The sequence below is a fragment of the Pseudomonas sp. FW305-25 genome (genome assembly GCF_017351415.1).
GTDB lineage: Bacteria > Pseudomonadota > Gammaproteobacteria > Pseudomonadales > Pseudomonadaceae > Aquipseudomonas > Aquipseudomonas chlororaphis.
On record NZ_JACNDE010000006.1, the window covers coordinates 57010 to 171755 of the forward strand.

A 114746-nucleotide genomic window follows, 5' to 3' on the forward strand; every position below is an offset into this window, starting at 1 on the left:
ATCGCAGGGCATCAAGAATCAACGCATTTTGTTGAAGAGAACTATGAACATGGTGTTGGGGTTTGGTGCTGTCCATACCCGGCTAAGGAAACTTGGGGGCTTTGGGATTGGCGGCCGGTTTATTATCCCTGCTGTAATTTTGAGCGACCAAAGAGGAGAGGACCCCAACCTCGGCCCCGACGTGTTGAGAATGCTCCGCCGGGTATCTACAGGCGGAAATAGGTTTTCGAGCTAAGGTACGCTACGAAGATTCTAATGCTGCCACGATGTGTTTCGTATACACATCGGTCATCCCTTCATTCGGCAGGATGGTCTCTGCAATCTCTGGCTCTGATCAACGGTACTGTTCCCTCTCGCTGCGGCGCAAGGAAGACAGATCTATTTACATATAGATGCCGAATTCAATCCTGAGCAATACGTCTAGAACCTCGGGGTAGCCACCAGGTTCGGCCAGCAGGCCGCAAGGTTTGCGTCGGTTTAGTGCAAGTACTGGGGAAACGAGCCACCTTTCGGCGCTTTGACGGCTTCCTAGGGTGTGAGTCGCCTGTATTAAGATTTGTTCTCGCCTAAGCTCGTAGCCTCTGTACGTAGAACTCCAGCATGCTGGCGAGCGTGCCAATCCATGAATCGCAATTTTGTTCATGTCGTTTCACCTCCTTCGTCTCTCCAGCCGGCTTGGGGACTACTGAAACTTGCTGGGCTTACCATAATGCCCCGTGGTCGAGAGGATCGCTCCGACTTGGAGCGACACAGCACCGTGGACAAGTATGCTCTGGACGCGGGATATCGGTCCCGATTTTCCAAGCAAGAGGAGAGCATGGGAACCGTTGCGTATAGTTCCGCCAATGTGATCGGACTGTGCTGCAGGTCAGCGATCACCTTGCACTCCGTACGTAACATGCTGAGTAGCCGAGAATCTCGGGCTTCCCAGTCAATGCGGTGCCTTTCCACATGAGCAGGTTTGGTGAAGGTTTGCTCTTCGGCCATCAGCCATGCTTTGTCGTTTCTATAAAGCCAGGCATAGAGAGAAGGGATTGTATTCCTCAAAGCTTGGACTCCCAGTTCAGGATGCGAATCGTGCATGTATTGCCACTGGGCTCTGTGCTCCGCTAACTCCCGGCCATTCCTAGCTTCAATAGCTAGGGCATTGGTAGCTGGATGGGCACGCAACAATTTATTGATCGTCGAGACAGTGATCTGAAACTCTTTACAAAGCTCCAGTTTTGAAACGCCCTTGCCCAGTTTTGACAGTAGATCGTCTTTGAGCTGATCTTTTAGTCGTTTGGGCCTGGGAGTGTTTTTGGTTGGAGCTGCGGCGTTTGAAAGCGAGACTCGCTCATCAGGTTTCCGCGATGGAGTGCTTGAGATTTGCAGGGCTAAACTGGCCACTTCAGCATCGTAGGCCTTCAGAAACGAGTGCAGGTCATCAAATAGCCAATCAATCAGCACCAGATGCTTCAAAGGATGAATGCTTCTGCGGGGAGTACGGATAAGCTGGTTCACAAATGATTCGGCGCTTTGCTCGACTGCCGGAAATGATTCAAACAGATGAAAGCGGCGAAGCGGCTCGATGCGGTCGAGTAGTGATGCGACTCTGCCCCTTTGAAGTACTGCTGTTCGATAGGTCGCTGCGACGGCGCGAGACTCGAAAGATGTAACTCGACCAATGGTCGCGAGATCGATGACATTGTTTGCCAAGGCCATAAAAGCCGGACGTGACCAGAGCTTCTGTGATGAGGCCTGTTGGATCAAGCAGTCCTTGGTAGGTAGCGACCATTCAAACCTACCTGACCATCGCCTACTTTTAGTGGATACCATGAGCCAGGCTTGGTGGCGTGGACAGATCAGCACACCTGGATATTGGTGTGTCAGGTGCCAGTAGGCTATACCATGAGCGTACACATCCTCGCGCATACAGTACGGACATGCTTTCAATGGGTGTTCAGCACCAAAGCCACTTGATACCAAACCAAGTCGATATTTGAGTGAATCAATCCGATCGCTTTTTATAGTTATTATTGCATCTTCAATTTTAATTTTATTTTGGAACGGAACAAATACTGAAAATATTGTGTGATGTAGGAGAATCGACTCAGCGTGTCCCCAATAATGAAACCCAGTTTGCTCTAAAGCTGCTATTCCGCAAGGAATATCATGCTTTATAAATTTCTCTGATAGGCCTAATACGGCAGTCGATGTGGTCGCAGGGTCTAGGTTGCCCATTACCAGATGCTGTCGACTGCATAGGCTGAATAGTGTTTCATCGGGTAGCCAGTCCAGCCGAGGGAATTGCTCTCTCACCCATTCCTGACCTGAAGTGACGCTCATGTGGCCTCCGAGGGGAAACAGAGTAAATGAGTTTAGCGGCCGGCTACTCATGCTACGGATCAATTTCGCCTAAACAGGCGGAGGATTATTCACGAGTCGTAGGTCCCATAACTGGAGGGATTTACCCCAAAATTTTAATTACCGGGCCATCTATGAATGCCGGTTTTTGGCCCTCCAAGCACCGAAAACACTGGAAGGTCAGTACAGAAGCGCCGGCGGAGGCGCAACTTTGCTGTTTTATTCCTGTTGTCAACTGCCATTTTCCGGCGGTAACATGCTGCGTTAAGTAACATTTACTAAAGGCAGACTGGAAACCGAAAGCGCACGCCAAACAGACGATGCAAGTTCTGCCTAATTAACGTAGAGGTAGCTGCCAAAGTGCAGCCAGCTGAAATGAGATAGTTGCCGGCCTATTAATCAGGCCTGAGGAAAACAACATGGAAACTGGATAGAAAACCCAGGAGCCAGATAGACAAAGGCCCAAGTGCGACCTTGGGCCTCTGAGGATTAGTCAGCTTTCGACTCCTGACGAATCCATTGTCCATTCAGTAGCGTAGGGCGTCAAGCCCTGCACGGCTCCACTCATCCCGAGAAAAGTAAATTGCGCGTGGTGTAGCCATCGGCGTGCCAGCGCGCTATTGGACTGCTTATTCATCCAATGCAGGTGAACTTTTATACGTTGCCTGCTAAGGATTGAATGGACGATGGATAAAATTAGTGGATCTTAAAAAATCGTTATTTCGCATCATAGGTCGACAAGGTCGCTTCAAGTGGGGAGATATCTACTTACCTGGAGTTTATGCAGTCCCTGGTGAGGCTCCCAAGGGCTCTCGTATTTGCCGCCTTAATAGCAGGAAGCTTGGCCGAGCATTGCATCTTCTTTCTACACCAGAAAGAATCTTTGCCCAACTGGCTCTTTATAATCCTGACGTATTTGAGTTGCACGAGCAGAAAATGCTCAGCCCAATCCCACATGTTCATCCACTACAAGGGCACCCCTTTGCTGCAGGTTTGGAACTTCTGCCGGTGAAGGGAACATCATTAGTAGCGGAGGAAATCGGGTTTAAGCACGCGACTGTAGTCGTGACCTACGGGAATGGTGAACGCCAGAGGGTCCCCCATCCGTACCTGGGCGATCTACTTCTCTATATCCAGCCGAAAGGGTCAGCCCCCTACGTTGTTAACTGGACAGTGAAGTTGAGTGCGATGGATTTTGATGAGGTTGCGCGGGGAAGCTTGAAGAGTCTGGCGAAACAGAAACAAGACCGCGAGAAAGCTCGCTTGCGACATGCCTTGGAAGAGGCGTACTACCATAGCGCAGGTATGAGGACTGTGAGGGTCTCTAGGGACCTGTTGGACCCAGTCTTGGTTGCCAACTTGGATCTTCTATACGGCTACCATGATCGCGAAATCAGCCTCGAATCGAATCTTCTCGAGGACTTCTCGCACGAAGTCGGTGACTGTGTCGCTCATGGGAGGCCAGTCGCGTCTGTTGCCTTAAAGTACGGACAGCAGTGGGGCCGACGTGATCTGTTTCTGACGAAAATCTACAAAGACATATGGGAGCGTAAGATACAGGTCAGTTTGTTTGACCCGATTCTTATCGATCATCCATTGGTGACGGATGCGCCGGATGTTCTGCAAGTCTATGGCTCACTTTTTGCCGGACTGCCCGAATGATCACAGGCTCGAAGCTGAAAGCACCTGAGGGATTCAAAGGGCTGACGAAGGATGTCGAATACTATTTCCTTGCAAGTGACGGCAAGGCAAACAGGGCGCGCCTCGTATTTTTTGATGAAAAAGGCACCACGGCGAGGTTGCTAACATTTTCACGGCCTGAATTTGATCTGGCGTTGACCAATGGTGATCTTGTGGAATGTGGCAGTGACGCCACACCTCCATGGTTGAAGGCCATCAGCGGTACTTCGGTGGATAAACTGGAAAAGGATCGAGTCAGGCCGACGAAAAGCTACGATGAAATGGTTAACAAGCGTTACCTCGCCATAGCTCAGTTGGTAGAGCATGCGGAGGATATCCTCTCAAGCGACAGGCCTGAATCGATTATCAACTCCTATGCCGATCAGCAGTCCCCCAAGCTGGTCGGAGCCCGGTTGAGGTTTTGGTTTTTTACATACTTGATGTTTGGCCGCTCGAAATGGGCGCTTATGCCAAAGTTCGACCGTTGCGGGAAAGGCAAAAGGGTACAGGCAGCAGATGGGAAAATATTGGGAAGGCCGCCTAAGTCGGGACTAAAATCCCGATTCCCTGCTACGCCCGAAATGCAGGCTTCTATCGTAAATGGATTCATTAAATATAACGATAAAACGAAATCTGACGCTGAGATTTTTGGCGACGTGCTGGTGGGTGAGTTCGGTTGTATTCCTTTAACAACATCGGAAGGAAAAAAGAAGTTCTATCAACCCGAAGGTAAGCCATTTCCCACAAAAGGACAGTACGATTACTGTCTTGGTCAGGTGATAAGCACCAAGGCGTATAGGAAAGCGCGTAGAGGTCCGAGCTGGGCTCGAGCGAAGTCCGGTTTTGTTGGAAGTTTTTCTCATGACTTGGTCAACGTAAACCAACTTGTTGAGTTTGATGGCTATAACCCAAAAGGCAAGATATCTGGCTTGCTCGAAGGAGCCGCTATGGATTCGGCATCTGTGGTTCGAGGAGTATGTGGCCGGTCTGGAGCTGTTGTCGCCTTGGGGTTCTCTGAAAACAAAGAGAATATGGAAGCTTACCGTATGGCCCTCTTTTCAATGGCTATTAGCAAGGTCAAATTTGCCTCGTTGTTCGGATTGACCATTAAAGAAGAACAATGGCCCGCTTACGGTCTGCCACATAACGTCGTCTTCGACCGCGGCCCCGGCTCTACCATGGGCGTACCTATCCGTTCACAAGCAGTCGCTCGTGACGAAATGATGAGTTGGTTATCCAGGCTTGAGCTGACTCCTACCCACTCGGGTCAGTCGAAAGCGACGGTTGAGTCGTCACACCCTCGGACCAAGTCTAACAATGATCAGCCAACGCATTTTCATAGCTCTCTCAACTTTGTCGAGATGTCCAAGCGGCATATTCTTCAAGCTATTTACGATAATCATGCTTCAGATGCTGAGGGGAAGATGACGCCTCAGATGTTGGAGATAGGCTTCAGCCCAACCCCGCATAACATTTACAAGTTCTATAGTGACCTTGGTTACGATGCAGGTACGGAGGTTGGTTTTGACTATGCCGTGCGAGAGTTCCTGACTCCTCATCCGGCGCATATAAAAAGGAGTGGGGTTTATTTTTATGGCCGCAAGTACAACTCTTCAAAGCTGATTGATACCGAAGTTTTTGACAGGATTGCGCTCAATGGCCAAATACCTGTCACTGCGTATGTGATGACCATGTGTGTCAGACATATCTGGATCGAGTTAGAAGGCGTCTTGTACGAACTCGACTTTGTAAAGCCGGCGAGTGTCCACCCCAGCAGTGTCGACATTTCGCTGTCGGATCTACAAGAGCTCAATGAAAATCGGCTGCGCGGCAAGGCGCAGCTTCGTGAAGAACAGCCCGCGCTCCTCCAGGATCGCAATGCCCAGTTTCTTCACGCAACTGGCAAAGCCTGGGACAGTGGTACCCGCAAATTGGGGCGCCCTACGAAGGGTGGAGCGGCCGAGCGTGATGCCGCCGATCAGAAGCGGTTGATGGGGAAAGGTCATGACTAACATCTTTTCCACGCGCTTTGACGGACCGGACACGCTGGCTGATATCCAGCGGTTGGTTACAGTGCATCCTGATCCGGTGACCGGTCTTGAGGAGTTGAGCCCTGCATTGGCTGCTGAGCGTCTGTCTGAGGCCCTGAAGACGATTTTCCTTCCCAACCAGTTTTCTTTGGACTTCATCAAAGACAGCGTTGACCGTGCGCGCAGCTTTTCGGCCGAAAGCTTTTCCACTGACCAGCAATATCAGCGGCGGCTGTATCACCCGCCTGAGGAGGAGGCGTTCCCTACATGCCTCACCGGCCTTGCTGGCGTTGGGAAGAGCCAAACTATTAGAGCGCTGATGAAGGTAATGCCTGGACCTGCTCGTTATACATCCGCTCATTACCATGAACCGCATACCTTAATCTCGTACTGGTACGCCAGCGCAAGGGGAAAGGCTGGCGGTAGGCAGTTGTTGGAAGACTTCCTCGGCGGCGACGCGACAGGTGTTAGAGCGAACACATCAAAGCTACTGACGGAGTGCCGGCGTAGGGGCAATCGTGACGGTGTATCACTAATGATGCTCGAAGAGATGCAGCATCAGAGCACTGGTCAAGGCGTAGCCCGGGTCACGGATATTCTCCTCACCGTGGCTGGGCTTGGGATTCCGATGATCTATGTGGCGAACTACAGCTTGGGCCACAAACTGCTGACAAGAAACAGTGAGGACAAGCAACGGCTTCTATCCGACCCGCGTGTCATGCTGCCGGACCATCCCGACTCGAAGGCTTGGGAGGATTATGTTCGAGAATGCATCCTGGTGAGCGGACGACGCGTATCCGCAGATCCAGCCGCCCTTGTACATGAGTTGTATCGCTGGACGTTTGGTATAAAGCGTCTGGCGGTTCAACTTTTCAAGGTGGCGTATCTCGAAGCCCGTGCGGCCCGTCGCCATACGATTACTTTGGAGGACGTCAACAATGCATACCTTTCAGCCTCGTACTCCAGCAGTAGGGACGATGTCGAGGAGCTAACTCGCATCAGCATTCATAAGAATAAAACCGGAGCCAGGCCTGACCTCCGTTGTCCGTTCCCGGTACCGTTGCCTTCCAACGTCTTGAGCTTCACCAAGGACGATCGAGCTACACGGGTGAGCGAGAAGGTTTTTGTTTCATCCCTAACAGCCGAGGAGCGTAAGACTTTCGAACAGCTCCATCCGCCAGGCTCACCTTCCAATCCGTCTTCGAAGCCCGTGCGTGAGAAAAAACCAGCCTTACCCAAGCAAACTCGGGAGGGCTTGGAGGATGCATACAGCCGATTGCTATTCGAATCCAAAGGGTCGCCAAAGCCGCGAGGGCCTGCGAAGTAAGCGCTGTGAAATTTTGTAAAACACAGTTGGAGCCATAGAGTCAATAGAGGTATTGACAAAGAATCGAGACTGATATAGAATATATATCAAATCTCACCAAAGGAGGATTCACCATGTCTTAGATCAGTTCCCTGCCCAGCTTCAGTTTGCCCGCATCGAGCCCAGGTGCCGACGGTCTGACTAGAGCGTCCACATTCTTACTCAAGAGAAAGGCAGCTTAATGCGTCCGTAGGACGAGGCACTTTCTCCATAAGCGATACCCAGGAGACACCCAATGGCACACGCCGACAAAGCTGAAACATTTCTGGTGCGGTTACGCCCTCAAGACACGCCTTCAGGCGTGAGCATTTCGACCGTCGAGATGCTGATGTCACAGACCGGCCTGAACCGAACAGAAGTCGTTCACCTCGCGCTGCGAGAGCTCGCTAACCGCTGGCTCCCGAAATACGAAGAGGACGATGGACCACTAACTCACGCTCAGTACGAGGCGATCCGAGCTGCAAGCCCTGCAACGGACACCCCGGAGGAGCTATTCACTCAGAGGCTATTCTAAAAAATGCAAACTGCTAACACTCCCTCCCACTCACTTCCATCGCAAGGTGCTGCTAACCGTTACCATCCGCTTCCAGCGCCAGGTGACATTGTGTACTGCTGGTTCCCCGAGATGCCCGGCGTACCAGGTCCGAAACCCCGGCCAGCCATCGTAGTTGCTGTAGCACCAAGCACCCATGTGGTGAAGGTATGCTTCGGTACCTCGAAGAAAATTGACAAGCTTTACCCGGGTGAGTTCGTAATTTCAAAGGGCGACGCTGGTTTCCCCTTGAGCGGTCTCTCCTACACCACAAAATTCGACATGACCCGGTCCGAGAAGCTGACCTTCGATGACGACTGGTTCAAGGTGGCGCCCGGACTGACCCCCGAGACTCCTGCGCCTAAGATCGGGACTTTGCACCCAAGCTACATCTCGATTGCAAGCGAGGCGGCATCAGTGCCGCCTTGCACTACTTAAAGATGAGCTCAGCTCTCCAAAAGCCGGCATATGCCGGCTTTTGTTCTTGCGTCGCCCTACGCCGCTCGTGCGACGGTTACCAATCCAATAGCTCACCTTTATTTTGCACCCAGGCCTCAAGGTGACGTTGTAGAGTTGTGAGCGGGAGTTCGTAGCCGGGGAAGTCGGCTGGATTTATTGACTCGCACCGTCCTATGGCGTTGTCTAGCCCGACGAACGTTTCGATCGTTTCCCTGCTGAACATGTGCTGCACTGTGCCCACTCGATCGCCGACCACGTGGCTGGTTCCAACGCTCATAAAGCTTGACGCCATGATCGCGAACTCTTGATCCGTACCGATGGCACTGAGTAACCACCTGCGTGGCTGATCAAGCGATCCGGAGTAGTTCTTCCATCGATGAAGCAGTGAAGCCAGGTCTGGCTCTCCCAAAAGAGCGTTATTGTCTGCGGCTCGACTACGAACCAACTGCAACCAGATAGCCTTCATCGCCTCTACTGTCGGGAGATCAAGCGTAGGCTCGAAGTTGGCCTTGTTCTTATGAGCTACAGGGTCACTGAGATGAATGAGCATCACAGCCACGGACAAAGCTTTGGTCTCGCGGAGTGCTTCGATTGCCAGACCACCTCGCTTGTCCTCTGGGATGTACTTCAAGAACCAAGACGTCGCTCGCCATGCACGCACCCAGGGCGAGCTAAAAGGGTCACCGTCATGTCCCACGAGTTTCTGTGCGATAGCAAACAATCCTGGTAGCAGCACTGAAGCGTTCGCTACCGGCAGTCGATTGACCGACTCATCCAGCCTAGCCACGAGCGCAGGCAGTAATCCGTCTGCCTCGATTACTGCGATCAAGGCAGACAGTTGCTCTTCCGACAGCGCTGCATCAAGGAACTCAGTGAAGCGACGTTCTGAGATCTCACCGAGTGCGGTCTGCAGCTCGAAATATCGCGGGAAGAATCGAGAAGTGCATACTTGCTTCGCTTCAGCCCATTGCTGTTGAAAACCATGATCGTAACGAGGGCCGCCCATTACCCACTCGACCTGAGGAAACAGCAATTCTATGGTTTCTTTGGCAAGTTCGCGGCGCTCCTCTGGCACGGTACTGAGTAGATCCTTCATGGCTGCTTGCGCTATCGGTCTGCCGTCTCCCCGGTACTTACCTTCCTGCAGCAGCAGTGTTTTTTCCCGAAAAAGCGCTTCATGCAGGTCCGCCTCGAAAACTCGAAGCGTTTCCAAAACTAGGAAATCCACGATATTCACTTCGAGCAAATCACCAGACGCATGTAGCGGCAAATGGACCGCCACGGAGGAAAGCAATCGATGGGCATCCCGCATGTTGCGAAGCCGTGGTTGAATGGAACCAATTAATGCATTGCCCCAGCGGATCTGCTCAAAACCGTTTTTCTCTGAGGCGTAGGCGTTCGCCAATTGCGATAAGTTCTCAGTAAAAATCCGATGCACCATGTGCGTTGGCACCATGGGAAGATCGAAGCTCGCTTGGACGATTTTCTCCAGAAAGGCTCGTCCATCCCCGTCTGCTACTGGGTCCAGTGCGCTCTCCACGATGCTCGGCTGGAACAACAAAACGAAAACGATGTTGGGCAGGTTCGCATTGGCTTTGACTTGGCGAAGCAGCACTCGAATCTGGTCTTGTTCGAGCCGATCTATGTCGTCGACAAAGACAATTAGCGGCCTTTTCAATTCGCGGAGGCGCTCCTCCAAGGCTTTGCGGACTTGATCGAGTGATTCGTTGCTACGGTCCCGTCCCATGTGACTTAACCAGCGTCCGAGTAGTGATATGGCAATAGTTATCCCAGCCAGAACACCTGCGACCGTCGCCGCCGAGGGCAGGTCGAAGCCGATGGAGGAAGCAAAGGAAATCAACGATGCATTCGTGAGTATCGTCGTAATCTTTTGCTGCGACCCTCCGGCCTGCTTGAGTGGTGCATTTGCGCCTGACAGTATCGCGCCGTATTTCCGAAGCGTCGCGGCGCGCTTTAGCGCTTCCTGAGAGTTGTCACCGCCGAGTTTGTCCGCGATCTGCGCGAATAGTGCTCTGCTGATGGCGTTTCCGTCACCCCACTGCCATGGGTTGAAATCCAGCCAATCGGAGTGCTTGTCTCTGGCCTCAAGCTGCTCAATGACAAGGTGCTTGAGAGACGATTTGCCAAAACCCCAGCCACCGCGGATCGCGAAAACCCGCCCTTCACGAGGGCTAAGCTCCGACAGCACGTCAGCGATGCGATATGCATAACCTACTCTGCGTAGACGGTCCTCTCCCTTAGTGCGGATAGGAGCTTCTGTACCTATTTCCATCGGCGGAGGTGCAATGGGGGCTGCGCTCGGAATCCCTCGTAGGTTGGCAAGCATAAGCCTCACTGCGTTCCACAGGCCTTTCATAATTTACCGCCCGGCAGATTAGCTTTGATTATCAAAGTAGTTGATCTTTTGAATTGGGCTCGTATAGGTGTGCTGCTGCATCCAGTCAATGCTGGAAGGCGATCTACCAGCACATAGCGGGTATAGCCAGGACGCCCGACTGCAATGCTTGGAATCAAGATAGTAGTTTGGGTGGTGGTCCCACATAGCAGAGCTATCAATCGGCGCTGTGCAGTTGTATTCGCTGAACTGCAAGTTTTTATTCTCATTGAGAAAATTGACGAAGCTTGCAAGGTTGCCATGGCCACCGCCACCCATATGACCATTGAGATAAAAGCGACCGCTATAGCCCGAGGCAATGTTCAGTTTGTCATCCCTGCATCTGAACATCAGCAAGGTACCGTCATGTTGGCCTATATTGCCTTCGGCATCATCGGCGGTGCAGAGCCGGACCAGCTTGATATTGAGACCGCTGCCACTGATAGCTGGCTCGAAAAAACCGTGATATTCCCCACCAACGTCTGGGTATGGAAACATAGAGCCAGTCCCGTTGATTAGCCACTCCAGACTGCAACTGTAGTGATAAGCAATACGCTTGGCCAAATCGAAGGACAGCGGTTCAAGACCGTCGACGCAGTTCATCAGCGTTGCCGGCGACGGTTCCCCCAAGGCAAGCGCCAGGTGTGGCAAATCGCTACGCTCGCCCCAAGAAAAAAAGTTGTCTTCGCGCAGTCGCATAAACAGCTTTTGCAAGCGCTGCCCAGTAGCGCGCTGCCAAGATTCACACATGGACGCTGCCTCAGGCTTGGGCGCTTTGAGAGATTCAAGGTAGCGCGCCAGGCCAAACCTGGTTTCCCCCTCCAGCGAGCGTTCATGCCTGGCAGCCGACTGGAGCAACAGCTGGTGCAAGTTATCGGGAAAGTCGCGAACGCTTAATCTAGCCATGGATGATACTCGCTGTCATTTTGATGGCATTTTGCCGGTGTGTAGGCATAATAGCGACAAAATGACAGCAGGCGCTACCTCTTCCGGTTTGGTCTGGATAATCATCTTGTTCAGGCCAACTAGTAGATTGAGTAGGAGGCGGGCTTGCATCCGCGCACTCTTGTTGAGGGCTATGCCGAACTGACCCACTTGCCGGCTCAAAACTGCCTTCAAGTTGACGCAACTCCGCAACTGCATTGTTTCGAGAGTCAAGCTAAGTCATTGATATCTCGTCCTTTATTGGCAATTCCGCGTCAGCGCCAACATGTGGCGGCAGGCCAGTTCCAGAGGCGTTGAACCGATTTATGGTTGGGAATGATCATTACTTGATCAATGTCAGAAATAGATACAAACTTCTGACATTAAAGTTGCGAGAGTTGCTTAAGCCCTATGAAGACACTTCCCGAATCGATCCTGGAGCACAGCAGACGTCTGCCTGAGGGGGGCTTGCTGAGCGCCAAGGAGTTTCTGCACTTGGGAAGCCGGGCCGCCGTAGACCAGGCGCTGTCGCGGTTGGCGAAGGCTGGGCAGCTAGTCCGTGCGGCTCGTGGGCTTTACCTAGCGGCCATCACCGATCAAGGTAGGTGTGTAACGCCGGCGATGGACAAGGTTATCAGTGCTCTAGCCTCTAAGAATCAGGAAGAGATCGCACTTGATGGAGCGAGTTCCGCAAAGATGCTAGGCCTGTCGGTGCAAGCGCCAAGTGGGGACGCGTTTCTCACTAATGGTCGCGCTCGGACGCTTCAGGTGGGAGAAGTAATGGCTGAGATCAGGCACGCCCCCCACTGGATGCTAGCGCTTGGCTCCACGACCGCCGGTGCTGTAATTCGAGCCTTGGCTTGGTTGGGAGAGCGGCGTATAGGTGAGGTGATGGAAGCGCTGCGTAAACAGCTGACTCCCATCGACTGGCATGCGTTGAGCTCGGTGCGGTCGCTACTGCCATCTTGGATGGCTCTTGCAATCGGTCGAGAGGTGGGGTGACAGGTTGCAGCTCGGCGGAATTTCGGGAGCGGCCATTTAAGACCATTCCAACATGAACTAGGCTACGCCGCCATGCCAGCTGCCCGGCTCCAAGGTGTTAGCACGTGTGTTTACAGATGTTGAATTGGGAATGGAGTGCCTGATTATGAAAATCAAAATGCGAGACAAGTTATTGGTAATTATGTAGTCGCGACAGGGGTGTCAAAGTCTATATAGATTTATAAATCAATAACTTAGAAGGTGGTGATTATGGCAAATGGAAAAATTCTCCGGCAGTTGTTCCGAGCAGGCACCACTGGCGATGCCGATGCGTTTCGTCTTGCCTCTAAAGCGGTGATCGAGGAGGAGCGGCAGAAGCAGCATCATCTTCTGGCTAACGATCTGGAGCAAATCCTCTACGGCAGCGATTTGAATCTCAAGGCATCCAGTAATGCGCCTCGAGTTCACTACGACGTACCCGTAGACAAGGAGCGTGGTTTACCACTTCTTGATATAAGAACTCCAAAGCGGTCTCTTGATGAAGTGATACTCCCCCCCAGCAGTTCTGCTGCATTGGAGGAAATCCTCGAGGAGAACAGGCGTGCTGATGTGCTGCGCAGCTATGGCATGAAGCCCGCAGGCAAGGTGATCTTCTTCGGCCCACCCGGCTGCGGAAAGACGCTAGCCGCAGAGGTCGTAGCCTTCGAGCTTGATCGACCTTTAGCTATCGTCCGCTTGGATGCATTGGTGTCATCTTTCCTGGGCGAAACGGCGGCCAACCTGCGTAAGGTCTTCGATTTTATTGCCCAACATCCGTTCGTTGTTCTCTTCGATGAGTTCGATGCCATCGGTAAGGAACGTGGTGATAGTGGCGACCATGGCGAACTGAGACGTGTTGTGAACGCGGTCCTTCAGATGATGGACTCATACGAAGGTCTTAGTTTGATCCTGGCGGCTACCAACCATGAGAAGATTTTAGACTCTGCCATTTGGCGACGATTCGATGAGTCGATCGAGTTTCCGCTTCCTGATGAAAAGCAATTGAAGGAAATCTTGTTGCTGAAACTGCGAGGGATCCGTCGTCAATTCGAGATTGACGACAAAGAAGTATTGAAGGAGTTTAAAGGTAAGAGCGGCGCGGATATCGAGCGGGTTATTCGCCGCGCCGCCAAACGGATGATCCTGCGAGAGCAAGAGTTTCTGACCATCAAGGAGCTTAAAAGCGCCCTTGTGCGGGAGGACCTCAGAAAGTCCTAAAACATAAATTTTCAAGGAAGAAGCAGTGGCAACCTACAAGCATCTGAGCATTACACGTGAAGTTCTGGATAACTCGCGTCGGACCAAAAGCCCCCCTCACTTCGTCACCCGCGAAGATCGGTTTGGTCATGGTCAAAAGCTCAATGGTTACTTCGCCACAGCTGAGGGGCTGGCCAAGAAGCAAATTGGCTCTTCAGACAAATCCCCTTACGTTCTAAAGCTGGAGTACGAGGGCGCATTGACCTTCGCCAACTTGAACACGCATGGGTTGGAGTTTATCAGCCAAGAAGGCAAGCAACTCTGCGTAGTGTTCGCGAGCGAAGAGGGTTTGGCAAAATTTACCGCCCATCTGCAAAAGCTGGGTGTCATGGACGCCAACTTGACCCATCGCCAGATTCTCGAGGCTATTGCAGGTGTAGATGCCTGGTCCGCAGACGATCGGAAGAGTTGGGCTCTTAAGAATATAGGGTTGCCAGACACCCCCACCTTCAAGCTCGATGTCGAACTGTGGCCTATTCAGGTTGCGCATCACCCAAGTCGTGTTCAGCTCACGACCTCTTTCGAGACCTGGCTAGCCGCCGAGCACATCAAGAAGCTCGACAGAATCAATCTGGACAGCCTGCTCATGTACCGGGTTGAGGTCACGCCCGAGCAAGCACAGTTGCTGCTTAACCAGCGCGATGTTCGTCTGGTGGACCTCATCCCAGCCACTGGCATTAGCATTCAACAGCTGAACCGAGACATCAATGAGTTGCCTCTCAACATCCCGCCACCACCTAATGACGCAGCCCGCGTTTGCATTCTAGACAGCGGCATTAACGGGAATCATCCCCTCCTGAAGCCTGCAATGGCTGAGAGCGCCTCGTTTGTCGATGAAGAGGGGGATGCAGATGAAGCAGGTCACGGCACCGCTGTGGCCGGCGTTGCCCTGTATGGCGACGTGGAGGGTTGTAACAACTCGAATTTCTGGAAGCCGGAGTTCTGGCTCTTCAATGGAAAAGTCATGAAGAAATGTCCGCATACAGGTAATGCGGTCTACGACGAACTCACACTCGAGGTATCGCTGACGAAGGCTGTAGAGCATTTCGTCGAACTCGGATGCCGGATCTTCAACCTCTCGCTGGGCAACAATAATGCTCCCTACGATGGTGCGCATGTCAGAGGGCTAGCCTATATCCTGGATGTCCTTTCCCGGCGGTATAACATCTTGTTCGTAGTCTCTACGGGCAATTTCTGTGGCTCCGAAAACCCACCAGTCCCAATCAACAGTTGGCGCGACGAGTACCCGGAGTACCTAATCGCTGCCCAGAGCGCCATCATCGACCCCGCACCTGCAATGACGGTGTTGACGGTGGGGAGCATCTCCCGGCATAACTCTACGATTGATAGCCAGAAGTATCCGGAGATTTACCACCTTTCACCTGCATCGGAAAACCAACCATCTCCCTTCACTCGGCACGGCCCTTCGGTAAAAGGGGCGATCAAGCCCGAGCTCGTTGCGGCCGGCGGCAATCTCGCCAGCCCTCTGAGGCAAGCAAACGCACAATGGGCGCCACATATGCGAGGTTTGGGTGTGTTAACGCTCAACCACCAGTGGAGGGGGAATACCGTTTTTAAGGAAATCAGCGGGACCAGCTTGGCGGCGCCGTACATCACTCACCTAGCCGGGCGCCTGCTGAACGCTTACCCAACGGCGTCTGCGAACATGCTTCGCGCAATGTTGGTCAATCAGGCTTATCTGCCGGATACGGTCACCTCGACGTTTTCGAAGGAGTTTCGAAAGAGCTACAAGAAGGCGAAGGCCACCTGGAACCGTGACGTAGAAAGGGATGTGGCTGGCTATGGAGTGGTGAGTGAGGCTGATCTTTTCAGGTCTTCCGATAACGTCGTGGTGTTGATGTCAGAGGAAACCATCGAGAACGACGGATGCCAGTTCTTCGAACTGCCGTTGCCGGAGGACTATTTGCGCTCCACTCGAGGGACCCGAGAGCTTTCAATAACACTGGCTTACTCGCCAGTAGTCCGAACTACCCGGATTGAATATCTGGCTACCCAAATTTATTACCGCTTGGTCACAGGCTCCTCGCTGGAGGAGGTACAGAAACACTTTAGCCAGGAGATGAAAAAGACGACGGAGGTACTCAAAGAGGCCAGGGACACAAATCGCGACATTCCCGCCCAAATGAGAAACCACGGCACGGTTCAGTCTTCTCGCTGGACGTTCAAACAAGGGAAACCCGGCGAAAAGTGGTTTGTGGTCGTAGTCAGGCAGGATCGTGACTGGAATCCCTCGGCTGCAGAAAAGGAACAGTACTCGTTGGTGGTTACGGTGGCCGACCGCGACAACGAGCGGGCTCAGCTCTACACCCAAATCCAGACACGAATAGATCAGCAGGCTGTGGTCAGGGAGCAGCAAAGGGCTAAGATAACTGCTGGTCGATTAAAGAATCGAGGGTGATCAGCATTCGATGTGATTCCTCTTCAGTAGGTATCCTCTAAGCCTGCGGGATAATGCGATCTCCGACGGATTCGTACGGCCGCTCCCGCTGCGCTCCTTGAGAGCCAGGTGAGGCGCTACAAACGGATTTCGCCTGACTCATAGATGACGTTCAGAGGATACCGGTCGGTGAAAATCAGAAAGATCGTGATCAAGAACTTCCGCGGAGTGAAAACGCTTGATTGGAATGTGCCAACCGCTGACATTTTTTGTCTCATAGGGAAAGGTGACTCCTCCAAGTCCACAATTTTGGAGGCCATCCGTTACACATTCCATCCCCAGTGGAATCTGGCCCTCAGCGACTCAGATTTTTACCAGTGCAAAATCGCTGATCCCATCATCATCGAGATCACGATCGGGCATTTGGCCGCAGACTTTTCCGCACTTAATAAATATGGGCTGCACCTTCGGGGCTGGGATGCGGCAGCTCAAAAGCTGCTTGATGAGCCAGATGACCATCTGGAAAGCGTATTGACCGCCCGGCTAACCGTCGAGAAGGACTTGGAGCCGAAATGGGCAGTGGTGTGCGATCGCAACCCGGACGGGGTGCCCTTTAAACAGGCTGACAGAAACAAGGTCGGGGTTGGCCTCATCGGTGTCTTCAGCGAACGAGAGCTTTCCTGGGCAAACGGAACTGCTCTTGCCAAGCTTACTGCGGCGCAGAGCTTGAGCGAGCTATTGGCCAATGCATCAAGGACTGCCAGGAGTTCGCTCGATGTCGACCGGGCTGTCACCCTGACAAACTTCGATACTGCAGCAACCAAATCGCAAGAGATTGCGAAGCTCTTAGGTGTCCCTGTACTTGATGCCTATAAGGCCCATCTCGACTTGGCGTCCATCAACTTGAAAGTCGGCGGTCTTTCCCTGCATGACGGCGAAATCCCACTGCGCCAGTTAGGTCTGGGATCTCGCCGGATGCTTCAGTGTGGAATCCAGAAAGCGGGCCTGGAGGATGGCCATATCACCTTGTTCGATGAGTTGGAGTTCGGCCTCGAGCCCCATCGCATTACGCGTCTCATCAAGCACATCAGGGAGGACAAACGTGGGCAGTATTTCCTAACTACCCATTCGCCCATGGTGCTTCGCGAGCTCACGGTGCAGGACCTTCATATCGTCCACAGCAAGGGCGGGGTGGTGACGATCGTCTCCGCTGCCGAGAAGGGCCTCGAAGAGCATGAGGTTCAGGGGAAGATTCGCTCCAGCGCTGAAGCTTTCTTGGCCAAAAAGGTTGTCGTATGTGAAGGTGCTACCGAGGTAGGTTTCATACGGGGTTTAGACGATCACCAACTCGAGAATGAGCAAGATCCATTGTCATATCACGGTGTAGCGTTGCTGGACGCCAAGGGAGCCAGCAAAGTGAAGGGCATGGCTATTGCCTTTAAAAAGCTTGGCTATGAAGTGTCGGTACTAGCTGACGGCGATGCCGAGAAGCAGTTCTCAGCCGCTGATGCTGCTGGGCTTGTTGCAATAGGAATTCCCACCTACGTCTGGAGCGATAAACTTTCGCTTGAGGAGCGGGCTTTTGTGGATCTGCCCTGGGCTTTCGTAGTTGCCAGCTTGACGCTCGCCCAAGTCGAACTCTTCTACCCGGTATACGATCAAGTGCGATCGCAGTATCAGGACGTATTGGACCCTGACATCAGCGAGTGGCGGGATAGCCCCAAGCTGCGCACTGCAATTGGTGCTGCAGCAAAGAGCGCGGGATGGTTCAAGGACACTACTAGAGGCGATCTGTGGTTCAAGGCGGTGAGTGCCGCTTTCAACGATCCCGTGTTCGGCAAAACAAATCTCGCCGTAGAGTTGGGAAGGCTTTGGGAGTGGGCGAAGCGTGTCTGAAGACCTCGCAATAAAGCTCAACGACTGTACCTCCAAAGGCTATGTAATCGCGCCCGCGGGGTTTGGAAAAACTCATCTCATCGCAATGGCGGTGCGAGCGTCCGGTGGCCGGCAGCTTATCCTGACGCACACTTTTGCTGGCGTGAATTCGATAAAAACCAAAATGGCGGACTTGGGCGTTCGTGCTTCCCAGTTCCAGGTCGATACAATTGCTAGCTGGGCACTTCGACTCTGTCTGGCGTACCCGAAAGCATCTGGTTGGAAAATTGAAAACCCGACCAGCAAGCAGTGGAATAAGTTGTACGAGTGCTGCTCCCATTTGCTCGGAAAGAGGTTCATTCGTGAGGCCGTGTCGTCCAGCTACATAGGTCTCTACGTCGACGAGTACCAGGACTGCTCAGACGTGCAGCATGACCTCGTCTGCAACCTGGCAGAATTTCTTCCAAGTCGACTGTTGGGAGACCCCCTCCAATCCATATTTGATTTTGACGATGGCAAGCCCGTTGATTGGGAGGCCAGCGTCTACCCCAAATTTGATTGCTTGGGACAGCTGGAGGTCCCTTGGCGGTGGGTCAAGGCGAAGAGTCCGGAACTTGGCGAATGGCTCAAAGATGTGAGGCGAAAGATTGAGCTAGGCCAAAAGATTGATCTGTCAGCCCATCTTCCACCGAGCGTAATTCGTGCTTACACCCAGCCCGACTATCTCGCCGCTAAACAGTACACGGCGCTTTGTGGTCTGTTAAATCATGATGAGAGCGTCATTGCACTCCATGGCGGCGATCAACGGTCCAAGAACAAAACTCACCGTTTGGCCAACCGCTTGGCGGGCCGTTTTTCCTCAATCGAGGAAATCGAAGGGAAGGATCTGCATTCGTTCATCAAAAAGCTTGCGGCTGTAAAAACCGCGCAGGCGGGCTTTCTCCTTGTCCTGAAGTTCGCAACGAAGTGCTTCACAGGTGTAACTCGCACGCTAACGGCAGGCACCAAGCGGGGTGAGGTTACTAACCTGCGCAAGACAACGAAGTACCCACTGGTGCTCCAAGCCGCGAATGACTATTTGTCTGCCCCGTCGAGCAGCTATCTCAAGGCATTCTTCCAAACCTTGAAGAGCAACCCTGAAACATCAGCCTATCGCCGTGACTTACTCTATCGTTTCTTGAACGTGCTCAAGATTCATGTCGATGGCCAAGCCGCGACGCTCGTGGAGGCCGGTATTCTTTACCAGCGTGAGATGAGGCATTCAGGGCGGCCGATCAGCCATCGTAAGCTGATTGGAACCACATTGCTGGTCAAGGGCCTTGAGTATGACCACGCCGTCATTCTTGATGCCGACTCGCTTGATGCGAAGGATTTGTACGTCGCGATGACCCGAGGAGCGAAATCTCTCACCATCATCGGGACAGCTCGGCATCTACCTGCTTGAATGCCTATTCAGTTTTGGACATCTCGGATCGATCACCAATATCCATCGCTCAGTACCTGCACAGGAGCAATATTCAATATGGAAGGTGAGATGAGTGAATTGGAACTGAGGCCTCGGGTGTTCGTCTCCGACCTCATCCAGCTCGGCGATATTGTACTGACAACCACGCCCGAACCCATGAGCAAAACGATCCGTAAGACCATCGGCGCGGACATCTCTCACGCTATGATTTGTGTGGGGAAGTCGAGTGTGATCGATTCTACTGGTGACGGTGTTCATGCGCGCAATCTCGAGCGGCTGATGCTTGAGCCAGGTTGCGCTGGGCACGTTCTTCGGCCCGTTGTGCCCCTGACTACTGACCAACTGCACTCTGTTATCACCTTCGCCAGAGCTGCGGTTGGTACTCGATACACCAAGATCGGCGCCGCCAAGAGCGTGTTGGCTGGTTTTGTGGCCGGTCGGAGGCAGTTCTGCTCGCGATTGGTCGCGCAGGCTTATCATAGGGCCGGTGCAAACCTAGTGCCGGATGCTGACTTTTGCCATCCAGGGGAGTTACTGAATAGCGCCGCGCTTTTTGAGGTTCCTAATGTGCTTAGAGATCTCAATGCGGAAGAAGAGGCTCGCTGGCGTGAAGATATTGACCACGTTCAGGCTATGCGGGATTCAACCAATGCCTTGCTTCGGGAAGCCCGAAAGCTGTCCTCTGAGATTGAATCACTCAACGACATTGACGCATACCTAGTAGACCATCAGGAGGCAGATGATCACCTAGTACAAGCTCTGAGAACTTCAAGGTATCTGGAACTGTGGAAGGATGAGTTTGAAAGGAATGCTTGGCAGTATCACGTCGCCTTCATGGAGGGATCCGGAAGCTCGGCGGAGCACAAGCAGAGATACTGTGAAGAGCTGCTGGCAAGCGAGAAGTTAGGGCAAAACCGTTTTGTCCTGAACCATGCGGGCTACGTGACCGTGAACGCATTGCATCCGCGCCAATATTTCGCTCTGAAGATAGAGCTGTACGAGCTTTTGACACAGCTACATGCTCGTCGCATTAGGGCGGCAACTACTTGGCTTGAGCGTAAGGGGCTGCTTGAGCCGGAGCCTCGCACGCTGCTTCGTCCGCACACGCCGGAATGGTTCGCTTCGCTACGCGAGTGGGACCCAAAGCAGGCTGCGATGACGGAAGCGGCTATCCGGGTAGCCGGAAGTTTGGATGTTTGCACTGTCTGTGCAGACGAGCCAGTCTGCGATTATGTCCTCTTGAGTGTTCCACCGGCTGGGCCTGGGACGTGTCGACTTTGCGACGACTGCTTCCGCATCCGCTCCATTGACGAACCAATGAAGACTTTCTAGCCGAGGGGTAGTCTCATGTCAGCATGTGGGTCAGTTTTCAATCAGCGCCAACAGTAGAAGATACTCAAACAAGCTCAAGAGCGGGAATATGGAAATTTTTAGTGTAATAGCCGGTACTTTCGGTCGAGTTTTCGGAAAAATAGCTACACCTTACATAAAGAGCATTTGGTATCGAATCAGAGGCGAAAAATTCTGTAAGCGAGGTAAGCCTAAATACGAAGGTGTTATATCCTCCATTGCGGACTACAAAAAGCTTTCAAATTTCATAGCTGGCAACGACGAAGGCATCGTGTTCCTTGACCTCACGATGGATGACAACAGTTTTCGAGGCGACACTGAAAGTACGGCCCCTTACTTTGTAGCTTTTGAGGATTGCTTTGAAGAACTTGAGGAAGGAGAAAAACCTTCAATTTTCAAATGCACCGGAACACAATTTAACGTCCACATATCCCACGTAGAAGGAAGCTGTTTTTTTTACTCGCAGCGAGGGTTTATAAGGCTGAGGGGTTACTTCGTGATAACAGGCTACTCCGGACCTTATCAAGGCGTAATGGATTGCAACCTTAGAGGCGTAAGACACGAAGATATAAAAGTGTAGTTTTAGTAAACGGTCAATACCAACTACCCTTTGCCATTTAACCAGTGTTGAAAGCGTTGGCAGGTATCCGCTTGGACTGGGCCGGTAGTCGCTGCCGGCGCGCTTAGCCCTTTCTACCTCCCATGCCGTTCTTTCACAAAATTATCGGCTTGAAGAACCAGCTTGGCCCCTGTTGCTCAGGAAGTGCTGGGGCAATGGGGAATAGAGATGATCGTTTCGGAAGAGGATGATCCAAAGAAAGCGCTCACGGATTTTCTTCAGGAATTGGTGAGCTAAGAGAATTGCCGGTCGCGATCTCTGTCCCATCAGCGGAAATAACTCGAACGTACCTAACCCAGCATTGGCGTACCTCTCATATGACCTGAAAGGTGCTAATCCCAGGACCGTGATGCCGGTTCACTGTAAGAGATGCGTTACGTTCAAAAAGAGTGGCCTCTCCATCGGGCACCCGACGGCGTAAGGGATTCTCGACCGTCATAGCTCGATTTGCGCTCGGCGCATTTGCTTTTTTAGATGTAAAACTTATTTATAATCAATAGGTTGCAATATTCCGACAGACTTTATTTAGTAGATGGAGCGGCAAAGTCTCATAAAATTGGTGTTGCGACAGACTTTATTTCTTAATCAGCCCGACGGCTAGCTCCTGTAATTACTGGGCTCGAACCGACAGACTTTATTTCGTAGGATCAATTTTTCGGCCCGGTCGGCGCTTTGACAACGGGCCTATATGGCCCGTTGCCTTATGTCCGGATTATTCAAAACAATATGATGAAACGATATAGCAACTGATTTGCGCTCCTAAAAAGCCTGATCTATACCTCCAAGCCACACATTGATGAGGTGTGTGCAAAGCAAGGGCTCACGGAACCGGAGCCCCTGCATAACAAGGGATAGAAACAGCGCTTCAAGGATGATTCAGCCATGCATGCGTATCGGCATTTCGGTCGTTGTTCCGTTTTTAAACGAAGCCACAATTCTTCGATCCAGATTTTCGGCCAGGTTGCTCATTGCCACCGGCGTTCGATTCGACCTGGTTCCCCTCCTTCCTATTGCCTTCGCGGCGCTATCCCTTCTGTCCATCGCGCTTCTATGACTCCTCGGCATCAGCCGGGTGTCGGCGTGTGGCGAGAAACATCCGAGTGTTCCACCCGGGTGACCCTGGGCAACAGCCCGAACGGACTCTGTAAAGGTGATCCGTTGTTCTGAGGCAATCCTGCCTCGATTGAAGCGAATGTCGGACCGGATCGGCTCACCCCGCAGGTGACTCGAGGCGGATCCCGTGTAGTCGTTCGTCCAACCTTTTTATGACGCAGTACCCACTTTTCCAGGATGGAGATGGTTATGACTGTACTCAGAGTTGGCATCGTCGGCCTCGGCGCGCAGATGCAAGAAAACCTGCTGCCCACGCTTCTGCAAATGCCGGATATTCGCATCGTCGCGGTGTGCGACAGCGACCTGACCCGCGCCGGACAAATCCACCGTTTCATTTCCGAGGTTGCGATCACCGACGACTTCGACGATATGCTCGATACCGCTGCGCTGGATGCGGTGGTCATGGCGTGCCCGCCCCAGGCGCACCGCGACCTGGCGATCAAGGCAATGGCCAAGGGCGTGCATGTCTTCGTCGAGAAGCCGCCGTGCTTCACCCTCGCCGAGCTCGAATACCTGATCGGCGCGGCACGCCAGGCCCAGGTCGTCACCGGCGTGGGCATGAACTTCAAATATGCCAAGCCCATGCGCCAGCTGCGCGATATGACGCGCACCGAGCAGTTCGGCAAGGTCGTGCACATCCAGCTCAACCACTATGCGAGCAAACCCACCGCGCCGCTGTGGGGGCTGGATTCCACGCTGCGTTCGTTCCTGCTGGCCCAGGCGATCCACACCATCGACCTTGGCGTGACCTTCGGCGGCGGCGAATTGCGCGATATCGAATCCCGGGTCCAGCGCCACGAGGACTCGCTGCTGGTGAGCCTGGAGCTCGGTTTCAGCTCCGGCGCGACGGTCAGCCTGCTGAGCGGGACGATGTTCCCGTACTTCGAATTCGACATGAAGATCGTCAGCTCCAATTCGATGATGGTCGAGCTCAACAACCTGTGGAACATCACCCTGCACGAACCGGTGCATGGCACCGGGGCAACCGGCACCGCCAAGCGCTGGCGCGGCGCGTGGCAGCCAGGGCCGCTGGATTCGGGTTATGAGCGCAGCGGTTATTTCGGCGAACTGGAGAAGTTCTTCGACGCGGTGCGCAACCGTACGCCTTACGAGGCCAGCTTCGAGAGCCTGCTGCCGACCTTCCGGGTGATCGAGCAGATCTGTCATGCCGACAGCGCCCGCGCCGATGTCGCCCCCGTGCTTGCCCTCCACTCCACCCATGCCGCCAAGTCCCCAGCTTTTCTCGGAGCCCAGACCAATGTCCTCTAATCTCTCCAGCGCCGCCCGTATCTCCGTTTCCGACAAATACCGTCCGGTGTACGCCGACGATCTGTTGACCTTGCAGAACACCCTGGAGCGGCCGCTGTCCGGCACCAGCGATGTGGTGGGCGAATACGAGGTCAAGCTGGCAGCCTGGTTCGAGGCGCGGCATGCGATCGCGGTCTCCTCGGGTGGCGCGGCCCTGAGCGTGGCGATCTACGCCGCCGGCGTCGGTCCCGGCGACGACGTCCTGCTGACGCCGAGCTGCCCGCTGTGCACCATCTATCCGATCATCGCCGCGGGCGCCAACCCGATCTTTGTCGACACCCGCCGTCACGGTTTCGGCGCCGACCCGGAATCGATCAAGGCCCGCATCACCCCGCGGACCCGGGCGATCATCGATATTCCGATGTGGGGCTACCCCACCGAAGTCGATGAGCTGCAAGGCCTGACCCGCGAGCTGGGGATCAAGCTGATCCTCGACTTGGCGCATTCCCATGGCAGCACCCTCAATGGCCGGCCGCTGTCGGCCTACGGCGACCTGTCGTGCTTCAGCACCCACGAACGCAAGCCGCTGGCCACCGGCGAGGGCGGATTCATCCTCACCGACGACGACCAACTGGCCCAGCGTTGCCGCGACTACAGCCGCTTCGGCAACCTCAACGGCAAGGACTTCGGCCTCAACTACAAGCTGGCCGCGCTGCCTGCCGCCCTGGGCGCCAACCGCCTGGACTCGCTGGCCGCGCAGATCGAGCAGCGCCGCGCCAATGCCACCTACTTCCTGCAGCAGCTCGACCACAGCAAGGTGCGGGAAAAGGTCATCATCGAGGGCGGACGGACCAACTACTACTTCCTCAACCTGGAGCTGCATTTCGCCGACAACCGGGCCTTCATCGATTACCTGGACGAGGCGGGCATCCCGTCGGACATCAAGCGCTACGGCTGCAAGGCACTCTACGAGTTCCCGGCGCTGGCCCAGTATCGCAACGACTGCCCCAACGCCGAGGCGCTGCTGGCCAGCATGACCACCATCCCGGTCCATCCGGACATTACCCGCGCTGAACTGGACTACATGGCCGAACGGATCAACCAGTACGGGGCCGCATGATGACGGACGTTCCTGATCGTTCGACCCTGGACCGGCATTTCACGGCCTCGGCGTTCGTGTTGAACCCCGACCGCAAGATGCTCCTGCTGCACCACCGCAAGCTGGGGGTCTGGCTGTATCCGGGCGGCCATATCGAGCAGGGGGAAACCCCTGATGTGGCGGTGCTGCGCGAGATCTACGAAGAAACCGGGATTCACGCCGCCCTGCTGGGCGAGCGTGACCTGGAACTGGCCGATGCCGAGACCGATGTCACTGTGTTGCACCAGCCTTACCGGATCCTCTGTGAATACATCGATGACAAGCGCGGGCCGCATTACCACCTGGACCTGATCTACCTCACCGCCACCGACCTGCGGGCTTGCCCGCCGGAGCGCGAGGTGGAAAACGCGCGCTTCTTCAGCCGGCAGGAAACCGCCGAGCTGAAGATGTTCCCCAACTTCCGGCGCATGGTGGACCGGGTGTTCGCCGATGCCGAGGTATGGGACATGGTCGGCCGGAAGGTGGCGCCATGAACCAGGCCCTTGCTCAACAGGCCCGGGTCATCGCGGACAAGTGCGGCCACGATACCCCCGACGATATCCCCGAGCTGCAACGCGCCCTGGCGACAGGGCTGACCGGCACCTCGCAGATCGTCGAGGACTACGAGACCGCGCTCGCCGTGTTGTACGGCGTGCGTCATGTGATCGCCGTGTCGTCGGGGGCCGCTTCGGTCACCGCGGCACTGGCCGGCGTGCGGTTCCAGCCGGGGGACGAAGTGATAGTCGCGCCCACGTGCCCGATCTGCACCGTCCTGCCGATCCTGTCCCTGGGCCTGGTCCCGGTGTTCTGCGATGTGGCGCCGGACAACTTCGGGCTCGACCCGGATGACCTGCAACGCTGCATCGGCCCGCGCACCTGCGCGGTGATCGAGGTGCCGATGTGGGGGTACCCGGTTGCCTCGCATACCACCTGGGCCACCACGCGCCAGGCCGGCATCCCGCTGATCCAGGACCTGGCCCATGCGCACCTGACGCGCCTGAACGGCAGCTGGCTGGCGCAGCATGGCGACATCAGCTGCTTCAGCACCCACGACTGCAAGTTCATGTCCACCGGTGAGGGCGGTTTTGTCATGACCGATGACGACGAGCGCGCCAGCCGTATCCGTGCCTACACCCGGTTCGGCAACCTCACCGGCGAAACCCTGGGCATCAACCTCAAGCTCGGCGGCCTGCAGGCCGCCCTCGGGCTGGCGCGTTCGCGGCAGCTGGAAAGCCGCTTGCACCAGCGCCAGGCCAACCGCCGGCAGTTGCTGGAGCAACTGGACAACCCGGCGATCCGCGAACTGCCGCTGACCCCCGGTGGAGAGGCCAACGCCTATGCCTTGCTGTTGCAGGCGGTGTGGCACGACGGGCGTGAACTGGTGCACTACCAGCAGCGTCACGGCATCCCTTCGGACATTGGCAAGTACGACAACCAGCCGCTGTACCAGCTGCCGCTGCTGGCGCAGTACCGCCGCGATTGCCCCAACGCCGCCCGGTTGCTGCGTTCGCTGACCACGGTGCCGCTGCATCCGGGCCTGGCGGGCGACGACCTGGCCTACATTGCAAAGGTGCTCAATGACTACTCCCCAGCCTGATACCGCCACGGGCGGTCGACATGCCGTGGTCATCGGCGGCAGCGTGACGGGCTGCCTGACGGCCGCGGTCCTGGCCCGGCGTTTCCAGCGGGTCACGGTGATCGAGAAGAGCGATTTCTTCGACGAGACCGGCCCGCGCCAGAGCCTGCCCCAGGAGCATCACGTCCACCTGTTGCTGCTGCGTGGCAAGCAGATCATCGAAGGCATCTTCCCCGGCACCTTGAGCGCCCTGGAGCAGGGCGGCGCGCAGGTGGCCGACCTGGGTCACGACGTGAAGTGGTACCAGGGCGGGCGTTGGAAAAACCGCTACCGCAGTGGCATTTATGCCCATTACTGCAGCCGGCGCCTGATCGACAACCAGCTGCGCCGGGCCCTGCTCGGCGTGCTGAACGTCGAGGTGCTGTCCAGCACCCGGGTCACGCAGATCGAGTTCACCGGGGTCGATCCTTCCCGGCGGGTCGAGGCGGTGACCGTCGACGATGGCCACGGCGAGCGGACGCTGCGCTGCGACCTGCTGGTCGACGCCAGCGGGCGTGGCACGCGCTTGCCGACGTGGCTGAAAGAGGCCGGCTTCGGCGAGGTCGAGACCAGCGTGGTCAAGACCGAGCTGGGTTATGCGTCGCGCATCTACCGGCGCCTTCCGGCCTATGCCGAGCAGTGGCAGGTCCTGCTGGTGCTGCCCAAGGCGCCGTTGCAGCGTTCCATGGGGGTGATCAGCCCGATCGAAGGCGACCGCTGGATGGTCACCACTGGTGGCTGGTTTGGCCACTTTCCCGGCAACGACCCGCAGGAGTTCCTGCAGGCGCTGGCGGCGCTGCCGGTGCCGGACATCCATGAGGTGATCCGCGACGCCGAGCCGCTGTCGCCGGTCTACACCTTCAAGATGCCCGGCAGTCGCCGCACGCACTTCGATCGGGTCGAGCACTGGCCGGCCGGGCTGCTGGTGGTCGGCGATGCCTTGAGCAGCATGAACCCGCTGTACAGCCAGGGCATGACCATCGGCGCGCTGGAGGCCGATTGCATCGACTGCCACATCGACCAGGTATTGCAGGGCGGCCAGGGCTTTCGCCAATTGCAGGGCCGCCTGTGCGAAGTGGTCGATGGCGCCTGGAGCATGGCCACCACCGAAGACTTCCGCTTTCCCGAAACCGTTGGCCAGCGTAGTTGGCGCACGCGTTTCCATCATTGGTACGGCGCCGGCCTGGGCCAGGTCTCGGCGAACAATCGGCGGGCCCTGGAAACCCAGATTGGCGTGACCAACCTGGTGATGGAGCCCAGCAAGCTCTACACACCGGCGATCGCCTCGCGTATCGCCCTCAACGCCCTTCTTGCGGAGAAAACCCGACCATGATCGATGATCGACTGCACTTCTCGGGGATCGAACACCTGGTCTTCGACTGGAACGGCACCCTGATCGACGACATCGCCCTGGCGGTCAGCGCGGTCAATCGCTGTGGCGAGCGCTATGCGGTGCCGCCCATCGATGCCGTGCGCTACCGTGCGCTGTTCGACTTTCCGATTGCCGATTTCTACGCCTCCCTGGGGTTCGACCTGCAGCGCACGCCCTTTGCGCGAATCGTCGAGCACTACCTGGAGCATTTCGATACGCATGTCGCGCAGTGCCCGCTGCACGCTGGGGTATTCGAGGTGCTGGAGGCAGCGCGCAATGCCGGTATCGGCGTCTCCATCGTGTCCGCCTCGCATTGCGACGTGCTGCGCAAGACCCTGGAAGCCAAGGGCCTGCTCGGGCATTTCGAGCATGTCGTGGGGCTGAGCCACAACCAGGCCACCAGCAAGACCGCCGAGGCCCTGATGCTGCAGGAGAAGCTCGGCACACCGGCCGGGCGCACCCTGTTCATCGGCGACACCCTGCACGACTACGACGTGGCGCGGGCCGTCGGCTGGCAGCCGCTGCTGGTCAGCACCGGCCATCAGGACCTCAACCGCCTGCGACAGGCCGACGCCCCGGTCTTCGGTGGGTTGGGCGAACTGCTGGGCCATTACGCCAGTGACGAGCGGCGCGCCGTCGTTCACGAGGGAGCCTGATCATGGACACCGAGCACATTGTCCTGTTGGGCCTGATCGCTGCTTCGCTGCTGTTGCGCGCGCTGGTGGCGTTCTATTACCGCGATGCGCAGCGGGTGCTGCGCCTGCTCAAGCTGATACCGCGCCTGGAGGGGCGACGGGAGCAGTACTACCGCCCGCTGGATACCTGGTTCGCGCCGTTGCCCTTTGTCTGGACGTGGCTGGATATAGTCGCCGCAGTGCAGGCGGCGTCGATCTACTCGTCGCCGCTGGCCTGGCTGGCCGTGCTGCTATGGAGCGGCGGGCGCATGCGCGCGTTGCAGGAGTTCGGGCACAACGCGGTGCACTTTGCCCTGTGTCGCCACCATGCCTGGCAGTGGTGGCTGAGCAACGTGTTCTACCAGTTCCCGATGTTCAAGCGCGACATGCGCAGCCGGCACCAGACCCACACCCTGGAACACCATCGCCACCCCAACCATCCGCAACTCGACCCCAACCGCGCCCGGGTGCATGCCGGCGGCTATGTGGCGGGCCTGTCGCCCAGCGGTTTCTATGCGCTGTTGCTATACCCGCTGACCCCCCGCGGGGCCTGGGTCAATCTCACCACCCTGGCGCGCAGCAGCCTGCTCAACCACTCACGCCTGACCACCCTGGTGCGCTGCCTGAGCGTGGCGGCGGTGGCGGCGTTGCTGTACGCCTTCGGTGGCTGGAAAGGCGTGTTGTTCGGCTGGTTGCTGCCGTTGCTGACGTCCTATCCGGTCTTTGCCTGGATCTCGCTGCTGACCGAGCACCGCTGGTTCATCGAGGGCACCGCGCGCAATCGCCGCGAGCTGGAATACCTGGCGGGCCGGCCCACCGATTACTTCGGGGTTTCCGGCTGGCTGGTGCGGGTATTCATCGCCCCGACGTCCGACGCCTATCACCTGGCGCATTCCCTGTACCCCGGCGTGCGCTGGAACTACCTGCCGGCGATCGACCGGCACCTGAAGATCCACGAACCGCGCTACAGCAGCAACGCCAGCGAAGGGCTGCTGTTGCCTCGCGGCAATGCGCCCACGGCCCTGTCCGAACTCTATGAGCGCCTGGTGTGCACCGAACACGAACCGTCCCCCCTGAAGTCGAGAGGTAGCCTGTGACCCATTCCACTCCAACCCAGCACGTTCAACGTATCGGCATCATCGGCGGCAGCGGCCTGCAACAGCTGCCTGGCCTGCAGGACATTCAGCAAGTGGAATGCACGACCGCCTTCGGCACGCCGTCGTCGCCGCTCACCCTGGGCACGCTCAATGGCGTGCCCGTGGCCTTTGTCCAACGGCATGGCGTGGGGCATGTGATTCCGCCGGCCTCGATCAATGCCCGGGCCAACATCGCCGCGCTGCGCAGTGTCGGTTGCACGCAATTGCTGTCGGTCAGCGCGGTGGGCAGCCTGACCCACGACGCGCCTCCCGGCAGCTTTGTGCTGATCGACCAGTACATCGACCGCACCATCCAGCGGGAAAAAACCTTTTTCGGCCCCGGGCTGGTCGGCCATGTGCCCTTTGGCGAGCCGGTCTGCGCGCGTATGCGTGGCGTGCTCGCCGAGAGTGCCGAGGCCACTGATATCCAGGCGCGCAACGGCGGCACCTACGTGGTCATGGAAGGCCCGCAGTTCTCCACCCGCGCCGAGTCCCACCTGTACCGCCAGTGGGGCGGCACGGTGATCGGTATGACTGCGATGCCCGAAGCCAAGCTGGCCCGCGAGGCCGAGCTTTGCTACGCGATGATTGCCATTCCGACCGATTTCGACTGCTGGCACGAATCCCACGAGCCGGTGAACGCCACCCTGGTGGCGCAACGCATGGCGGACACCTTCAACCTGACCCGGCGCCTGGTGACCGAAGCCGTGACCCGCCTGGGTCGGCATGCCGGTGCCTGCCCCTGCGGTTGCGACCACGCCCTGGACACCGCGGTGATGACCGCGCCCGAGCACCGGGACCCGCGCATGGTCGAGCGTCTGTTGAGCGTTGCGCCCCATGCCACTCATCTCTCTGCGAGCAAGGAATAAAGCGATGAACCAGGCCATCTCCACCAAGGACCGGGTGCGGATCCATCAGGTCGAAGTGCTTTCGGACAATTGGTACGTGCTGCGCAAGACCACCTACGACTTCCAGGGCCGCGACGGGGTCTGGCGCACCCTGGACCGGGAAACCTACGACCGCGGCAATGGCGCCACCATCTTGCTGTACAGCAGGGCCAAGCAGACGGTGGTGCTGACCCGGCAGTTTCGCTTCCCGGCCTTCGTCAACGAACACGACGGCATGCTGATCGAAACCTGCGCCGGACTGCTGGACAAGGACGATGCACGGACCTGCATCCACAAGGAGACGGAGGAGGAAACCGGCTATCGCATCCGTGAGGTGCGCAAGGTGTTCGAAGCCTTCATGAGCCCGGGGTCGGTCACCGAGCGCCTGCACTTTTTCGTCGGCGAATATTTCGATGAAGACAAGCAGGGCGAGGGCGGCGGCCTGGAACACGAGGGCGAAGAGATCGAAGTACTGGAGCTGCCGATCGACCGGGCCCTGGCAATGATCGACAGCGGCGAGATCTGCGACGGCAAGACCATCATGCTGCTGCAGTACGCCAAGCTGCATCGGCTGCTGGAGGTCGCCGCCGATGACTGAACTCAACGCCATCAGCTCGATGGAAAACGCCGAGCTGGCCGAATTCATCGCCGGCATCAGCCAGCACATCGGCATGCCGGTGCGCCTGACCCGTTGTTCCACCTCGGAGCTGATCGAGCGCCTGCACAGTGGCAGCGCCGGGGCCTGGGACCTGTTGCTGGGCACGGCGGCCACCGCCTTGCTCGACCCGGCCCTGGCCTGGCAACTGATGCCGCTGACCGACATCGAATTCGCCGGCCTGCCGGACGCCGCGGTGGCCACGGATCGCCGCTGGTTCGCGGCATCGGGTTTTGTCCCGGCCTTCTGTTATGACCCCAAGGTCCTGGCCCGCGAGGGCCTGGCGGTGCCGACTAGCTGGCAGGACCTGACAGGCCCCGAATGGGCCGGGCGCATCGCCTTGCCCGATCCCGCGCGCTCCGGTGCCGGTTACCTGCACCTCAGCGCGTTGCTCGAACATTACGGCGAACCCGCCTGGGCGCTGCTGGCCCAGGTGGCCGGGCACGGCCCTGCGATCAGCGGCTCCTCCACGGCGCCGATCGAGGCCGTCGTGCAGGGGCAGGCCTGGCTGGGGGTGACGGTGTCGACCGCGGCCACCCGCGCCGCCGAACAGCATCCGCAGCTGCGCTGGTGCGTGCCCGAAGATGCGCGCTGTTATGAGGACGAGGTGTTCGCCTGCCGGGCCGGTTCGCCCAACGCCGCCTATGCGCAGCAGGCGCTGCAATGGATGCTCACCCCGGCCGCGGCGCAGATCAGCCAGCGCTATGGCAAGGTCGTGCCGGGCCAGGCTCACCCGGTCGGCGCACTGCAACCGCTGCCGGCCTTGCAGGCCAGTCGCGACAAGGCGGCGCGCTGTCGGCATTGGCAGGCGCTGTTCAGCCGGGAGACGGCTCATGGCTGAAGCCGCGCGAGATTCCAGTCAAGCGCTCAGCCGCCAGGAGCAGGTCCGCGAGGCGCGCCCGTGGTTTCTTTACCTGCTGTTCGGGCTGTTCGGCGCCCAGCAAGGGTTGCTCGGGCCGATCATGCCGTTCCTGCGCGACACCCTGGCCCTCGACCTCGGTTGGGCCGGCCTGCATTTCGCCGCCTATGCCGCCGGCCTGGCGCTGGTCGGCTGGCCCTATCGCTGGCTGGAACGACGGCTGCGCTCGACGAGCATGAGCACCATTGCCTGCCTCTCGGTGGTTATTGCCAGCAGCCTGTTCGCCCTTGCCGGACACTGGTCGCTGAGCTTGCTCGCCGCCGGGGCGATGGGCCTGTCGGGCGGATTTGTACTGGCGGTAGGGCAGGCGGCCCTGGGCGAGCGTTATCGCGAACAGGCCGCGCCGAGGCTGGTGGAGGCGCACATCGTCGCGGGGTTGTGCGTGCTCGGCGGCGCCCTGCTGGTGGGTGGCATGACCGGCCTGGGCCTGTCCTGGCGCCTGGTGCCAAGCAGCATCGCCGCCGTCGCGCTGCTGGTGACCTTGCTCTCGCGGAGCGCCTGGAACGCCCCGGCAATACTCGCCGCCACCGATCAAGCCCGCGAGAGCGGGCAGACCCTCATGACCCGGCGGGTGCAACTGAGCCTGTGGGCCTTGGTGCTGCTGGGTATTTCCGCGGAATGGGGCGTCGGTTTCTGGGGCGCGGAATACCTGGCCGTGCATGTCCAGGTCAGCGCCTCGGCCGCGGCCACGCTGATGAGCCTGTATTTTGCCGGTACGGTGTGCGGGCGCCTGGCCAGCCGTTATGCGTTGATCCGCATCAGCCCGTTGCCGCTGCTGGTCGGCGTGATGCTCGGGGCCATCGCCACCCTGGTGCTGCTGTACTTCAGCCAGACCCGGCTGCCGACGGCCTTGTTCATCTTTGTCCTGGGCGCCTGCCTGGGCAATTTCTTCCCGCTGATCCTCGGTTCGGCGATGCGCATCGCGCCCCAGGCCAGCTCGGCCATCAGCGCCCAGGCCTCGCAGGCGGTGGGCGTGGCGCTGCTGCTGGCGCCTTTCCTGCTGGGCTTGCTGTCCTTGCGGATCGGTGTCGAAGCGGCTTTCAGCCTGTTGATCGTCTATCCCTTTCTCATGCTGCCGATCGCCCGCGGTCTGCATTTTTCCGGAGCACGCCCTTGAAGCTTTCTGCCCTGTTGTTCGATCTCGATGGCACCCTCATCGACACCGATGACCTGCACCTCAACGCCTACAACCAGTTGCTGTCGCGCTGGGGGAAATCCATGAGCCTGGATTACTACAAGGCCCACGTGATGGGCTTTCCCGACGACATGATTTTCTCCGGCCTGTTTCCCCATGCCCCTGCGGCGCAGTACCCGGAGCTGGCGGCGCAGAAGGAGGCCATGTTCCGCGCCCAGCTGCGCGAGACCACGCCGGTGCCTGGCGTATTGCGTACCCTGGATTATGCCCAGGCGGCCGGTATCCCCATGGCGGTGGTGACCAACGCGCCTAGGGAAAACGCCGAAGCCATGCTCCAGGGCCTGGGGATTGCCGAGCGCTTCGATGCGCTGGTGATCGGCGGTGAGCTGGCGCGCGGCAAGCCCGACCCGCTGCCTTACCTGACGGCCTTGCGCTTGCTGGACACGAGCGCCGATCAAGCGCTGGCCTTCGAGGACTCGCTGGCCGGCGTGCGTTCCGCGGCAGCGGCGGGCATCCACACCTTTGGCATGCTCTCGGGCCTGGAGGAAACTCAGCTTCGCGAGGCGGGTGCGCGGAGTATCATCCGGGACTTCAACGATGAGGCCTTGTGGCAGCGACTCCAGGTCCCTGCCTGAGCCCGGGCGGTCCATGCGGGACGGTGCCGGGGCAGGGCGCCGTACTGCGAGGACTGCCATGGACCGATTCCAGGAAATGCAGGTGTTCATCAGCGTCGCCCAGGAGCAGGGCTTCGCGGCCGCGGCTCGGCGCCTGGGGCTGTCCGCGCCCAGCGTGACCCGCGCGGTGGCGGCGCTGGAGCAGCGTATCGGCACCCAGCTGCTGACCCGCACCACGCGCAATGTGCTGCTGACGGAAGCCGGCCAGCGTTACCTGGAAGACAGCCGGCGCATCCTCGCTGAGTTGCAGGACGCCGAGGCCTCGGCCGCCGGCATCCATGCCCTCCCGCGCGGACAACTGACGATCACCGCTCCGGTGCTGTTCGGCGAGCTGTTCGTGACCCCGCTGATGGTGGATTACCTGGAACGCTTTCCCGAGGTCAGCATCAATGCCCTGCTGGTCGACCGGGTGGTGAGCATGGTCGAGGAGGGCATGGACGTCGCGGTGCGCATCGGCGAGTTACCCGACAGCGGCCAGCACGCGATGCGCGTCGGCGAAGTGCGGCGGGTCATTTGTGCTTCCCCGGCATTTCTGACGCGGCATGGCCGACCACGGCATCCCCAGGAACTGCGCCAGGCGCCGGTGATTGCGCCGTCGTCCATCGGCCAGTCCAGAAGCTGGCTGTTCGACGATAACGGAACACCCTTGAATATTCGTCCGGAGCCGCGGCTGGTGGTCACCGCCAACCAGGCGGCGATCAGTGCCGCGTGCCTGGGGCTGGGCCTGACCCGGGTGCTGTCGTACCAGGTCGCGGGCAAGGTGGCGGCCGGCGAGCTGGAGATTATCCTGGCGGAGTTCGAACTGGCGCCGCTGCCGATCCATGTGGTGTATCAGGGCGGGCGCAAGGCCCCGGCGCGGGTGCGCAGTTTCGTCGATTTCGCGGTGCAGGCGCTGCGCGGACACCCGGCGTTGCAACCGTAGCGCGGATTATTACGCTGGCTGAAATGATGGATTGTGTTTTCTGGTGATTCTGTTGTTTTGACCCGAGAGGGAAGATGGCGTCCGTCAGTGCCGCTCTTGTGAGCCGCACCCCTGCCCAGCGGAGTCTGCCATGCACGCCATCAAGCTCTACAGCTTCCCCCGTTCCGGTCATGCCCATCGTGTCGAACTGATGTTGTCGCTGCTGGGGCTGCCTTTCGAGCTGGTCTTCGTCGATCTGGCGAAAGGCGAGCACAAGCAGGCGGACTTCCTGGCGCTGAACCCCTTTGGCCAGGTGCCGGTGATCGACGACCAGGGCGTGATACTGGCCGACTCCAACGCGATCCTGGTGTACCTGGCGCGCAAATATGGCCAGGGTCGCTGGCTGCCTGAGGATCCGCTGGGCGCGGCACGAGTCCAGCGCTGGTTGTCGGCGGCGGCGGGGCCGATTGCGTTCGGCCCGGCGGTGGCGCGGCTGATCACCGTATTCGGCGCCCAGCGCAACGCCGAGGAGGCCATTACCCGCTCTCATGCGTTGCTCAAGGTGGTCGAGCAGGAACTGACGGCCAGCCCCTACCTGGCGGGCAGCGAACCGACCATCGCCGATATCGCCGGCTACAGCTACATCGCCCACGCCCCCGAGGGCAATGTGTCGCTGGCGGATTATCCACAGGTCCGCGCCTGGCTGGCGCGCATCGAAGCCTTGCCTGGCTTCGTCGGCATGCCGCGCACCGCGGTGGGCCTGCAAAGCGCCTGAATCTGGCGGCCCGGCACCCTCCGGGCCCGCTGACTGCTGCGTCATCGACGCAGGGGAGCCCCATCATGAACATCGAATCCCCCTGGCATGCAGGCGAAACCCGCCTGCAAGCCCAGGCAGGCGTTGCCGAGCGCATGGACGTCGTCGGGCGCAAGGTGATCCGCAGCGAGATGCCCGACCAGCACCGGCAGTTTTATCAACAGCTGCCGTTCATGCTGCTCGGGGCTGTGGATAACCAGGGCAACCCCTGGGCCAGCGTGCTCGAAGGGGCCATCGGTTTCGCCCACTCGCCAACCCCCGGGCGGCTAAGGCTCGACAGCCTGCCCGCCGCCGAAGATCCCGCCCGGCTGACGCCGGGCGCGGCCATCGGCCTGCTGGGCATCGAGCTGCACACCCGGCGGCGCAACCGCCTCAACGGGCGGATCGTCGAGCTGGACGACAGCGGTTTTGCCCTGGGCGTCGAGCAGTCCTTCGGCAACTGCCCGCGCTACATCCAGTTGCGACAGTTCGAGTCGGTGCCGCTGGCCGCGCACCGGCCGGTGCAGCGCCTGAACGCGCTGGATGAAGCGGCGAGGGCGATGATCCGGGGCGCCGATACGTTTTTCGTCGCCAGTTACGTGGAGCTCGAGGGACGGCTCTGGGTCGATGTGTCCCACCGCGGCGGCCCGGCCGGTTTCGTGCGGGTCGAGGGCAACCGCCTGAGCATTCCGGATTTCGCCGGTAACCTGCACTTCAACACCCTGGGCAACCTGCTGCTCAACCCCCGCGCCGGCCTGCTGTTCATCGACTTCAGCCGCGGCGACCTGCTGCAGCTCAGCGGCCGCACTGAAGTCGTGCTCGACGACCCGCAGATCGCCACCTTCCCAGGCGCCGAGCGCCTGTGGCGCTTCGAGGTCGAGCAACTGGTGCGCCGGCCCGCGGCGCTGGCCTTGCGCTGGCGTCCGACGTAAAAAATCGCAGGAGCGAGGCTTGCCCGCGATAGGGCCGTGGCTGACCCACCACGGTGTTTGCATCGCGAGCAAGCTTCGCTCCTACAGGTGTTGCGGCGTTCAGGAAAATGTAGGAGCGAGCTGGGTCAGGCGTAGGACAGGGCTTTTTCCTCCAGCAACTCCTGATACAGCTCGCTCCACCTTTGGCCCATCTGGTCGGCGGTGAACAGTTGCCGGTAACGGGCCTCGGCCTTGAGGCCCATCTGCGCGGCCTGTTCCGGGTTGTCCCAGAGCTGGCGCATGGCGGCGCGGAAGGCCAGGGGATCGCTGGGCGGCACCACCAGGCCGGTTTCGCCATGGATATTGATGTAGCTGGTGCCGGTGCCGATCTCGCTGGAAATCATCGGTTTGCCGTACATCGCGCCTTCGAGTAGCGAGATGCCGAACGCCTCGGAGCGCAGGTGCGAGGGGAAGACGATGGCATAGCTCAGTTGCAGCAGGGCCACCTTGTCTTCATCCCCCAGGCGGCCGAGGAAATGCAGGTTGCGCAGGCCCAGCGCCGCGGCCTGGGCATGCAGTTCGGCCTCCAGCGGGCCGGCGCCGACGATCACCACCGGGTAGTCCACGTCCTTGAGGGCATCGAGCAGGATGTGCAGGCCCTTGTAGTAACGCATCACCCCGACGAACAGGAAAAAACGCTCGCCCAGGCGCTGGCGCCACTGGGCCATGCGTTCGGCGTCGGGCTGTGGATAACCAGCCTTGTTCAGGCCGTAGGGGATGACCCGGGTCTTGTCCGGGAACTGTTGCAGCACATCGCTGGTGTGCAGGTAGTTCGGCGACGCGGCGACGATCCGGTCGACGCTGTGCAGGAAGCGGTTCATCAATGGCCGGTACAGCTTGAGCAGGTGGCGCTGGCGGATGATGTCGGAGTGATAGGTGGCCACGCAGGGCTTGTTCATGCCACTCATGAAATGCACCAGGTCCATGAACGGCCAGGGGAAGTGATAGTTGACCACGTCGGCTTCGGCGGCCATTTCGCGAAACTGCTTGAACACGCTGTAGGAAAAGCCGGTGGAGGCGAACTGTATGTCGAGCTTGGCCCGGTGCACCTCATGCTGACCGAGCTTCAGTACCGCGGGTTGCGGGTCGGCGCTCAGGGTCAGGACCTGGCCTTCGATACCCTGTTGGGCGCCGCTTTCGCATAGCTGGAAGATGACCTGTTCGATACCGCCGACCGAGTCAGGCAAATAGGTTTTGAAGAAATGTAGGACACGCATTCAGCCTCCTATAGCCTGACGGTAGGTACGTGCGGTGATCTGTGCGCAGTGCCTCCAGGAAAACAGCCCGGCTTTTTGCAAACCCGCTTCGCGGCATGCCTGCCAATGGGGCTCATCGTCAATCAAGCGAAGCATAGTGTTGCTCAAGCCGTGCACATCGCCAGGCTCGACATAATTGCCCGCTACCCCCGCGACTTCCGGCATCGCCGAACGCCGCGTCACGACCACCGGTGTGCCACTGGCCATGGCTTCCAGGACCGGAAGACCGAAGCCTTCGTACAGCGATGGAAAGATCAGCGCCCTGGCTCCGGCTACCAGCTGTGCCACCTGTTCGTCCAGCAGGTAGCCCAACAGTCGTACATGGCCGCTGGCCAAGGCCTTTTGCAGGGTGTCGCTGAACTGCCCTTGCTCCCAACCCGCCATGCCGACGATCAGCAACGGATAACGCTGGCGCAGCGCTGGCGGCAGCAGTTCGTGGGCTTGCAGGGCCTGGGACAGGTTCTTGCGTGGCTCCAGCGTGCCGACGCACAGGAAGTAGCCTTGAGGCTGCAGGCCATGGGCCGCGAGACTGTGTTCTAGCTCGGTATGCTCACGAGGATGGAAGCGCGGGGCGACGCCCAGGGGCGCCACGACAAAACGATCGCGCGGCAGGCTGAAATAATCCTGGGCTTCATCGGCGATGAACTGCGAGTCTGTCAGGATCAGCCGCGCCTGTTCCACACCCGCACCAAGGCGCCGCTCGATTTCCTTCAAGCGTGCCGGCGGCTGAGTCGAGGGGTAATGCAGGTGAGTCAGGTCATGCAGGGTCATCACGGTCGGGCCTTCGAACTCCAGCGGCCACAAGCTGGGTTCGTGGTAAAGGTCGATCGCCTCATGCTGTCCCTGGTCGAAACGTCGCTGTTCCAGCCAGCGCCTGGCCTGGTAGGCCCCGGGGATCTGTCGCAGCCAAGGCGCCAGTCGGGAATAACCTGGCATGGCGGCCGCCGGCAGTTCGGGGCTCCAGCCCCAACCATGGAACAGCGAGAGCTCCAGTCCCTGCTCGGTGACCAGGGCCGAGGCCAGTTCCGCTACGTAATGGCCGATACCGGTGCGCGGCGACTGGAGAATGCGCGCGTTAAGGGCTATCCGCATCGTGCGTCTCCATGACCGTGGGGGCGTGGTTCCTGTGGAACACAATGCGTTCAACCAGCTGGGTACTGGCTTCTCGCCAACCCAGCCAGCGCCAGTCATCGACAGGGCGGGCGGCGGGAAACACACCGCTGGTTTCCTGCTGGATAACCAGCTTGGCCAGGCTCTGCGGATCGTTCAGGTCGAAATAGGCCATGAACTCGCCGCCGATTTCGCGAAATACCGGGATGTCGCTGCCCATGGCGGGCAGGCCGCGCTGCATGGCTTCCACCAGGGGCAGGCCGAACCCTTCGACATAGGAGGGGAACACCAGCGCCGTCGCCTTGGAATAGGCGTACTCCAGGCTGTTGTCGTCCAGTGAATTGAACATGAACAGGCGCCGGTTCAACTCCGGGTGCCGGCGAATCCGTTCGATCAGCGCCTCGCACTTCCAGCCGATGCGCCCGGCGATACACAGGCGGGCCTGGGACCCACTGGCCCAGACACGCTCGAAGGCGTCGAGCAGGAAACCATGGTTTTTACGTGGTTCGATGGTGCTGACCATCAGGAATACCGCTGCCTGGCCCTTGAACAGCTGGGCCAGATCCGGGTTGATCCGAGCGTTTTTGCTGCACTGATCCAGTTCCGAGCCCAGGTGGAAATAGTCGAACCAGCGCTGTGCCACCTGCTGGTGCCCGACCCGGCGGAGCATCTCTTCGCGAACCTGGTCGCGTATGGTCGCGGAAATGGCGATGTAGCCGTCGGCGGTGCGCGCTATCCAGTCGAACCAGTGGTTGAACACCCGGACCAGCCCGGCGTCGCAGAACTGCGGGTGGGTCAGGGGGATCAGGTCATAGACGACCGAGACGATACCTACGCCATCGCGCTTGAGCTGTTCGGCCAGGGGAAAGAAATCGGCGTGCCAGGACGAGTCCAGCAGCACCAGTTGATCGCCCGGTTGATGTTGCAGCGGTACACAGCGCTGGGGGATTTCCCGGGTGTCGAGGAACCGGTTGCACAGCCGCAACGGAATGCTGAAGCAGACCAGAGCGGTCAGGCGGCACGCCACATAGAGCAAGCGGCGCGCAAGGTAGGAATCGAAAGGTTTGCGTCGCTCCAGGGTGCGGTGACGCAGCCAGAAGACGTTGGCCATCTGTTCCAGGCGCACCCGCAGCCCCATCAGGTTCCAGCGCTCGGGTTTCAATGGCTTGAGGCTCAATACCCGGTAGAGCTTGTCCTTGAGCATGACCACCGGAATGCATTCCACCGAGGCATCGGCCGCGGGCAGTTCACGGATAACGTTGCGCACCACGCGCTGGATACCCGAGTTGGTCTCGGGGTGTTCGAACACATAGGTGCATTCAATCAACAGTCGGGTCATGGCGCCGCTCGCTGAGGCATTGACTGAGTGGACTTCGACGGTGAGCGAACAATGCTGGTCCGCGCCTGCAACCAGGAGCAGCCGACAAAGTCTTCCTGGCGGTTATTGATGACGTGGAAGACCAGGCCGTAGTCGCGCCATTCGAAGTTGCGATCCAGATGCGAATCCAGCCGCGACAGGCTCAGGGCCACCGAGTAGTTGCCCTTGCCCAGGCCCATGGTGAAGGCGAAGCGGAAGGTGACCTTTTCGCCGGCGCTCAAGTCGGTCAGGGCCTGGTCCAGGCGATGGGTGTTGATGCCATACATGGGCTGGCCGAGACGGTCCTTGATCATGAAGCCCAGCACCAGCCGTTCGATGTCCTGGCGCACCTCGACCTGTACTTCCAGCACCACCGGCTGGCCGACTTCGGCCATCTCGATCGAACGCTCGCGTTCGTCGCGCAGGTGCACGCTGAGGATCGCGGCTTCGCCGGTGCCGGAAATGGTCCGTACCTGGCCGTTGGCGAGCATTTCCTGGCGCACCGTCTGGCCTTCGCGTTCGGCGAGCATGGCGTTGTAGTAGTCCATCACCTCTTCCGGCTTGCCGTGCATGGCCACACGGCCCTGTTCGAGCAGGATCGCGGTGTCGCAGATCGACTGGATCGCCGAGCGGTCGTGGGACACGATCAGCAGGGTGGTGCCGGCGCGGCGGAAGCTGCGGATGCGCTCGAAACTCTTGTGCTGGAAGTAGGCGTCGCCCACCGACAACGCTTCGTCGACGATCAGGATGTCCGGGCGCCGGGCCGTGGCCACGCTGAACGCCAGGCGCATCTGCATGCCGCTCGAATAGGTGCGTACCGGATGATCGATGGCCTCGCCGATCTCGGCGAAGGCTTCGATTTCCGCCATCAGGGCCTGGATTTCCTCGACCTGCATGCCCAGCAGCTGGCCGGCCATGACTGCGTTCTGGCGCCCGGTGAAGTCCGGGTGGAAACCCATGCCCAGCTCCAGCAACGCCGCTACCCGACCCCGCAGGTGGATCTCGCCGCAGGTCGGCTGGGTGGTGCCGGTGATCATTTTCAGCAAGGTGCTTTTGCCGGCGCCGTTGACCCCGACTATGCCCACGGCCTGGCCCGGCTCGATCTCGAAATCGACGCCTTGCAGCACCCAGTGCAGGTGATGGCGCGGCCTGGAAAACGGAATCATCCATTCGAACAGCCGGCTCCAGCGGTTCGGGTACTGCTTATAGGCCTTGCCCAGGCCGGTGACGCGTATATGTCCCATCAGAGCTCATCCACCATTTCACCGACGCGCTGGCGGAAAAGCCGCAGCCCCATGCCACAGAACAGCAGGCTGATCACCAGCATCGGGGTCAGCGAACTCCATTGCGGCCACTGGTCGTACAGGAACAGGTTCTGGTAGCTGTGCATCAGCGCGGTCAGCGGGTTGAGCGCCAGCAGGCGCTGGATCGACTCGGGCAGGATGCTGATGGGGTAGACGATGGGGGTCAGCCAGAACCAGAACTGCAGGAAGATGCCGAAGAACTGCGCTACATCGCGGAAGAATACGTTCAGCACCCCGAGGATCATCCCCAGGCCGGTGCAGAACAGCACTTGCAACAGCAGCAGCGGGATCAGCGCCAGCAGCGCCAGGCCCGGCAGGCGCCCGGTGATCAGCAGGAAGCCGAGGAACAGGCCGAGGATGATCGCGAAGTTGATGCCGGCGTTGAGCAGCACGATCACCGGCAGGCAGATGCGCGGGAAGCTGATCTTCTTCAGCAGGTTGGCGTTCTCCAGGAACATGCTCTGGCTACGCAGGGTCAGCTCGGAAAACAGGCCCCAGGTCAGCAGCCCGGCACAGAGGTAGACGCTGTAGGCCAGGCCGTCCTCGACCCCCGGCAGGCGAGCGCGCATCACCTGGGAAAAGATCACCGTGTAGACGACGATCATCGACAGCGGGTTGAGCACGGTCCACAAGGCGCCGAACAGCGAGTTGCGATAACGCGCCTGGAACTCGCGCTGCACGCTGCCGAGGATGAAGCCCCGATAGCTGCGCAGCGAGCGGTACAGATTGAGCAGCATCAGGCTGTCCTGCCGTATTGGTCTTCGAAACGGACGATGTCGTCCTCGCCCAGGTATTCGCCGCTCTGCACTTCGATGATGACCAGGTCGATCACCCCCGGGTTCGCCAAGCGGTGCTTGTGCCCGGCGGCGATGAAGGTGGATTCGTTGCTGTTGACCAGATGCGAGCCGTCGCCGTTGTTGGTGACCATGGCCGTGCCCTTGACCACCACCCAGTGTTCGTTGCGATGGTGGTGCATCTGCAGCGACAGCGCCGCGCCCGGCTTGACCACAATGCGCTTGATCTTGAAGCCCGGGCCTTCCTCCAGCACGGTGTAGCTGCCCCAGGGGCGACTGACCGTGCGGTGCAGGCGATAGGATTCGTGGTTGCGATCCTTGAGCTGCCTGGCCACCTGGCGCACGTCCTGGGCGCGGTCGGCGTGGGCCACCAGAATGGCGTCGGCGGTCTCGACCACGATCAGGTTGTCGACGCCCACCGTGGCGATCATCCGGCCTTCGCTTTGCACGAAGTTGCCGTGGCTGTCGATGAACAGGGCTTCGCCAGTGGCGCGGTTGTCTTGGGCATCGGCGTCGACCAGGGCGCTGATCGCGCCCCAGGAGCCGATGTCGCTCCAGTCGAACCGGGCGGGCACGACCGCGACCTGGTCCGAGACTTCCATCAGCGCATAGTCGATGGAGATGTCCGGCATCCTGGCGAAATGCTCCGCGGACAATTCATGCTGGATGATGTTGCCGGTCTCCACCGGCGTGCTCGCGGCCAGGCAGGCGCGGCCCTGTTCCAGCAGCTCGGGGGCGTGCTGTCGCAGCTGCTCCAGCAGCGTGGCGACGGTGAAGCAGAACAGGCCCGAGTTCCACAGGAACCGGCCGCTTTCCAGGTAGCCCAGGGCAGTCTTCAGGTCGGGTTTTTCCACGAAGCGCAGCACCCTGGCGGCACCGTTATCGTCGAGGGCGTCGCCTGACTCGATATAACCGAAGCCGGTTTCCGGGGCGTTCGGCGTGACGCCGAAGGTGACCAGGTGCCCGGTTTCAGCCAGTTGCGCGGCGTGGACGACCGCGCTTTTGAAGGCTTCTTCGTTGCGGATCAGGTGGTCGGCCGGCATCACCACCATGGTCACTTGGTCGCCGTGCCGAGCCTGCAGGGCCAGGGCCGCGGCGGCGATGGCCGGAGCGGTGTTGCGGCCCGAGGGTTCGAGGATGAAATGCCCGTGATGCCGATCCAGCCTGGCGGCCAGGAAGTGATCCTTGCTTTGAAAGAAGTGGTCGCGGTTGGTCACCGTGACGATATCGCCGCTACCGGCCAGCAACCCGGCGGCGCGGCGGTAGGTCTTGCCCAGCAGGCTCTGGCCGTCGGGCAGGAGCATGAATGGCTTGGGATGACCTTCGCGCGAAACCGGCCACAACCGGGTCCCGGCACCACCGGAAAGAATCACTGGAATCAGCATGCCTTACTCCTTGGCGACGCGTTTCATGTCCGCATCCATCATCATGCGGATCAGGGTTTCCAGATGGGTCTTGGGTTTCCAGCCGAGCACCCGTTGGGCCTTGGCCGGGTTGCCCAACAGCACGTCGACTTCCGCGGGGCGGAAGAACGCCGGGTCGATTTTCACGTAGTCACGGTAGTTCAGGCCGACGTGTTCGAAGGCGATCTGGCACATCTCGCGCACGGTAGTGGTGACGCCGGTGGCCACCACGTAATCGTCGGCCTTGCCCTGTTGCAGCATCAGCCACATGGCTTCGACATAGTCGCCGGCGAATCCCCAGTCGCGCTTGGCGTCGATGTTGCCCAGGCGCAGCTCCTGCTGCTTGCCCTGTTTGATCCGGGCGGCGGCGTCGGTGACCTTGCGGGTCACGAACTCGATGCCGCGCAGGGGCGATTCGTGGTTGAACAGGATGCCGCTGCTGGCGTGCAGGCCGAAGCTCTCGCGGTAGTTCACGGTGATCCAGTGCCCATAGAGCTTGGCCACGCCGTAGGGGCTGCGCGGGTAGAACGGGGTATTTTCGTCCTGCTGCTCGGCCTGGATCAGGCCGAACATTTCGCTGGTGGAGGCCTGGTAAAAGCGGGTGTGCGGGCTGAACTGGCGGATCGCCTCGAGCAAGTGGGTCACGCCCAGCCCGTCGACGATACCGGTGGTCACCGGCTGGTCCCAGGAGGCGGCGACAAAGCTTTGCGCCGCCAGGTTGTAGAGTTCGTCGGGCGCCGCCTTGATCACCGCCCGTTGCACGGAGCAGGCGTCGGCCATGTCGCCATCCAGGTAGCGGATCTCGCCCTCGATGCCCATCTCACGCAAGCGCCAGCGCGAGTCGCTGCTGCGTCGCGCCACCAGTCCGTGAACCTGATAGCCCTTGTCCAGCAGCAACTTGGCCAGATAGGCGCCGTCCTGCCCCGTGATCCCTGTGATCAGTGCACTTTTTGTCATTCTTGTAGTACCCGTGACTCCCAGTCGGACAGGATCGCCCGCAGGGATTGTTTTATTGTGGTTTCGGGCGTCCATCCGGTGACTGCTTGCAGCCTGGCGTGACTGCCACAGACGCGACGCTGTTCTGCCCGTCGCAGACGGGCGGGGTCCTGAACCAGCTCCATTTCGACCTGAGCGATGTCCGCCAACTGCTGGATCAGGCCGCGGATGCTGTGCTCCTGGCCGGAACAGATGTTGTAGACCTGGCCCGGCACGCCACTGCGCAACAGGGCGAGGTAAGCGTTCACCACGTCAGCGACATCGAGGAAGTCGCGAGTGACGTCGATATCGCCGACTTCCAGCCTCGGAGCCTGCAGGCCGAGCTTGATCCGGGCGATCTGGCGCGCGGCGCTGGCGACGGCGAAGCTGCCCAACTGCCCGGTACCGATATGGTTGAACGGCCTGGCCACCATCACGGGCCAGCCTTCGCTCATGCCCCACTGCAGGCACAAGAGTTCGGCCGAGACCTTGCTCACTGCATAAGGATTGCGTGGGGAGGGGGGCTGGCGCTCGTCGATGGGCAGGTCGTTTTCCCTGACCTGGCCGTAGACGTCACCGGAGCTGACATACAGGAAGGTGCCGCTGAAGCCGCGGGCTTTCAGCGCTTGTAACAGGTTGAGGGTGCCCAGCAGGTTGATCTGCAAGGTCCGGGCAGGATCGCGGAAGGCTTCGGGGACGAAGGTCTGGCCAGCCAGGTGAATCACCGCATCCGGTAACTCGGGCCACAGGTCTTGCAGGCTTTGCGGTTGGGTCAGGTCGAAGGGCGGCGCGGGCAACAGTTCCCAGCCGGAATCGGCAGCGCCCAGGCGGGATCGCAGATGGTGTCCCACAAATCCATTCAGGCCCGTTACAAACAGACGCTTTTTCAAGCAGCAGCCTCTTTAGACGGAGGCTTCGGCAATATTTGGACACATAATTCATGTGAGAAATACGAAAACTCTGCTATTTCCCCCGGGCCTTTCTATTGACGAAGCTTGTTGTAGTTGTTTGGCGCTCAATCTGTGCCAATTGCTTTGGAATTTCAACAGGTCCTACCGTGACCGGTAAGTTCTCGTTTTCCAGCATAGGAAAAATCTTGTCGGGAGGTTCCCGAATCTTCAATGGATGTGTTTAGAATGCCCCTCGTCTCGACCCCAAAGCGATCAGAATGGCTGTCTCGCAGCCATGCAAAACTGACCAATAGAACAAGAACGTAGACGGGCATGAGAACGATGGATGCACGCCCACAACACAGGCGTGGCGCCATGGCTCTACCGTCATTGTGTGAAGGTGCCAGGACGGCGGCTTCATCGTGAGATGCCATGAATTTCATTCTTTATTCGGATGTTAACGACGGCTCCATCAGCCAGAGCCTCGGGCGTCCGGAATACAGCTATTACTTCGTGCTCAAGGCCTATCGCCCGGTGCTGGAAAGCCTTGGGCGCGTGCATGTGGTGCAGACGCCGGCCGAGGTCGACCGGCTGTATCACGAGCTGCGACTCAAGGGCGAAGACTGCCTGTTTCTTTCGTTCACCCCACCCCAGAAAACCCCGGTCGACCTGGACTGCCCGACCCTGTGCGTGGTGGCCTGGGAGTTCGACTCGATCCCCCACGAATACTGGGATAACGACCCGCACCAGGACTGGAGCCGCACCCTTGGCCGCCATGGCCGGGTGATCACCCTGTCCAGCCATACGGCCCGTGCGGTGCGTCGGGTGCTGGGTGAGCATTTTCCGGTGCTGGTGCTGCCTACCCCGTTGTGGGAGCGCTTCGACGGCGTCCGCGGGCAATACCCCAATGTGCCGGTCAACGCCGGCACCACCCTGCAGATCAAGGGCTGCATCATCGACAGCCGGGCCCTGGGACTTTCCGCCGACGGCCTGATCGCGCCGGTGCTGGATGAGGCGCCGCCGCCTCCCGCTCCCGTCGAGGCCGAAATCGTCGAAGCCCCACCGCTGACCGTCAGGCGCCGGCTGTTCATCGCCAAGCACTATCTGCGCGAATGGTATCGGGCGCTGGCCGGCGGCGAATGGCGCCGGCCGCTGTTCATCAGCAAGCACTATGTTCGCGAATGCTACCGCGAGGGGTTGCGCGACCGGGTTCCCGAGCGCCTGCGGGCGCTGATGGCGAAATCGAGACCGGAGCACGCGGCAGCGCTGCCCATCGTCCTGCCGGTACCCGCGCCTGAGCCGGAACACCCCCAGGCCGTCCTCCCGGCCACCGACCGGCAGGTGGAGTTCCAGGTCGATGGCGTGGTCTATGTCAGCGTGTTCAACCCCGATGACGGTCGCAAGAACTGGCATCAACTGATTACCGCGTTCTGCTGGGCGATGCGCGACACCGAAGACGCCACCCTGGTGTTGAAGATGACCCAGAACGACCTGTCGACCTATTACGTCGAAATGCTGACCCTGCTGTCGCAGCTGTCACCGTTCAGCTGTCGGGTGGTGGCCATGCACGGCTATCTGGACGACGAGCAATTCGCAAGGCTGTACGGCGCGGCCAGTTTCTACGTCAACGCCTCGCGGTGCGAAGGCCTGTGCCTGCCGCTGATGGAGTTCATGGCCTGCGGCAAGCCGGTGATCGCGCCGCTGCACACGGCCATGCTCGATTACATCGACGAGGACGTGGCCTTCGTCGTCAAGTCCAGCCAGGAGCCGGCGATCTGGCCGCAGGACTCGCGCATCCTGTTTCGCACCCTGCGCCACCGCCCGGATTGGGGCTCGTTGAAAACCGCCTACCAGGACAGTTACCGCATGGCCAAGGAAAACCCCGCGGGGTACCAGTCGATGTCCCTGGCCGCGGCCCGGCGCATGCAGGAGTACAGCAGCTTCGCCAGCGTCCAGGGGCGCCTGCGGGAGTTCTTCGCCCTGACCCCGCTGACCGAGGCCGACGGCGCGTCCTCCCTGGCCGTGGCGGGTAACGCCTGATGCTGATCCTCATCCATTCGGAAACCAACAAGAGCAACATCCAGCAGAACCTGGGCCGTCCCGAATACAGCTACTACTTCGTGCTCAAGGAGTTCCGGCCGGTGCTGGAACGCCTGGGCCAGGTGCTGGAGGTCAGCAACCCCGACGAGCTGGTGGACCGCCTGTATTTCGACTGCCAGAGCCGCGGCGAGGCGTGCATCTTCCTATCGTTCTCGCCGCCCCATCGCACGCCCAACCATTACGCTTGCCCGACCATCCCGGTGTTCGCCTGGGAGTTCAGCACCATTCCCACCGAAAGCTGGCAGGGCGAGCCGCGCCATGACTGGCGGCTGGTCCTGGGCACCGCGGGCGCGGCGATCACCCACTCCAGCTTTACCGTGCGAGCGGTGCGCGAGGTGATGGGCGAGGACTACCCGATCTGTGCGATCCCGGCCCCGGTCTGGGATCGCTTCGCCCGCCGTGGCGAGCAACTGGGCAAGCAGCCACGGGCGTCCCGGGTGACCCTCAACCTGCACGGGCTGCTGCTCGACAGCCGGACCCTGGACCTGAGTGCCTACGGCCCGGGCACGCTGCGCGAAGGCATGCCGCTGGCGCTCGATGCCACGGCCCGCGACTGCCAGCTGCTGCTCGACGGGGTGATCTACACCTCGGTGTTCAACCCCTACGACGGGCGCAAGAACTGGCAGGACATGATCAGCGCGTTCTGCACCACCTTTCGCGACTGTGCCGACGCCACCCTGGTGCTGAAACTGACCCACCACGATATCGGCAACGCGCTGGCCGACATGCTGCACCACCTCTACAAGAACCAGTCCTACCAGTGCCGGATCGTGCTGATCCACGGCTTTTTGTCCGACCCGGACTACGAGCGACTGGTGGAGGCCACCCGCTATGTGGTCAATTCCTCGTTCGGCGAAGGGCAGTGCCTGCCGCTGATGGAATTCATGTCCTGCGGCAAGCCGGCGGTGGCGCCGTGCAACACCGCGATGGCCGACTACATCGACCACGACAACACCTTCATCGTCGATTCCACCGACGAACTGACCGCCTGGCCCCACGATCCGCGGGCCGCCTACCGGACCCTGCGCTACATCACCAACTGGGACTCGCTGTGCTCGGCCTATCGCGCCAGCTACGACGTCGCCCTGCAGGACCCGGAGCGTTATGCACGGATGTCGACCCATGCGATCGACAGCCTGCGGCGTTTCTGTAGCCAGGCCACGGCCGAACAGCGCCTGGGCGAGTTCTTCCAGCAGGTGCTGGAGCGGCGCAAGGCGCCCGCCACCCCCGGGCTTCCCGCGTGATGCGGGCGTTTCTGCGGCGTTTGCGCAGGGGCGCGCCGTTGCCTGCGCCGCTGCTGGCCGAAGCGCCCAGGCCCGCGGTTTCTCCCCGCGATTGCGGCTTGCGCGACGCCATGCTCGATGGCTGGTTCCGTTCCGAAACCGGCGAGCTGCTCAAGGGCTTTGCCATCAGCGCCGACGACACCCTGCTCGATGTCGGCTGTGGCGAAGGCGTGGCGACGTTGTTCGCCATGCGCCAGGGCGCTTCGGTGATTTTCACCGACAGCGAGTTCGACAAGGTGCGCGACCTGGCCCGACAAGTCGCCGAGCAATCGGACGTGCCCGCCCTGGGGCTGGTCAGCAACAGCCTGCCGTTGCCGCTGGCCCAGGGCTGCGCCAGCAAAGTGGTGTGCATGGAAGTGCTGGAGCACATCGAACAGCCCGCGCCGTTTCTCGCCGAGCTGGTGCGCATGGGCCGTCCCGGCGCGCAGTACCTGATCAGCGTTCCGGACCCGGTGGGCGAGCATTTGCAGAAGGGCATCGCGCCGCCCGGCTACTACCGTGCGCCGAACCATGTGCAGGTGTTTTCCCGCGAAGGCTTTGGCCAGATGATCGAGGACGCCGGGCTGGTCATCGAACATCGGCAGGCCACGGGCTTTTTCTGGGTCATGGGCATGATCTTTTTCTGGGCCAGCGAACGGGCCGCCGGACGCGAGCCGCCGGGCGCCGTGCGCGACCGCATCCAGGCGCCGTACCCGGCGCTGATGGAAGGCTGGGCGCGGACCTGGGAGGAGCTGCTGGCGCAACCCGACGGGCTGGCGATCAAGCAGGTGCTCGATGGCTTCATGCCGAAAAGCCAGGTCATCATCGCCCGCAAGCCGCTGCCCGGCGCCGTGGCTGAGCTGTCTTGAACGACAAGCGGATCATGGACATCGAGCTGCTGCGGGGCATCGCGGTGCTGGGCGTGGTGTTCCATCATCTGCAAGGCAATCTGTTTCGCGAGGGGCAAGCCTGGTTGGGCAGCGTCGCCGCCTACGGGCAGTTCTGGTGGGGCGTGGACCTGTTCTTCGCCATCTCCGGTTTTGTCATCGCCCGCAGCCTGGTCCCGCAGCTGCGCGCCTGCACCAGCGCCGCGCAGTGCTGGCAACGGACCCGCGACTTCTGGATTCGCCGCGCCTTCCGCCTGCTGCCCTCGGCCTGGTTGTGGCTGCTGCTGATGTTGCTGGCGAGCCTGTTCCTCAATCGTTCGGGAGCCTTCGGCAGCCTGCACGCCAACCTCTGGGCCACGGTTGCCGGCCTGTTGCAATTCGCCAATTTCCGTTTCGCCGACAGCTTTTTCCACTATGAGTACGGCGCCAGTTTCGTCTACTGGAGCCTGTCGCTGGAGGAGCAGTTCTACCTGTTGCTGCCGCTGCTGGTGCTGTTGTGTCGCAGGTACCTGGTCTGGGTGTTGCTGGCGCTGGTGGTTGTGCAGGTCCTGACCCTGCGCTCGGCGCTGCTGATGGTCATCCGGACCGACGCCATGGCCCTGGGCGTGTTGCTGGCGCTGTGGACAGCCCGATCCAGCTACCGGCACTGGGAACCGAAGTGGTTGGGTCGGCATCCGGGGCTCGGCCCGTTGCTGCTGATCCTGTGCGGCCTGGGCATGGGTTGGCTGGCTACCGATGGTTTCCATGCCACCTTTTACCGGGTGGGCGCCCTGGCCGTGCTCTGCGCGCTGCTGGTGTGGGTCGCTTCCTACAACCGCGACTACCTGTTGCCCCGCGGCCTGCTGAAAAGCCTGCTGGCCTGGGTCGGCAGTCGTTCCTACGGGATCTACCTGATCCATATCCCGGTGTTTCTGCTGGTCCGCGAAGCCTGGTTCCGCCTGGCGCCCCTGGGCACGACCGGGCTGAACGACCAGCCGCTGCTGGCGCTGGCCTGCGCCCTGGGCCTGCTGCTGTTGCTGAGTGAACTCAACTACCGTGTCATCGAGTTGCCCCTGCGCAATCGGGGCGCCGAGCTGGTGCAACGCCTGGGCACATCCCGTTCTCCCGTTCCTTCCACTGGAGTCACTTCATGCTGAGCCTTCTGAAAAAACTCACGGCGAGCGCTCCTGCGGCCGTAGCGCCCGACGCACCGCCGCCGGCCAAGGTCGATCCGTACATGCTGGGCCTGCAGGACGCCATGCTCAGCGGCTGGTTCAACCAGGAAAACGGCGAGCTGTTCACCGGCTTTCCGGTGACGGCCGAGGACACCCTGCTGGACGTTGGCTGTGGTGACGGCGGCAACGTGCATTACTGCGCGATGCGCGGGGCGAAGATCATCATTGCCGACATCGACGGGGCCAAGGTCGAGGCGACGCGCCAGCGCCTGAGCGATACGCCGGCCCGTGGCGTGGAATGCCATGTCACCGACTGCAACCCGCTGCCGATTGCCGACGGCACCGCCAGCCGGGTGGTGTCCACTGAGGTTATCGAGCATGTGGACGATCCGGCGCAGTTTCTCTGCGAACTGGTGCGCGTCGGCCAGCCGGGCGCGCTGTACCTGTTGAGCGTGCCGCACCCGAGCTCCGAGGACCTGCAAAAGGACATCGCCGCGCCGGAGTATTTCCAGAAGCCCAACCATATCCGCATCATCAGCGAAGAGCAGTTCAAGCAGATGGTCGGCGACGCCGGGCTGGAGGTGCTCAGCCATAGCCAGTACGGCTTCTACTGGTCGATGTGGATGCTGCTGTTCTGGGAAGCCAAGGTCGAATTCAGCAACCCCGACCACCCGTTGCTCGACCAATGGGCGAACACCTGGCAGACCATCCTCAACTCGCCGCGCGGGGTGCAGATCAAGCACGCGCTGGACGCCGTGGTCGCCAAGAGCCAGGTCATCATCGCCCGCAAGCCAGCCTGAACCGGCCCCTGTAACCGCTGCCGAAGGCTGCGCAAGGCCGCAGGGCCTCCCGCGATCTTGCGACCTTGCGCGCCCTTCGGTCGCGATCGCAGCCTGCGGCAGCGGCTACAAAGGGCGGATCTGCGCAAATATCGACCAGGGTGGGCCTATGCAAATAACGGCAGGGGCGGGTTTGCGCAATAACCTCAGGCGCGGTCTTTTGTAGCCGCTGCCAAAGGCTCGGGCCGCGTTCGGACGATAAGGCCGCAGGCCTTCGGCGATCTTGTGGCCTTGCGCACCCTCGGCTGCGATCGCAGCCTGCGGCAGCGGCTACAGAGCTTCAGGCCTGTTGCACGAAAGTCAGGCGCACGGCGAAGCCGATCAGCAGGCTGCCGAACAGCCATTGCTGGACCCTCTGGGCGGCGCGGTTGTGCGCCAGCCAGCGGCCGATCCAGGCGCCGGCCAGGGCGTAGGCGCTGTCGAACAGCAACCCCACCAATACCAGCAGCAGACCGAGGCTGGCGAACTGCGCGGCCACGGGGCCGGCCTGCGGGTCGATGAACTGTGGCAGCAGCACCGAGCAGAACAGCAGCGCCTTGGGGTTGAGCAGGTTGGTCAGCAGGCCGCGACGGATCGCTTCGCGCCAGCGCAGGGCGCTCGCGGCCTCGCCATCCTGCAGGCTGGGCAGCAGGTTGGCCCGCAGGCACTGCACGCCGAGCCACAACAGGTACGCGGCCCCGCCCAGGCGCACCACCTCGAAGGTCCAGGGCGCGGCCTTGAACAGGGCGGCCAGGCCCAATGCCGCCAGTGCCACATGACAGCCCCGGGCAATCGCCAGGCCCACCGCAGTGGCCAGCGCCAGGCCCTTGCCCTGGCGGGCGCCGGTTTGCAGCAGGAGGATCATGTCGGGGCCGGGCAGCAGATAGACCACCGCCAATGCCAGGAAAAACATCCACAGTTGCGCCACCTTGCCACCCCCTTTCGTTGTCGATTCGGTAGGTAGAGTCTAGGGCCGAAGGGCAGGGCAGGTGCTTGCGTAGTCGGCCAGCAAGGAGGTGGAAATTGGCATAATCTTCCACCTGGACATGGAGTGACTATCGGAAAATGCCAAAAATGAAACTGGACGCCTACGACCGCAAGATTCTCGCCGCCCTGCAGCGCGACGGCCGCCTGAGCAACGTGCAACTGGCGGAGGAGATCGGCCTGTCTCCTTCACCCTGCCTGCGCCGGGTACGGATGCTGGAAGAAGCCGGGGTGATTCGCGGCTACCAGGCCAACCTCGATCGCGATGAAGTGGGCCTGGGGCTGACGGTGTTCGTCGGGGTCAAGGTCGAGCGGCACACCGACGAGCATTCCGAAGCCTTCCACAAGGCGGTGACGGCGCTGCCGGAGGTGCTTTCGGCGTTCCTGGTGTCCGGCGAGTCGGACTTCCTGCTGCAGGTGGTGGTGCCGGACCTGCGGGCCTATGACCGCTTTCTCACCGGCAGCCTGCTGAAACTGCCGGGCGTCAGCGATATCCGCAGCAACTTCGCGATCCACACGGTGAAAACCCCGGGCGCGCTGCCGCTGGGGCATTTGCCGACCTGACGCGATCATCTGTAGCCGCTGCCGAAGGCTGCGATCGCGACCGAAGGGCGCGCAAGTCTCAAGATCGCCGAGGCCCTTCGGGCCTTACGCAGCCTGCGGCAGCGGCTACAGGCTCTACATCTGCGTCGCCATCCCTTCCACATCCATCGCTGCCTGGCGCAACGCCTCGGAGCGGGTCGGGTGCGGGTGGCAGGTCAGGGCGATGTCTTCGGCCGAGGCGGAAAACTCCATGGCCACGCAGTACTCGCCGATCATTTCGCTGACGCTCGGTCCTACTAAATGCACGCCGAGGATTTCATCGGTCTGCGCGTCCGCCAGGACCTTGGCGAAACCTTCGGTCTCATGGTTGATCTTGGCCCGGCTGTTGGCCGTGAAAGGGAACTTACCGGCCTTGTAGGCCCGGCCCTCGGCCTTGAGCTGCTCTTCGGTCTTGCCGACGCTGGCCAGCTCCGGCTTGGTGTAGATCACACTGGGGATCAGGTTGTAATTCACTTCACCGGCCTTGCCGACGATCTGCTCGATGCAGGCCATGGCCTCGTCCTCGGCCTTGTGGGCGAGCATCGGCCCTGAGGTGACGTCGCCAATCACCCACACGCCGGGAGCCGCGGTGCGGTGCCGCTGGTTGGCGAGCATGCCGCGCGAGTCGGTGCTCAGGCCGACGTTCTCCAGGCCGAGGCCCTGGGTGTAGGGCCGGCGCCCGATGGCCACCAGCACATAGTCGGCTTCCAGCAGCTCCGCCGTGCCGCCCGCCGCCGGTTCGACGCTCAGTTGCACGCCGTGTTCCGAGGTGCTGGCGCTGCTGACCTTGGTGCCGAGCCTGAAGGCGATTCCCTGCTTGGCCAGGGCCCGTTGCAAGGTCTTGCCGGCTTCGCCATCGACACCGGGGCAGATGCGGTCCAGGTACTCGACCACCGTCACTTGTGCCCCCAGGCGCCGCCAGACCGAACCCAGCTCCAGGCCGATCACCCCGGCGCCGATCACCACCAGGTGCTGGGGCACCTCGCCGAGGGACAGCGCCCCGGTGGAGTCGAGGATGCGCCGGTTGTCGATCTCCACCCCGGGCAGCGGTGTCGGCTCGGAGCCGGTGGCGATCACGATGTCCTTGGCCTGCAACCGGGTCTTGGCCCCGGCGCTGTCGGTCACCGTGACCTGGCCCGGGCCGTCGATATGGCCCCAGCCCTTGATCCAGTCGACCTTGTTCTTGCGAAACAGGAACTCGATGCCCTTGGTCAGGCCGGCCACGCTGTCGTCCTTCTGCTTCATCATCTGGACGAGGTTGAGGCTGGGCTTGACCTCAATGCCCAGTTCGGCGAATTCCTTGCCCATGGCCGCGTCGTATAGCTCCGAGGCGTGTAGCAAGGCCTTGGACGGCATGCAGCCGACGTTCAGGCAGGTGCCGCCGAGGGTGGCGCGGCCCTCGACGCAGGCGGCCTTGAGGCCCAGCTGGCCGGCGCGAATGGCGGCGTTGTAGCCACCGGGACCACCACCGAGGATGACGACGTCGTAGCTGCTCATGGCTGTTCTCCTGCAATCGGAAAAGAAGGCTTTAAAGGTAGTTGAGCAAAAAATTATGACCGTAATATGAGCGCGCACAGTAACCTCGGTCAAGCACGCGATCGCGTCTTGCGTGGCGATTGCGTCTTCCTTGTAGGAGCGAAGCTTGCTCGCGAAAGCCGCGAAGCGGCGTGCCGTCAACCGGCACGCGTTATCGTTGGCGATCTTTTCGCGAGCAAGCTTCGCGCCTACAGAAGAAGGGAGGCGGGGGGTTCAGGTCCACCAGTAGCGTACGAGGTGAAAGAAGATCGGCGCGGCGAAACACACCGAGTCCAGGCGGTCGAGCATGCCGCCGTGGCCTTCGATCATGTGGCCCCAGTCCTTCACCCCGCGGTCGCGCTTGATCGCCGACATGACGATGCCGCCGGCGAAGCCCAGCAAGTTGATCAGCAGGGCGATCAGGAACGACTGCCAGATAGTGAACGGGGTGATCCACCACAGCGCGCCGCCGATCAGCGAGGCCAGGAGGATGCCGCCGACAAAACCTTCCACGGTCTTGGATGGCGACAGCCGCGGGGCGATCTTGCGTTTGCCGAAGAGTTTTCCACAGACGTACTGCAACACGTCCGACATCTGCACCACGATCACCAGGTAGGCGATCAGCAGCAGGTTGCGCCCTTCGTAGCCGGCGATGTCCAGGGTCAGCAGCGCCGGGACGAACGACACGCAGAACACCGCGATCATCAGCCCCCACTGGACCTTGGAGGCGCGTTCCAGGAAGTGCGTGCTGTCGCCGCCCAGGGACGCGAGGATCGGCAGCAGCAGGAACACATAGACCGGGATGAAGATCGAAAACAGCCCGTACCAGTCGAAGTAGATCAGCAGGTATTGCACTGGCAGGGCCAGGTAGAACGCCGCCACCAGCGCCGGGTAGTCGCTGCGCCGGGTCGGCATCAGGGTCAGGAACTCGCGCAGGGCGTAGAAGGACACCGCGTAGAACAGCAGGATCACCGCGCTGGTGCCGAGCCAGAAGGCGATGCCGATCACCAGCACCATCACCCACCAGGCGTTGATGCGCGCGTTGAGGTTATCGATCACCGAGCTCGGCGCGCCACGGCTGCGCAGCTTGAGCAGAAAACCGATCAGCGAGGCCAGCACCAGTACCGCGCCGATCCCGCCGAACAACATCAGGGTTTGCCTATCCATCTCAAGAATGCTCCGGGGCCATGGCCAGCAGCGCTGCGCGGCTGCGTTCGAGGAAGTGCTCTTTGCTTTCGCCGTCCTCGAGGGACAGCGGCGCGCCGAAACTGGTGGTGCACAACAGCGGCAGGGGCAGGAAACGGCCCTTGGGCATCACGCGGTTGAGGTTGGCGATCCACACCGGAATCACCTGGGCCTGTGGGTAACTTTTCGCCAGGTGGTAGAGGCCGCTCTTGAACGGCAGCAGGCCTTCCTCCTCCAGGTTGCGCGTGCCTTCGGGGAAGATGATCAGCGAATCGCCGTTGGCCAGGGCGTCGAGCATTGGCTGCAAGGGGTTATCCACAGGCTCCTTGCGCTCGCGGTCGATCAGCACGCCATTGAACACCCGGTTGATGAGGTAGCGGCGCAGCGGGCGGGTCTGCCAGTAATCGGCGCCGGCCACCGGCCGCGTCACCTTGCGCAGCGCGGGCGGCAGCGAGGCCCAGAGCAGCACGAAGTCGCCGTGGCTGCTGTGGTTGGCGAAGTAGATGCGTTGCACCGCCTGCGGCCCGCAACCGAGCCACAGGCTGCGCGCCCCGGTGATGGTGCGGGCGGCGGAGGTGATGAGGGTGGCGACCAGGGGTTCGAGCATGAGAATTCCTTATCCGGCGATGGCCAGCCAGGGGCTGGCCAGGATGAAGCCCAGTGTCAGCAGTACTTGCGCCGCCAGCAGCCAGGCCTGGCGACGCAACAGGTTGAGGGCGCCGTGGCTGCGTTGTTGCCACGGGCGGCCGCCGGCATTCGCCGGTTGCAGGCCGAGGGCGCTCAGCGCCTGGTCCAGGGCAGCGCTGCGTTCGGCCAGCGGCAGCGGGCTGTCCGCCACCCGCTGGAACAGCTCGGCATCGAAGGCCACCCGCAACGCCCAGTACTTTTGCAACAAGCCCAGCACCAACAGGGCAACACTCAGGACGATGGCCCAGGGGGCGGACACGCCGAGCAGCCACTGGCCGAGGCCGAGCAGGGCGCCGAGCAGGCTCAGGCCTGTGGATAACAGGTCCAGTGAATGCCCGCGGCGCAACAGGCTGGCCACCGCATGCAGTTCCATATCAGTGGCCATGGGCGCTCCCCTGGGCTGTGGATAAAGGCTCCAGGGCCTTGCGGTGCGCGGGTTGCAGGACGATCTGCGGGCGCGCGCGGCGGATCTGCACGATAGCCGCATCGACGCTGACGGCGCGGCCTGTGTACAACAGCCAGGCGGCCACGGCGGTGGCGCTGCGCGAATAACCCAGGGCGCAGCAGACCAGCAGCGGCGCGTGCTCGCGCAGGCTTTCGATGGCTTGCGCGGCCTCGCGGCATTGCTCGGTGGTGGGCGCGGTCAGGTCGAGCACCGGCACGCAGCGATAGGCCAGGTGGCGACCGTCCATGGACAGTTCGGCACACAGGTCGAGCACCGCGCTGAACGGGCTGTCCTGCAGTTCACCCGGGGTCGGGATGCGCCCCAGCCAGACGTTATCCACAACCTCGTCGGGCTGTGGATGCTGGCGTGTCCACAGCCGGGAATTGATCCAGGCCGCCGCCAGATAAGGTGCCAGCAGCCAGCGCGTGGCGTTGCCCAGGCGGCCGTCCGCGCCCTTCTGGAAACCCTTGGCGTCGAACAGCCCATAGTTCAGCGCCACCAGCAGCAGGGCCAGTGCCGGCCACAACAGCCACAGCCAGGCACCGGAAAAGGCCAAGGCCGGGATGGCAAGCGCCGCGGCGCCCACGGCATAGAACGACGCCAGGCGCCAGCGCTGGCGGTCGCGGGCCAGGCGCAGGTTGTGCAGCATCCCGGGGCGGTCCAGCGGCCACAGCCAGACGCACAGCCAGCCGGCCAGGGCGCCTGTGGGCACGTCGATAAAGTGGTGTTGATAAGTGGTCAGCACCGACACGCCGATCAGCGCGAACCAGCCGTGCACCAGCCAGCGCCAGGCGCCCTGGACATGCCGCGCGTAGCAGACCCACAGCACCACCAGCAGCGCGATGTGCAGCGACGGCGCCTGGTTGAATGGCTTGTCGAAGCCGGCCAGCACGTCGAACAGCCAGCCGAACAGGCCATCCAGTTCCGGGCGCTGGAAGGTGAAACGCAGCGGCCAGAGCAGGAAGCAACTGACGGCGATGACTTGCGCGGTCAGCAGCCGCAGGGCGTGGCGCTTGAGCTCTTCGCGGCTGGTGGGCAACAGCAGGGAAAAGCCGTACAGCAGGTCGATCGACCAGTAGGGCACGATGCTCCAGGCCCAGAACGGCATCTGCCGCTCCCAGTCGAACACCAGGCTGCCGACCTCGGCGCGTTGCGCGGTGACCCAGGTGGCGAAGCCGTAGGTGCCGAAAAACAGTGGCGCCAGCAGCAACAGCCAGAGCACCGCGGGTTTCAGCAGGCCGGGCTCGCGGGTGTATGTCGCGGCGACCGTCATCATTGCACCCGCTGCGCCAGCGACACGCTGAAAATGCCCCACTGATCGACGCGCAGGGTGATCCGGAGGAACCCCGCGGCTTCCACCAGTTGGTCCATTTCGGCCTGGGTCCGGCGACGCATGACCCAGGCCTGGCCCGCGCGGTGGCTGGTCAGGGCGCGGGCGATCAGCTCCAGCTGCGGGTGCCACGGTTGCCCGGTGTAGACCAGGTAACCGCCAGGCTCCACGGCGGCGGCCAGGCCCGCCAGGGAATCGCTGACCATCTGGTTGTCGGCGAACAGCTCGTACAGGCCGGAGACCACCGCCAGTGTCGGTTTGGGCTCCAGGGCCGCGAGGTCGTCGCGGTCGAAGGCGTCGGCTTTGACGAAACGCGCAATCTCGCCCAGGCCTTTCTCGGCGATCAACGCGTTGCCGTCGCGCACGTTGATGTCGCTGTAGTCGCGCAGCAGGATCGACTCCGGCAGCGGGCTGACCCCCTGCAAGGCTTCGAGAATGTAGCGCCCGTGGCCGGCGGCGATGTCGACGATGCGCACTTCGCGCTGCTCGGCGCGCAGTTTTTCCATGGCCAGGCGCAGCAGTTCTTCCACATGCAGCTTGCGTTGGCGAATGCCGCGCCAGCCGATGGAGTCCAGGTAGTTGCGGTCGATCATCCGGCCCAGGGCCGAGGTGCCAGTGGCTTGGTTGCGGTAGACGTAGTCCAGGGTGCTGCCGGAGTCGAAACCGGTGTCGAAACCCAGCTTGACCCCGGCCGAGAGCTGGCTGCCCAGGCGCATGCTGGCGCGGGTCATGCGCCAGTACAGGTCACGCAGGGAGTTGTGCGGCAGGGGCGCCGCCAGCGCCTCGGACTCGGCGCAGGTCAGGCCCAGGCGGTCGGCGTCGAGCAGGGCCGGGCGGTTCAGCGGTCGCGCGAAGTTCTGCAGGATGAAGCGCCGGGCGCTGGCGACGGCCGGGGCCCGGGCCTTCTCGCCGAGGGTGTCGTGGAAGAAGCCCGGCAGGATGTGTTTTTCCTTGTGCAGGCTGCCCAGGCGCTCGAAGAACTGTTCCTGGGGCCGGCGATGGACGACGAAGTCGGCGCCGGAGATCAGCAACTGGGTCGGCACCTGGATCGCCTGGGCATCGGCCACCACCCGTTCGGCGGCTTCGTACAGGCCCAGCAGCACGTTCACCGAGATCGCCTTGGTGATCAGCGGGTCGCTGTCATAGGAGGCCACGCGCGCCGGGTCATGGCTGAGGAAGCGCGCCTTGACGTAGCTGTTGACGAAAAAGTTGCCGCGAAAACGCCGCATCAGCGCCAGGCCCGGGCGGGCGAAAGGCACGTAGAGCTTGACCTTGAACGCCGGCGACGCCAGCACCAGGGCGCGGATGCGCGGCGCGTAATCGTGGACCCAGGTGGCGGCAATCACCGCGCCGACGCTTTGGGCCACCACGGCCATGTGTTCTTCGTCGATGCCGTGGCTGGCCCGCAGGTGATCGCAGAAGGTCTGCACGTCGCGCACGCTGGTGGCGAAGCTCGGGCTGTCGCCACGGGCGCCGGGCGACTGGCCGTGGCCGCGGGCATCCCAGGCGAAGAAATCGAAGGCCGGCAGGTCCAGTTCGTCCACCAGGTGGGCGATGCGCGCTGAGTGTTCATGGCCGCGGTGGAACAGCAGCACCGCCTGGCGCGGGGCGTCCGAGGGGGCGGCGGTGGCCGGCCAGTGGCGGTAGAACAGCTCGACGCCGTCGTGGGTGGTGAAGGTCTGGTGGAGAGCTTCGCGCATGGCAACTTCCTTATTCCGAGGGGGCGTTTTGCTGCACTTCTTGTCGTTGGGTGTCTTGCAGTTGTACGTCGAGCAGGCCTTGGCGAACCCGGTTGATCAAGGTGTAGACCAACAACGCGGCGACCAGCGCCAGCACGCCGTTGATCCAGGCGGCGCTCAGCCAGCCCAGGGCGATGCCGGTGGCCAGCACGCCGAGCACGAACGCCCGGTCGCTCTTGCCCATGGGCCCGTCGTAGCGGCGCGAGGCGCCGATCATCGGCCCCAGCACGCCGGCGTATTCGCTGAACAGCGCCAGCAGCGTGACCAGCAGGACCAGCGGCAGGCTGACGCCGGCAATCAGCGCGAAAGGCAGGATCAGCGCGCTGTCGGCAATCACGTCGCACAATTCGTTGAGGTAGGCGCCCAGGCGCGATTGCTGGCCGAATTCCCGGGCCAGCATGCCGTCGATGGCGTTCAGCGCCATGCGCAGGATCATCCACAGCGGGATCAGGATGAACAGCCAGAGGTGGCTGGCGAAACTGGCGATCAGGGCGCCCACCAGTACCGAAATCCCTCCCGCCAGCACGGTGATCTGGTTGGCCGTGGTGCCGTTCTCGTACAGGCGCTGGACCCATGGCCGCAGCAGGTTCTGGAAGCGCGGTTTGAGCTGGTAGATGGAGAGCATGGCTGGACGTTTCCTTGTCACAAAGTGGGCCACGGATTATGGCCACAGATCTCGCGGGCTGGCATCAGCACAGCAGCGGTTTTCCCTGGGTTTGTGACGCGCCCACGGCAAATAAAGGCATAGGTAAGGGACGAAAATTTCACTACTATCGTTATATCGTAACGATTTGTGACAAATACAGCGGCCTGCCGGAGAGTTATCCACAGGCCAGAATGGGTTAACGACCAGCGTTGGGGTGCTATGCAAGTCGATCTTGAGACTGAAGGGGCGGGGGTCGAAGCCTTGCCGAGGTTTCAGCGGGCGGCCTTTCACGAACGCCGCTTGAAGCGTTGGGGCCTCGGGCTGGCGGGGCTGGCCGGGGTGGGGCTGGTGTTGGCGTTTTTCGTCGGCCTGTTTGCCCCGCAATCCTTATGGCCGGCATTGCTGGTCAATCTGGCCGCGGCCTTGCTGGTGCTGGTCGGCGGCCTGCAGGCGGCGGGCTGGGTCAGTGCCTGGCGCGCGGATGCATTGCGGACGCCGGAGGTGGCGCCGAGCCCGGAGCCGGTTGCGGATGAAGCGCTACCCGACGACGGCTGGTACGAGCGGCTGCTGGAGGGCATCAGCCGGCGTTGGTCCAGTTTGTTGGCGCAGATCGGCGCGCCGACCTTGTGGTTGGGCGGTTGGGCCTTGCTGGTGCTGTTGGTGATCGAGCAGGCGTGGAACCTCGGCCTGCCCGCTGGAACCCTGGGCCTGGCGGGCAATGTCGGCGCGGTGCTGGCGCTGTTGCTGGCCTTCGGCTTGCTGGTGTTCGAGCGCCAACTGAGCCAGGAACACCCCGGCGAATGGCCGGAAGCGGCGGCGCTGGCGCAGTTGGCGCGAGTGGCGATCATCAGCCTGGTGCTGGCGGCGCTGTGCCTGTTGTTCAGCAGCGACACGGCGCTCTGGCCGGTGCGCCTGGGCGTGCTGATCGGCGTGTTGCCGGCGCTGGTGGCCCTGGAGTTCCTGCTGCGCGCGGTATTGTCGTTATTCAGCCCGCGTCGCGCGCAACTGGAGCCGCGCATGCTGGCCCATAGCGTGGTCGCCGATCTGCTGCGCTGGCCGCCACAACCCTTGCTGGCCTTGCAGCACGAATTGCACAACCGCTTCGGCATCGACCTGCGGCAGATCTGGGCCTTCACTTATATGCGCCGGGCGTTCCTGCCGGTGCTGCTGGTGGTGCTCGGGGTGGGCTGGCTGCTCACTGGCCTGCATGAAGTGCCGTTGCAGGGGCGGGGCATCTACGAGCGTTTCGGCAAGCCGGTGGCGGTCTTTGGCCCGGGTTTGCACGCGGGCCTGCCCTGGCCGCTGGGCCGGGTGCTGAGTCTCGAGAACGGCGTGGTGCACGAGCTGGCCACCAGCGTCGGCGAAGCGCCCAGCGTGATCGAACCGGCCTCCGCCGAAGGGCCGCCACCGCTGGTGGCCAACCGCTTGTGGGACGCCAGCCATGTCAACGACAAGTCCCAGGTGATCGCCAGCGGCGCTGCCGACAAGCAGAGCTTCCAGATCGTCAACATGGACGTGCGCTTCGTCTATCGCATCGGCCTGAGCGATCAGGCGGCCCTGGCGGCGACTTACAACAGCGCCGACATTCCGATGCTGATCCGCAGCACCGCCAGCCGCATCCTGGTCCACGACTTCGCCTCGCGCACCCTCGACGGCCTGCTGGGCGAAGACCGTACCAACCTGGCCGAGGATATCGGCCGCGCGGTGCAGGCCGACCTGGAGAAACTCGACAGCGGGGTGGAGATCCTCGCCACCGTGGTCGAGGCCATTCACCCGCCGGCCGGCGCGGCCAATGCTTATCACGGCGTCCAGGCCGCGCAGATCGGCGCCCAGGCGCTGATCTCCCGCGAGCGTGGCGCGGCCAGCGAGCAGACCAACCAGGCGCAATTGCAGGCCAGCATCGCCCGCGATCAGGCCCAGGCCACGGCCCATGAAGTGCAGGCCACGGCGCAAGCGGCCGACCTGCGGTTCAGCGCCGAGCAAAAGGCCTATGCCAGCGCCGGCCAGGCATTCGTGCTGGAGCAGTATTTGAGCCAACTGAGCCAGGGCCTGCGCAACGCCAAGTTGCTGGTGCTCGATCATCGCCTGGGCGGCGCCAATGCACCGACCCTCGACCTGCGTACATTCACTTTGCCGACCGAGCCTTCGGTACCGGGTAACACCGCTCAGCCAGGAGCCGTCCATTGAGCCAGTCCCATTCCCACGATCATCAGGATCACGCCGGCCACGATCACGGCCACGGCGGGCATCACCACGGACACCATCATCACCACCACGGCGCGCCGGAAGAGGCGGGGCCCTTTCCCTGGCGGCGCATGGCCTGGGCGCTGTTGCTGGTGTTGTTCGCCGTCGCCGCGGCAAGCCTGGTGCAAGTGCGCTCCGGCGAAGCCACGGTGATTACCCGTTTCGGCAACCCGGCACGGGTGCTGCTGGAGCCGGGCCTCGGCTGGCGCTGGCCGGCACCGTTCGAGGCGGCGATCCCGGTGGACCTGCGCCTGCGCACCACCTCCAGCGGTTTGCAGGATGTCGGCACCCGCGACGGTTTGCGCATCATCGTCCAGGCCTATGTGGCGTGGCAGGTGCAGGGCGATGCGGACAACGTGAAACGCTTTATGCGCGCGGTCCAGAACCAGCCGGATGAAGCGGCGCGGCAGATCCGCACCTTTGTCGGCTCGGCCCTGGAAACCACCGCCAGCAGTTTTGACCTGGCCAATCTGGTGAACACCGATGCCAGCAAGGTGCGCATCGCCGACTTCGAAACCCAGTTGCGCAAACAGATCGAGCAACAGTTGCTGAGTACTTACGGCGTGCGCGTGCTGCAAGTCGGTGTGGAACGCCTGACCCTGCCCTCGGTGACCCTGACCGCCACCGTCGACCGCATGCGCGCCGAGCGTGAAACCATCGCCACCGAACGCACGGCCATCGGCAAGCGCGAAGCGGCGCAAATCCGTTCCGCCGCCGAGCGCGATGCGCGCATCGTTCAGGCTGATGCCACGGTGAAAGCCGCGGACATCGAAGCGCAATCGCGGGTGCAGGCGGCGGAGATCTACGGTCGCGCCTACGCCGGTTCGCCGCAGCTGTACAACCTGCTGCGGTCGCTGGACACCTTGGGCACTGTGGTGACCCCAGGCACCAAGCTGATTCTGCGCACCGATGCCGCGCCGTTCCGGGTGCTGGTGGACGGGCCGCCGACACTCGGCAATAAAGCCGCCGGGTCGCAACCATGAGTTTGGTTCCACGTGGAACACATGAACTTGGCAGCCCATGGATTCAGGCCGGTCGCCTGGCGTTTCTCGCCCTGTATGCGGTGACCGTGCTGGCAGCCCTGGCCTGGGCGTTTTCCAATGTGCGGCAGATCGATCCGCAAAATCGCGCGGTGGTCCTGCATTTCGGCGCCCTGGATCGCATCCAGAACGCCGGCTTGTTACTGGCCTGGCCGCAGCCGTTCGAACAGGTGGTGCTGTTGCCCGCCGCAGACCGGGTGATCGAACGCCGGGTGGAAAGCCTGCTGCGTTCCGATGCGGCCTTAAAGGGTGACAAGGTGGCCAGTTTCGCCGTGCCCCTGAGCGATGCCCTGGCCGGTTCCGGTTACCTGCTGACCGGCGACGCCGGGGTGGTGCAACTGGATGTGCGGGTGTTCTATAAGGTCACCGAGCCTTATGCCTTTGTATTGCAGGACGAGCATGTGTTGCCGGCGCTGGATCGGTTGGTGACCCGCAGTGCCCTGGCCCTGACCGCCGCCCGCGATCTCGACACGATATTGGTGGCGCGTCCGGAACTGATCGGCGCCGACAATCAGGCCGCCGAGCGTCGCGAACGGCTGCGCGGTGATCTGGTGCAGGGCATCAACCAACGGCTGGCGGATCTGGCGGCGACCGGGCAGGGGATCGGCATCGAGGTGACCCGGGTCGACGTCCAGTCCAGTCTGCCGGGGCCGGCGGTCAGCGCCTTCAACGCGGTGCTGACCGCCAGCCAGCAAGCCGACAAGGCGGTGGCCAACGCTCGCACCGAAGCCGAAAAACTCACGCAAACCGCCAACGAACAGGCCGACCGCACCTTGCAGGTGGCGCACGCCCAGGCTGGTGAGCGCCTGGCCAAGGCCCAGGCCGACACCGCGACCATCCAGGGCCTGGCCCAGGCGCAACGCAACGGCACCGACCCGGAAATGCTCCTGCGCATCTACCGCGAACGGCTGCCGAAGATTCTCGGCCAGGCCGGCTCGGTGACCACGGTCAATCCCCAAGACGATTCCCGCCTGATTATTCAGGGAGCCCAACCATGACTGCCCACACCCATGCCGCCGCGCCGGCGAGCATGCTCACCTCCGCAGAACAACGTAGCGCCGCGCGTCAGCTGACCCTGGCCATGCTCGCGTTGGGGCTGCTCGGTCTGGGCCTGGTCTGGCGCTGGCTGGCCCCGGAGCAGACCGGCGTCAGCCAGTTGCTGCTGGGTTTCGCTTCGTTGCTGGTGGCACTGCCGGTGATGCGTTCAGCCTGGTACAGCCTGCGTTACCCGAGCCTGCACGGCATCACCGACCAGTTGATCGCCCTGGCCATGCTCGGCGCCTGGGCCACCGGCGACCTGCTGACCGCGGCGCTGTTGCCGATCATCATGATCTTCGGCCACGTGCTGGAAGAGCGCAGCGTGATCGGCTCCCAGGAAGCCATTCATGCCCTGGGCCGCTTGACCCGCAGCCATGCGCGCCTGGTGCAGGCCGATGGCAGCATTGGCGAGGTGGACAACGCCACGCTCAAGGCCGGCGATGTCGTCGAAGTGCGTGCCGGTGACCGGGTGCCCGCCGATGGTTTGGTGCTGTCCGGACAGGCCAGCCTCGACACCGCACCGATCACTGGCGAGTCGGTGCCGCTGGAGGCCGATGTCGGCATGCAGGTGTTCGGCGGGGCGATCAACCTCGACGGCCTGTTGCGCCTGGAAGTGACCCGCACCGGCCACGAATCGACCTTGGGCAAGGTCATCGCGCTGATGCAAAGCGCCGAACGTTCCAAGCCGCCGATCACCCGTTTGCTCGAACGTTACGCCGGCAGTTACATGGTGCTGGTGTTGCTGCTGGCGGCGGTGACCTGGTTCATCACCCACGATGCCCAGGCGATGCTCGCGGTGCTGGTGGCGGCCTGCCCCTGTGCCTTGGTGCTGTCCGCGCCGGCCACGGCGATTGCCGGGATCGCCGTGGCGGCGCGGCACGGCATCCTGATTCGCAGCTCGGCGTTCCTCGAGGAACTGGCGGATCTGACCTCGCTGGTGGTGGACAAGACCGGCACCCTGACCTTCGGCACCTTGCGCCTGCAATCGATCGACAGCCCGCGGGAAGATCGCCAGGCCTTGTTGAACCTGGCGGCCAGCCTCGGTTCGGCCAGCAGCCACCCGGTCAGCCGCGCGCTGGCCGGCCTGGTGGCCCAGGAGCATTTCCTGGTGCTGTCAGATATTCGCGAACGCCAGGGGCTGGGAGTGGTGGCGCAGACCGAGCAGGGCGAAGCCGCCCTGGGGCGTCCCGAGTTGTTCGGCCAGCTCGACATCGCCACCACGGCGGTGCCCGAACATGACGGACCGATTGCCGGGCTGGCGCTGAACGGTGAATTTCTCGCCTGGCTGTTGCTGGCCGACAGCGTCAAGCCGGAAGCGCGGTTTGCCCTCGACGAGCTGCGCGAACTGGGGCTGGGCCGCCAGTTGTTGCTGACCGGCGACCGCCAGAGCGTGGCCGACAGCCTGGCGCGGGATGTCGGCATCGGCGATGTCGAAGCCCAGGCGTTACCGGAAGACAAACTCAAGCGCGTGCTGGGGGAAATCGACAGCGGTTTCCGGCCGATGGTGGTGGGCGACGGGATCAACGATTCCCTGGCGCTCAAGGCTGGCGTGGTCGGTGTGGCCATGGGCGCGGGTGGGGCGGACATTGCCCTGGCGTCGGCCGATATCGTGCTGATCGGCAGCGACCTGCGGCGCCTCGGCACCTGTGTGCGCCTGAGCCGCCAGTGCCGCCAGACCCTGCAGGTCAATGTGATCATCGGCCTGGGCTGGACCCTGGCCATCGTCGCCTTTGCCGCGTTCGGCTGGCTCGGCGCGGCGGGGGCGATGATCGCGGCGGTGCTGCATAACCTCAGCACCTTGCTGGTGCTGGGCAATGCCGGGCGCTTGCTGCGTTTCCAGGAGCCATTGCTCAAGTTGTAGGGGCGTGGGCCGGGGCGGAAAAGCGCGGGTTTGAGCGTCTGGAGCTAGAATTAAACTAGGTCGAACTGTGCGCCCGCCTGGCGGTCATCTGTGAAGAGGGCCCAGCTTCCGGGACGGTCGGCTGGCTGTTCAGCAGGGATTGTTGCACTGCCGGCACTGATGAATTTCAGCTATCAGATCGATAGCCTGCTAATTTTTCAGTATGGTCTAACCTCACTCAGACGTCTGAAACAAGGGGGATAATCCATGCTCGCGCAACTTCCACCGGCCTTACAGAATCTGCAACTACCGCTACGCCTGCGACTCTGGGACGGCCATGAGTTCAACCTGGGGCCGGCGCCCAGCGTCACTATTGTGGTCAAGGACCCGCAACTGGTCACCCAGCTCGCCCATCCCACTCTCAACTCGCTGGGAGCGGCGTTCGTCGAGGGCAAACTTGAGCTGGAAGGCTCTATCAGCGAAGTCATCCGGGTTTGCGACGAGCTGAGCCAAGCGCTGCTGGACAGCGAGGAAGAAGTGCTGCCAGTACGTTCCCTGCACGACAAGGCCACCGATGCGGCCGCCATCTCCTACCACTACGACCTTTCCAACGACTTCTACCAGCTGTGGCTCGACAGCGACATGGCCTATTCCTGCGCCTATTTCGAGACCGGCAGTGAGAGCCTGGAACAGGCCCAACAGGCCAAATTTCGCCACCTGTGCCGCAAGCTGCGCTTGCAGCCTGGTGAATATCTGCTGGATGTCGGTTGCGGCTGGGGCGGGCTGGCGCGGTACGCGGCGCGAGAATTCGGGGCCAAGGTCTTCGGTATCACCCTGAGCAAGGAACAACTGGCGCTGGCCAGGGAGCGGGTGATCGCCGAAGGCTTGCAGGACCTGGTGGAACTGCAATTGCTGGACTACCGCGACCTGCCCCAGGACGGCCGCTTCGACAAGGTGGTGAGCGTCGGCATGTTCGAGCACGTGGGCCACGCCAACCTGGCGCAGTACTGCAAGACACTGTTTGGCGCGGTGCGCGAAGGCGGCCTGGTGATGAACCACGGAATCACCGCCAAGCACACCGATGGACGTCCCGTGGGCCGTGGAGCCGGCGACTTTATCGAGAAGTATGTGTTCCCCAATGGCGAGCTGCCGCACCTGGCGATGATCTCGGCCGAGATCAGCGAAGCGGGGCTGGAGATCGTCGACGTGGAAAGCCTGCGCCTGCATTACGCCCGCACCCTGGACCACTGGAGCGAGCGTCTGGAAGACAACCTGGAAGCCGCCTCCCGGCTGGTGCCGGAACAGGTCTTGCGCATCTGGCGCCTGTACCTGGCCGGCTGTGCCTACGCCTTCGCCCGCGGCTGGATCAACCTGCACCAGATTCTCGCGGTCAAGGCTCACGCCGATGGCAGTCATGAGCTGCCCTGGACCCGCGACGACCTGTATTACTCATGAAGCGCCGACGCTAGAGGATCGGTGAAATAAGCCGGGCGACCCGCATGCCAAGTTGTTGCAGGCGGTGGGTTTCCCGGCTTTCTTCTTTGGCGATTTCGCGGGAACGCTCGAAGTCGAGGTTGAGCATCTGTTCCACCTCCCTGGCGAAGGCTTCGTCCACGGTCAGCAACATCACCTCGAAATTCAGGCGGAACGAGCGGTTGTCCAGGTTGGCGCTGCCGATCGCGCTGATTTCGCTGTCGATCAGCACCACTTTCTGGTGCAGGAAACCCGGCTGATAACGGAACACCCGCACCCCGGCGCGTACGGCTTCGAAGGCGTACAGGCTGGACGCCGCGTAGACGATCCGGTGGTCCGCGCGCGACGGCAGCAGGATCCGCACATCCACCCCGCGCAGGGCAGCCAGGCGCAAGGCGGCGAACACGGCCTCGTCGGGAACGAAATAGGGGCTGGTGATCCACACCCGTTCGGTCGCCGCGTGGATGGCTTCGACGAAGAACAGCGAGCAGGTTTCATAAGGGTCCGCCGGGCCGCTGGCCAGCACCTGGCACAGCACGCCGTCATCGGGGTAGGTGTCCGGCAGGATCAACGGCGGCAATTGCCGCGAGGCCCAGAACCAGTCTTCGGCGAAGGATTCCTGCAGGCAGGCCACCACCGGACCGCTGACCGAAACATGGGTATCGCGCCAAGGCGCCAACGGCGGTTTTTTCCCCAGATATTCGTCGCCTACGTTATGCCCGCCGACAAACCCCAGCAGGCCATCCACCACCACTATCTTGCGGTGATTGCGAAAGTTGATCTGGAAGCGGTTGAGCCAGCCGCTGCGGGTGGCGAAGGCATGCACCTGGATACCGGCGTCGCGCAGGGGCTGCACATAGGCGTGGGGCAGGGAATGGCTGCCGATGCGGTCGTAGAGCAGGTGGATCGCCACGCCTTCGCCAGCCTTTTTCAGCAGCAGCGCTTGCAGGCGTCGGCCAAGGTCGTCGTCGTGGATGATAAAGAACTGGATCAGCACCGCCGTGCGGGCACGTTCGATGGCCTGGAAAATCGCGGCGAAGGTGGCATCGCCGTTGACCAGCAGTTGTACATGGTTGCTGGCCAGGCAGGGCATGCGGCCCAGCTTGGGCATGGCCCGCAGCGAGGTGTAGGCGGCGGAGGCGCGGGCGCTCAGGGCCTCCTCGATCCAGGGGCGCCAGTTCAGCTCGTTGATCGCCTTGCGCATCTCCAGGTTGGCCTGGCGCCGGGCCTTGATATAGGCATCGAAGGTGCTGCGGCCGAACACCAGATAAGGGATAAGGGTCAGGTACGGCATGAACAACAGCGACAGGGCCCAGGCGATGGAGCCTTGGGCGGTCCTGACGGTCAGCACGGCGTGGATGGCGGCGATCAGGCCGAGAAAGTGCAGGGTGGCAATCAGATAGCCAAAAATATGTGGGCCAAAATAATCCATGGGGACAGCCTTGCTCCTGAAGATTCAATGCTGGGGTCCGTATGAAAAGCGGCGTGCCGGGCGCCTTCGGCGCTACGTGCAAAGCTCGCCAACTCTTCGTTGCAGACCCTAACAGACCATGTTCGAGCATGATTGTCGCTAATTAATTCGCCATGCAACGCCGCTGCATTTTTGGCGTCTAACGGCCACTACTGTCTAGGAGTCATTCGATGAAGCTTCGTCTACTGGGTTTGGCCATGGCCGCCGTTGTCTCGCTTCCGCTGGCCGCGCAGGCCCAGATGCTGCAACCGGGCCTGTGGGAACTGACCACCAGCAACATGAAAGTTGATGACCAGAGCCTGCCGGACCTGTCGTTGATTCTCGGTCAGTTGCAACAACAGCTGACGCCCGAGCAACGGGCGCAGTTGGAGAAGCAGGGCGTGACCATGGGCGGCAAGGGCATCCGCGTGTGCCTGACGCCGGAGCAGGTGAAGTCCGACACCATCCCGCTGCAGGACCCGCAATCGGGTTGCCGCCAGGAGGTCACCGACCGCACCTCCAACCAGTGGAAATTCCGCTTCAGCTGCCCGAAAGCCCAGGGCTCGGGCGTGGCGAAATTCCTCAGCGATCGTGAGTTCACCACCAACGTCATCGGCACCTTCAATGCCACCGGCTTCCAGCAGAAGGGCAGCATGGACACCCGTGCGGTGTGGCTGGGGCAGGATTGCGGGACGGTCAAGCCAAGAGCCTAAGAGCATCGCGAGCAAGCTCGCTCCTACAGGGGATCGTATTAAACCTGTAGGCGCGAGCTTGCTCGCGATGGCGTCTGTCGCTACAACTCTATCCGCAAGCGCTCCACCACCTCGCTCACCGCCCACCGCCCCAGGTCCTCGCCATTGCGGCTGCGCAAGCTGACAAATCCCCCGTCCTTTTCCTTGTCGCCCACCACCAGCAGGTACGGCACCTTTTGCAGGCTGTGCTCGCGGATCTTGTAGCTGATCTTCTCGTTGCGCAGGTCGGCGCTGGCTCGCAGGCCCTGGCGTGACAGGCTGTCGGCCACCGACCGGGCATAGTCCGCCTGACCTTCGCTGATGTTGATCACCACCGCCTGCCGCGGCGCCAGCCAGCAGGGCAGGGCGCCGCTGTAATGCTCGATGAGGATGCCGATAAAACGCTCCAGGGAACCGAACAGCGCGCGATGCAGCATCACCGGGCGCTGGCGTTCGCCGTGCTCGTCGATGTAGCTGATATCGAAACGTTCCGGCAGGTTGAGATCGACCTGCAGGGTGCCGCATTGCCAGTCACGGCCGATGGCGTCGCGCAGCACGAACTCCAGTTTCGGGCCGTAGAACGCGCCTTCGCCAGGGTTGATCCGGTAGTCGATCGCCATCGTTTCCAGGGCGCCGGACAAGGCGCCTTCCAGCTGGTCCCACAGCGCGTCGCTGCCGATGCGATGGGCCGGCCGGGTGGAGAGCTTGACCGCGACGTCGTGGAAGCCGAAGTCGCGATAGATGTCGAACACCAGGGCGATGGTGCTCGCGCATTCCGCCTGCATCTGCGCCGGGGTGCAGAAGATGTGCGCGTCGTCCTGGGTGAAGTGGCGCACCCGTAGCAACCCGTGCAACGCGCCGGAGGGTTCGTAGCGATGCACCTTGCCGAACTCGGCGATGCGCAGCGGCAGGTCGCGGTAGCTTTTCAGGCCACGGCTGAAGATCGACACCGCGCCGGGGCAGTTCATCGGCTTGAGGGCGAACACCCGCTGGTCTTCGGTGGTGGTGCTGAACATATGGTCGCGGTAGTTCTGCCAGTGCCCGGAGGTTTCCCAGAGGCCGCGGTCCATCACATCCGGGGTGTTCACTTCCTGATAGCCGGCCTGGTCCTGGCGCCGGCGCATGTAGCCGATCAGTTGCTGGAACAGGGTCCAGCCCTTGGCATGCCAGAACACCGAACCCGGCGCGCAGTCGTCGAAGTGGAACAGGTCCAGTTGCTGTCCGAGCTTGCGGTGGTCGCGCTTGCCGGCTTCTTCCAGGCGGGTCAGGTAGTCCTTGAGGTCTTTCTGGGTGGCCCAGCAGGTGCCGTAGATCCGTTGCAGCGGCGCGTTCCTGGCATCGCCGCGCCAGTAGGCGCCGGCGACCTTGGTCAGCTTGAACGCCTGGAGGATGCCGCTGAACGGCACGTGGGGGCCACGGCACAGGTCTTCGAAATCGCCCTGGCGGTACAGCGACAGCACCTGGTCCTGCGGGATGTCGCGGATCAGCTCGGCCTTGTAGTGCTCGCCCAGGCTGGCGAAGTATTCCAGGGCGTCGTCACGGCTCAGCTCGCGCCGGCGTACCGCATGGTTGGTCGCGGCCAGGCGGGTCATGCGCGCTTCGATGCGCTGCAGGTCGTCGGGGGTAAAGGGCCGTTCGTAGGCGAAGTCGTAAAAGAAGCCGTCCTCGATCACCGGGCCGATGGTGACCTGGGCCGAGGGGTACAACTCCTTCACCGCCATGGCCAGCAGGTGCGCGCAGGAGTGACGCAGGATCTCCAGGCCCTCGGGCTCGCGGGCGGTGACGATGCTGACCCGGGCATCGCCCTCCAGCATAAAGGAGCAATCCACCAGTCGATCGTTCACCCGGCCGGCGACCGCCGCCCTGGCCAGGCCGAGGCCGATGCTCGCGGCCACCTCGTACACGGAAAGCGGCTGGTCGTACTCACGTTGTGAGCCGTCGGGCAGGGTGATGTGAATCATCGGGTGTTCCTTGGTGTTCCTGGGGAGGGGTTCAGGGAAGGGATCAGCGGGTAAAACGCAGCGGCAAACCCTGGCAGTTGTCGTAGAGGCGCCCGGCGTGCCAGGCCAGTTGCCCCGATACCAGGGTGGTGTCGACGCTGTGCCGGAAACGCCGTTCGGCGAAGGGCGTCCAGCCGCACTGGGCGAGGATCGGTTGCTGGGCCACGGCGAGGCCCTCGGGCTCGGGCCTGATCAATACCAGGTCGGCCCAGTAGCCTTCGCGCAGGTAGCCGCGATCGGGAATGGCGAACAGGTCGGCGACCCGGTGGCTGGTTTTCTCCACCAGGGTGGTGATGGGCAGCACGCCATCGGCCACCAGTTCCAGCAGGGCGGGCAGGGCGTGTTGCACCAGCGGCAGCCCGGAAGGCGCCTGGCGGTAGGGCAGCTGTTTCTGTGCCCAGGTGTGCGGCGCGTGATCGCTGCCGATTACATCCAGGCGGTTGCCGAGCAAGGCCTGGCGCAGGGCGTCGCGGTCGGCCCGGGTCTTGATCGCCGGGTTGCATTTGATCAGGTGCCTGAGGCGCGCGTAATCACGGTCGTCGAACAGCAGGTGGTGCAGGCAGACTTCGGCGGTGATGCGCTTTTGCGCCAGGGGCTGGTCTTCGAACAGTTCCAGTTCGCGGGCAGTGGTCAGGTGCAAGACATGCAGGCGAGTGCCGTGACGCTTGGCCAGATCCACGGCCAGCGACGAGGAGCGATAGCAGGCTTCGGCATCGCGGATCAGGGAGTGGGCCACGGCGGGAATCGCTTCGCCGAAACGCTCCTGCATGCGCCGTTCGTTGGCCTGGATGCTGGGCGTGTGTTCGCAGTGCGCCAGGAGAATGGTCGGCACCTCGGCGAACAACCGCTCGAGGACCTGCGGATCGTCCACCAGCATGTTGCCGGTGGAGGCGCCCATGAACACTTTGACCCCGGCCACCAGGCACGGATCGAGGGCGGCGACCGTGTCGAGGTTGTCGCGGCTGACGCCGAAGTGAAAGCCATAGTTGGCCACCGAGTGGATCGCCGCTCGGCGCTTCTTGTCCTCCAGCGCGGCCAGGGTCAGGGTCGCGGGCTGGGTGTTGGGCATGTCCATGAAACTGGTGATGCCACCCGCCACGGCCGCCCGCGACTCGCTGTGGAAGCTGCCTTTCTCCGGCGCGCCGGGATCGCGGAAATGCACCTGGTCGTCGATCATGCCCGGCAGCAGCCACTGGCCCTGGGCGTCGATTTCGGTGCGGGCATTCTCGCCTTCGATGCTGCTGGCGATCTTGACGATGCGCCCGTGGTCCACCAGCAGGTCGGCGTCGAACTCGCGTCCTTCATTGACCAGCCGGGCGTTGCGAATCAGCACGCTGTTCATGTTCAGAACTCGTTCTGCAGGGCTTTGTAACCGCGCACCAGATCGACGTTGGTGCGCGCCACGTCTTCGGAAAACTCCGAGGCGCTGACGCTGACCGGCGGGAACTGCGAGAGGTCGGTGTTGGGCCCGATGCGGGTGGTGGAGGGCACGTAGAAGCCTTGCGGCAGGTCGCGGCCATCGACCACCGAGTTGTGTCGCACCACGCTGCCGTTGCCGACCGCGCAGTTGAACAGCACGCTGTTGAAGCCGATGAAGACCCGGTCGCCGACCGTGCACGGGCCATGGACGATGGAGCGGTGGGCGATGGAGGTGAACTCGCCGATGGTCACCGCCGCGCCGGATTTGGAGTGGATCACCACGCCGTCCTGGATGTTCGAATTGGCGCCGATGACGATCGGGTCCATGGCGCCTTGCTCGTTGACTTCGTCGGCACGAATCACCGCGTAGGGGCCGACGAATACGTTCTCGCCGATCACCACCTTGCCGCAGATGATGGCGGTCTTGTCGACATAGGCCGACTCGGCGATGACCGGCAGATCGCCGGAGGGGTTCTTGCGAATCATGCTGGGGTTTCCTGTAGCGGCGCGCTGATGATCTGCACCGCGCCGTCGCGAATGGCGTTGTAGAAACAGTTGGGGCGCCCGGTGTGGCAGGCCGGGCCTTGCTGGTCCACCAGCAGCAGGACGGCGTCGCCGTCGCAGTCCAGGCGCGCTTCGAGCAGGCGCTGGCGATGCCCCGAGCTTTCGCCCTTGCGCCACAGTTGCCGGCGCGAGCGCGACCAGTAGCAGACCTGCCCGCTGGCCAGGGTCTCGGCCAGCGCCTTGCGGTTCATCCAGGCCAGCATCAGCACCTCGCCGCTGTCGTGCTGTTGGGCGATGGCGGCGATCAGGCCGTCGGCGTTCCATGGCAGGGCATCGAGAACGCTGGTGAGCGGCCAACGGCTGCCCAGAGGCGCGCTTTCCAGGTCGAGCATCGACAGCGGTGGGCGCTTGTTCATGGCTGGCTCAGGGCGTCGTACAGGGTGTTCAGGTTGTATTCGAACAGCCCGGTGAAGGTGCTGGCTGGCCCCTGCGCAGAGAGGGCGTCGGAGTACAGGGTGCCGCCGATATGGGCGCCGCTTTCGTCGGCGATCTGCTTGAGCAGGCGCGCGTCCTTGATGTTCTCCATGAACACCGCCTTGACCTTGGCGTTGCGGATCTGGGTGATCAGCGCCGCGACTTCGGCGGCCGAGGGTTCGCGTTCGGTGGACAGGCCTTGCGGGGCCATGAAGTCGATGCCATAGGCCTGCCCCAGGTAACCGAAGGCGTCGTGGGAGGTGACGATCTTGCGGTTGCCCGGCGGCAGCGCGCCGAACTTGGCCTTGGCTTCGGCCAGCAGCGCGTAGATCCGTTTCAGGTAGGCCTGGCTGTTGCGTTCGTAATCAGCTTTGTTCGCCGGGTCGGCGGCCACCAGCGCCTTGGTGATGTTGCTCACATAGAGTTCGGCGTTCGCCAGGTTGTGCCAGGCGTGCGGGTCGGGCACGGTCTCGCCGTCCTCATCCAGCGAGCGCGGGATCACTCCGCGACTGGCGGTGATCACCGTGGCCCGGGTGCCGGTACTGGCCACCAGGCGATCCAGCCAGGGCTCGAAACCCAGACCGTTCTTGATGATCAGCCGGGCCTTGAGCAGGGCCTTGGCATCGTCCGGCGTCGGTTCGTAGGTGTGGGCGTCGGCGTCCGGACCGACCATGTCGGTGATCTGGATATGCTCGCCGCCGACCTGGCGGGTGATGTCGGCGAGGATGCTGAAGCTGGTGACCACAGCGAGTTTGTCCGCGGCCTGGGCGGGCGACAGCGACAACGGCAGCAACAGACTGAAGAGCACGAGTAGGGCGCGCATCGGGGAACACCTCATGGGGATGTGAGCAAAGGCGGGCGGCGCAGCAGACCGTGCACCGGACCGAACACCACGGACAGCAGGTACAGGCCGCCCGCCACCAGGACGATGGCCGGGCCGCTGGGCAGCGAGTAGTGGAACGACAGCAACAGGCCGAGCCACACCGAGAGGCAACCGAGCACCGCGGCAATGCCGATCAGCACCGGCAGGCGGCGACTCCAGAAGCGCGAAGCGGCGGCCGGTAGCATCATCAGGCCGACCACCATCAAGGCGCCGATGGCCTGGAAACCGATCACCAGGTTCAGCACCACCAGGGTCAGGAATAGGCCGTGGGCGAGGGGGCCGAGGCGGCTGACGCTGTTGAGGAACAGTGGGTCGAGGGTGTCCAGCAGCAACGCTTTGTAGATCAGCGCCATGGCCAGCAGGCTGAGTCCGGAGACCCAGAGCATGCCCTCCAGGGTCGGCCCGTCCACCGCCAGGGCCGAGCCGAACAGCAGGTGCAGCAGGTCCAGGCGTTTGCCGGCGAGGCCGAGAATCAGCACGCCGCTGGCCAGGGAAATCGGGTAGATCGCGGCCAGGCTGGCGTCCTCGCGCAAGCCGGTGCGCCGGGTAATCCAGGCGGCCAGGCCGGCCATGCCGAGTCCGGCGCCGAGGCCGCCGAGCGTCAGTGCCGGCAGGCTCAACCCAGCGAACCAGAAGCCCAGCGCCGCGCCGGGGAGGATGCCGTGGGCCACGGCGTCGCCGATCAGGCTCATGCGCCGCAGGATCAGGAACACCCCCAACGGTGCTGTGCTGCATGCCAGCGCCAGGCCGCCGAGCAATGCCCGGCGCATGAACACGAACTCGTGGAAGGGCTGCCAAAGCTGGGCGGCGGCGAGCATCAGGCCACCTGCATCTGAATGGGCTGGACGATCAGTTCTTCGCTGCTGCCGAACCGGCAACCGCTGGCCTTGATCAGCAGGGCCTGGGGGATGTGCTGACGCACGGCGGCGAGGTCATGGCAGACCACGATTTGCGTGCGACCTTGCTGCTGCCAGCTGTGGATGTGTTTCCACAGCAGGGCCTGGCCCAGCTCGTCCAGGGCGGCGTGGGGTTCGTCCAGCAGCAACAGCGGGGCATCGGCGAGACTCAGGCGGGCGAGCAGGGCACGTTGCAATTCGCCACCGGACAGGGCCATCAACGGGCGTTGTTCCAGGCCGCTCAGGCACCAGTCTGCGAGCACCTGCTGCAAACGTCCGGCACGCTGTTGCGCGCTTTGCCGATCGCCCCAGAAACCGGCGGCCACCAATTCCTGCAGGGTGATGGGGAACTGCCGGTCGAGGTACTGCTGCTGCGGCAGAAAGGACAGGCCGCCACGGCGAGGGACCTGCAACTTGATCTTCCCGGCCAAGGGCTTTTGCAGGCCGGCGATGACTTTCAGCAGGCTGCTTTTGCCCGAGCCGTTGGCGCCGATGATGGCGGTCAGGCTGCCGGGCTCCAGCTCAAGGTCGAGTGCCGGCGTCAGCGGTTGGCCGGGCGCGCCCCAACGTAGCGATTGCAGGCTGATCATGCGAGCTCCCAGTTCCAGCGGCTCTCGGCCACGGCGTCATGGGCGTGCAGGCTTTCGGCGTGCACCACGCGCACCTGGAAGGCGCGGATGCCTGGCGAACGTTGCAAGGCGAGGTTCAGGCGGCGCGCGGCGTCTTCGCAGAACATCAGGTTTTGCCCGTTGGCCAGGGCGAAGGCTTGTTCGTCGGCGCGTTTCACCGCGGTTTGCACGGCAGTACCGAGGGCGGCTTCGGCGTCGTTGATCGCCGCCATCAACGGCAACTCATCGAGAAAATCATCCAGGCGCAACTGCAATTGCGCGGTGCTGCGCTGGCTGTGGGGCGTGGCGACTATGCCTTTCGAGGAGCCGAGCCAGGTCAGGATGTCTTCATGGTGCAGCGCCCGGTTGGCGAAATCATCGATGAATTGTTGCTGAATCAGCTGCCTGGAAAGCGCGGCTGAACAGGGGCACGTCGAGGAATAAGGCACCTCGATTTTTAGTTCCACGTGGAACATTGCGTTTTTCAGGTGCGCTTCGATGCTCACCGGATAGGTTTTCCAGCCGGCCAACGGGCTGATCAAGGCGGGGCGTTTCAGTAGCAGATCGGCATGAATTCGCAGGTAGGCACTGCTGGACAGCCCGTCGTGGCTGTCGAGAAAACGTTGCAGTACCTGGCGCATCAGGGCCGGGGTGAGATTTTCCTGTTCGAGCATTTCCAGCGCCAGATACAGGCGCGACATATGAATGCCGCGGGCTTCGCCGTCGTCGAGGCTGACGCCGGCATCCGCTGTTGCGCCAATCCGCTGGCCATCAAACAACACAGGTAAGGCAATGCCACACATGCCCACCCACTCAAGGGGCAGGGCCTGGCGTGCGGCCTGCGCGGCGATATCCGGCAGAGTCAGCGCATTCATGAGCAGGTCCATCGTTGGAAACAATCCGACATGTTATATTATAACAATGCAGTCGATGAAACCTTTTTCCTGAACGTTTTTTCATCAAGCCTTTCGAGTACGGATGCTCCTCAATCTGCGGTGTAAGTCATGCACAGACGTCAGTTGCTCAACCTGCTGTTGGCCAGCGCGGCCTTGGTTCTGCCTTTGGGGGTGTCCGCCACCCAGATTCGCAACCTGCGGTTATGGAACTCAGCCGACAAGCTGCGCCTGGTGCTCGATCTGAGTGGGCCAGTGCAGTACAAGACCTTCTCTCTCAGCGCGCCGGAACGGCTGATCATCGACCTTCGCGGCGCGCAGCTCAGTGGCGATTTCAGCCAACTGGCCCTGGCCAACACGCCGATTCGCTCGATCCGTTCCGGGCACTTTGGCCAGGGCGATACGCGGATCGTCCTCGACCTGGCCGAACCGCTGCGGCTCGACAGCTTTTTGCTGCCGCCCCAGGACGGCCAGGGCCACCGCCTGGTGCTCGACCTGAGCAATGCCAGCCGCGTCCCGCAGCAGATCGTGGCGGTCGCCGCTCCCGTTTTGCCGCGTGAAACACCGGCGGACCGGGGGCATCCCAAGCGCGACATCATCGTGGTGGTCGACCCGGGTCATGGCGGCAAGGACCCGGGGGCGGTCGGCGCCCGTGGCGAACGGGAGAAGGATGTGGTGCTGGCGATCGCCCAGCTGCTGGCCAAGCGGCTGAAGCGTGAGAAGGGCTTCGATGTGAAGCTGGTGCGCAACGACGATTTCTTCGTGCCGCTGCGCAAGCGGGTGGAGATCGCCCGCAAGCACAAGGCCGACATGTTTATCTCGGTGCATGCCGATGCGGCGCCACGCCTGACGGCGTCCGGGGCTTCGGTTTACGCGCTGTCGGAAGGTGGTGCGACGTCGGCCACGGCGCGCTTCATGGCGCAGCGGGAGAACGGCGCCGACCTGCTGGGCGCCACCAGCCTGCTCAACCTGAAAGACAAGGACCCGATGCTCGCCGGGGTGATTCTCGACATGTCGATGAACGCCACCATTGCCGCCAGCCTGCAGTTGGGCGGCACCGTATTGGGCAGCCTGGCGGGCATCACCACCCTGCATCAGAAGCGCGTGGAACAGGCCGGTTTCGCGGTGCTCAAGTCCCCCGACGTGCCCTCGATCCTGGTGGAGACCGGCTTCATCTCCAACAGCCGCGACAGCCAGCGCCTGGTCACCGCGCGGCACCAGCAGGCGATTGCCGATGGGCTATTCGCGGGCTTGCAGAGCTACTTCCAGAAGAACCCGCCGGTGAACAGCTACATGGCCTGGTTGCAGGAGCAGAAAAAAGCCCAGGCCTGACGCGGCCCAGCCTGCTTCTGTAGGAGCACAGCTTGCGTGCGATGAAGACGCTGCGGTGTATCAGCTATACGGCGTAAGCGTCCATCGCGGGCAAGCCTCGCTCCTACAAAATGCTTTGCTTAGCAGCCAGTGATCCGGCTGCAAGTGAACTTGCCGCTGCTGCCGCCGGAGCTGGAAAAGCGGTTGCGGGTGGTCCAGCCGACGCGCTGGCTGTAGCCGACCCAGGCTTCGCCGTCGGAGGCCAGGCCGGTAAAGAAGGTCAGCTGGCCGTAACGGCTGTTGGTCTGCGCCCAATAACGTTTGCCGGCGACTTCGAAACCCCGCAGATAGGTAGTACTGCCCGCGGCCGCGACGCTGTACGCATTGCCTTCGGCATCCACGCAGGCCAGCAGGTTGGCGCTGCGGGTGCAGGTGGCCAGGGCGCTGGGCACTTGCGCGATGGCGGTGTCCGCGACCAGCAGGGACAGGCTCAGCAGCGTGTATTTCAAGACGTGGCGCATGGGGTTTCTCGGCAGGGGACGCTCAAGCATCCCGCCCTTCGTCGCGGGCGGCAAGAGAGGGTTGGCTTATTTGTATTGTTATACTATAACATTAAATAAAGCCTGATCCGTGACCCACCATGACTGAACGCCCGATGACCGAAGCGCAACTTCTCGCCCAGCCCGAGGCGGACTACATGAACGACGTCCAGCAGGCCTATTTCCGTGAGCTGCTGCTGGCGCAGCGCGTCGAGCTGCAAGAGCGCATCGATGGCGAGTTCGAGGTGCTGCGCGAGCAGGAGCCCCACAGCGACCCCGCCGATATCGGCAGTGCCGAAGAGCAGCGTCAGTGGCAACTGCGCCTGCTGGAGCGGGAAAAGAAGCTGCTGGACAAGATCGACGAAGCCCTCGAACGCCTGGCCCGTGGCGAGTACGGCTGGTGCCGCGAAACCGGCGAGGCCATTGGCCTCAGGCGCCTGCTGCTGCGGCCCACCGCCACCCTGTGTATCGAAGCCAAAGAACGCCAAGAGCTGCGCGAACGCCATCAACGGGCGATCTGACCCAGCCCCCCAGCCCCCGATGAGGATCACCTGATGACCGACCGTCTTCCCGTTACCGTGCTGTCCGGCTTTCTCGGCGCCGGCAAAAGCACGCTGCTCAACTACGTTCTGCGCAACCGCGACAACCTGCGGGTGGCGGTGATCGTCAACGACATGAGCGAAATCAACATCGACGGCAGCGAAGTGCAGCGCGATGTCAGCCTCAACCGCGCCGAAGAAAAACTGGTCGAAATGAGCAACGGCTGCATCTGCTGCACCCTGCGCGAAGACCTGCTGGAAGAGGTCGGCAAGCTGGCCAGGGACGGGCGTTTCGATTACCTGTTGATCGAGTCCACCGGCATCTCCGAGCCGCTGCCGGTGGCCGAGACCTTCACCTTTCGCGACGAAGCGGGGCAGAGCCTGGCCGACATCGCGCGGCTGGACACCATGGTCACCGTGGTCGACGGCATGAACTTCCTGCTCGATTACCAGGCCGCGGAAAGCCTGGCGTCCCGCGGCGAAACCCTGGGCGAGGAAGATGAGCGTTCGATCACCGATTTGTTGATCGAGCAGATCGAGTTCGCCGACGTGATCCTGATCAGCAAGATCGACCTGATCGGCAGCGACGAGCGCCAGGAACTGATCGCTATCCTCGAACGCCTCAATTCCCAGGCGGAAATCATCCCCATGGTGATGGGCGAAGTGCCGCTGGCGAAGATCCTCAACACCGGTCGTTTCGACTTCGAGCGCGCTGCCCAGGCGCCGGGCTGGCTGCAGGAGCTGCGCGGCGAGCACGTGCCGGAAACCGAAGAATACGGCATCGCCTCCAGCGCCTATCGGGCGCGGCGACCCTTCCATCCACAGCGCTTTTTCGATTTCATCAACCGCCCCTGGAGCAACGGCAAACTGCTGCGTTCCAAGGGCTTTTTCTGGCTCGCCAGCAAGCACCAGGAGGCCGGCAGCTGGTCCCAGGCGGGGGGGCTGATGCGTCATGGTTTCGCCGGACGCTGGTGGCGTTTCGTGCCGAAGCAACACTGGCCGCAGGACGCGGAAAGCACTGCGGCGATCATGCAGAACTGGACTGCCGCCACCGGCGACTGCCGCCAGGAACTGGTGTTCATCGGCCAGAACATCGACTTCGCCCGGCTCACCGCCGAACTCGACGATTGCCTGCTGACGGACGACGAAATGGCCCAGGGCACGGAAGGCTGGCGCCTGATGCGCGACCCGTTCGGCCCCTGGCATGAAGAGGCCGCCGCCTGATGCTCTACCAACCACTGTCCCCTGTGGGAGCGCACCTGCTTGCGAAGCCGCTCCTGCGACCAACCCTGCAAAAACCGATACGCCGCGAGGCTTGCGGCCCGGCCCCTATCGTCCTCGCCGAGGTGCTGGACGACGAGGTCAACCTGGCCCTGTGGCAGCGCCAGTTGCCGGCGCATATCGCCGATTTCGGCGCCTTGCTGCTGTCGCTGAACGAACCGCTGGCCGAGTCGCTGTCGCTGGAACTCGACACCGAGGACGCCGAGCCGAACCTGCGCGGCCTGGCTTCTGGCTTCAGCGATCTGCTGGGCTACGATGGCTTTATCGCCGATGTCGCCTGGCTGGTCAGCGCCTTTGCCTGCCTGCTGGGGGCCAAGCGCGTCGGCCTGCGCTTGCGGGTGCTGGATAAGGCCATGTGCCCGCGCTTTCATGTCGACCATGTGCCGGTACGGCTGATCACCACCTATGCCGGTGTCGGTAGCCAATGGCTGCGCGAGGGCGCGATGGATCGTCGGCAACTGGGCCAGGCCGAGGCCGAACCCACGGATGCCGCGCTGATCCAGCAGATGGCCAGCGGCGAGGTGGCCCTGTTCAAGGGCGAGAAATGGCTGGGCAACGAGGGTTTCGGCCTGATCCACCGCTCGCCGCAACCGGCCCCCGGCGAGCGCCGGCTGATCCTCACCCTGGACTGGCTCGGCTGACCCTGTAGCTGCTGCCGCAGGCTGCGATCGGCTCCGCAGGAGACGTGCTCTTGAGGCCCTCGGAAGGCGCTGCGCGCCTTATCGCAGCCTGCGGCAGCGGCTACAGGAATTTCGCTGTCGCGGGTTAGCGCGTAGGATCAATCTCCTCCTTCCCGAGCGTTCCCCCATGCTGCACAACATCCCCACCCACGTCATCGCCGGCCCCCTCGGCGCGGGCAAGACCAGCCTGATCCAGCACCTGTTGGCACAGCGTCCGGCCCATGAGCGCTGGGCGGTGCTGATCAACGAGTTCGGCCAGATCGGCCTGGACGCGGCGCTGCTGGCCCGGGACGAGGACGGTATCGCCCTGGGCGAAGTGGCCGGCGGCTGCCTGTGCTGTGTCAACGGCGCGCCATTCCAGGTGGGCCTGGGGCGCCTGTTGCGCAAGGCCCGGCCCGATCGCCTGTTTATCGAACCTTCCGGCCTGGGGCACCCGGCGCAGCTGCTCCAGCAATTGCGCGAGGCGCCCTGGCAAAAGGTCCTGGCCGTGCAACCTTGCGTGCTGGTCCTCGATGCCCAGGCGCTGGCGGCCGGCAAGCCGCTGCCGCAGGCCCAACAGGAAGCATTGCCCAGCGCCGGCCTGTTGCTGCTGAACAAGGACGAAGGGCTCGACGCGGCGCAGCGTCAGGGCATTCTCGAGCAGTTGCCGGCCTGTCCGCTGCTCTGGACTACCCGCGGGATCTTGGCGCTGGAGCGCTTGCCTGGCGTGGAGGCTCGCGCGGGGGCTGCCGTCGAGGCCTTCGAAGTACCCAAGGGATTGGCGCAGCTGCCGGCGATCTGGACCGATCCGGCCCAGCCCATCTGCCTGAGCCAGGCCCAGGAGGGCGGCTGGAGCATCGGTTGGCGCTGGCACCCGAGCCAGGTATTCGATGTTCGGTGCCTCGAGCAATGGCTGGCGAGCCTTGATTGGCGCCGGGCCAAGCTGGTGATCCACGGTGCGCAGGGCTGGGTCTCGGGCAACGCCCTGGATAACGCCGCGCTGCACTGGCAAGCCAGCGAGTGGCGCCGCGATTCACGTATCGAGCTGATCTTCAGCGAGCCGCAGGACGTGGCCACCCTGCAACAGTCCCTGGCTGAGTGCTGCCAATAATCCAACCCCTGCTTCTGTAGGAGCGGCCGGTCGACGCTCGATTGCCCGCGAAAAAATCGTCAACGATGACGCGTTTTGCCAGGAAAAACCGTCGCTTCGCGGCTATCGCGGGCAAGCCTCGCTCCTACAGGAGTGCATAGGCGGTTGGCCTTACTTGCTGCGTCCTTCGCGCCATTGGCTCAGTTCGATCACTTCGGCGCTGTGTGTCGGCACGGGTGGCGGCGCGGGCGTTGCAATCGGGTAGGGCGCCAGCTCGATCTGCGCGCTGTGGGCGCCGAACTGGGTGATGGTCCCCGCATGGCGGGTTTCGCCGGTGACGGTGAATTCGAAGGTGTAGATCCGGGCCAGGCGCCGGCGACCACTGGCGTCCCTGACGAAACCGATGCGCTTCAACGCCACGTTGCCGTCCAGCAGCTCGATATCGAGCCGCGCGCAATGCTGCTTGACCCTCTCCAGCGCCCGCTCGCGCAGGCCGTGGTTGTGCCATAGCCAGGCAGCGCCGGTCGCCAGCAGCATCAGCACGAAAATGTTTCCAAGGGTCAGCATGAGGTGCGCTCCAACGAAGTCGCACCAGCTTAACTGCGTCTTCGGTCTGTCGTACAGGTTGCGTTTAGTCGCATACTGCGCGGCTCGAATTTCAATCGTTTTACGGAATGACCCGAATGAAACGTACGCCTCATCTGCTTGCGATCCAGTCCCATGTGGTCTTCGGCCATGCCGGCAACAGCGCCGCGGTGTTTCCCATGCAGCGGGTCGGGGTGAATGTCTGGCCGCTCAATACGGTGCAGTTCTCCAACCACACGCAATACGGCCAGTGGGCCGGCGAGGTGCTGTCGCCGCACCAGATCCCGGAGCTGGTGGAAGGCATTGCCGCCATCGGCGAACTGGGTAACTGCGACGCGGTGCTGTCCGGCTACCTGGGCAGCGCGGCGCAGGGGCGGGCGATCCTCGGTGGCGTGGCGCGGATCAAGGCGACCAACCCCAAGGCCCTGTACCTGTGCGACCCGGTGATGGGCCACCCGGAAAAGGGTTGCAGCGTGCCCCAGGAGGTCAGCGACTTCCTGTTGGAAGAGGCGGCGGCCGTGGCGGATTTCCTCTGCCCCAACCAACTGGAGCTGGACAGCTTCGCCGGGCGCAAGCCGCAGTCGCTGTTCGACTGCCTGGCCATGGCCCGGGCGCTGCTGGCGCGTGGCCCGAAAGCGGTGCTGGTCAAGCATCTGGATTATCCGGGCAAGCTGCCGGACGGCTTCGAAATGTTGCTGGTGACCGCCGAAGGCAGCTGGCACCTGCGTCGTCCGCTGCTGGCATTCCCGCGTCAGCCGGTGGGTGTGGGCGACCTGACTTCGGGCCTGTTCCTGGCCCGGGTGCTGCTGGGCGACAGCCTGGTGGCGGCGTTCGAGTTCACCGCCGCGGCGGTGCATGAAGTGCTGCTGGAAACCCAGGCCTGCGCCAGTTACGAACTGCAACTGATACGGGCCCAGGACCGGATCACCCATCCACGGGTGCGGTTCGAGGCGGTACCGATCGAGCTGTAACGGGTGCGTGGGGGCTTATTGCCAACAGGCTCGCTCGGCAGAAGCGAGCCTGTCTTGGACAATCAGGCGTCGGCCTTGATTTCCTGATAGCGCTTTTCCAGCTCCTGGCGGATCTGCCGGCGTTGCTGGGCCTGCATGAAGCGGCGTTTGTCTTCGCTGGTTTGCGGTTGCAGTGGCGGCACGGCGGCGGGTTTGCGCTGGTCGTCCACGGCCACCATGGTGAAGAAGCAACTGTTGGTGTGGCGCACCGAGCGCTCGCGGATGTTCTCGGTGACCACCTTGATACCGACCTCCATCGAGGTGTTGCCGGTGTAGTTGACCGAGGCCAGGAAGGTCACCAGTTCGCCGACGTGGATCGGCTCGCGGAAGATCACCTGGTCCACCGACAGGGTCACCACATAACGGCCGGCATAACGGCTGGCGCAGGCGTAGGCGACTTCATCGAGGTACTTGAGCAGGGTGCCGCCGTGGACATTGCCTGAGAAGTTGGCCATGTCAGGGGTCATCAATACCGTCATCGACAGCTGGGCGTTTCCGGGTTCCATAGCACACTCACGGGTTAAGGCAGGGGTTGCGGGGCGCACCTCTGCGGGTGCTTGGTCAGCGTTTCAAACCATCGATAACGGGACGCTGCGCCCGCGATCGCCGTCACGCGGCGATCTATCTGTTTCCATATATTGCACCGCCTTTCTGGCACAAGTCGCGATGTTAACCTTCAAAAGCCCGTCCCAAGGGCTTTTCCCGCTGGCCGGCAGGCTGCGCAACGCCCCCGCGCCGCCCGCAAGAACACGACCCCAAGGAGCCCCACGCCATGCATGCCATCAGCTTTATTCAGGACCTGGCAGTGATCATGCTGGTCGCAGGCGTGGTGACCATTCTCTTCCACCGGCTCAAGCAGCCGGTGGTCCTCGGCTATATCGTCGCCGGCTTCATCATCGGCCCGCACACCCCGCCGTTCGGCCTGATCCACGACGAAGACACGATCAAGACCCTGGCCGAGCTGGGGGTGATTTTCCTGATGTTCTGCCTGGGCCTGGAGTTCAGCCTGCGCAAGCTGTTCAAGGTCGGCGCCACGGCCTTTATCGCGGCGTTCATGGAAATCGTGCTGATGATCTGGATCGGCTACGAGATCGGCCGCTGGTTCGGCTGGAACACCATGGACTCGCTGTTCCTCGGCGCGATCCTGGCGATTTCCTCGACCACCATCATCGTCAAGGCGCTCAACGACCTGAAGATGAAGAACCAGCGCTTCGCCCAGCTGATCTTCGGCGTGCTGATCGTCGAAGACATCCTCGGCATCGGCATCATCGCCTTGCTTTCGAGCATCGCGGTCAGCGGCACTGTCAGCTCCGGGGAAGTGTTCTCCACCGTCGGCAAGCTCTCGCTGTTCATGATCGTCGCCCTGGTCATCGGCATCCTGCTGGTCCCGCGGCTGCTGGCCTACGTGGCCAAGTTCGAAAGCAACGAGATGTTGCTGATTACCGTGCTGGGGCTGTGCTTCGGCTTCTGCCTGCTGGTGGTCAAGCTGGAGTACAGCATGGTGCTCGGCGCCTTCCTGATCGGCGCGATCATGGCCGAGTCGCGGCAATTGCTGAAGATCGAGCGGCTGATCGAGCCGGTACGTGACATGTTCAGCGCCATCTTCTTCGTCGCCATCGGCCTGATGATCGACCCGCAGATCCTCCTGCAATACGCCTGGCCGATCGCGGTGATCACCGTCGCGGTGGTGCTGGGCAAGATGCTGTCCTGCGGCCTGGGCGCCTTTATCGCCGGCAACGATGGCCGCACCTCGCTGCGGGTCGGCATGGGCCTGTCGCAGATCGGCGAGTTCTCCTTCATCATCGCGGCGCTGGGCATGACCCTGCAGGTCACCAGCGACTTTCTCTACCCGGTGGCGGTCGCCGTATCGGCCATTACCACCTTGCTCACACCTTATCTGATCCGCGCCGCCGACCCGCTGTCGCTGAAGCTCGCCGCCGTGATGCCGACCCGCCTGAGCCGGGTGCTGGGCATGTACGGCGAATGGCTGCGCAGTATCCAGCCCCATGGCGAGGGGGCGCTGCTGGCGTCGATGATCCGGCGGATCTTGTTGCAGGTCGGGGTCAATCTGGCGCTGGTGGTGGCGATCTTCTTCTCCGGCGGTTATTTCGCCGCGCGCATCGGCGAATACCTGCAGGACTGGATCAGTGATCCGAGCTGGCAGAAGGCATTGATCTGGGGCGGGGCGCTGCTGCTGTCGCTGCCGTTCCTGATCGCCGCCTATCGCAAGCTCAAGGCCCTGTCGATGCTGCTGGCGGAGATGGGGGTGAAGCCGGAAATGGCCGGGCGTCACACCCAGCGCGTGCGCCGGGTGATCGCCGAGGTGATTCCGGTGCTGTCGCTGCTGGTGATCTTCCTGCTGCTGGCGGCGCTGTCTTCGAGCATCCTGCCGACCACCGAGCTGCTGGTGCTGATCGCGGTGGTGACGGCGGCGGTGGCCGCGCTGCTGTGGCGCTGGTTCATCCGCGTGCACACCCGCATGCAGGTGGCCTTGCTCGATACCCTGGATAACCACAAGGAAGACAATGGGCACTAATCGCCGGGTGATGCACAACTCAGCGGTTGGTCGCGCCAGTGTCGCCAGGCTTCGACCCAGCCCTGGTCGTGGGTGACCCTGGGTAGGCTGACGGATTGCACGCAGAAGGCTTGCGTCCCCAATGCCTGCCGATAGGCGGGGTAGAGGCTGGCAGGCACGCTGCGGTCGGCCTGGCCGAGCAAATGCCGTTGCGCCACCAGGGCCAGCTTGGGTGCCTGGTCCAGCGGCTCGAGGGAGCCGTGCAACGGGCTCAGCCCCAGCGTACTGACCCATAGCCGAGGGCTCAGGTTGCCGGCCAGGGTTTGCACCTGGGCAATGTCGTCTCGCCGCGCGGCCAGCAACAGGGCCAGTGCCGCGCCACCTGAATAGCCGATCAGCTCGAAATCCTGATTGCCATAACGCCGCTTGAGGCGGTCGAGGGCCTGGTCGAGGCTGCGCAGTACCGCTGGGGAAAAGCGCTGGTCGGTCCAGATGGCCGCCGTGCAGTCGGCCGCGCTGACGAATTGGCAGGGGCGGGCCAGATAGACGCTGGGACGCGGATCGCTCAGCGCCAGTTGCGCCATCAGCAGGTGCTGCGGGCTGGGGTCGAGGCTGGGTTGGCGGGCTGTCGCCCAGGCATGGCCGTCGCCTTCAAGGTAGACGCGCAGGCGGGGTTGTTTGGGTAAGCGCAGGGGCAGGCTGCTGGCGAGCGGGAAGGGTGACGTGGGCAGGACTTCGACCTGATGGGCGTACTGCGTGCTCAGGCTTTGCAACTGAGCCATGGGCGACTGACAACCCGCCAGCAGGCTGCTGGCGAGTAGTGTCAATGCGGCGATCGAGCGGGGGGCGCGACCGCTTGTGAACGTCATGCAACGGGTGGCAGTCGATCCATGCGCCTGTGCCCGCGGGGCGAAACCGCGCAAGGCCGATCAGCTTTCCAGCCAGACGTCCCGCGCCCAGTGCCACACCGATTCCCAGGACTCTTCGGTGATCAGCTCTTCTTCGCCGGACCACAGCACCACGGTGCCGTCTTCCTCGACGCAGTAGTAGTCGTCACCGTCCTGGCAGATCGGGATCAGCTCGCGCGGCACGCCCATGTCCCAGGCGGTGGCGGCCACTTCCGGCAGGTAGGTGTGGGATTGCGGGTCGGTCACGGTGACCGGCTCCAGGCTGCCGTAGACGACATCGCTCACGGTCAACAGGAACTCTTTGAAGACGAACGGGATATTGATGAACAGCTGTTCTTCGATTTCCACCAGCAGGTCTTCATCCGGCAGTTCCAGGGGAACGGGTACCGGTTCGTTTGCTTCACGGAGTTGCTCGATGACTTCTTCCACGGCCTGGGTCCTCTTAGCTCTATGGCGCGGTTTAATAGACGGCGGTTTATACAGTAGCTCGCTATAAGTGCAATCGTGAAATGCAAAACCCCGACCTGAGCCGGGGTTTTGCGATTACCGATGTGACACTGGAGAGAATCAGCCGTTCTGGCGGATACCTGCAACCAGCCAAGGCTGATTTTCGCCCTGGGCGCGCTCCATGTTCCAGCTTTCGCTGAACACTTCGCCCTGGTCGAAACGCGAGGTCTTCGACACGCCGGTGAAGGTCAGGGTTGCGATGGTCTTGTCGGCGCGGTCGTCGACGCCTTCCAGTTGCACATTGAGGTTGTCGATGTAGGTCGACTGGAAGCCGTCGCCCAGATCGGCACGTTCCTGCTTCAGGAATTGCAGCATCTGCGGGGTCACGAACTCGGCGATCTTGTCCATTTCGTTGGCGTCCCAGTGTTGCTGCAGGGACTGGAAGTGGTTGCGCGCGGCTTCGACGAAACGCTCTTCGTTGAACCAGGCTGGCGCGTTGATTACCGGACGGGCCGCGGCGGCAGGTGCAGCCGAACCACCGAAGATCGAACCGGAGGCAGGTTTTGGCTCGAAGGCTTCACGCTGCATTGGTGCGTGGCCGGCTGGAGCGTACTGCTCCTGCTGCTTGCGACGACGGGCGGCGATAAAGCGGAAGACCAGGAAGGCGATGACCGCCATGATCAGGATGTCGAAGATCTGCATGCCCTGGAAGCCGTCGCCCATGAACATGGAGGCCAGCAGACCGCCTGCGGCGATACCGGCAAGAGGGCCGAGCCAGCGCGAGGCGCCGCTGGCCTTGGTGGCAGCGCCCGCGGCACCGGCAGCGCCGGCGGTCGCGGCAGTGGAACCCATGCCGGAAGAGGACGGAGCCATCTGGCTGGTCTGGTGGGTCGGCGCGGCGCCAGCGCTTTTGCCGCCACCGAAGCGCTTGGCGTTGGCGTCGAGGCTCATCGTCAGGCCGATGCACAACGCCATGGCGATGCTAAGAAAACGTTTCATAAAGGGAATTCCCATTTGTGGATGGCACGCGCGCCATGTTGCACAGGTGAAGTGTCACTGGCTAGCGGCAGAGTGTTTCGGGCTTTTGCCTGACAGCCGCGGTTCAGCTTGGGTCGAGGCAAGTGGGCCCTATACAGGTTTGTCCGTTGGGCGGATGCAACGGCTCAGTGGCCGGTCAGCCCGACTTCGCCCCATGCCGCGGGGCATGCTTCTGGTTCAGAAGCATCGCCCCGGCATGGCGAAGGAGGTCAAGGCGTCAGATGGCTTCGAGCTTGGCGTAGCCGAGCATCAGCCACTTGCTGCCTTCGCTGAAGTTCACCTGGACCCGGGCCTGGGCGCCGGCGCCTTCGAAGTTGAGGATCACGCCGTCGCCGAATACCGAGTGGCGTACCGCCTGGCCGAGGCTGAGTCCGGTGTCCGGGATCTCGCTGCCGCCGAACAGGCTGCTGGTGCTCTGCGACTGGCCACCGCCGAACGGACGGCTGACGCTGTTGGACAGGCGCACTTCCTGGATCAGCCCCTTCGGTACCTCCCGTACGAAACGCGACACCTTGTTGTAGGTCTCGCTCCCGTACAGGCGTCGGGTTTCGGCGTAGGTCATCACCAGGTTCTGCATCGCCCGGGTGATGCCGACGTAGGCCAGGCGACGTTCCTCTTCAAGGCGGCCGGGCTCTTCCAGGCTCATCTTGTGCGGGAACAGGCCTTCTTCCATGCCCACCAGGAACACGTAAGGAAATTCCAGGCCCTTGGCGCTGTGCAGGGTCATCAGCTGGATGCTGTCTTCGTGCTCGTCGGCCTGGGTGTCGCCGGCTTCCAGCGAAGCGTGGCCGAGGAAGGCCGCCAGCGGCGTCAGTTCCTGGTCTTCTTCGGTGTGCTCGAAGTTGCGCGCGGCGCTGACCAGTTCCTCGAGGTTTTCTACCCGGGCCTGGCCTTTCTCGCCTTTTTCCGCTTCGTGGTAGGCGATCAGGCCGGACTGCTCGATAACGGTCTGGGTCATCAGGTGCAACGGCATCTCGGCGGTTTTCGCCGCCAGGTGCTCGATCAGCTCCATGAAGGCGCCCAGGGCACCGGCGGCACGCCCGGTCACGCCTTTATTGGCCACCAGCTGGCGCATCGCTTCCCACATCGACACATGGCTGTGGCGCGCGTGTTCGCGAATCGCTTCGACGGTCTTTTCGCCAATGCCGCGGGTCGGCACGTTGATCACCCGCTCCAGGGCCGCGTCGTTGCCGCGACCTTCGAGCAGGCGCAGGTAGGCCATGGCGTTCTTGATTTCGGCGCGTTCGAAGAAGCGCTGGCCGCCGTAGATGCGGTACGGAATGCGCTCGCGCAGCAGCGCCTCTTCCAGCACCCGCGACTGGGCGTTGGAGCGATAGAGGATGGCGATATCGCTGCGGGCCAGGCCGGTTTTCAGGGCGCTTTCGATGGTTTCCACCACGTAGCGCGCTTCATCGTGTTCGTTGAAGGCGGCGTACAGGTTGATCGCTTCGCCTTCGCCGCCGTCGGTCCACAGCTCCTTGCCCAGGCGCCCGGTGTTATTGGCGATCAGGGCGTTGGCGGCCTTGAGGATGCCGGCGGTGGAGCGATAGTTCTGCTCCAGGCGGATCACTTCGGTGTCCGGGAAGTCTTCGGAATACTGGTGAATGTTCTCGATCTTCGCGCCGCGCCAGCCGTAGATCGACTGGTCGTCGTCGCCCACCACCATCAGGCTGTCGCCGCCCTTGGCCAGCAGGCGCAACCAGGCGTACTGCACGGCGTTGGTGTCCTGGAATTCGTCCACCAGCACGTGGCGGAAACGCTTCTGGTAGTGCGCCAGCAGGCCCGGGTGGTCGCGCCACAGGTCCAGGGCACGTAGCAGCAGCTCGGAGAAGTCGATGACCCCGGCGCGCTGGCAGGCGGCCTCGTAGGCTTCGTAGATGCCGCGCATGGTGGCCAGGAACAGGTCGCCGCTGGCTTGAATGTGTTGCGGACGCAGGCCTTCGTCCTTCTGCCCGTTGATGAACCACTGGGCCTGCCGGGCCGGCCAGCGCTGCTCGTCCAGGCCGAGGTCGCGGATCACCCGCTTGACCAGGCGTTGCTGGTCGTCGCTGTCGAGGATCTGGAAGGTCTGGCTCAGGCCGGCCTCTTGCCAGTGCGCCCGCAGCAGGCGGTGCGCCAGGCCGTGGAAGGTGCCGACCCACATGCCGGCCGGGTTGATACCCATCAACTGCTCGATGCGCTGGCGCATCTCGGCAGCGGCCTTGTTGGTGAAGGTCACCGACAGGATGGAGTGGGGCGAGGCGTTCTCGACCTGGATCAACCAGGCGATACGGTGCACCAGCACTCGGGTTTTACCGGAGCCAGCACCGGCCAGGACCAACTGACGACCCAAGGAGGCGGCTACGGCCTGGCGTTGGGCATCGTTGAGGGAGTTCAGCAGAAGGGAGAGATCATCGCGCATCGGGGCATTCTAGGGGGCTGGCGCACACCGGGCAAACCAAGCTTTGGTTTAGCCGATAAAAGAACGCCGGGGACGACCGGTCGGTCACGGGCTGCAGCCGTTGGCCGGGCTTGGCTGGAGGAATTTCGCAGGGATCGGCGCTCGCGCGGATTTGCCGATTTTATGATTCCAGGCAGTTTGGTCCGGGCGGTTGCTTGTGTATGCTCCGGCGACGTTTCGGGCTCAATCATTATAAGAACACTGCCTATGACACTCAGCACTGGCCCGTCCGGACCCTCCGTGGAGCCTCGGGTTGTTCGCAAGCAATACGCCATGGAGATGGCGGTAGAGCGCACGCGCCTGCTTTATCAGGGCTCCCTGTTGCCCACCCTGTTCATGCTGCTCAACGGCCTGGTCTGCGCCTGGCTGCTGTGGAGCCCCGAGCGTTATTGGCTGGTCAGCGTGTGGATGGTCTGGTTGCTGGCCCTGGTCGCCCTGCGGGTGATCCAGGTGGCGGCGTTCGACTCGGCGATTCCCAGCCGCCAGGCGCAACCGATCTGGCGCCGCATGTTCCTGCTCGGCTCCGCCGTCAGCGGCCTGACCCTGGCCTGCGCCGGCATCGCCCTGATGCCCACCGACAATTTCCTGCAGCAGGCCTGGGTCTTCGGCCTGATCGGCGCGGCGATCCTCTCGGCCAGCGTGGCCTACGCGGTCAGCCTGCCGGCCTTCCTGTCCTTTACCTTGCCCTGTTTGCTACCGGCGATCGGCTACCTGTTCTGGGGCGGCGACGAGCAGCAGCGCGGCTGGGGCTGGCTGGGGTTGATCCTGCTGGTGTCGCTGAGCGTGGTGGCCTGGCAGGTCAACCGCCTGATCCAGATGGGCTTGCTGCGGCGTTTCCAGAACCAGGCCCTGATCGAACATCTGCAACAGGCGCAGAGCCGCAGCGAACAGCTCAACAGCGAGCTGCTGCGGGAGGTCGAGCAGCGTCGCCGCGCCGAAGAGCAATTGCGCGAGGCCCAGGTCGGCCTGGAAAGCCGGGTGGCCCAGCGCAGCCTCGAGCTGGACGCGGCCAACCAGGCCCTGAGCAAGAGCGAAGCGCGCCTGGCCCTGGCCTTGAAGGCCAGCCAGCTGGGGCTGTGGGACTGGAACCTGCAGACCGACGAGGTCCATCACAGCCATATCAAGGAACTGTTCGGCCTGGAGCCGGAGTTCGTGCGGGCGATGCTCAGCCACCTCAAGCCGCTGCTGCATCCCGAAGACCTGCCGCTGCTCAAGCGCGCGCTGGTGGAGCACCTGAAGGGGCGTACCGAGGATTACCTGGTGGAATATCGCGTGCGGCATGCCGATGGCCGCTGGGTCTGGATCGAGGACTGTGGCCGCGCCGTGGAGCGCGGCCCAGGCGGGCGGGTGCTGCGCATGGTCGGCACCCGGCGCGATATCAGCGCCAGCAAGCAACAGGAAGAGCAGCGCCGCCTGGCGGCGATGGTGTTCGAGGCGGCCAGCGAGGGCATCGTGATCCTCGACCCCGATTACGTGCTGCTGGCGGTCAATCAGGCGTTCAGCCGGGTTACCGGTTACCAGATCGAGGACATGCTCGGGCGCAATGTGGTCGACCTGCCGTGCAGTCGCGACGCACGGCGGCACTTTCCGGTGATTCATCAAGCTCTCGAACAGCACGGCAGCTGGCAGGGCGAACTGGTGGAGGCACGCAAGAACGGCGAGCTGTATCCGCAGTGGCTGCAATTGAACGTGGTGCGCGATACCCGGGGAAAGGTCAGTCATATTGTGGGCTTCTTCGCCGATCTGTCGGCGCGGCGCGAATCCGAGGAGCGCATGCGCTACCTGACCCATTACGACGAACTCACCGGCCTGGCCAACCGTTCGCTGTTTCGCGAACGCTTGCGCGAAGCCCATCAACGGATGCGCCAGGGCGGCCGCAGCCTGGCCCTGGTGCATATCAACCTGGACCGTTTCAAGCTGCTCAACGACAGCCTGGGCCACGACATTGCCGACCAGCTGTTGCAGAAAATGGCGCGGCGGCTGGTCAACGCGCTGCCGGAAGCCGACACCATTGCCCGCTTGTCCGGCGATGAGTTCGCGGTGCTGTTCGATGCCTATGGCAGCCTGTCGAGCCTGACCCGGGTGGCCACCCGCTTGTCGGCGAAGCTGCGTTTGCCGATCACCGTGGAAGGCCATGAGCTGGTGGTCAGCGCTTCCATGGGCATCAGCATGTTGCCCGACAGCGCGCGGGAAATTCCGGCGCTGATCAGCCAGTCGAACATCGCCATGCAACACGCCAAGCACCTGGGCGGCAACAACTTCCAGTTCTACACCGCCAGCCTGCAAGCCAGCACCCTGGAGCGCCTGCAACTGGAGAACCAGCTGCGCAAGGCGGTCGAGGAACGCCAACTGAAGGTGTTCTACCAGCCGAAACTGTGCCTCGCCAACGGCCGCATGAACGCCGCCGAAGCCCTGGTGCGCTGGGACCATCCCGACCTGGGGCGGGTGCCGCCGGGGGACTTTATCGGCCTGGCGGAAGAGATCGGTCTGATTGGCCCGATCGGCGAATTCGTCTTGCGCCAGGCCTGCTGGCAAGCCTGCGAGTGGCAGCGCCAGGGGCTGCCGGCGATTCGGGTTTCGGTGAACCTGTCGGTGCATCAACTGCGCCAGGGCAAGCTGGTCAGCCAGGTGCGCAGCGTGCTGGAAGAGACCGGGCTGGCGCCGCATTTCCTCGAGCTGGAGCTGACCGAAAGCCATCTGCTCGACAGCGTCGAACACATCGTTTCCACCTTCCAGCAGCTGCGTGACCTGGGGGTGAAGCTGGCCATCGACGACTTCGGCACCGGTTATTCCTCGCTGAGCTACCTCAAGCGGATTCCGGTGGACTACGTGAAGATCGACCAGGCATTCATCCGCGGCCTGAGCGAAGGCGGCGCCGACGCGGCGATCACCCGGGCGATCATCGCCATGGCCCATGGGCTGTCGCTGAAGGTGGTGGCCGAAGGGGTGGAGCATCCGGAGCAGCTGGCATTTCTCAAGGAGCAGAAATGCGATGAGGTGCAGGGCTACCTGATCAGTCGGCCGGTGGAAGCCGAGGGGCTTGCGGCGCTGTTGCGGGCCGAGACCCTGTAGCCGCTGCCGCAGGCTGCGATCGGCTGCGCAGCGGCCGCAAAAGGCCAGGAATATCTGAAGTTTTTACGAATACCGGCTGCCCGGCTCCAGCAGCTACAAAGAGCAGGCGAGGCTAAAACAGTGGGGCGCAAAGGTGATTCAGTTACGCATTGAGCAGGCAAAAAGCGAATTCATGTAGTATAACTACAAAATTGCTACATCCTTGGGCGTCTGCCCCATAACAATGAGTCCAGCCCTTTGAATCTGTTGCAGCACATTGCCCAATCACGCCATCTCTTGCGCAAGTCGGAGCTCAAGGTCGCCGATCATGTGCTGCTCGACCCTGCGGCTGTGATGCACAGTTCCATGGCCGACCTGGCCCACAGCGTGGGTATCAGCGAGCCGACCATCGTGCGCTTCTGCCGCGCCATCGGTTGCTCGGGGTTCCAGGACCTGAAGCTCAAGCTGGCCCAGAGCCTGGCCGCCGGGGCGAGCTTCGGCCAGTTCGCGATTCATGAAGACGACTCGGTCGCCGACTACAGCCTGAAAATCTTCGACACCACCCTGCACACCCTGATGGAGGTTCGCGAGAAGCTCGATCCGGTGGAGTTGCAACGGGCTGTGACCCTCATGTCCCAGGCCCAGCGCGTGGAGTTCTACGGCTTCGGCGCCTCGGGCGCGGTGGCGGCGGACGCCCAGCACAAATTCTTCCGCCTACTGCTGACCGCGGCGGCCTATTCCGACCCGCATATGCAGGCGATGTCGGCGGTGACCCTCAAGCCCACCGACGTGGCGATCTGCATTTCCCAGTCCGGGCGTTCCAAGGATCTGCTGATCACCGCCAACCTGGTGCGTGAAAGCGGCGCCTCGCTGATCACCCTGTGCCCGAGCCAGACGCCGCTGGCCGAGCTGTCGACCGTCAACCTGGCGATCGACGTGCACGAAGACACCGAAATCTACACCCCGCTGACCTCGCGCATCGCCCACCTGGTGGTGATCGACGTCCTGGCGATGGGCGTGGCCATGGCCCGCGGCCCGAGCCTGGTCAACCACCTCAAGAGCGTCAAGCGCAGCCTTCGCAGCCTGCGCCTGTCGCCCAAGTCGGTAAAAGCCCTGGACGATTGAACGCTGCGCCTCATCGCCGAGCGTCCCCCTGTAGGAGCGAGCTTGCTCGCGAACAATCGTCAATGATGATGCGGTGTAGCGGAATGAACCGCCGCTTCGCGGCTATCGCGAGCAAGCTCGCTCCTACAAGGGAGGCGGGCGCCATACGGCAGCTTTCATCGTCCTGTCATGGACCCGCCGCCAAACCGTAACGCCCGACGTCCATCTTGAAGCTCCCGTACTCGCATTGGGAGACTCGAAATGGCCCGGCCTTACGAAGAGAGCAACAGCGCAGTCAAGACCCGTCGTCAACAGGAAGACCAGCGCCGCATGGAATTTCGCCGCGCGATCGAACATCGCTGTGAGCTGCGCCGTCTGCAGCAGGAAATCAACGACTACCCCGAGCTGGACGCCGTCAATTACTGGCAGGCAGCCTCGGCAGCTTCCCGTCAAAACGCTCAACAAGCCCGCTGATCTGCACCCGTTCGCTGCGGATAAACCCCAGGAACGCATGCGCTACCGGTGACAGGCGTTTTGCCTTGGCCTGCACCAGGCACCAGCTGCGATACAACGGCAGCTCTTCGACCGGCAACTCGACGAGTCCCCCGGTCGCCAACTCAAGGTTCAGGGCGTGGCGCGTCAACAGCGCCACGCCCAGACCCGCCAGCACACACTCGCGCTGAGCCTCGGCCGACGACACTTCCAGGGTCTGGGTGAAGTGCACGCGCTTTTCCTTGAAATATTCCTCGCAGGCCAGGCGCGTGCCCGAACCCTGTTCGCGCACCAGCAGGTTGTAGGGTTCCAGGTCCTGCAGGCGCAGCGGCCCGAGGTGGCACAGCGGATGGTCGGGCGGCGCCACGGCGACGATCGGGTTATTGAGAAACGGCAGGAATTCCAGGCCCATGTCCTGCGGGACCATGGACATGATCACCAGGTCGTCGCGGTTGTCCGAGAGGCGGCGGATCACCTGGCCCCGATTGACCACCGTCAGTTGCAGGTTGACCTCCGGGTGCTGGCGCTTGAAGGCGGCGAACAGGTGCGGCACGAAGTACTTGGCGCTGGATTCCACCGCCAGTTTCAGCTGGCCCTGCAAGGAACCCTGCATGTCCGACAGTTGCATGTCGAGGTTTTCCAGGCGCCCGAAGATGTCGCGGCTGGCCCGTTGCAGCGCCTCGGCGGCCTCGGTCATATAGAGCTTCTTGCCCACGTAATCGAACAGGGGCTGGCCGATCAGCTCCTCCAGCTGGCGAATCTGCAGGCTGACGGCGGGCTGGGTCAGGGACATTTCGTCGGCCGCCCGGCTGTAGGAGCGCAGATCGCAGACCTCATTGAAAATCTGCAACTGGCGTAATGTCATACGCATCAAGGACTTACGCATTATCTAAGGTCTCGCGCCGAGGGCTGTCGGGTCAACTATAAGTCTTTGCTTATGAGCGACCCAATAATTATTGATTTTTGTTAATTCATCGACAGGAATAGTGTGGGCCTGCGACTGGCTTGAAACATTTGGTCACGCGCCGACCCGGTCGAGGGTCTGTACGAAAAGTAGGCGAGCGAAGGTCAGGCAAGGCAAAAACAGGCGAGGAACGGCTGGGGTCGCATTCGACTTTAGGGGCCTAAATGAGCATTCCGAGCCTGTTTTTAACGCAGCATGGCCTGCGTAGCGCCGAAGGCGCCCAGCGCGCAGCCACTTTTCGTACAGACCCAGCGGGTTGTTTGTTCCAACGGCTCAAGGGTACCTCCAAGTGATAAAAAAGATCCTGATCGCCAACCGTGGTGAGATTGCCGTACGAATCGTGCGTGCCTGCGCCGAGATGGGCATTCGCTCGGTCGCGATCTTCTCCGACGCCGATCGCCATGCCCTGCATGTGAAGCGCGCGGATGAAGCCCACAGCATCGGCGCCGAACCCCTGGCCGGCTACCTGAACCCGCGCAAGCTGGTGAACCTGGCCGTGGAAACCGGCTGCGACGCGCTGCACCCCGGCTACGGCTTCCTTTCGGAAAACGCCGAGCTGGCGGACATCTGCGCCGAACGTGGGATCAAATTCATCGGCCCATCGGCTGAAGTGATTCGCCGCATGGGCGACAAGACCGAAGCCCGCCGCAGCATGATCAAGGCAGGCGTGCCGGTCACCCCGGGCACCGAAGGCAACGTCGCCGATATCCATGAAGCCCTGAGCGAAGGCGACCGCATCGGTTACCCGGTGATGCTCAAGGCCACTTCCGGCGGTGGCGGCCGCGGCATTCGCCGCTGCAACAGCCGGGAAGAACTGGAGCAGGCGTTCCCACGGGTGATTTCCGAGGCGACCAAGGCGTTCGGTTCCGCCGAAGTGTTCCTGGAAAAGTGCATCGTCAATCCCAAGCACATCGAGGCGCAGATCCTCGGCGACAGCTTTGGCAACGTGGTGCACCTGTTCGAGCGCGACTGCTCGATCCAGCGCCGCAACCAGAAGCTGATCGAGATCGCCCCCAGCCCGCAACTGACCCCGGAACAGCGCGCCTACATCGGCGACCTGTCGGTGCGCGCGGCCAAGGCCGTGGGCTACGAGAACGCCGGTACCGTGGAGTTCCTGCTCGCCGACGGCGAGGTGTACTTCATGGAGATGAACACCCGGGTGCAGGTGGAACACACCATCACCGAAGAAATCACCGGCATCGACATCGTTCGCGAGCAGATCCGCATCGCTTCCGGCCTGCCGCTGTCGGTGAAGCAGGAAGACATCCACCACCGCGGTTTCGCCCTGCAGTTCCGGATCAACGCCGAAGACCCGAAGAACAACTTCCTGCCGAGCTTCGGCAAGATCACCCGTTACTACGCGCCCGGCGGCCCCGGCGTGCGGACCGACACGGCGATCTACACCGGCTACACCATTCCGCCGTTCTACGACTCCATGTGCCTGAAGCTGGTGGTCTGGGCCCTGACCTGGGAAGAGGCGATGGACCGTGGCTTGCGCGCCCTGGACGACATGCGTCTGCAAGGGGTCAAGACCACCGCCGCCTATTACCAGGAAATCCTGCGTAACCCGGAATTCCGTAGCGGCCAGTTCAACACCAGTTTTGTGGAAAGCCACCCTGAGCTGACCAACTACTCGATCAAGCGCAAACCCGAAGAGCTGGCCCTGGCCATCGCCGCCGCCATCGCCGCCCACGCAGGCCTTTGAATGCAGCGGCAAGCTGTGAGCGGCAAGCTGCAAGTAGAAGCAGATCGGCTTTTTCTTGCGGCTTGTAGCTTGAAGCTTGTCGCTATGAGGAGATAAGAATGTCCAAGAAGATCTTTGTTACTGACACCATCCTGCGCGACGCCCACCAATCGCTGCTGGCGACCCGCATGCGCACCGAAGACATGCTGCCGATCTGCGACAAGCTCGACAAAGTCGGCTACTGGTCGCTGGAAGTCTGGGGCGGCGCGACCTTCGACGCCTGCGTGCGCTTCCTCAAGGAAGACCCGTGGGAGCGCCTGCGCAAACTGCGCGCCGCGCTGCCCAACACCCGCCTGCAAATGCTCCTGCGCGGGCAGAACCTGCTGGGCTACCGCCATTACAGCGACGACGTGGTCAAGGCCTTCGTCGCGAAGGCGGCGGTCAACGGCATCGACGTGTTCCGCATCTTCGACGCCATGAACGACGTGCGTAACCTGCGGGTGGCCATCGAAGCGGTGAAAGCCGCCGGCAAGCACGCCCAGGGCACCATTGCCTACACCACCAGCCCGGTGCACACCATCGAGGCGTTCGTGGCCCAGGCCAAGCAGATGGAATCCATGGGTTGCGACTCGGTGGCGATCAAGGACATGGCCGGCCTGCTGACCCCTTACGCCACCGGCGAGCTGGTCAAGGCACTGAAGGCCGAGCAATCGCTGCCGGTGTTCGTCCACTCCCATGACACCGCCGGCCTGGCCGCGATGTGCCAGCTCAAGGCTATCGAGAACGGCGCCGACCACATCGACACCGCGATCTCCAGCTTCGCCTGGGGCACCAGCCACCCGGGCACCGAGTCGATGGTCGCCGCCCTTAAAGGCAGCGAATTCGACACCGGCCTGGACCTGGAACTGCTGCAGGAGATCGGCCTGTACTTCTATGCCGTGCGCAAGAAGTACCACCAGTTCGAAAGCGAATTCACCGCGGTCGACACCCGGGTGCAGGTCAACCAGGTGCCGGGCGGGATGATTTCCAACCTGGCCAACCAGCTCAAGGAGCAGGGCGCCCTGAACCGCATGAATGAAGTGCTGGCGGAGATCCCGCGGGTGCGTCACGACCTCGGCTACCCGCCGCTGGTAACCCCGACTTCGCAGATCGTCGGCACCCAGGCGTTCTTCAACGTGCTGGCCGGCGAGCGCTACAAGACCATCACTAACGAGGTGAAGCTGTACCTGCAAGGCGGCTACGGCAAGGCACCGGGCGAGGTGGACGAGAAGCTGCGGCGCCAGGCCATCGGCAGCGAAGACGTGATCGACGTGCGCCCGGCCGACCTGCTGAAGCCGGAAATGACCAAGCTGCGCAATGACATCGGCGCCTTGGCCAAATCCGAAGAAGACGTGCTGACCTACGCCATGTTCCCGGACATCGGGCGCAAGTTCCTCGAAGAACGCGAAGCCGGCACCCTGACGCCGGAAGTGCTGCTGCCGATTCCGGAAGCGGGCGGCGTGAGCTCGGCCGGCGGCGAAGGCGTACCGACCGAGTTCGTCATCGACGTGCACGGCGAGACCTACCGCGTCGACATCACCGGTGTCGGCGTGAAGGCCGAAGGCAAGCGCCACTTCTACTTGTCCATCGACGGCATGCCGGAAGAAGTGGTGTTCGAGCCGCTCAACGAGTTCGTCGGCAGCGGCAGCAGCAAGCGCAAGCAGGCCAGCGCGCCGGGCCATGTCAGCACCACCATGCCGGGCAACATCGTCGACGTGCTGGTCAAGGAAGGCGACACCGTCAAGGCCGGCCAGGCGGTGCTGATCACCGAAGCCATGAAGATGGAAACCGAAGTCCAGGCGGCCATCGCCGGCAAGGTCACCGCCATCCATGTGGCCAAGGGCGACCGGGTCAACCCGGGCGAAATCCTGATCGAGATCGAAGGCTGAATTTCAATCCTTCATCGGTAACGTTTTACCTCGGGGGGGCTACGGCCTCCCTTTTTTTTGCCTGTTGCCCGGGGCGGCGGGGGGCAATGCGCGGCCGCTACAGGCGGCTTGAGGGATATTTCCAGGCTGGAACGAGCATCATGTGAATGTATTTTAATGCACTTATTACGTTATGAATTTTATCTATCTGCATTACAATACGTGTGAAGGCCTTATGGCTCATTAAAAGTGCACTAAAATGCAGGTGACAAAGTGCTTCGGCTGACTTTGCAGCTCTACTGCGCAGGGGCATGGAACGACGCCATGACCCTGACCTTCGACAGGCCCGAAGAGGGCTTCGCCAGCCCCTGCCGTTTTGGTTATGTCCAGCAGTACCTGGTGGATAACCTGGAGGCTGTCGCCAGCCCGCTGGCCAGGTCGGTCAGTGCGCAGATCCCATTGGGCTGGGAGTCGTGGTGGGAAGAACGGGCCCCGGCCTTTCTCTATGACCTTGCCCCGGCGGCAGCGACCGGGCGCTTCCTGCTGCGCCAGATTGGTCACGAGCGGCCGGACGGCATGGGCGTCGAATTGTTCCTCTTGAGTCGGTCCACCGCGGCGCCCATCGGCAACCTGCGGATCAAGGAGTCGCTGGCGGGCTTGCGCAGGCGTCCGGCGCTGGGGTTTTCCCGGGACCAGGTGATCGCCCTCGATAATCGCTTTCTCGAGTACGCCCACGAGCAGGGCGCGGCGTTCGGCGGTACTGCGAGCATCGGCGGTGAGGCGCCCAAGCTGCTGCTGACTCAAAACCGCGAGGGCCTGCTGTACCCCGATGCGCTGCTCGACGACGCCTCGGCGGCGCGCCACTGGTGGGTGAAGTTTCCCCGTAACCCGGCCACGCAGAATGACGGCGACATCCTCAGGAGCGAATTCCACTATTACCGGGCGCTGCAACAGTTGGGCATCGATACGCTGTCGGCCGAGGGCCTGGCCCTGGAAGAAGGCCCCAGGCCCAGCCTGTGGATGCAGCGCTTCGACCGTCGGGTAACGCCGGCGGGGGTGGAGCGCCTGGCGGTGGAGTCGATCTATTCCCTGGCGGGGCTGGTGGGCCATGGCCAGGGCATGCGGCACACCGAGGTGCTGGGGATCCTCGCCGAACTGTGGCGAGCCACGGGCCAGGAATCGGCGATCCCCGAACTGGTGGCGGATTACCTGCGCCGGGACCTGCTCAACAAGATCCTCGGCAACTCGGACAACCATGGACGCAACCTCTCGATCATCCGCACCGACAGTCGGGTGCAGCTGGCGCCGATCTACGATCTGGCGCCCACGGTCATGGACGATGAGGGCATTACCCGGACCATCAAGTGGCCCGGGCGCATGGAAGTGGCGGGTGATGTGGACTGGCGCCTGGTATGCGCGAGCCTGAAGCCGCTGCTCGACCCCGAAGCCGCCCTGACGCGCCTGCGGGAGGATGCCGAACGGCTGCGGGCCTTGCCGGACCTGTTGCACGCCAGCGGCTTGCCCGACGCCACCCTGAATCACCCGCGCATTCACTTGCGCCACTTGGACCGACGCCTGCAGGAGTGGGGACTGCGATGAGTACAACCCTGGAAGAACGCGGCGCGCTGATCGACAACATCCAGCAGGAGCTGGCGGCCGGCCGCTTGCCGCTTGGCGATGCGGTCAGGCGCCTGCGCAGCGAAGTCACGGGGCTGCACCAGAGCCAGTTCGCCAGGATGTGCCGGATTTCCCTGCGCACCCTGATCCACATCGAACACGGTGACGGCAACCCGACCCTCAAGTCGTTGAACGCGGTGTTCAAGCCCTTCGGTTTGCAGATGGGGGTGCTGGCCGTGCAGAAAACCAGTCGCGCCCGCTCGCTGCTCAGTGATCTCGAGCGCCTGGAAAAGGGCCCGGGTACGCCCGGGCCCTCGGCACCCCACTGAGCCTCAGTCGCGCTCGGCGTAAGCCTTGCCGTAATGCCGCTCCATCCGCGCCTGGATCAGTTCCAGGCCGATCGACAGCAGCCAGTAGATGATCGCTGCGGTGCTGAGCATTTCGATGTAGCGGTAGCTGGAGCGGCCGTAGGACTGGGCCAGGAACATCACTTCCCAGACACCCATCACCGAGATCAGAGACGAATCCTTGAGCATCGAGATGAACTGGTTGGTGGCCGGCGGGATGATGGTGCGCATGGCCTGGGGCAGGGTCACCTGCCAGAAGATCACGCTGTCACTCATGCCCAGGGCCAGGGCCGCCTGGCGTTGGCCGTGGGGCACGCCGAGGATGCCGGCGCGGAAGATCTCGCTGAGGTAGGCGCCGTAGTTCAGCGACAGGGCGATGATCCCCGCGGCGATGGCGCCCGGCACCACGCCCAGTTGCGGCAGGCCGAGGTAGATCAGCAGGATCTGGATCAGCAGCGGCGTGCCGCGAAAGAACGAGGCGTAGAAACTGGCGATGCCAAAGGCCACGGCGCTTTTCGACAACCGGGCCAGCGCGGTGACGAAGCCCAGCAGCGACGACAGCACGATCGAGCAGAGGCAGAGGAACAGGGTCAGCGCCGCGCCTTGCAGAAAACCGTTGGGGGCCAGGGTGATGCCGAGCAGGTTGGGCAGCTTGTCGAGGATGATCGAGAACTTCAGGTCGAAGCTCAGGAAGAAACTGGCGAACAGGCCGAACAGTACCGCCCAGGTCAGGTACAGGCGGGCGCGGAAACCGAAGAGGCGTTTGACCAGCGGCTCGGCCAGCGTTTGCGGTGGCCGGGGCGGTTGCGAAAGAGAAGTCATTGGCTGATGTCGGCGCCGATCCATTTCTGCGAGAGCTTGCTCAGGGTGCCGTCCTGTTTCAGCTGGGCGAACACTTCACGGACCTTGGCATGCCACTGGGCGTCGCCTTTCTCGATGGCCACCGAGTTGGGTTCGGCGTACAGCGGCTCGCCGGCGAGCTTGAAGCGCGGGTCCTGGGCGAGGCGCGGCTGGGCCGTTACCAGGTTGGTGAGGATCGCGTCCAGGCGCACGCCAACGCCCAGGCCGAGGTCCTGGAAGGCCACGTTGTCGGTGTCGTACGGGGCGATCTGCACGTTGTCGAACGGGTACTGCAACCGGGTGTCCTCGGCACCCTCGATCACCAGGTTCTTGTTCAGGTAGCTCTCGTAGCTGGACGCGCTGGTCAGGCCGACCTTCTTGTCGCTCAGGTCCTTGGCGCCGTGGATACGATCGTCCTTGGCGTTGACTACGATCACCGCTGGCGAGGCGTAGTACTGCACCGGAAAGTCGAAGACTTCGGCGCGGGCCTTGCTCGGGGTCATGGAGCAGATGCAGATGTCGTAGCGGCCGCTCCAGCGGCCGGCGGCGATCACGTCCCAGGACGGCGTTTCCAGGCGCAGCTTCACCCCCAGTTTGTCGGCCACGGCCTTGGCTACGTCGACGTCGAAGCCATCGAGCTGGTTCTGATCGTTGAGGAAGGAGAAGGGCGGGTAGCTTTCCATCAGCACGCCGACCAACTCTTTTTTCTGTTCGATACGGTCCAGGGTGGCACCGGCAAAAGCCTGGCTGGAGGCAGCGAGAATCGTCAGGCCCAGGGCCAGCAGCGGTTTGAATTTCATTGGAATCCCGGGCAGAAAAAAGGTTGTTATTAACTGAACGGTGCGTATTAAATAGTTATAAGAACGACTCAGATAGTGAGTTATTTTCATAAGCATATGAGTAAAGAGCATATGGGCGCAGGCAGCAGGGTAATTCTGGATGGCGGCATGGGTCGTGAACTGCAACGCCGTGGGGCGCCGTTCAGGCAGCCCGAGTGGTCGGCGCTGGCCCTGAGCGAAGCACCGCAGGCAGTGGAAGCGGTGCATGCGGCTTATATCGAAAGCGGTGCCAACGTCATCACCAGCAACAGCTACGCGGTGGTGCCGTTCCACATCGGCGAAGCGCGTTTTGCCGCCGAAGGCCAGGCGCTGGCGGCGTTGGCCGGCGAACTGGCGCGGCGCGCGGTACAGGCTTCCGGCAAACCGGTGCGGGTAGCCGGTTCGCTGCCGCCGCTGTTCGGCTCCTATCGCCCGGACCTGTTCGAGGCCGGTCGTGCCGCCGAGTTGCTGGCACCGCTGGTCAACGGCCTGGCCCCGCATGTCGACCTGTGGCTGGCGGAAACCCAGAGCTCCACGGTCGAGGCGCGGGCGATCCACGCCGGCCTGCCCAAGGACGGCAAACCCTTCTGGCTATCGTTCACCTTGCACGATGAGAACCCAGACCAGGTGCCACGCCTGCGCTCCGGCGAGCCGGTGGCGGACGCGGCGGCGGTGGCCACGGAGCTGGGGGTGGAAACCCTATTGTTCAATTGCAGCCAGCCGGAAGTGATAGGCGCGGCGATCGACGCGGCGCGGGCAACCTTCGAGCGGCTGGGGGTGAAGATCCATATTGGCGCCTACGCCAACGCCTTCCCGCCGCAACCGAAAGAAGCCACGGCCAACGATGGCCTCGACCCGCTGCGCGACGACCTCGATCCGCCGGGTTACCTGCAATGGGCGGCCGACTGGCGGCAACGCGGCGCCAGCCACCTGGGCGGTTGCTGCGGTATCGGGCCGGAGCACATTGCGGTGCTGGCGCAGCAGCTGGCCTAAACCGTGCGACTCCTTGATATCCCGGCCACGCTCGCAGCGTTCTTGCTGGCGCCGGAGACCCTGCGGGTCTATCGCAGGCTGCGCCAGCGGCTACAGGGCAGTGCCGGGCACGATAATGCAGCCGTGTTCCAGGCTTTGTGTAGCCGCTGCCGAAGGCTGCGATCGAGCGGCACGCTCGCGGGGATCTTGCGACCGCCAAAGACCCTGCGGGTTTATCGCAGGCTGCGCCAGCGGCTACCGCGGCTTACCCCCGGCACTCCGCCAACCCCTTCAACTGCCCCGAGCCGCTCTGGTTGTCCTCGCTCAACCAGCGCTCGAACCCGGCGCCGACCTTCGGCCATTCGGAATCGAGGATCGAATACCAGGCGGTATCGCGGTTCTGGCCCTTGACCACCATGTGCTGGCGGAACACCCCTTCGAAACTGAAACCCAGGCGCTCGGCCGCATAACGCGAGCGGGCGTTGGCGTTGTTGCACTTCCACTCCAGGCGGCGATAGCCCAGGGCGAAGGCTTCCTTGGCCAGCAGGTACACCGCTTCGGTGCTCTTGGGCGAGCGTTGCATGGGGGCGCCGAAGGTGACGTGGCCGATCTCGATGCGGCCCTGGGCCGGGACGATCGACATCAGGCTGAGCAGGCCCTGCACCTGGCCGCTGGCCCGGTCGACCACGCTGAAGAAATACGGGTCGCTGTTGGCCGCGTGGTTGTTCAGCCAGTCATTGAAGGCGCTGCGTTCGGTAAAGGGCCCGTAGGGTAGGTAGTCCCACAGCTTGGGGTCGGCACCCGGGCCCTGGAAGGCGTGCCACAGGTCGTCGGCGTGGCGCGCCGGGTCGAGTTTTTCCAGGCGGATAAAGCGCCCTTCGAGCAGGGTGGTGGACGGCGGCGGCACGCCTTTCCAGTCGGCGAGTGAGGTCGGCATGAGGTTCTCCTTGAACGCTTAAAGGGCTTTGCGAAATTGAATGAAACCCGGGCGTTCGGCGATCCGCTCGTAGAGCTGGATGGCGGTGGCGTTGGTTTCGTGGGTCAGCCAGTGGACCTTGCAGCAGCCGTCGGCCTTGGCGGTGGCGTAGACGAATTCGATCAGTTGGCGACCGACGCCGGTGCCGCGTTGCTCCGGGACCACCAGCAAGTCCTGCAGGTAGCAGGAGTTCTCGATGCTCCAGTTGGAGCGATGGTAGATGAAATGCACCATGCCCACCGCCTGTTCGCCGTCCCAGGCCAGGGCGGCGTGGGTCGGCTCGGCGGGATCGAGGAAGCGCTGCCAGGTGCTGCGGGTGACCGCGTCGGCCAGCTCGGTGTTGTAGAAACGCAGGTAGGCCTGCCACAGCGGCAGCCAGGCTGCGTGGTCAGCGGGGGTGACGGGACGAATCTGGATCTGGCTCATGGCTGCTCCTGGCGCATCAGTTGGGAAATGCTCTGGTCATGGGGATCGGCGCTGGCGGCCAACCCTTCGCGCACGCCGGCGATGTCGGCGGCGGTGCGGTTCTGGCTGAGTTTGCGCTTGCCCTCCAGGCGCTGGATCGGCAGGGCGAAGCCGACGATGGCGCGCAGCATGCTGTCCATGAACTCGGCGGGGGCGTCCTCGAATTTCCAGGGGCTGGCGCGGCCGGTTTCATGCTGGTCGGTCAGGGCGCTGACCACTTCGCGGATGCGCTGCGGATCGTGGAACACCTCGGCCACGCCGTAGGCATGCACGCTCACGTAGTTCCAGGTCGGCACCACTTTGCCGTGCTCGGCCTTGCTCGGGTACAGCGACGGGCTGACGTAGGCTTCGGCGCCCTGGAAGATCAGCAGCGCCTCGGCGCCGCTGGCCAGTTCCTGCCATTGCGGGTTGGCCCTGGCCAGGTGGCCGTAGAGGGTGCCGTACGGGCCCTGGTCCGGGGCGAACGACAGCGGCAGGTGATTGGCCTGCAGGCCGCGCTCCCCGTAGGTCACCAGGGTGGCAAGGCGGGTTTCCCCGATCAGCTGGTGCAGGGTAGGCAGGTCTTCTTCGGCGAAAGCGCGGGGTAGGTACATGGAAAAATATCCTTGGCGAATGGCTGCATCCTAGGCAGGCTATTGGTCTGTTGTAAGAGCCATCTTCAGTCATTTTCATAGGTCCATTGGCGGGTCCATTCAGCCGGCCGGGGGGAGTCCATGAACAGCCCGACATTGCCGCTTTCCTTCAACCCCGCCGGTATCGAGCTGGACCGCGGCCAGGGACTCAGCCGCCAGCTGTACCAGGCCTTGCGCCAGCGGGTGCTGGACGGCCGGCTGGCCAGCGGCACGCGCCTGCCGGCCAGCCGCGACCTGGCGGCGGCCCTGGAGATTTCCCGCAACAGCGTGGTGCGCGCCTACGATCAGCTGTACGCCGAAGGTTTTATCGAAGGCCGGGTGGGCGATGGCACCTATGTGGCGCAATTGCCCGAGAGCCGGCTGCCGATCAAAAAGTCGGCGAAAAATTTATCCACAAAACTATCCACAGGGTTATCACCAGGCTTACCCACAGGGTTATCCACAAAATGCCCGGATTTACCTGGGATTACATCCAGTAAAGTTATCCACAGCGAGGCGTTGGAACGGGTCGAACAGCACCATTTGGCGACTCCGCAAAGCGGCCCGCCACGGGCTTTTCGGGTGGGGATTCCGGCCTTCGATCTGTTTCCGTTCGAGGTCTGGGCCAAGCTGAATGCGGCTTTCTGGCGCAAACCGGATCTGGGCCAGCTGTGTTATGGCGATTCGGCCGGCGAGGAGCGTCTGCGTGGATTGATCGCCGCCTACTTGCGCAGTTCGCGCGGCATGCAATGCAGCGCTGAACAAATTGTGATCACCAGTGGTGCACAACAGGGCATAAGCCTTTGTGCACAGTTGCTGGTGAACCCCGGCGACGGGGTGGCGGTGGAAAACCCCGGCTATCGGGCGGCGGGGCATGCCTTCGCGATTGCCGGCGCGCGCCTGCACGGGGTGGCGGTGGATAACGAGGGCTTCGACTGCGGGGCGCTGGCAGCCCTGAGCGATTGCCGACTGGCCTACGTTACGCCGTCCCATCAGTACCCCACCGGGGTCACCCTGAGCCTGGCCCGGCGCCTGGAACTGCTGGCCTGGGCCGAGCGCACCAACGGCTGGATAGTCGAGGACGACTATGATGGCGAGTACCGCTACAGCGGCGCGCCGCTGGCCCCCCTGGCGGCGCTCGACCGGCAGGGCCGGGTGCTGTACGTCGGCACTTTCGGCAAGGTCGCGTTCCCGGCCTTGCGCCTGGGTTACCTGGTGCTGCCGCCGGCGCTGGTGCAACCCTTCGCCCAGCGCCGGGCGGTGGATGTGCGCCATTCCGAGGTCAGCACCCAGGCGGTGATGGCCGAGTTCATGGCCGCCGGGCATTTCCAGCGGCATATCCGGCGCATGCGCCGCGCCGCCCTGAGTCGGCGCAACGCCTTGCTGGCCGGCTGGCCTGTGGATATCCCCGGGGTGGGTAAGTTACCGAATGTGGCGGCGGGCCTGCACCTGACGATCCCGGTGCAGAGCCTGGCCCGGGAGCGCGAACTGGTGGAAAAGGCCGCCGCCGTGGATGTGGAGATCAACGGCCTGAGCCACTACTGGCTGCCGGATTCGCCGCTGCCGCAGGACCGGCGTGCCGGGCTGGTACTGGGCTTTGCCGCAGTGCCCGAGGCCGCCATCGCCTGTGCCCTGGAGCGTCTGCGCCGGGCCTGGGGCGTGTGACGGCTATACTCGCGGCCATTGTCTTTGCCGAGAACCCTTATGAGCCTGACTCTTTCCGCGGCGCCCGAACGCAAGTTCGGCGCGCCCTTGTTCGCTTTGATCGTGCTGCTGGCTGGCGCTGTATTCCTGCAGGCCCAGGTCGGCTCGCGCCAGGTGTGGCTGTTGCTGCTGGGCGCGGCCCTGGGCCTGACCCTGTATCACGCCGCCTTTGGTTTCACTTCGGCCTGGCGGGTGTTTATCCGCGATCGTCGCGGCGCCGGCCTGCGGGCGCAGATGGTCATGCTGGCGCTGGCGGTGCTGCTGTTCTTTCCGGCCCTGGGCGCGGGCAGCCTGTTCGGTTCGCCGGTCACGGGGCTGGTGGCGCCGGCCGGGGTCTCGGTGATTGTCGGTGCGTTCATCTTTGGCATCGGCATGCAGCTGGGCGGTGGTTGCGCGTCCGGCACGCTGTTCACCGTGGGCGGCGGTAACGCGCGGATGCTGGTGACCCTGCTGTTTTTCATCTGCGGTTCGCTGATCGCCACCCACCATGTGGACTGGTGGTTCGCCTTGCCGTCGCTGCCGCCGGTGTCCATCGTGCAGCGCTTCGGCGTGGCGCCGGCATTGGGGCTCAGCCTCGGTCTGTTCGCCCTGATCGCCCTGGTTACGGTACGCCTGGAGAAGAGCCGCCACGGCACGCTGGAAGCGCCGGTCGACAGCGCGCACCAGGGCTGGCGCCGCCTGCTGCGCGGGCCCTGGCCATTGGTGTGGGGCGCGGTCGCCCTGGCCCTGTTGAACTTCGCCACCCTGGCGTTGGCCGGACGGCCCTGGGGCATCACCTCGGCGTTTGCCCTGTGGGGCGCCAAGGTCGCCAGCGGGCTGGGGGTGGATGTCGGCAGTTGGGTGTTCTGGCAAGGCGCGGCGAACGCCAAGGCCCTGGCCGCGCCGGTGTGGCAGGACATCACCAGCGTGATGGATATCGGCATCGTCTTCGGCGCCTTGCTGGCGGCGGGCCTGGCCGGGCGTTTCGCGCCAAGCCTGAAGATTCCCGCGCGCTCGCTGGTGGCGGCGGTGATCGGTGGTTTGCTGCTGGGTTACGGTGCGCGCCTGGCCTATGGCTGCAACATCGGCGCCTACTTCAGCGGCATCGCTTCCGGCAGCCTGCACGGCTGGCTGTGGCTGGTGGCGGCCTTTATCGGCAACGGCGTGGGCGTGCGCCTGCGGCCGTGGTTCTTTGCCGAGGAGCGTCAGCCGCAAGGGCTGACGGGGTGCTGAAACATCTTCTGTAGGAGCGAGCGGGCGGCGATCCGACTCGCCCGCGATAGGGACGCCGCGGTGTATCGGTTGCACCGCGTTATCGTTCATCGCGAGCAAGCTTCGCTCCTACAGAAGCACGCATTCCTCCGTAGGAGCGAAGCTTGCTCGCGAAAGCCGCGCAGCGGCGCTCTGCCAGCCACGGGCAATCGAGCGTTCGAGCGGCCGCTCCTACGGACGCCGGGCGATCAGGTCCCGGCCTTGATCTTGGTCCAGGCCCGGGTCCGTGCCCGTTCCGCGTCGCGAGGTAGCGGCCGCAGGGTGTACAGCGTGCTCATTGCCGCGTCGGTCGGGTACAGGTTGGGGTTGTTGCGGATCAACGGATCGACCAGTTCGGTGGCGTCCTTGTTCGGGTTCGGGTAGCCGACGAAGTCGCTGATCGGGGCGATCACCTTGGGTTGCAGCAGGTAGTTGATGAAGCGGTAGGCATCGTCCGGGTTCTTCGCGCCTTTGGGGATCGCCAGCATGTCGAACCAGATCGGCGCCCCTTCCTTGGGCAGGCGCATGTCCACCACCACGCCGTTCTTGGCTTCCTTGGCGCGGTTGGCGGCCTGGGAGAAGCTGCCGGAATACCCCACCGCCACGCAGATATCGCCATTGGCGATGTCGGCCATGTACTTGGACGAGTGGAAGTAGGTGACGTAGGGGCGGATCTTCAGCAGCAGTGCTTCGGCCTTGGCGTAGTCCGCCGGCTGCTTGCTGTTGGGGTCCAGGCCCAGGTGCTGCAGGGCCAGCGGCAGGATCTCCGACGGCGAGTCGAGCAGGGCCACGCCGCACTGCTTGAGCTTGCTGATGTTCTCTTCCTTGAAGATCAGGTCCCAGCTGTCCACCGGCGCGTTCTCGCCGAGGGCGGTCTTGACCTTGGCTGGGTTGAAGCCGATCAGGATGGTGCCGTACATGTAGGGCACGGCGAACTTATTGCCCGGGTCGTTGGCCTCGATCAGCTGCATCAGCTTGGGATCGAGGTGGTTCCAGTTCGGCAGCTTGCTGCGGTCCAGCGGCTGGAACACCCCGGCCTCGATCTGCTTGGCGAGGAACACGTTGGACGGCACTACCACGTCGTAGCCGGAGTTGCCGGTCAGCAGCTTGGCCTCCAGCGCCTCGTTGGTGTCGAAGATGTCGTAGACCAGCTTGACCTGGCTGTTCTCGGCCTTGAAGTCTTCCAGGGCCTTGGGGGTGATGTAGTCGAACCAGTTGTAGACGCGCAGGGTGCGTTCTTCAGCCTGTGCGGCACCGCCCAGCAGCGCCGCGCAGAGCGCGGGCAAGAGGTAGCTTTTGAGCCTGTTCATGTGGCGGGTTTCCTTCACTGGGCGTTTTGAAAGCCTTCGAGAACGTTGACGGCATTGATGCCGATCTCTTCCACCGCGTAGCCGCCTTCCATGACGAACAGCGTCGGCGTGCCCAGGGCGGCAATGCGTTGCCCCATGGCCAGGTAGTCCGGGCTGTCGAGCTTGAACTGCGAGATCGGGTCGTCCTTGAAGGTGTCCACGCCCAGCGATACGACCACTATGTCGGCGCCATAACCGCGGATTTCCTCGCAGGCCTGTTCCAGCGCCGCGCTCCAGCTGTCCCAGCCGCTGCCGGCGGGCAGCGGGTAGTTGAAGTTGAAGCCCTCGCCGGCACCTTCGCCCAGCTCGTCCGCATACCCCAGGAAGAACGGGAATTCGGCTTCCGGGTGGCCGTGGATCGAGGTGAACAGCACGTCGTTGCGTTCGTAGAAAATCGACTGGGTGCCGTTGCCGTGGTGGTAGTCGACGTCGAGGATCGCGACCTTCTTGTGGCCCTGGTCAAGGAAGGCCTGGGCGGCGATGGCCGCGTTGTTCAGGTAGCAGTAGCCGCCCATCAGGTCGCCGGCGGCATGGTGTCCCGGTGGCCGGCACAGGGCGAAGGCACTGCGCGCGCCGCGCTGGATCACCGCCTGGGCGGTCAGGGCGACTTGCGCGGCGCTGTAGGCCGCCTGCCAGGTGCCGGCGGTGATCGGCGCGCCGCCGTCGAAGCTGTAGTAGCCGAGCTGGCCGTGCAGGCTGGTGGGGATCACGCTGCGCAGGGTGCGCGCCGGCCAGGTGTAGGGCAGCAGGTCGCCGTCGATGCCCTGGGCGGCCCAGCGGTCCCAGGCGCCCTTGAAGAAGTCCAGGTAGGCGCGGCTGTGGATGCGTTCGATGGGCCCCAGGCCGAAGTCCCTGGGCGCCTCGACCGGGCCCAGGTTGCGATACTTCACGCGGTCCAGCACGTGGTCGGCGCGCGACGGCATTTCGAAGCAGGGCATCAGTTGCCCGTCGATCAGTTCGCAGCGGCCGTGGTGCAGGTGGTGATCGTCCGAGTAGATCGTCAGCATTTCTTGTTCTCCGCAGGCTGGTTCGGTGCTCACAGTCTTGCGGCGCCGGGGCTTTTGGAGAACGGCAGGAGCGGCCAAAAGGGGATCGATATGGCCAAAACCTGTGTCCGCAATTCGCCCCTTGAAACAACACGGCGCCCCATTGCGGGGCGCCAGCGGGGTCAGCTTGCGGGCGGCGCTTGATCGAAGCGCTGCAGCACCTGGAGCATGTCCTCGCGTTTTTTACGGGTGAGGATACCCAGCAGCAGGGCGCGGCCGTTTTTCTCGCAGCGCTGGCCGGCATTCGGATCGGCGCCTTTCTCCAGCAGCAGGGTGAACATGTCCAGGGTCTCCTGCTGGCTGACAGTGGGGGACTTGTCGTCGGCGGAGGTCTTGTCGGCGAC

At 62.5% G+C, this 114746-nt stretch carries 100 protein-coding genes and 1 pseudogene (2 of these 101 only partly in view); 56 read left to right on the top strand and 45 right to left on the bottom strand.

The features are described from left to right. Positions 1–222 carry the final stretch of a TniQ family protein gene (locus tag J4E58_RS08175; protein WP_087087308.1) on the top strand. Its footprint begins 885 nt before the window's first position, so only the last 222 of its 1107 coding nucleotides appear in the window; the start codon falls outside the window, past its left edge; its stop codon occupies positions 220–222. Positions 223–382: 160 nt separating this feature from the next. On the opposite strand, the gene J4E58_RS31920 is transcribed toward J4E58_RS08175, so the two are convergent. Together J4E58_RS31920 and J4E58_RS08180 are read right to left on the bottom strand one after the other, a co-directional pair. After that, the gene (locus J4E58_RS31920) at positions 383–643 is read right to left on the bottom strand and encodes an antitoxin Xre/MbcA/ParS toxin-binding domain-containing protein (protein WP_087087310.1); all 261 of its coding nucleotides are present in this window, start codon (positions 641–643) and stop codon (positions 383–385) included. Further along, positions 640–2328: a TnsD family Tn7-like transposition protein gene (locus tag J4E58_RS08180; protein WP_087089247.1), complete on the bottom strand. Its 1689-nt coding sequence runs from the start codon at positions 2326–2328 to the stop codon at positions 640–642. The genes J4E58_RS31920 and J4E58_RS08180 overlap by 4 nt, the downstream gene beginning before the upstream one ends. 717 nt (positions 2329–3045) lie before the next feature. Here J4E58_RS08180 and J4E58_RS08185 point away from each other — a divergent pair. The 4 genes from J4E58_RS08185 (at position 3046) to J4E58_RS08200 (ending at position 7936) form a co-directional block, all read left to right on the top strand. Then, complete coding sequence (locus J4E58_RS08185) at positions 3046–4008, top strand: hypothetical protein (RefSeq protein WP_256583116.1); 963 nt, start codon at positions 3046–3048, stop codon at positions 4006–4008. Next, positions 4005–6038 (top strand): transposase, encoded by a 2034-nt coding sequence (locus J4E58_RS08190; protein ID WP_087087316.1) that lies wholly within the window; start codon positions 4005–4007, stop codon positions 6036–6038. Before J4E58_RS08185 ends, J4E58_RS08190 begins: the two co-directional genes overlap by 4 nt. Beyond that, the gene (locus J4E58_RS08195; protein ID WP_087087318.1) at positions 6031–7383 is read left to right on the top strand and encodes a transposase; all 1353 of its coding nucleotides are present in this window, start codon (positions 6031–6033) and stop codon (positions 7381–7383) included. The genes J4E58_RS08190 and J4E58_RS08195 overlap by 8 nt, the downstream gene beginning before the upstream one ends. Before the next feature lie 274 nt (positions 7384–7657). Then, a complete protein-coding gene (locus J4E58_RS08200; RefSeq protein ID WP_087087320.1) occupies positions 7658–7936 on the top strand; it encodes a hypothetical protein in 279 nt (92 codons plus the stop codon). A 532-nt stretch (positions 7937–8468) separates the two neighbouring features. Here J4E58_RS08200 and J4E58_RS08210 read toward each other — a convergent pair. Together J4E58_RS08210 and J4E58_RS08215 are read right to left on the bottom strand one after the other, a co-directional pair. Then, entirely contained in the window at positions 8469–10790 is a 2322-nt protein-coding gene (locus J4E58_RS08210) for a P-loop NTPase fold protein (protein WP_087087322.1), read from the bottom strand. Between the two features lie 18 nt (positions 10791–10808). Next, entirely contained in the window at positions 10809–11714 is a 906-nt protein-coding gene (locus J4E58_RS08215) for a FitA-like ribbon-helix-helix domain-containing protein (RefSeq protein WP_087087324.1), read from the bottom strand. A gap of 429 nt (positions 11715–12143) precedes the next feature. On the opposite strand from J4E58_RS08215, the gene J4E58_RS31855 reads away from it, so the two are divergent. The 22 genes from J4E58_RS31855 to J4E58_RS08320 all read left to right on the top strand — a co-directional run bounded on the left by J4E58_RS31855 (position 12144) and on the right by J4E58_RS08320 (position 36908). Then, complete coding sequence (locus J4E58_RS31855) at positions 12144–12734, top strand: DUF6088 family protein (protein ID WP_087087328.1); 591 nt, start codon at positions 12144–12146, stop codon at positions 12732–12734. A gap of 249 nt (positions 12735–12983) precedes the next feature. Further along, positions 12984–13970, top strand: a complete 987-nt coding sequence (locus J4E58_RS08220; protein ID WP_087087330.1) for an AAA family ATPase — start codon at positions 12984–12986, stop codon at positions 13968–13970. 25 nt (positions 13971–13995) lie between these two features. Beyond that, a complete protein-coding gene (locus J4E58_RS08225) occupies positions 13996–16428 on the top strand; it encodes a S8 family peptidase (RefSeq protein WP_087087332.1) in 2433 nt (810 codons plus the stop codon). A 168-nt stretch (positions 16429–16596) separates the two neighbouring features. Continuing rightward, positions 16597–18303 (top strand): ATP-dependent endonuclease, encoded by a 1707-nt coding sequence (locus J4E58_RS08230; protein ID WP_172962997.1) that lies wholly within the window; start codon positions 16597–16599, stop codon positions 18301–18303. Then, a complete protein-coding gene (locus J4E58_RS08235; protein WP_087087337.1) occupies positions 18296–19726 on the top strand; it encodes a UvrD-helicase domain-containing protein in 1431 nt (476 codons plus the stop codon). The genes J4E58_RS08230 and J4E58_RS08235 overlap by 8 nt, the downstream gene beginning before the upstream one ends. Before the next feature lie 90 nt (positions 19727–19816). Then, entirely contained in the window at positions 19817–21079 is a 1263-nt protein-coding gene (locus J4E58_RS08240; RefSeq protein WP_256583117.1) for a YiiX/YebB-like N1pC/P60 family cysteine hydrolase, read from the top strand. 88 nt (positions 21080–21167) lie between these two features. Continuing rightward, a complete protein-coding gene (locus J4E58_RS08245; RefSeq protein WP_143481858.1) occupies positions 21168–21677 on the top strand; it encodes a hypothetical protein in 510 nt (169 codons plus the stop codon). 1341 nt (positions 21678–23018) lie between these two features. Beyond that, positions 23019–24098, top strand: coding sequence for a Gfo/Idh/MocA family protein (locus J4E58_RS08250; protein ID WP_087087341.1), 1080 nt, complete (start codon positions 23019–23021; stop codon positions 24096–24098). Continuing rightward, positions 24088–25197 (top strand): DegT/DnrJ/EryC1/StrS aminotransferase family protein, encoded by a 1110-nt coding sequence (locus tag J4E58_RS08255; protein WP_087087343.1) that lies wholly within the window; start codon positions 24088–24090, stop codon positions 25195–25197. Before J4E58_RS08250 ends, J4E58_RS08255 begins: the two co-directional genes overlap by 11 nt. Continuing rightward, a complete protein-coding gene (locus tag J4E58_RS08260) occupies positions 25197–25709 on the top strand; it encodes an NUDIX hydrolase (RefSeq protein WP_225970752.1) in 513 nt (170 codons plus the stop codon). Before J4E58_RS08255 ends, J4E58_RS08260 begins: the two co-directional genes overlap by 1 nt. Beyond that, positions 25706–26812, top strand: a complete 1107-nt coding sequence (locus J4E58_RS08265; RefSeq protein ID WP_087087345.1) for a DegT/DnrJ/EryC1/StrS aminotransferase family protein — start codon at positions 25706–25708, stop codon at positions 26810–26812. The genes J4E58_RS08260 and J4E58_RS08265 overlap by 4 nt, the downstream gene beginning before the upstream one ends. Beyond that, the gene (locus J4E58_RS08270) at positions 26793–28163 is read left to right on the top strand and encodes an NAD(P)/FAD-dependent oxidoreductase (protein ID WP_087087347.1); all 1371 of its coding nucleotides are present in this window, start codon (positions 26793–26795) and stop codon (positions 28161–28163) included. The genes J4E58_RS08265 and J4E58_RS08270 overlap by 20 nt, the downstream gene beginning before the upstream one ends. Then, positions 28160–28858 (top strand): HAD family hydrolase, encoded by a 699-nt coding sequence (locus J4E58_RS08275; protein ID WP_053263196.1) that lies wholly within the window; start codon positions 28160–28162, stop codon positions 28856–28858. The genes J4E58_RS08270 and J4E58_RS08275 overlap by 4 nt, the downstream gene beginning before the upstream one ends. 2 nt (positions 28859–28860) lie before the next feature. Beyond that, on the top strand, positions 28861–29973 hold the full coding sequence (locus J4E58_RS08280) for a fatty acid desaturase (protein WP_087087349.1): 1113 nt from the start codon (positions 28861–28863) through the stop codon (positions 29971–29973). Further along, positions 29970–30881, top strand: a complete 912-nt coding sequence (gene mtnP / locus J4E58_RS08285) for an S-methyl-5'-thioadenosine phosphorylase (protein ID WP_087087351.1) — start codon at positions 29970–29972, stop codon at positions 30879–30881. Before J4E58_RS08280 ends, mtnP begins: the two co-directional genes overlap by 4 nt. A 4-nt stretch (positions 30882–30885) precedes the next feature. Next, positions 30886–31497, top strand: coding sequence for a GDP-mannose pyrophosphatase NudK (gene nudK, locus J4E58_RS08290; RefSeq protein ID WP_087087353.1), 612 nt, complete (start codon positions 30886–30888; stop codon positions 31495–31497). Next, positions 31490–32395, top strand: coding sequence for an ABC transporter substrate-binding protein (locus J4E58_RS08295; protein ID WP_087087355.1), 906 nt, complete (start codon positions 31490–31492; stop codon positions 32393–32395). Before nudK ends, J4E58_RS08295 begins: the two co-directional genes overlap by 8 nt. Further along, positions 32388–33590, top strand: a complete 1203-nt coding sequence (locus J4E58_RS08300; RefSeq protein ID WP_087087357.1) for a sugar MFS transporter — start codon at positions 32388–32390, stop codon at positions 33588–33590. Before J4E58_RS08295 ends, J4E58_RS08300 begins: the two co-directional genes overlap by 8 nt. Further along, positions 33587–34243 carry an HAD family phosphatase gene (locus tag J4E58_RS08305; protein WP_087087359.1) on the top strand — a complete coding sequence of 219 codons (657 nt, stop codon included), beginning with the start codon at positions 33587–33589 and terminating at the stop codon, positions 34241–34243. The genes J4E58_RS08300 and J4E58_RS08305 overlap by 4 nt, the downstream gene beginning before the upstream one ends. A 58-nt stretch (positions 34244–34301) precedes the next feature. Next, the gene (locus J4E58_RS08310) at positions 34302–35204 is read left to right on the top strand and encodes a LysR family transcriptional regulator (RefSeq protein ID WP_087087361.1); all 903 of its coding nucleotides are present in this window, start codon (positions 34302–34304) and stop codon (positions 35202–35204) included. 130 nt (positions 35205–35334) lie between these two features. After that, complete coding sequence (locus J4E58_RS08315) at positions 35335–35958, top strand: glutathione S-transferase family protein (RefSeq protein ID WP_087087363.1); 624 nt, start codon at positions 35335–35337, stop codon at positions 35956–35958. 65 nt (positions 35959–36023) lie between these two features. Then, a complete protein-coding gene (locus J4E58_RS08320; protein ID WP_087087365.1) occupies positions 36024–36908 on the top strand; it encodes a pyridoxamine 5'-phosphate oxidase family protein in 885 nt (294 codons plus the stop codon). Between the two features lie 125 nt (positions 36909–37033). Here J4E58_RS08320 and J4E58_RS08325 read toward each other — a convergent pair whose 3' ends face one another. The 8 genes from J4E58_RS08325 to J4E58_RS08360 are packed head-to-tail and all read right to left on the bottom strand — an operon-like array spanning position 37034 to position 46036. Then, positions 37034–38164 (bottom strand): glycosyltransferase family 4 protein, encoded by a 1131-nt coding sequence (locus J4E58_RS08325; protein WP_087087367.1) that lies wholly within the window; start codon positions 38162–38164, stop codon positions 37034–37036. Further along, complete coding sequence (locus J4E58_RS08330) at positions 38165–39295, bottom strand: glycosyltransferase family 1 protein (RefSeq protein WP_087087369.1); 1131 nt, start codon at positions 39293–39295, stop codon at positions 38165–38167. It lies immediately after the preceding gene. Beyond that, entirely contained in the window at positions 39279–40652 is a 1374-nt protein-coding gene (locus J4E58_RS08335; protein WP_087087371.1) for a glycosyltransferase family 1 protein, read from the bottom strand. Before J4E58_RS08335 ends, J4E58_RS08330 begins: the two co-directional genes overlap by 17 nt. Then, complete coding sequence (locus tag J4E58_RS08340) at positions 40649–41914, bottom strand: ABC transporter ATP-binding protein (RefSeq protein WP_007924581.1); 1266 nt, start codon at positions 41912–41914, stop codon at positions 40649–40651. Before J4E58_RS08340 ends, J4E58_RS08335 begins: the two co-directional genes overlap by 4 nt. Further along, a complete protein-coding gene (locus J4E58_RS08345) occupies positions 41914–42711 on the bottom strand; it encodes an ABC transporter permease (protein WP_007924587.1) in 798 nt (265 codons plus the stop codon). The genes J4E58_RS08340 and J4E58_RS08345 overlap by 1 nt, the downstream gene beginning before the upstream one ends. Continuing rightward, positions 42711–44153, bottom strand: a complete 1443-nt coding sequence (locus J4E58_RS08350; RefSeq protein ID WP_087087373.1) for a mannose-1-phosphate guanylyltransferase/mannose-6-phosphate isomerase — start codon at positions 44151–44153, stop codon at positions 42711–42713. Before J4E58_RS08350 ends, J4E58_RS08345 begins: the two co-directional genes overlap by 1 nt. A gap of 3 nt (positions 44154–44156) precedes the next feature. Further along, positions 44157–45128: a GDP-mannose 4,6-dehydratase gene (gmd, locus tag J4E58_RS08355; RefSeq protein ID WP_007924592.1), complete on the bottom strand. Its 972-nt coding sequence runs from the start codon at positions 45126–45128 to the stop codon at positions 44157–44159. Next, positions 45125–46036, bottom strand: coding sequence for a GDP-mannose 4,6-dehydratase (locus J4E58_RS08360; protein WP_087087374.1), 912 nt, complete (start codon positions 46034–46036; stop codon positions 45125–45127). Before J4E58_RS08360 ends, gmd begins: the two co-directional genes overlap by 4 nt. 432 nt (positions 46037–46468) lie before the next feature. On the opposite strand from J4E58_RS08360, the gene J4E58_RS08365 reads away from it, so the two are divergent. Genes J4E58_RS08365 through J4E58_RS08385 form a run of 5 tightly spaced genes read left to right on the top strand, consistent with a single transcriptional unit; the run spans position 46469 to position 52239 of the window. Further along, positions 46469–48076: a glycosyltransferase gene (locus J4E58_RS08365; protein ID WP_087087376.1), complete on the top strand. Its 1608-nt coding sequence runs from the start codon at positions 46469–46471 to the stop codon at positions 48074–48076. Then, positions 48076–49380 carry a glycosyltransferase gene (locus tag J4E58_RS08370; protein ID WP_087087378.1) on the top strand — a complete coding sequence of 435 codons (1305 nt, stop codon included), beginning with the start codon at positions 48076–48078 and terminating at the stop codon, positions 49378–49380. Before J4E58_RS08365 ends, J4E58_RS08370 begins: the two co-directional genes overlap by 1 nt. After that, entirely contained in the window at positions 49377–50267 is an 891-nt protein-coding gene (locus J4E58_RS08375; protein WP_370686788.1) for a methyltransferase domain-containing protein, read from the top strand. The genes J4E58_RS08370 and J4E58_RS08375 overlap by 4 nt, the downstream gene beginning before the upstream one ends. Beyond that, the gene (locus J4E58_RS08380) at positions 50264–51421 is read left to right on the top strand and encodes an acyltransferase (protein WP_087087383.1); all 1158 of its coding nucleotides are present in this window, start codon (positions 50264–50266) and stop codon (positions 51419–51421) included. The genes J4E58_RS08375 and J4E58_RS08380 overlap by 4 nt, the downstream gene beginning before the upstream one ends. Then, positions 51415–52239 (top strand): class I SAM-dependent methyltransferase, encoded by an 825-nt coding sequence (locus J4E58_RS08385; RefSeq protein WP_087087385.1) that lies wholly within the window; start codon positions 51415–51417, stop codon positions 52237–52239. Before J4E58_RS08380 ends, J4E58_RS08385 begins: the two co-directional genes overlap by 7 nt. 319 nt (positions 52240–52558) lie before the next feature. Here the strand turns inward: J4E58_RS08385 and J4E58_RS08390 are convergent, their stop codons facing one another. Continuing rightward, positions 52559–53185 (bottom strand): LysE family translocator, encoded by a 627-nt coding sequence (locus J4E58_RS08390; RefSeq protein WP_087087387.1) that lies wholly within the window; start codon positions 53183–53185, stop codon positions 52559–52561. 146 nt (positions 53186–53331) lie between these two features. Here J4E58_RS08390 and J4E58_RS08395 point away from each other — a divergent pair, with 146 nt between their 5' ends. Then, positions 53332–53805, top strand: a complete 474-nt coding sequence (locus tag J4E58_RS08395; protein WP_007927641.1) for an Lrp/AsnC family transcriptional regulator — start codon at positions 53332–53334, stop codon at positions 53803–53805. Positions 53806–53919: 114 nt separating this feature from the next. Here the strand turns inward: J4E58_RS08395 and lpdA are convergent, their stop codons facing one another. The 7 genes from lpdA to J4E58_RS08430 form a co-directional block, all read right to left on the bottom strand. Next, positions 53920–55320: a dihydrolipoyl dehydrogenase gene (lpdA, locus tag J4E58_RS08400; RefSeq protein ID WP_087087390.1), complete on the bottom strand. Its 1401-nt coding sequence runs from the start codon at positions 55318–55320 to the stop codon at positions 53920–53922. A gap of 252 nt (positions 55321–55572) precedes the next feature. Beyond that, entirely contained in the window at positions 55573–56505 is a 933-nt protein-coding gene (locus tag J4E58_RS08405; RefSeq protein WP_007927638.1) for a phosphatidate cytidylyltransferase, read from the bottom strand. Position 56506: 1 nt separating this feature from the next. Then, positions 56507–57130, bottom strand: a complete 624-nt coding sequence (locus J4E58_RS08410; protein WP_087087392.1) for a 1-acyl-sn-glycerol-3-phosphate acyltransferase — start codon at positions 57128–57130, stop codon at positions 56507–56509. 9 nt (positions 57131–57139) lie between these two features. Further along, the gene (locus J4E58_RS08415; protein ID WP_087087394.1) at positions 57140–57595 is read right to left on the bottom strand and encodes a hypothetical protein; all 456 of its coding nucleotides are present in this window, start codon (positions 57593–57595) and stop codon (positions 57140–57142) included. Continuing rightward, a complete protein-coding gene (locus tag J4E58_RS08420) occupies positions 57585–58928 on the bottom strand; it encodes a phosphatase PAP2/dual specificity phosphatase family protein (protein ID WP_087089251.1) in 1344 nt (447 codons plus the stop codon). Before J4E58_RS08420 ends, J4E58_RS08415 begins: the two co-directional genes overlap by 11 nt. Next, positions 58928–60685, bottom strand: a complete 1758-nt coding sequence (locus J4E58_RS08425; protein WP_087087396.1) for a bifunctional alpha/beta hydrolase/class I SAM-dependent methyltransferase — start codon at positions 60683–60685, stop codon at positions 58928–58930. The genes J4E58_RS08420 and J4E58_RS08425 overlap by 1 nt, the downstream gene beginning before the upstream one ends. A gap of 10 nt (positions 60686–60695) precedes the next feature. Further along, on the bottom strand, positions 60696–61349 hold the full coding sequence (locus J4E58_RS08430) for a CDP-alcohol phosphatidyltransferase family protein (protein WP_087087398.1): 654 nt from the start codon (positions 61347–61349) through the stop codon (positions 60696–60698). Between the two features lie 240 nt (positions 61350–61589). Between J4E58_RS08430 and hflK (J4E58_RS08435) the strand changes: the two genes are divergently transcribed. The 5 genes from hflK (J4E58_RS08435) to cfaB all read left to right on the top strand — a co-directional run bounded on the left by hflK (J4E58_RS08435) (position 61590) and on the right by cfaB (position 68987). After that, a complete protein-coding gene (hflK, locus tag J4E58_RS08435) occupies positions 61590–63557 on the top strand; it encodes a protease modulator HflK (RefSeq protein ID WP_087087400.1) in 1968 nt (655 codons plus the stop codon). Beyond that, positions 63554–64597: a protease modulator HflC gene (hflC, locus tag J4E58_RS08440; protein WP_087087403.1), complete on the top strand. Its 1044-nt coding sequence runs from the start codon at positions 63554–63556 to the stop codon at positions 64595–64597. Before hflK (J4E58_RS08435) ends, hflC begins: the two co-directional genes overlap by 4 nt. Then, positions 64594–65652 carry a protease modulator HflK gene (gene hflK / locus J4E58_RS08445; protein ID WP_087087405.1) on the top strand — a complete coding sequence of 353 codons (1059 nt, stop codon included), beginning with the start codon at positions 64594–64596 and terminating at the stop codon, positions 65650–65652. The genes hflC and hflK (J4E58_RS08445) overlap by 4 nt, the downstream gene beginning before the upstream one ends. Continuing rightward, entirely contained in the window at positions 65649–67553 is a 1905-nt protein-coding gene (locus J4E58_RS08450; protein ID WP_087087407.1) for a cation-translocating P-type ATPase, read from the top strand. The genes hflK (J4E58_RS08445) and J4E58_RS08450 overlap by 4 nt, the downstream gene beginning before the upstream one ends. Positions 67554–67799: 246 nt before the next feature. Further along, positions 67800–68987 (top strand): C17 cyclopropane fatty acid synthase CfaB, encoded by a 1188-nt coding sequence (gene cfaB / locus J4E58_RS08455; RefSeq protein WP_087087409.1) that lies wholly within the window; start codon positions 67800–67802, stop codon positions 68985–68987. A 10-nt stretch (positions 68988–68997) separates the two neighbouring features. On the opposite strand, the gene cls is transcribed toward cfaB, so the two are convergent. After that, on the bottom strand, positions 68998–70437 hold the full coding sequence (gene cls, locus J4E58_RS08460) for a cardiolipin synthase (RefSeq protein ID WP_087087411.1): 1440 nt from the start codon (positions 70435–70437) through the stop codon (positions 68998–69000). Positions 70438–70646: 209 nt separating this feature from the next. On the opposite strand from cls, the gene J4E58_RS08465 reads away from it, so the two are divergent. Further along, complete coding sequence (locus J4E58_RS08465) at positions 70647–71168, top strand: DUF3617 domain-containing protein (protein ID WP_007927620.1); 522 nt, start codon at positions 70647–70649, stop codon at positions 71166–71168. An 80-nt stretch (positions 71169–71248) separates the two neighbouring features. On the opposite strand, the gene thrS is transcribed toward J4E58_RS08465, so the two are convergent. The 8 genes from thrS to folE2 are packed head-to-tail and all read right to left on the bottom strand — an operon-like array spanning position 71249 to position 78845. Next, positions 71249–73147 carry a threonine--tRNA ligase gene (gene thrS, locus J4E58_RS08470; protein ID WP_087087413.1) on the bottom strand — a complete coding sequence of 633 codons (1899 nt, stop codon included), beginning with the start codon at positions 73145–73147 and terminating at the stop codon, positions 71249–71251. Between the two features lie 43 nt (positions 73148–73190). Continuing rightward, entirely contained in the window at positions 73191–74528 is a 1338-nt protein-coding gene (locus J4E58_RS08475; protein WP_087087415.1) for a dihydroorotase, read from the bottom strand. Between the two features lie 2 nt (positions 74529–74530). After that, on the bottom strand, positions 74531–75091 hold the full coding sequence (locus J4E58_RS08480) for a carbonate dehydratase (RefSeq protein WP_053263163.1): 561 nt from the start codon (positions 75089–75091) through the stop codon (positions 74531–74533). Further along, positions 75088–75525 carry a phosphoribosyl-AMP cyclohydrolase gene (gene hisI, locus J4E58_RS08485; protein ID WP_087087416.1) on the bottom strand — a complete coding sequence of 146 codons (438 nt, stop codon included), beginning with the start codon at positions 75523–75525 and terminating at the stop codon, positions 75088–75090. Before hisI ends, J4E58_RS08480 begins: the two co-directional genes overlap by 4 nt. Beyond that, positions 75522–76406, bottom strand: coding sequence for a metal ABC transporter substrate-binding protein (locus tag J4E58_RS08490; RefSeq protein ID WP_087087418.1), 885 nt, complete (start codon positions 76404–76406; stop codon positions 75522–75524). Before J4E58_RS08490 ends, hisI begins: the two co-directional genes overlap by 4 nt. An 11-nt stretch (positions 76407–76417) precedes the next feature. Further along, complete coding sequence (locus tag J4E58_RS08495; protein ID WP_087087421.1) at positions 76418–77284, bottom strand: metal ABC transporter permease; 867 nt, start codon at positions 77282–77284, stop codon at positions 76418–76420. Further along, positions 77284–77952, bottom strand: a complete 669-nt coding sequence (locus J4E58_RS08500; protein WP_087087423.1) for a metal ABC transporter ATP-binding protein — start codon at positions 77950–77952, stop codon at positions 77284–77286. Before J4E58_RS08500 ends, J4E58_RS08495 begins: the two co-directional genes overlap by 1 nt. Then, a complete protein-coding gene (gene folE2, locus J4E58_RS08505; protein ID WP_007927611.1) occupies positions 77949–78845 on the bottom strand; it encodes a GTP cyclohydrolase FolE2 in 897 nt (298 codons plus the stop codon). The genes J4E58_RS08500 and folE2 overlap by 4 nt, the downstream gene beginning before the upstream one ends. 129 nt (positions 78846–78974) lie before the next feature. Between folE2 and J4E58_RS08510 the strand changes: the two genes are divergently transcribed. Beyond that, on the top strand, positions 78975–80195 hold the full coding sequence (locus J4E58_RS08510; protein WP_087087426.1) for an N-acetylmuramoyl-L-alanine amidase: 1221 nt from the start codon (positions 78975–78977) through the stop codon (positions 80193–80195). A gap of 119 nt (positions 80196–80314) precedes the next feature. Here the strand turns inward: J4E58_RS08510 and J4E58_RS08515 are convergent, their stop codons facing one another. After that, positions 80315–80695 carry a glutamine synthetase gene (locus J4E58_RS08515; protein WP_087087428.1) on the bottom strand — a complete coding sequence of 127 codons (381 nt, stop codon included), beginning with the start codon at positions 80693–80695 and terminating at the stop codon, positions 80315–80317. A 134-nt stretch (positions 80696–80829) separates the two neighbouring features. On the opposite strand from J4E58_RS08515, the gene dksA reads away from it, so the two are divergent. From dksA to J4E58_RS08535, 4 genes are all read left to right on the top strand, one after another. Next, entirely contained in the window at positions 80830–81234 is a 405-nt protein-coding gene (dksA, locus tag J4E58_RS08520; RefSeq protein WP_009051641.1) for an RNA polymerase-binding protein DksA, read from the top strand. Between the two features lie 33 nt (positions 81235–81267). Continuing rightward, positions 81268–82476: a zinc metallochaperone GTPase ZigA gene (gene zigA / locus J4E58_RS08525; RefSeq protein WP_087087430.1), complete on the top strand. Its 1209-nt coding sequence runs from the start codon at positions 81268–81270 to the stop codon at positions 82474–82476. After that, on the top strand, positions 82476–83174 hold the full coding sequence (locus tag J4E58_RS08530) for a DUF1826 domain-containing protein (RefSeq protein ID WP_087087431.1): 699 nt from the start codon (positions 82476–82478) through the stop codon (positions 83172–83174). The genes zigA and J4E58_RS08530 overlap by 1 nt, the downstream gene beginning before the upstream one ends. Positions 83175–83340: 166 nt before the next feature. Then, the gene (locus J4E58_RS08535; protein WP_087087434.1) at positions 83341–84303 is read left to right on the top strand and encodes a GTP-binding protein; all 963 of its coding nucleotides are present in this window, start codon (positions 83341–83343) and stop codon (positions 84301–84303) included. Between the two features lie 150 nt (positions 84304–84453). On the opposite strand, the gene J4E58_RS08540 is transcribed toward J4E58_RS08535, so the two are convergent. Next, on the bottom strand, positions 84454–84849 hold the full coding sequence (locus tag J4E58_RS08540) for a DUF3301 domain-containing protein (protein WP_007927603.1): 396 nt from the start codon (positions 84847–84849) through the stop codon (positions 84454–84456). Between the two features lie 116 nt (positions 84850–84965). Here J4E58_RS08540 and pdxY point away from each other — a divergent pair, with 116 nt between their 5' ends. Beyond that, positions 84966–85838 carry a pyridoxal kinase PdxY gene (gene pdxY, locus J4E58_RS08545; protein ID WP_007927602.1) on the top strand — a complete coding sequence of 291 codons (873 nt, stop codon included), beginning with the start codon at positions 84966–84968 and terminating at the stop codon, positions 85836–85838. A gap of 62 nt (positions 85839–85900) precedes the next feature. Here the strand turns inward: pdxY and J4E58_RS08550 are convergent, their stop codons facing one another. Next, a complete protein-coding gene (locus J4E58_RS08550; RefSeq protein ID WP_007927601.1) occupies positions 85901–86383 on the bottom strand; it encodes an acyl-CoA thioesterase in 483 nt (160 codons plus the stop codon). A gap of 266 nt (positions 86384–86649) precedes the next feature. Between J4E58_RS08550 and J4E58_RS08555 the strand changes: the two genes are divergently transcribed. Then, the gene (locus J4E58_RS08555; protein WP_087087436.1) at positions 86650–88413 is read left to right on the top strand and encodes a cation:proton antiporter; all 1764 of its coding nucleotides are present in this window, start codon (positions 86650–86652) and stop codon (positions 88411–88413) included. Here J4E58_RS08555 and J4E58_RS08560 read toward each other — a convergent pair. From J4E58_RS08560 to uvrD, 4 genes are all read right to left on the bottom strand, one after another. Beyond that, the gene (locus tag J4E58_RS08560; RefSeq protein WP_087087438.1) at positions 88410–89261 is read right to left on the bottom strand and encodes an alpha/beta hydrolase; all 852 of its coding nucleotides are present in this window, start codon (positions 89259–89261) and stop codon (positions 88410–88412) included. The two genes, J4E58_RS08555 and J4E58_RS08560, sit on opposite strands and share 4 nt — an antisense overlap. Before the next feature lie 60 nt (positions 89262–89321). Beyond that, on the bottom strand, positions 89322–89729 hold the full coding sequence (locus J4E58_RS08565; RefSeq protein WP_007927598.1) for an SMI1/KNR4 family protein: 408 nt from the start codon (positions 89727–89729) through the stop codon (positions 89322–89324). A gap of 138 nt (positions 89730–89867) precedes the next feature. Further along, a complete protein-coding gene (locus J4E58_RS08570; RefSeq protein WP_007927597.1) occupies positions 89868–90746 on the bottom strand; it encodes a Tim44 domain-containing protein in 879 nt (292 codons plus the stop codon). Positions 90747–91002: 256 nt separating this feature from the next. Further along, positions 91003–93186 carry a DNA helicase II gene (gene uvrD, locus J4E58_RS08575; protein WP_063433437.1) on the bottom strand — a complete coding sequence of 728 codons (2184 nt, stop codon included), beginning with the start codon at positions 93184–93186 and terminating at the stop codon, positions 91003–91005. 246 nt (positions 93187–93432) lie between these two features. Here uvrD and J4E58_RS08580 point away from each other — a divergent pair, with 246 nt between their 5' ends. The 3 genes from J4E58_RS08580 (at position 93433) to J4E58_RS08590 (ending at position 97854) form a co-directional block, all read left to right on the top strand. Continuing rightward, positions 93433–96297, top strand: coding sequence for an EAL domain-containing protein (locus tag J4E58_RS08580; RefSeq protein WP_087087440.1), 2865 nt, complete (start codon positions 93433–93435; stop codon positions 96295–96297). A 237-nt stretch (positions 96298–96534) separates the two neighbouring features. Then, positions 96535–97401: a transcriptional regulator HexR gene (gene hexR / locus J4E58_RS08585; protein ID WP_007927594.1), complete on the top strand. Its 867-nt coding sequence runs from the start codon at positions 96535–96537 to the stop codon at positions 97399–97401. Between the two features lie 240 nt (positions 97402–97641). Next, on the top strand, positions 97642–97854 hold the full coding sequence (locus J4E58_RS08590; RefSeq protein WP_081002350.1) for a PA3496 family putative envelope integrity protein: 213 nt from the start codon (positions 97642–97644) through the stop codon (positions 97852–97854). Here the strand turns inward: J4E58_RS08590 and J4E58_RS08595 are convergent. Further along, positions 97796–98758, bottom strand: a complete 963-nt coding sequence (locus J4E58_RS08595) for a LysR family transcriptional regulator (protein ID WP_028683627.1) — start codon at positions 98756–98758, stop codon at positions 97796–97798. The two genes, J4E58_RS08590 and J4E58_RS08595, sit on opposite strands and share 59 nt — an antisense overlap. A 367-nt stretch (positions 98759–99125) precedes the next feature. Here J4E58_RS08595 and J4E58_RS08600 point away from each other — a divergent pair, with 367 nt between their 5' ends. The 4 genes and pseudogenes from J4E58_RS08600 to J4E58_RS08615 all read left to right on the top strand — a co-directional run. Beyond that, positions 99126–100541 carry an acetyl-CoA carboxylase biotin carboxylase subunit gene (locus tag J4E58_RS08600; RefSeq protein WP_087087442.1) on the top strand — a complete coding sequence of 472 codons (1416 nt, stop codon included), beginning with the start codon at positions 99126–99128 and terminating at the stop codon, positions 100539–100541. Positions 100542–100639: 98 nt separating this feature from the next. Continuing rightward, a complete protein-coding gene (gene oadA / locus J4E58_RS08605; protein ID WP_087087444.1) occupies positions 100640–102448 on the top strand; it encodes a sodium-extruding oxaloacetate decarboxylase subunit alpha in 1809 nt (602 codons plus the stop codon). A gap of 303 nt (positions 102449–102751) precedes the next feature. Next, positions 102752–104026 carry a type II toxin-antitoxin system HipA family toxin gene (locus J4E58_RS08610; protein WP_087087446.1) on the top strand — a complete coding sequence of 425 codons (1275 nt, stop codon included), beginning with the start codon at positions 102752–102754 and terminating at the stop codon, positions 104024–104026. Further along, positions 104023–104289: pseudogene (locus J4E58_RS08615) on the top strand (helix-turn-helix domain-containing protein); the annotation flags it as partial. The gene J4E58_RS08610 and the pseudogene J4E58_RS08615, both read left to right, overlap by 4 nt. 87 nt (positions 104290–104376) lie before the next feature. Here J4E58_RS08615 and J4E58_RS08620 read toward each other — a convergent pair. Together J4E58_RS08620 and J4E58_RS08625 are read right to left on the bottom strand one after the other, a co-directional pair. Beyond that, positions 104377–105213, bottom strand: a complete 837-nt coding sequence (locus J4E58_RS08620; RefSeq protein ID WP_087087450.1) for an amino acid ABC transporter permease — start codon at positions 105211–105213, stop codon at positions 104377–104379. Then, a complete protein-coding gene (locus J4E58_RS08625) occupies positions 105210–106031 on the bottom strand; it encodes an ABC transporter substrate-binding protein (protein ID WP_087087452.1) in 822 nt (273 codons plus the stop codon). Before J4E58_RS08625 ends, J4E58_RS08620 begins: the two co-directional genes overlap by 4 nt. A 111-nt stretch (positions 106032–106142) precedes the next feature. On the opposite strand from J4E58_RS08625, the gene J4E58_RS08630 reads away from it, so the two are divergent. Beyond that, the gene (locus tag J4E58_RS08630) at positions 106143–107042 is read left to right on the top strand and encodes a homocysteine S-methyltransferase family protein (protein ID WP_087087454.1); all 900 of its coding nucleotides are present in this window, start codon (positions 106143–106145) and stop codon (positions 107040–107042) included. 244 nt (positions 107043–107286) lie between these two features. Here the strand turns inward: J4E58_RS08630 and J4E58_RS08635 are convergent, their stop codons facing one another. Genes J4E58_RS08635 through J4E58_RS08645 form a run of 3 tightly spaced genes read right to left on the bottom strand, consistent with a single transcriptional unit; the run spans position 107287 to position 109055 of the window. Next, positions 107287–107958 carry a GNAT family N-acetyltransferase gene (locus J4E58_RS08635; RefSeq protein WP_085532737.1) on the bottom strand — a complete coding sequence of 224 codons (672 nt, stop codon included), beginning with the start codon at positions 107956–107958 and terminating at the stop codon, positions 107287–107289. 18 nt (positions 107959–107976) lie between these two features. Further along, entirely contained in the window at positions 107977–108423 is a 447-nt protein-coding gene (locus J4E58_RS08640) for a GNAT family N-acetyltransferase (protein WP_087087456.1), read from the bottom strand. Continuing rightward, positions 108420–109055, bottom strand: a complete 636-nt coding sequence (locus J4E58_RS08645) for an FMN-binding negative transcriptional regulator (RefSeq protein WP_087087458.1) — start codon at positions 109053–109055, stop codon at positions 108420–108422. The genes J4E58_RS08640 and J4E58_RS08645 overlap by 4 nt, the downstream gene beginning before the upstream one ends. A gap of 120 nt (positions 109056–109175) precedes the next feature. Here J4E58_RS08645 and J4E58_RS08650 point away from each other — a divergent pair, with 120 nt between their 5' ends. Both J4E58_RS08650 and J4E58_RS08655 read left to right on the top strand, forming a co-directional pair. Continuing rightward, entirely contained in the window at positions 109176–110738 is a 1563-nt protein-coding gene (locus tag J4E58_RS08650; RefSeq protein WP_087087460.1) for a PLP-dependent aminotransferase family protein, read from the top strand. Between the two features lie 39 nt (positions 110739–110777). Then, entirely contained in the window at positions 110778–111989 is a 1212-nt protein-coding gene (locus J4E58_RS08655; RefSeq protein ID WP_087087462.1) for a YeeE/YedE family protein, read from the top strand. 227 nt (positions 111990–112216) lie between these two features. On the opposite strand, the gene J4E58_RS08660 is transcribed toward J4E58_RS08655, so the two are convergent. From J4E58_RS08660 to J4E58_RS08670, 3 genes are all read right to left on the bottom strand, one after another. Next, positions 112217–113317, bottom strand: a complete 1101-nt coding sequence (locus J4E58_RS08660; protein ID WP_087087464.1) for a polyamine ABC transporter substrate-binding protein — start codon at positions 113315–113317, stop codon at positions 112217–112219. 14 nt (positions 113318–113331) lie between these two features. Next, a complete protein-coding gene (locus J4E58_RS08665) occupies positions 113332–114363 on the bottom strand; it encodes a histone deacetylase family protein (protein ID WP_087087466.1) in 1032 nt (343 codons plus the stop codon). A gap of 161 nt (positions 114364–114524) precedes the next feature. Further along, a protein-coding gene (locus J4E58_RS08670; protein WP_087087468.1) for an ankyrin repeat domain-containing protein crosses the window boundary here: on the bottom strand, positions 114525–114746 show its final stretch. It continues 1698 nt past the right edge of the window; 222 of the gene's 1920 nt are visible here — the last part of the coding sequence; its start codon lies off the right edge, out of view; the stop codon is at positions 114525–114527.

Excerpts from the sequence above, each read along its gene's own strand:
- folE2 (WP_007927611.1), bottom strand. The coding sequence starts at position 78,845 with ATGAATGCGCTGACTCTGCCGGATATCGCCGCGCAGGCCGCACGCCAG.
- J4E58_RS08665 (WP_087087466.1), bottom strand. The coding sequence starts at position 114,363 with ATGCTGACGATCTACTCGGACGATCACCACCTGCACCACGGCCGCTGC.
- J4E58_RS08550 (WP_007927601.1), bottom strand. The coding sequence starts at position 86,383 with ATGGAACCCGGAAACGCCCAGCTGTCGATGACGGTATTGATGACCCCT.
- J4E58_RS08295 (WP_087087355.1), top strand. The coding sequence starts at position 31,490 with ATGACTGAACTCAACGCCATCAGCTCGATGGAAAACGCCGAGCTGGCC.
- J4E58_RS08365 (WP_087087376.1), top strand. The coding sequence starts at position 46,469 with ATGAATTTCATTCTTTATTCGGATGTTAACGACGGCTCCATCAGCCAG.
- J4E58_RS08395 (WP_007927641.1), top strand. The coding sequence starts at position 53,332 with ATGAAACTGGACGCCTACGACCGCAAGATTCTCGCCGCCCTGCAGCGC.
- J4E58_RS08195 (WP_087087318.1), top strand. The coding sequence starts at position 6,031 with ATGACTAACATCTTTTCCACGCGCTTTGACGGACCGGACACGCTGGCT.
- J4E58_RS08350 (WP_087087373.1), bottom strand. The coding sequence starts at position 44,153 with ATGCTGATTCCAGTGATTCTTTCCGGTGGTGCCGGGACCCGGTTGTGG.
- J4E58_RS08465 (WP_007927620.1), top strand. The coding sequence starts at position 70,647 with ATGAAGCTTCGTCTACTGGGTTTGGCCATGGCCGCCGTTGTCTCGCTT.
- J4E58_RS08260 (WP_225970752.1), top strand. The coding sequence starts at position 25,197 with ATGACGGACGTTCCTGATCGTTCGACCCTGGACCGGCATTTCACGGCC.
- cfaB (WP_087087409.1), top strand. The coding sequence starts at position 67,800 with ATGCTCGCGCAACTTCCACCGGCCTTACAGAATCTGCAACTACCGCTA.
- J4E58_RS08215 (WP_087087324.1), bottom strand. The coding sequence starts at position 11,714 with ATGGCTAGATTAAGCGTTCGCGACTTTCCCGATAACTTGCACCAGCTG.
- zigA (WP_087087430.1), top strand. The coding sequence starts at position 81,268 with ATGACCGACCGTCTTCCCGTTACCGTGCTGTCCGGCTTTCTCGGCGCC.
- pdxY (WP_007927602.1), top strand. The coding sequence starts at position 84,966 with ATGAAACGTACGCCTCATCTGCTTGCGATCCAGTCCCATGTGGTCTTC.
- J4E58_RS08405 (WP_007927638.1), bottom strand. The coding sequence starts at position 56,505 with ATGGATAGGCAAACCCTGATGTTGTTCGGCGGGATCGGCGCGGTACTG.
- J4E58_RS08495 (WP_087087421.1), bottom strand. The coding sequence starts at position 77,284 with ATGCTCGCCGCCGCCCAGCTTTGGCAGCCCTTCCACGAGTTCGTGTTC.
- J4E58_RS08250 (WP_087087341.1), top strand. The coding sequence starts at position 23,019 with ATGACTGTACTCAGAGTTGGCATCGTCGGCCTCGGCGCGCAGATGCAA.
- J4E58_RS08190 (WP_087087316.1), top strand. The coding sequence starts at position 4,005 with ATGATCACAGGCTCGAAGCTGAAAGCACCTGAGGGATTCAAAGGGCTG.
- J4E58_RS08430 (WP_087087398.1), bottom strand. The coding sequence starts at position 61,349 with ATGCTCTCCATCTACCAGCTCAAACCGCGCTTCCAGAACCTGCTGCGG.
- J4E58_RS08595 (WP_028683627.1), bottom strand. The coding sequence starts at position 98,758 with ATGCGTAAGTCCTTGATGCGTATGACATTACGCCAGTTGCAGATTTTC.
- J4E58_RS08425 (WP_087087396.1), bottom strand. The coding sequence starts at position 60,685 with ATGCGCGAAGCTCTCCACCAGACCTTCACCACCCACGACGGCGTCGAG.
- J4E58_RS08450 (WP_087087407.1), top strand. The coding sequence starts at position 65,649 with ATGACTGCCCACACCCATGCCGCCGCGCCGGCGAGCATGCTCACCTCC.
- J4E58_RS08580 (WP_087087440.1), top strand. The coding sequence starts at position 93,433 with ATGACACTCAGCACTGGCCCGTCCGGACCCTCCGTGGAGCCTCGGGTT.
- J4E58_RS31920 (WP_087087310.1), bottom strand. The coding sequence starts at position 643 with ATGAACAAAATTGCGATTCATGGATTGGCACGCTCGCCAGCATGCTGG.
- uvrD (WP_063433437.1), bottom strand. The coding sequence starts at position 93,186 with ATGCGCGATGATCTCTCCCTTCTGCTGAACTCCCTCAACGATGCCCAA.
- hflK (WP_087087400.1), top strand. The coding sequence starts at position 61,590 with ATGCAAGTCGATCTTGAGACTGAAGGGGCGGGGGTCGAAGCCTTGCCG.
- J4E58_RS08640 (WP_087087456.1), bottom strand. The coding sequence starts at position 108,423 with ATGAGCCAGATCCAGATTCGTCCCGTCACCCCCGCTGACCACGCAGCC.
- J4E58_RS08555 (WP_087087436.1), top strand. The coding sequence starts at position 86,650 with ATGCATGCCATCAGCTTTATTCAGGACCTGGCAGTGATCATGCTGGTC.
- oadA (WP_087087444.1), top strand. The coding sequence starts at position 100,640 with ATGTCCAAGAAGATCTTTGTTACTGACACCATCCTGCGCGACGCCCAC.
- J4E58_RS08420 (WP_087089251.1), bottom strand. The coding sequence starts at position 58,928 with ATGACGGTCGCCGCGACATACACCCGCGAGCCCGGCCTGCTGAAACCC.
- J4E58_RS08385 (WP_087087385.1), top strand. The coding sequence starts at position 51,415 with ATGCTGAGCCTTCTGAAAAAACTCACGGCGAGCGCTCCTGCGGCCGTA.
- hisI (WP_087087416.1), bottom strand. The coding sequence starts at position 75,525 with ATGAACAAGCGCCCACCGCTGTCGATGCTCGACCTGGAAAGCGCGCCT.
- J4E58_RS08330 (WP_087087369.1), bottom strand. The coding sequence starts at position 39,295 with ATGCGGATAGCCCTTAACGCGCGCATTCTCCAGTCGCCGCGCACCGGT.
- J4E58_RS08655 (WP_087087462.1), top strand. The coding sequence starts at position 110,778 with ATGAGCCTGACTCTTTCCGCGGCGCCCGAACGCAAGTTCGGCGCGCCC.
- J4E58_RS08210 (WP_087087322.1), bottom strand. The coding sequence starts at position 10,790 with ATGAAAGGCCTGTGGAACGCAGTGAGGCTTATGCTTGCCAACCTACGA.
- dksA (WP_009051641.1), top strand. The coding sequence starts at position 80,830 with ATGACCGAAGCGCAACTTCTCGCCCAGCCCGAGGCGGACTACATGAAC.
- J4E58_RS08535 (WP_087087434.1), top strand. The coding sequence starts at position 83,341 with ATGCTGCACAACATCCCCACCCACGTCATCGCCGGCCCCCTCGGCGCG.
- J4E58_RS08200 (WP_087087320.1), top strand. The coding sequence starts at position 7,658 with ATGGCACACGCCGACAAAGCTGAAACATTTCTGGTGCGGTTACGCCCT.
- J4E58_RS08370 (WP_087087378.1), top strand. The coding sequence starts at position 48,076 with ATGCTGATCCTCATCCATTCGGAAACCAACAAGAGCAACATCCAGCAG.
- J4E58_RS08315 (WP_087087363.1), top strand. The coding sequence starts at position 35,335 with ATGCACGCCATCAAGCTCTACAGCTTCCCCCGTTCCGGTCATGCCCAT.
- J4E58_RS08345 (WP_007924587.1), bottom strand. The coding sequence starts at position 42,711 with ATGCTGCTCAATCTGTACCGCTCGCTGCGCAGCTATCGGGGCTTCATC.
- J4E58_RS08180 (WP_087089247.1), bottom strand. The coding sequence starts at position 2,328 with ATGAGCGTCACTTCAGGTCAGGAATGGGTGAGAGAGCAATTCCCTCGG.
- J4E58_RS08635 (WP_085532737.1), bottom strand. The coding sequence starts at position 107,958 with ATGCCGACCTCACTCGCCGACTGGAAAGGCGTGCCGCCGCCGTCCACC.
- J4E58_RS08410 (WP_087087392.1), bottom strand. The coding sequence starts at position 57,130 with ATGCTCGAACCCCTGGTCGCCACCCTCATCACCTCCGCCGCCCGCACC.
- J4E58_RS08310 (WP_087087361.1), top strand. The coding sequence starts at position 34,302 with ATGGACCGATTCCAGGAAATGCAGGTGTTCATCAGCGTCGCCCAGGAG.
- J4E58_RS08335 (WP_087087371.1), bottom strand. The coding sequence starts at position 40,652 with ATGACCCGACTGTTGATTGAATGCACCTATGTGTTCGAACACCCCGAG.
- J4E58_RS08660 (WP_087087464.1), bottom strand. The coding sequence starts at position 113,317 with ATGAACAGGCTCAAAAGCTACCTCTTGCCCGCGCTCTGCGCGGCGCTG.
- J4E58_RS08560 (WP_087087438.1), bottom strand. The coding sequence starts at position 89,261 with ATGACGTTCACAAGCGGTCGCGCCCCCCGCTCGATCGCCGCATTGACA.
- J4E58_RS08500 (WP_087087423.1), bottom strand. The coding sequence starts at position 77,952 with ATGATCAGCCTGCAATCGCTACGTTGGGGCGCGCCCGGCCAACCGCTG.
- J4E58_RS08240 (WP_256583117.1), top strand. The coding sequence starts at position 19,817 with ATGAGTGAATTGGAACTGAGGCCTCGGGTGTTCGTCTCCGACCTCATC.
- J4E58_RS08275 (WP_053263196.1), top strand. The coding sequence starts at position 28,160 with ATGATCGATGATCGACTGCACTTCTCGGGGATCGAACACCTGGTCTTC.
- thrS (WP_087087413.1), bottom strand. The coding sequence starts at position 73,147 with ATGATTCACATCACCCTGCCCGACGGCTCACAACGTGAGTACGACCAG.
- J4E58_RS08570 (WP_007927597.1), bottom strand. The coding sequence starts at position 90,746 with ATGAAACGTTTTCTTAGCATCGCCATGGCGTTGTGCATCGGCCTGACG.
- J4E58_RS08625 (WP_087087452.1), bottom strand. The coding sequence starts at position 106,031 with ATGAAATTCAAACCGCTGCTGGCCCTGGGCCTGACGATTCTCGCTGCC.
- J4E58_RS08510 (WP_087087426.1), top strand. The coding sequence starts at position 78,975 with ATGCACAGACGTCAGTTGCTCAACCTGCTGTTGGCCAGCGCGGCCTTG.
- J4E58_RS08320 (WP_087087365.1), top strand. The coding sequence starts at position 36,024 with ATGAACATCGAATCCCCCTGGCATGCAGGCGAAACCCGCCTGCAAGCC.
- J4E58_RS08245 (WP_143481858.1), top strand. The coding sequence starts at position 21,168 with ATGGAAATTTTTAGTGTAATAGCCGGTACTTTCGGTCGAGTTTTCGGA.
- J4E58_RS08415 (WP_087087394.1), bottom strand. The coding sequence starts at position 57,595 with ATGGCCACTGATATGGAACTGCATGCGGTGGCCAGCCTGTTGCGCCGC.
- J4E58_RS08270 (WP_087087347.1), top strand. The coding sequence starts at position 26,793 with ATGACTACTCCCCAGCCTGATACCGCCACGGGCGGTCGACATGCCGTG.
- J4E58_RS08340 (WP_007924581.1), bottom strand. The coding sequence starts at position 41,914 with ATGGGACATATACGCGTCACCGGCCTGGGCAAGGCCTATAAGCAGTAC.
- J4E58_RS31855 (WP_087087328.1), top strand. The coding sequence starts at position 12,144 with ATGAAGACACTTCCCGAATCGATCCTGGAGCACAGCAGACGTCTGCCT.
- J4E58_RS08620 (WP_087087450.1), bottom strand. The coding sequence starts at position 105,213 with ATGACTTCTCTTTCGCAACCGCCCCGGCCACCGCAAACGCTGGCCGAG.
- J4E58_RS08650 (WP_087087460.1), top strand. The coding sequence starts at position 109,176 with ATGAACAGCCCGACATTGCCGCTTTCCTTCAACCCCGCCGGTATCGAG.
- J4E58_RS08300 (WP_087087357.1), top strand. The coding sequence starts at position 32,388 with ATGGCTGAAGCCGCGCGAGATTCCAGTCAAGCGCTCAGCCGCCAGGAG.
- gmd (WP_007924592.1), bottom strand. The coding sequence starts at position 45,128 with ATGACAAAAAGTGCACTGATCACAGGGATCACGGGGCAGGACGGCGCC.
- J4E58_RS08220 (WP_087087330.1), top strand. The coding sequence starts at position 12,984 with ATGGCAAATGGAAAAATTCTCCGGCAGTTGTTCCGAGCAGGCACCACT.
- J4E58_RS08515 (WP_087087428.1), bottom strand. The coding sequence starts at position 80,695 with ATGCGCCACGTCTTGAAATACACGCTGCTGAGCCTGTCCCTGCTGGTC.
- J4E58_RS08540 (WP_007927603.1), bottom strand. The coding sequence starts at position 84,849 with ATGCTGACCCTTGGAAACATTTTCGTGCTGATGCTGCTGGCGACCGGC.
- J4E58_RS08265 (WP_087087345.1), top strand. The coding sequence starts at position 25,706 with ATGAACCAGGCCCTTGCTCAACAGGCCCGGGTCATCGCGGACAAGTGC.
- J4E58_RS08610 (WP_087087446.1), top strand. The coding sequence starts at position 102,752 with ATGACCCTGACCTTCGACAGGCCCGAAGAGGGCTTCGCCAGCCCCTGC.
- J4E58_RS08475 (WP_087087415.1), bottom strand. The coding sequence starts at position 74,528 with ATGAACAGCGTGCTGATTCGCAACGCCCGGCTGGTCAATGAAGGACGC.
- J4E58_RS08480 (WP_053263163.1), bottom strand. The coding sequence starts at position 75,091 with ATGATTCGCAAGAACCCCTCCGGCGATCTGCCGGTCATCGCCGAGTCG.
- nudK (WP_087087353.1), top strand. The coding sequence starts at position 30,886 with ATGAACCAGGCCATCTCCACCAAGGACCGGGTGCGGATCCATCAGGTC.
- J4E58_RS08255 (WP_087087343.1), top strand. The coding sequence starts at position 24,088 with ATGTCCTCTAATCTCTCCAGCGCCGCCCGTATCTCCGTTTCCGACAAA.
- J4E58_RS08645 (WP_087087458.1), bottom strand. The coding sequence starts at position 109,055 with ATGTACCTACCCCGCGCTTTCGCCGAAGAAGACCTGCCTACCCTGCAC.
- J4E58_RS08530 (WP_087087431.1), top strand. The coding sequence starts at position 82,476 with ATGCTCTACCAACCACTGTCCCCTGTGGGAGCGCACCTGCTTGCGAAG.
- J4E58_RS08490 (WP_087087418.1), bottom strand. The coding sequence starts at position 76,406 with ATGCGCGCCCTACTCGTGCTCTTCAGTCTGTTGCTGCCGTTGTCGCTG.
- hflK (WP_087087405.1), top strand. The coding sequence starts at position 64,594 with ATGAGTTTGGTTCCACGTGGAACACATGAACTTGGCAGCCCATGGATT.
- J4E58_RS08590 (WP_081002350.1), top strand. The coding sequence starts at position 97,642 with ATGGCCCGGCCTTACGAAGAGAGCAACAGCGCAGTCAAGACCCGTCGT.
- J4E58_RS08630 (WP_087087454.1), top strand. The coding sequence starts at position 106,143 with ATGGGCGCAGGCAGCAGGGTAATTCTGGATGGCGGCATGGGTCGTGAA.
- cls (WP_087087411.1), bottom strand. The coding sequence starts at position 70,437 with ATGGATTATTTTGGCCCACATATTTTTGGCTATCTGATTGCCACCCTG.
- J4E58_RS08325 (WP_087087367.1), bottom strand. The coding sequence starts at position 38,164 with ATGCGTGTCCTACATTTCTTCAAAACCTATTTGCCTGACTCGGTCGGC.
- J4E58_RS08280 (WP_087087349.1), top strand. The coding sequence starts at position 28,861 with ATGGACACCGAGCACATTGTCCTGTTGGGCCTGATCGCTGCTTCGCTG.
- lpdA (WP_087087390.1), bottom strand. The coding sequence starts at position 55,320 with ATGAGCAGCTACGACGTCGTCATCCTCGGTGGTGGTCCCGGTGGCTAC.